Source organism: Pseudonocardia parietis, from assembly GCF_017876315.1.
Classification (GTDB): domain Bacteria; phylum Actinomycetota; class Actinomycetes; order Mycobacteriales; family Pseudonocardiaceae; genus Pseudonocardia; species Pseudonocardia parietis.
In genome coordinates this window covers 1-113,595 of record NZ_JAGINU010000002.1, presented here as the reverse complement: position 1 = coordinate 113,595, position 113,595 = coordinate 1, and the positions used below count along the sequence as shown (strand labels likewise).

The window sequence follows — 113,595 nt, the reverse complement described above, 5'->3', positions numbered from 1 at the left end:
ACGGCGGTGGGGGAGAGGTCGGTGGCGCCGTAGGGCAGACGCTGCGCGGCGGCGTGGCCGAGTGCGGAGGCGGTGGCGTGGCGCTGGCGGTGGTCGGCGGTGGGCGAGACGAGGGGGCCGTGGGCGTCGCGCCAGGCGCTGAGCCGGTGGCGTAGCCAGCCGTCGGGGCGGCGCAGCTGGGCGGCGGGGCAGCGGTCGACGGGTCGGGCCGGGCCGGTGGTGCTGGGGTGGTGTTCGAGGGCGAAGCGCAGGTCGTTGTTGGTCCAGCCGGCTTGCCACCAGGTGCGGACGATGGCGCGGATCCAGCGGGGAGTCAGGCGCCGCAGGGCCGGGTCGGTGCGCAGTTCGGCGGCCGCGGCGAGCATCTCGGCGTGGGTCACCGGCACCCGACGATCGAAGTGGCTGCCCTGCTTCTCCTCCTGACCCGGCCCGTCAGGGCCGTTTTCACGTCGGGAAGGTGCGCTGAGCTGGGAATTGTGGATGCGCGTGCTCGCGCGTATAGGAACCCCTGTATAAGTCTTAGAAAGATATTTAGGTGTGTGGGTTGGGGTCCAAGTTTCACTCTGAGCGGTCTCACTGCAGGCGTCGGCGTCGGGGTTCGGCAGGGTCGGGATGGCGCGCTCAGCGGCGTCCTGGGCGGGCACACGGAGCTGGTAGACCGCGGCCCGGTTGCCGGACAGGTGCTGCAGGGCCATCGGTCGGTAGCGGGGGGTGGAGCCGCCTTCGACACGCAGGAGCCAGCCCTGGCGCTGCAGCTCGGCCAACCAGGAGGCGGTGCTGCTGCGGCGCCAGCCGCTGGCTTCCTGCAGGCGCTCCCAGGTAGGCCAGCTGGTGTGGGTATCCCAGTCTGCGCGCAGCCCTAGCTCTGTGAGCAGGCCGCACAGGCGGCCGGCGGCGTCGCGGCGGATCTGCTGGTACCAGGTGGACGACAGCAGTCCGCGGTACCACTCGAGCGCGGTGCGGGGCAGCAGCGTCTCGACGGCGAGCGCAGCGGCGACGCTGTCGAGGTCGCTGTCTGCCGGAGCGGACAGCTCGGAGGGCGAGATGTCGCCGCCACCGGCGAACCAGCAGGGTCCGCAGACGATCGAGCGGAGTGGCGTGTTGCGCGCGATCCCGGAGCGACGTAGGCAGCTGACACACATTTCCGGGAGCGGCAGGGTCCCCGGATCGGTCGGCCATGACGTCGGTAGCCCCGTCCGGGAGGGCAGAACGGACTGCAGGGGCAGTCGTACACCCTCGACGGAAGGAGATGTAGCCGACGCACGGCGCGATGGTGCTGTGCGAACTTCGGGACACGCGCTACTATGAGAGCGCGCAGGCAAGCGTTGCGCCTCCCTTCTGGGAGGGGCTGGGTGTAGGAGCGGTAACTCCGAACCCCGTTACGTTGGGCCCGTTCCTCTTGGCCGGAGGGACGGGCCCTAGCGCATTTCAGGGGTGTGCACTCAGCCCGGATGTTCGATTGTCGTGCCGCCGCTCAGCGGCAACCGAGGTCAAGCGGTCCGTTTGAGGGCCTCCTGGGATGTCTCGTCGACGAGTCGCAGCTGGTCGTCCTCAGTGCTCGTACGCCGGTTGGGGAGCATGTCCGTGAGCGCGGCAGCGGCGGCCTTGATCTCCTCGGGCTTCTCGAACGCCACCAGCAGGGCCGCGAAGAGGTAGTCGTTGCGGGTCAGGCCGAGGTCGCTGCGCTTGGCGTCGACCTTGTCGGTGATCTCCGGCGGCACACGTGTGCCGACCAGCTCTCGCGGTCCCTTGTAGCGTTTCGCAGCCCCGTTCGGCCGGCGCCTCCGCTCGCTCATGCGGTGCATCCTGTCAGCAGTACCTGTTACAAGCCGACGCGACGCGCCGACGTAGTGGGAACTCTTGCCAGGGGTTGTTCGCCTTCTCGCCGATGACGCATCAGTCGGGCAACTGCTCACTCAGCACCTCGAGAGCAGCCCGGACACGTCTCACGCGGGCAGCCGGCTCGAGCAGTGCCTCTGCGGGCGCCAGGTACGAGACCGAACGGGCCGCCAGCAGCAGGTCGAGGGCAGCAGTAAAGAGGTCATCGCGGAGGAAGTCCGGGCCGTCCGCTGCGAACGTCGCGTCAAGGGTCGGCGCTACGTCCCGATCGGCCAGGTAACCCACCGCGTCGAGGGTCTTGTACACCTGCACGTCCTCTCTGTCCTGTCACGGGCGCGGGGGAGCTGCCCTCGGCGTAGGTGGCGCCCCGGGGGGCGCCACCGCCGAAGCAGTGCCTGCACAGTGTCTATCATGGATCGCCACTGCAGCGAAGTTCTAGCATCCAACTGGCTCAGAGATCTTCACTGTGGCACAGTGGCTGCTGCACATGCAGATGCATGCCGAGGGGGAAGTGACATGACCGAAGGCGAGGGAGGCAGCGTGGCTTCGCCGCCAACAACCTTTGCGGCCCGCATCGAACGACTTTTCGATGCCAGCCGGCCGCCGAGCGCACCAACCCGCCAATGGCGCAACAGTGAGGTCGTCGCGGCGTGCCGCGCGAGCGGCCGGGATCTCTCGGAGTCCCTCCTGAGCGAACTCCGACGTGGGATCAAGCGAAACCCGACCACGAAGACCCTCGAGGCCATTGCCTGGTTCTTCAACGTTCGAGTCGGCTATCTGATCGACGACACGGCCGATCCGGCCATCGAACGCGAACTCGCCGAACGGGCTCGCCGGCGCGAAGCCGCCCTCGCTGAGGCGGAGGAAGCCGCGGGGCTAGAGCGCGAAGCGGCGTTGGAGCTGCAACGTGCCATGCGCGAGGCCGGGGTCACGCGGGCGGCCCATCGCGGCGCCCGCGGAAACCCGCGCAAGCGGGCAAAGATGATGCAGGCGTTGGCGAAGGCGCTTCGCGACGAGGACGCTGACGACCAGGGCCCCTCGTAGGCCATGGGCGGCAGGTCCTCAGACGCTTCCTACTCCAGACGGTCTTACGGCGTTGCGCTGATCGGTTGTCGCTCGCTGCTCGATACGCTCCATACGGTCACAGCCGCAGCCGGTGAGGAGCAAGCAATTCAGCGTACGGAGGAAGAACTTCGGGTCCGCTGCGCCGATCTTCTCGACGAGCTTGGTGTTGCACCGCCCTTCAACGCCTGGCAGCTATGCGAGCTGCTCGGCGAGCGGCGCCAGCGCCGCATCAAGATTCAAGCCGCTGACCTCGGTGGAGTGACCGTTATCGGTCATCTTCTGGCCGCGCCTGGGTATGACCGGATCCTGCACGATTCACGCGCACCACGCTCCCAACAGGAGCTAGTGATCTACCACGAGGTCACTGAACCCTTTCCAACCTGGTGACCATGCGGGTTGACGTGTCCGGCGCGGCGGGCCTGGAAAGTAGAAGAGCCCCTGGTAGACGAGTGATTGTCTAGATCATCTCGTTGTCCACCAGGAGCTCCGGTGCTTTCCTACCCGTCCGCGCTGTCGGTGTCCACTCGCGCGCTGATCACCTTGACCAACGCCCTGCAGCGCAGCCGCAACCAGCGCGGTACTCGCTGGCGGCGACTCCCGGTCAGCCGTCACGCGCTGCTCGCCCTGGCGCACCTGCGCAAGGGCGAGACCTACCCCGACCTCGCCGCCGGGTTCGGGATCGGCACCACCACGGCGTTCCGCTACGTCCGCGAGGCGATCGACGTCCTCGCCGCCCAGGCGCCCACCTTGGCCGAGGCGGTCGCGGTCGCGCTGCGCAAGGCGTTCGTGATCCTCGATGGGACCCTGCTGCGGATCGACCGGGTCGCGATGGCCTCGGGCCGGGACCGCTCGTACTACTCGGGGAAATGGAAGTGCCACGGCATGAACGTGCAGGTCATCAGCGACCCGGCCGGGCGTCTGGTCTGGGCGTCGCCGGCGCTTCCCGGTGCGCGGCACGACATGGGTGCTGCCCGCGCGCACGGGATCATCGAGGCCCTCACCGCTGCTGGGGTGCAGGTAGTCGCCGACAGCGGATACCGCGGCGCCGGCCCGGTGTTCCAGCTGCCGCAGCGACGCCGCCCCGCAGACCGGCACACCGGCGAGCGCCGACGGCTCTCACAGGCGCAGCGGGAGGTCAACGCCGCCCACGCGGCGCAACGCGGCCCCGGTGAACGCGCGAACGCGATGTTCAAGAGCTGGAAGATTCTGCGGAAGATCCGGTGCTGCCCGCAGCGGACCACCGCGCTGGTCAACGCGATTCAGACCCTCATCCTCGCTGGCTGACGCCAAGTGGAAAGAGTTCACTCACCTGATCCTCGGTCACCTCGATACCGAGGACTCAACCGCTCTCACCTGCGGGGCGCTGCTGCGCGACGACGAGGACGAGGACGGCGGACCAGCCGAGGTCGATCTCCAGTACTCGGTCGATCACGAGTGGGAGGCCGAGACCGGTGCAACGGAATTCGCACGCCTAGCGGCGCTCCGGCGGCGTCCCGACGAGTACATAGCCCAGACGAGTTGGCACGGCGAACGCGGCGTCGCGGCCACCTTCGGGTTGGTCACTTCACGTTGGAGGTCTCGTTGATCCTCTGGGCCGAGGCTGTCGCCTCCGTCGTTCTCGTCGCGCTCACCGCCTGGCAGTGGCATCAAGTCCGTCGCCATCGTCATGACTCTGCCTTGAAGGCCCTGGCTGTCGGGGTCACCACGCTCGCGTTCATCATGACGATGTCGGTGGCAGACTTCCCGCTCACGGCACCGATCCATGACGTACTTCGTGCGATCTCGTTCACAAATATCGCCTGGACGCTGCTCTTCTACTGCTTCTCCATCTTTTTCCTGCTCGCTCAAGTCGAGAACGAGCGTCATGAGCCCAGGCGTATCCGCCGGCAGGCAGCTGCCGAGTTCGTACTGTATATGGGATTCCTCATCCCAGGGCTTCTCGCTCTTTACACGGCTGATCCGGACTTCTTCGGCCGCGACCGAGACCCGGATAGCTACCTGACTGCCCGCAACATCATCTACTACATCGGCACGGCCTTCTATCCGATCTTGGCGTGGTCGATCGGCGCTACCCGGGCGATCGGCTATCTCCGGATGCTAGCCCACACGTGGGCCCGGTTTGCGGCCATCGGGGTCATCATCGCGATGGGCATCATGGCCTTCGGCGTCAACGGTGTCTCGCTGGTCCGGCAAGGCCTCTACATCGCCTACCCAGGATCCAAATGGCCCGTCATGAGCGACCTCTACAACACCGGCCGCATCGGAGGGCAAATCCTCCTGGTGCTGGCGTTGGTGTCGATCCCATTAGTCTCGCTCACGGCTCGCTTCCGCGAGCGCCGGGAGCTCGACCACAAGAACCGGTATGCCCAGAAGCTCCAGCCCCTGTGGAAAACACTAGTTGCCGAGTTCCCTGACGTTGCGCTGCCGAGCAGACGTTCTGCTGAGTCGTTGGACCCCGAGCTCGGCCGCGTGATGATCGAGGTCTCAGACGGCCTTGCATACCTTGCCGAGTGGGCACTCCCCGCTGAGGACGAATCAACGGCGAGCCACGTGGCAACCGCGCTGGGCGCGAAGCGCGAAGCTGCGGCCACGCCGTGGGCGGCCTCCATCGAGCCCAGTATGGCCGACGAGCCCGAGCTTCCCCAGTGGGAGCCTGACTTCCCCGCTTCGGAGTGGAAGTTGCGCGCACAGTGGATGCTCCAGTTGCAGGACGAGCTCCTGCACAGAGACCTGCTGGCCGAGCAGCCGGTCTCCGGGCTGAAGTAGATGCCGGAGCCGATCGAGCCAGGCCAGCTCGCCATCCACGACACAGCACCCATCGTCGAAGGTTCGACTGCGAGGCAGAGCCTTCGGAACTCTTTAGAGATCGCTCAGCTCGCCGACGAACTTGGCTTCGCGCGCTACTGGGCGGCGGAGCTTCATGGCATGAGAGGTGTTGCAAGCTGCGCGCCGGCGGTCTTAGCCGGAATGGTCGCCAGCACCACCCGTCGAATTCGCGTCGGTGCCGGTGGTGTCCTACTGCCGTACCACTCACCGCTCCTCGTATCCGAACAGTTCGGCACTCTCGAGGCTATTCATCCGGGCCGTATCGACTTGGCTGTCGGCCGTGGCGCCGGCGGACCGCGCGCTGCACAGTTGGCCGTGAGCGCTGACAGAGACGATTCAGCAGAAGGATTCCTCAAGCAGGTAGAGCGACTGCGTTCGCACTTCAGGCATGAGGTCACCGAACATGTACGGTCGGTTCCCGGGTACGACAACGAGCCACAAATGTGGATACTCGGAAGTAGCAATGAAAGCGCGCGGTTAGCGGCAGCCCTCGGGCTCCCGTACGCCTTTGGTGGATTCTATAACCGGGACGGCACCGAAAGCGTTGCGGAGACGTATCGAACGGAGTGGTCGGCAAACGTCGACTGCACCCCCTATCTTGCGGCTTGGGTCGGCGTTATCGCTGCCGAAACCGATGAGGAAGCGGAGTTCCTCGCGGGCTCGTTCCGCATCAAGTCGGTCGCCCGCAAGCTGTGGCACAAAAAGATGAAGTTGCCCGATCCTCATACCGCTGCGGAGCGGCGACCAACCGACAAGAACGAACTGCAGCAGTTCTATCAAGCGACTGATGGCTTCATCATCGGCAGCAGTGCGCGGGTACGCGCCGAGCTCTCTGAATTCAAAGCTCGAACCGGCGCCGACGAACTACTGATCCGGACTCCCGTCTACGATCACGCAAGCAAATTGCGGTCAATCCGACTACTTGCCTCCGACGCAGGCTGATTGGAGCTTTCACGAATGGAATGGACCTTCTCCTCAGAGGCCGGCGTCGGCATCCACCCTGACGCGACCCAACTCCACACGGAGCACGGCATCGACGACCGGTGGTCCATCGCCGGGCCTTACACTGCCGACCGGGTCCTTCTCGCAGCCGAGGAGATTGACGAGCTCACCCGCTACCTGGCACACGCCACGCTGCCCGAGCGAGCTCATGTGGCCGTGACCTGCGGGAAGGACCTCTGCCGACTCATCTCTGCCCTTCGCTCCGGAGTCGGCCGGCTGGACCAGGTTCTCGTGCAGATTCGCCACCGCGCACAGGAATGCGTTGCTCCTCCCGAGGACGCAGAAGACGAGGCAGCGTTGCTTCTGGCAGATCTCGATTCTGCCGCTGAACGGATTCGAGACGCAGTCGCCACGATGGCAAGCGCCCATCGTTCGGCGGCACGCATCCAGTAAGGCGAAAGTCGGTAGCCCAGATCCAGCCGCAGCTGGCTCGCACACCGGCTGCCCCGTGGACCCGTAGCGGGGCTCTACGAGACTTGTACTTCAGCTTCCTCCCAACCCTCGGTCTATCCGCCAGCGAGGCTCGGGGCCCCGCTCGGTACCCGCTCCAGGCAACGTTCGGCTGTCGATCTCGGAGTGTGCTGCATCGGTGACCTGCGGTCACCGGCGCCGGGGCCTCGAACAGGCCCTGGCGTGACGCGCGCCGTCGGGCGCAGGTGATACCAGATCGCCAGTCCGTGGCGACGCACCTTCGAGCTGGTCAAGGTCAACGGACTGTCCTACGCGGAAGCCGCCGAGGTCCTCGGCGTCCCCATCGGGACCGTCCGCAGCCGAATCAACCGGGCCAACGCCGCCCGGGCCCAGCATGGACCGGGCCCGCTCCGGGGGCCGGGAGCCGGGCGCTCACGACCGCGGAGCCGAGTCGACGCGCTGACCGCGGCCCAGCCTCGCCCAGGGTCGGGACAATCTCGATGAGGCCTGGCATTGACCAGGGGCGAGACTGGGTTGCGTGGGCACCGGCCCACGAATTAGCGCAGCTGACCGGTGCGCTCTTGGACGGCGACTCGCAGGGCCGCTGTAGCTACATCGGTGCGAGTGACTCGCGTGCTCCGGCTGGCTGCCACATCTCTGCTTGCGATCTCTTCTGCGAGTTCGTCGAGCTCAGCGCGTTCGGAGCTCAGCAGCTGTAATCCGACCGGCACCCGATCCTGTGCGAGCCGTCGACCGCGAGGGCTGCGGTCCGCCGGGTCCGGCAAAGCCGCTTCGACCGTCGCGATCACGTCACGACGATGATCCTCGACTGACCACATGACCAGCTGGCCGTACGAAGGGCGCTCGGTTCCGGAGAGCAGGTGGTCGTTGACGGCGTGATACACCTCCGCCGGGAGTCGTACAGCTGTAGCGATTCGCCCACCCGGCGCTCGTGGCTGCCGGCTCGGTCCGCTGCGCGCCGGACCGGCCGACGAACGCGCTCGTGACGTCGACTGCGAGACCACCGAATCCGCGGGCGACGAGGTCGCGCGCGGCGCCGACCGCTTCGCGGGCGCCGTCGGCGTGGGTGCTTGGTGACGGCTGCCCTGTACCATCTGCTCGTCCCTGTCGGGGTTCGAGCTCGACGAGTGACTCGCCTCGTCGTCGCGGGTCTCCTCCGCCCCCTGCTGAGGCGGAGCGAGCACGTCATCTAGGTCGTCGAGACGGGTCGGGTCGAAAGCTCGGCCCCGACGCCGACCGGCGTTCATGCCGGACTCCCGGACCGCTCGACTGCCGCGATTCGACTCAAGACCTCTCGTGTCAACTCCTGGTAGTCGGTCGCAAGAGCGCTGGGATCCCGCGACCAGAGGCGCGTTCCCTCCGTATCGCCGGTATCGAGTCGGCGGTGCTTGCCGCCGCTGAGCCAGGCCAGGCGGTCCCGGTTCTGCGCCCCGATGACCTCGACGAGCTCTGCGGGCGTTACGTGAGCGTTCCGCAGGTCCATCGCACTCGCGCGGTCGCTACGGATCATCGTCCCGAAGGCAGCGGCGCCGGAGCCCTCGAGCAGGGCATCGACGTCGGCAAGGACCTCGCGGTTACGAGCCGTAGCGCGAGGGTTCGAGTCGAAGAGCACCACCCCCAGAAGCGTAACCAGCGCGCCCTGCTGGCGGGCGCGCAAGTAGCGGCCGGCTAGGAGCTCGACACCCGACAGCGAAGCGTCGTCGTCCCTGGTCGGGACGATCATGTAACGAACCGTGCCGAGGAGGGCATCTAGCAGAGGGGCATCGCCAGGGCCAGAGTCGATGAGCACCAGCGTGTATCCGCCTTGGGAACACACCTCCCCAAGCGCCCGTCGCAGGTTCGCCAGGACGTCCGTCCCGGTCTGTGATGCGGTGGCGGTGATTGCGCCGACCTGGGCCAGGTATGGCCCACCGGCGACCAAATCGAGTCCAGGTCGGACGTCAGTGATTACCTGTGGTGCGTCCCCGTACTGCAGGGCTGTGACCAGGCTGCGCCCGCGATCGCCCTCGACTCCGAGGTCACTACTCGTGGCGTTGCCCTGAGGGTCGGCATCAACGACCAGCACGCGGCGCTCGGGACGGGCAGCGAGTCCCGCCACTGCGGTCACGACGGACGTCTTCCCGACCCCGCCTTTCTGGTTGGCCACGAGCACTGTCCGTTGCAGCGCCTGCGTCACGTCCTGCGGGGTGGTCATCGTGGTTCCTACCTGTACCTGCGGCATACCCCTCGCCTGGCTCTCCGAATAGGGCACTTCCGGACCTCATGCACGGCCTCGTGCTGCGGCAACATGAGTATCCAGTGCCGACTCCTCGCTTGAGGCTAACGACACACCTCCGGCTGCCGTTACGGCATGGTGCACGACTGAGTGCTAGTACCGAGCCGTGGCTGATGTCGCTGGTTTATCAGATGCTATAGACGAGTCAGGACCCGTATCTACGGATGATGACAGACATCAGTGTTCGGAGGCGTCTTGACAGCCAGTCGAAACCACCGGTGGATTTCACGATGACAGCGTGTACACAGGTCCGTATGGAAGTGCGTAAGAGGTTCTGACCAGGGGTAACGTTTCCCTGAGGTCAAGCCTGCACTCTCGTACTCGGTGCCGCTGAAGGCTGGGTTGAGATAGTGCGGCCATCCCTTCGTCGCCCCTGTGTCGGCCGGAGCGGGGTCCGGACGCTCCGATGGGTTGACGTCGAAGCGCCCGGCCATCGGGGTTCACCGCTAACAGGGCCCATTGGCTAGCGACGCGTCCTGACCGGCCCGCTCCAGCCCCGCTACGTCGATCCACACCCGGTCGCTCGCTGAGCGCCAGACGCCAGGCCCGGTGGGGGCGGGGGCACACCGACGCAGATCGGGAATCCGCATCGTCAACTGACCGCCGCTGCGGCCACACTTCTCGGCGGGCACCACAGATCCCCTGCACGTCACACCCACGAGAGCCGCACACGAATCGTCGTACGGACCCCTATATGAACCCTTGTATGTGCCTTCGTCCGGGAGCTTCGCAACCCTTCTTGGGTCGGTCTACGGCGGACGACGATGCTGCGGCCCCCGGACCAGCCGGGGGGAGGCCGTGGCCCGGCCGAGGTTCCCGGACCGAGTCGCCCCCCACCGTTCCGATCGTGGGTGTCACCGGGTCTCGTCGGGACCGTTTGGTGCGCGGACGACGTCATCTGAGGCCCTGCTCCGCGGGTGGGGGGGGGGGGCATCCAGCGGGTCTGTGTCACCGGGCGATGACCACGACCGAACGGACGCACACGGTGAGTGGCAGGACCGGCGGGCGCCGCGTTCGCGCCGGGTGCGGCCGGCGGCGCGAGGGGTTGCCGGACGGTCATGGGTCGCGCCGACGCACGCGCCTGGCCCAACGCCCGGGTCGGGGCACACCGCGCTGGGTGGGGTCTGGTTCCGGCTCGGCATCGAATCACCGCGTGGCCGGGCGGTGCGGGTGTCCGGTCCGTTGACGGGGAGCCGGTGCGTGCCGAAGTCGCTCGCTCCGGTGGTGAATGCCCAGCTCAGTGGCGGTGTCCGGATGCTCGGGCCGCGGGGTGGTGTGCTTCGGGAAATCCGGCGCGGGGTCGTCGCGAGGGCCGCTGAAGCCGCCGCATGGTCACTTCCGCCGGGCAGGCTGGGACACGTGATAATCTCCGGTTAGCTGACCAGTCGCCGAGCACCCGCCCGCACCCCACCCCGACGAAAGGCGCCGAAATGAGCTCTGGCACCGCCGCTGAGGATGGCGGGGAGCCGGTCCGGGGGTCCGCGGTCCCCGACGGGGTCCGCGATCCGGCGGGGGAGCGGCGTGCTGCGGCGCAGCGGGCGGCCTCGTTGGAAGCCCTGGCCGCCCGGGCAGACGCCCACGCCACTCGGGCCCGCGCACCACGCACGCACCGCGCCTACGCCGCCGACTGGGCGCACTTCACCGGGTGGTGCACGACCGCCGCGCTCGAAGCCTTGCCGGCCGAGGTGAACACGGTGCGGCTCTACCTCGCCGACCTGGAGGCCACCCGCACCGCGGACGGGGCGGCGGTGTTCTCCCCGGCGACGATGGCGCGGCGCCTGGCCGCGATCGCCGCCGTGCACCGCGACGCCGGCCACCGGTCCCCGACCCGGGATCCGGCCGTCGGTGCGGTGCTCACTGGGATCAAGCGGGCCCGCGCGCACTCGACGCACCAGATGCGCCCGCTGCTCCTCGACGACCTCCGCACCCTGCTGTCGGGAATGGAGTTCGGCACGTGGCCGGGCGGGCTCACCGCCGCCCGCGATGCGGTCGTGCTGTTGACAGGGTTCGCCGGGGCGCTGCGCCGCAGCGAACTCGCCGCCCTGACCCTCGGCGACCTGCACTTCCACCCGAGCGACGGGCTGCACGTGCGGATCCGGTCATCCAAGACCGACCAGGACGCCCACGGCGCCACCGTCGTGCTCCCGTACGGGGCGTACCCGGGGACCTGCCCGCCGTGCGCGGTGCTGCGCTGGCTGCGGCTCCTCGAGGCCGCACCCCGGGGCCGGGCCACGCTGATGCGTGCCATCTTGACGACGCCGCCCTGGCCCGAGCAGGAGCACCTCTACCCGCACCCCGACCCGGCCGCCGGGCCCGACGACGCCCCCACCGGCGCGGGGTGCGCACCCGGTCCGGCACCGGCGCCGACACTCCCAACGGAGGCACCGCTGCTGCGCGCGGTCCGCCGCGGCGGCACCCTGACCGACACCGCGATCACCGGCGATGCCCTGCACGCGATGGTCCGCCGCCGCGCCCACACCGCGGGGCTGCCCGGCCCGGTGGGGTTCCACTCGCTGCGGGCCGGGTTCGTCACCACCGCGCGGCGGGCCGGGGCCGATCACCGCGCCGTGCGCCGCCAGACCCGCCACAGCAGTGACGCCATGGTCGAGACCTACGACCGCGACCACGCCCCGCTGCTCGGTAACGCCGTCACCCAGCTCGGGTTATGACCAACCCGAGCACTCCCGCTGCGACCGGACCCGCGTCAGCGACATCCGCGGATCCGGCGGCGCCGCTGCGGGATGTGGTCGGGCCGAGCTATGTGGGGGAGTGGGCGCTGTTCTGCGACTACACCACCGCCACCGGCCAGCCGACGCTGCCGACCACCGTCGCCGCCCTGACCGGGTTCTTCACCGCGCTACCGGCGCGGCCGGCCACCCTGGCGCGGCGGGTGCGGGCGATCGCCGCCGCCCACCGCCGCGGCGGCTACCTGCTGTCCCGCCCGGACCACGGTCCCGCCGCACCCCCGCCTTCGCGGCCGGCCCAGCAGCGCTGGACCGCGGCGGGCCCGCTGCTCGCCGCCTGCCCCACCCGCGGCTGGCCCCACGGCCTGCACGGCCGCCGCGACGCCTTCCTCATCGTGGCCACCATCGGCCTCGACCTCCCCCACCGCGACGCCCGAGCCCTGCTCCCGGACGCGGTCACCCTCGTCAGCACCGGCGGCGAGCACCCCGACGATCAGGTCTCGGTCGCCGACCACGACGTGCCCACAGATCCGGACCCGCGCGCGTGCCCGGCCTGCGCGGTGGTGCGCTGGCTCGACACCCTGGGCGTCCTCGACGGCCTGGGCCGCGGCTCGGCCCGTATGGACCTCACCGCAGCCCACGCCCCCACCCGCGACAGCGCCCACCAGCACCACCCGCGCACCCCACAGCGCTGGCACGGCGCCGCGATCCTGCTGCCCGCCATCGACCAGCACGGCTGGCACGACGACTACCGCCCCATCACCACCCGCACCATTCGCACCCGACTCGCCCTCGCCGGCCACCGGGCCACCAGCAGCGTCACTGCGCCGGGCACCCCTTCCCGCGGGGACCGGGAAACCGACGCCTCGCCCACCCCCGAGACGACCGCACCCCAGGCGCCGCAGAGCCTGGACGAGGTCCTCACCCTCCTCGACGGGGTCGCGGACGACGCCGATGCGCTCAACGCTCGGATCACCGCCCTCATCGAGGGACACATCTGAGCTCGCCTGCCACTCGAGCGACGCTCACCGGACGGTGAGCGGGAGGTGCCACACCAGCATCGACAGTACCTCCAGCCCCACCGGCCCCACGCACGTCGCGGATCCTGGGGGGACGCCGTGGGGCGCCCGGCGAATGATGGTGTCCGCGTGTCGTGGCGGGGTAGCGGCGCGGCACACACCGACACCGCCACCCTTGCGAGCCGCGCAGCTCAGCTGGTCGAAGTCGTCGTCTCCGGCTCGGACCCTGACCAACCGGACCATTTTCGCAGCTGCCAGCACGCGTAAACGAACGAGCCGGCCGATCGTTTCACCGAGCGCCCCGCGGGGTGCAACAGCCGTCGATGCGTCGCGTCCCGAAACGTCAGAGGCCACGACTGGTGGATCCAGCCAGCCGGTATCGTCGGCAAGTCGCACTCGCCGACGTGTCACATTCAGCACCGTCCTGCGACACCGAGGCACGAATGACTCAGGAATGGGGGCTCCCGCATGACGCGCGTCACGCAGGTGAAGCTCATAGATGATCTCGATGGTTCGCCGGCTGCGGAGACCGTGCGGTTCTCGCTGGACCGGAAAGCCTACGAGATCGACCTCAGTGCACATCACGCAGCCGCACTACGGGAAGCGATCGCTGCCTTCGGTGATGTGGCCCGGCCGCAGCCAGGGCCACGCCGTACCCCGGCAATCACAAGCTCTGCAGCCGCCAGTGCCCGCCGCTCCCAGAATCAAGCAATCCGCACGTGGGCGCGTGCCCACGGGTACGCGGTGCCCCACCGGGGCCGGATCCCCGCACGCATCAGCGCCGCCTTCCACGCCGACAATCCCGATGCGCTGCCCGCCCGCGAGGCAGAACCACCAGCAGCCACCGCGAACCCTGCCACAGCCGGACAGGCTGACCAGCGCCAGAGCGTGGCGCGCCAGCCGGAAACCGACGACGGTGCGGCGACACCGGCCGCGGTCGGGGCCGGAGCTGACACATCCGTGCCGGCCGTCGGCCGGGATGGGCTGACCAAAACCGAACGTGAACAGATCCGTTCCTGGGCCCATGAGGTTCCCCCGGTTTCCCGGAGTCCGGGTCATCTGTGATCGTCGCGCTGGGATCGATGGTAGGCGTCCTCGTACTCGTCGGGTGAGAGCCCGCCGAGCCCGGCCTGGATCCGGCGGGGGTTGTACCAGCCGTCGATGTAGCGCAGCAGGGCGTGCTCGGCCTCGGCACGAGTGGCGAAGGTGGTGCCCGGCCAGTACACGAGCTCGATCTTGAGCGTGGACCACAGGTTCTCAGCCAAAGCGTTGTCGTAACTGTCGCCTGTGGACCCTGTCGAGGGCGCGACACCCGCGTCGACCAGGCGCTGGGTGAATCGCAGCGCCGTGTACTGGGCGCCCTTGTCGCTGTGGAAGATCAACTCTCCGGAGCGCACCTGACGCGAGCGCAGCGCATGATCCAGGGCGGTGAGCACCAACGCAGTGGTCGCCCGCTCACCGGTGGCCCAACCGACGACCCGGTTGGCGAACGCATCCCGCACGCTGGCCAGCCACAGCACACCCTCCCCGGTGACCAGCCGCGTCAGATCCGCCACCCAAAGCCGGTTCGGCGCGTCGGCCCGGAAGTTGCGTTCGACCCGATCCGGGGCGGCGGTGTGGTTCGGATCCTGCCGGGTCGAGCCGTGCTTCCAACCCCGACGCAGATGCGCGCCCTGCAGGCCGTGGGCGCGCATGATCCGCTCGATGCGCTTGCGCCCGACCCGCACGCCCTGGCGGCGCAGCTCCAGCCACACCCGCGGCGAGCCATAGGTCGCGGCGTACTCGTTCACGCTGCGCACTTTGACGATCTGCTCGAGCAGTGCGGCATCGTCGAGCTCACGGCGCGAGGGATACTCGCGGCGGGTCCGCCAGTCGTAGTAGGTCGAGGCGGGGATGCCCAGGACCCGCAGTACGAGACCGGCCGGGAAGCCATGGGCGTCGATGAAGCTCATGACCACCTCCGGGTCGGGCCGATCTCGCTGGCGAAATACGCACTCGCCGCGCGCAGGACCTCGTTGACCCGCCGCAGCTCGGCGTTCTCGGCGGCCAACCTGCGGTTCTCCTCGACCATGTCAGTGCTTGGGCGGTCATGCCGTTCGCCGGCATCGGCCTCGGCCTGACGGACCCAGTTCCGCAGGGCCTCGGGGTGCACGTTGAGTTGCTCGGCCAGCCGCTTGAACGACGGCCGCGGCTCGGACTGTCGATACAGCCGGACCGCCCGTTCCCGCAGCTCATCGGGGTACTTCCTCGGTGCTGCCAACAGAGCCTTCCTTCCCAGTCCCTAACCATGGGACCAGTCTTCGAAGACTCCGGCGAAGCGGGGGAAGCTCATCTCGCGATCACTCATGGTGACTGTCGCTGCCGGGTGAAACTGACCCGGTCTGACCAACCGCTCGGGTCCAGGACGTGGGTAAGCGGGTCAGTGACCGAGGGGCGTGGTCAGGGATTGCGTGCCGAGGGGGGCTCGCCGCTGATGGCGCGCCAGGCCGCGTCGGAATCAACGGTGTCGGCGAGGTCGTGGTTGGTGAGTACGGCGAGCGCGTCGATGGCTGTCAGCCAGTCGCGGCTACGCCGGTGCACCTCGTCGCTGGGGTCGTATCGGTTCAGGACGACTAGTAGCGTGTCGCCGCTAAAACTATCGCTATCTGGTGTATGAGCCTCTCATCATGTTGCTCGTGTTGAGAGGATGCCCAGACGATGGCTCGTCCGAAGGTGTTCACGATCGGCCTGTCGGCTGCTGATCGCGAGTTCCTGTCCAAGCTGACCGTGACCGGCACGCATCCGGCGCGGATGATCATCCGTGCTCGGGTACTGCTGGAGCTGGACGAGAACGTCGGCCCGGTGGACGCTCGGTCGATGGTCGCGGATCGGGTCGGGGTCTCCCAAAACACGGTCCGGTCGATCGCGAAACGGTTCGACGAGACCGACGGCGACGTGCTGGCCACGATCGGCCGCAAGCCGCGTGAGACACCGCCGGTAGCGCCGATCGTGACCGGCGAGGTCGAGGCCCGGTTGATCGCACTGGCCTGCTCGAGCCCACCGCAGGGCTATACACGCTGGTCGCTGCGCTTGCTCGAGCGTCAGGTCGCCCTGGTCGCCGACCTGCCCGATCTGGATCACTCCACCATCGGCCGAGTGTTAAAAAAACGAAACTGCGTCCTCATCTGAAGAAGTGCTGGACGATCCCACCGCACGCCAGCGCCGAGTTCGCCGCTCGGATGGAAGACGTCCTGGCTGTCTACGCCCGCCCCTATGACCCCCGCCGACCGGTGGTGTGCATGGACGAGAAGCCCTACCAGCTGCTAGGGCAGGTCCGCGAGCCGATCCCCGCCGAGCCCGGTCACGACCGCAAAGAGGACAGCGAGTACGTCCGCAACGGCACCTGCTCGATCTTCGTCTGGGCCGAACCCCTACGCGGCTGGCGCCGCGTCGACGCTCAACCACGCCGAACCAAGATCGACTGGGCCCGTCAGGTGCAGCACCTGCTCACCCACGACTACCCCGACGCCGACACCGTCGTGCTGGTCATGGACAACCTCAACACCCACGGAGTCGGCTCTCTCTACGAAGCGTTCGAACCCTCCACGGCCTTTGCCTTGGCACAACGACTGGAGATCCACCACACGCCCCGCCACGGCTCCTGGCTCAACATCGCCGAGATCGAACTTTCAGCTCTCACCCGCCAGTGCCTCGACCGGCGCATCACCGACATCGACACCCTCAACACCGAACTCGCCGCCTGGCAAGACGCCACCAACACCGACCACCGTCAGGTCAACTGGCAATTCACCACCACCGACGCCCGCATCAAGCTCCGCCACCTCTACCCCAACAATTAGATGCGACGGTCTACTAGTGGTTCCGGTCGTTAGTTCGTCGGGGGTCTGAGGTCGTGCCAGGCGGTGGGGTCGTTGAGGTAGAGGCCGCAGGCGAGGTCGAGTGCGTCCTGGCAGGTCCCGAACGGGAGCCCGTCGGGGAAAATCGACTCGGCGTAGTCGTCGTGGCTGGCCCGGTAGATCGCGACCTGCCAGTCATGGGCCGATCCGACGTAGCGCAGCCGACACAGCGGCAGGATCTCGGTCTCGGTGCTGGCCCCGATGTAGGTGAACACGCCGTGGTGACGCATGTGCAGTTCGGTGATCTGGGGCCAACGCTCACGGGCCCGAGCGCGTAACCGTTGCCGCACGGAGGTCTTGGTCGACTCGGGGAAACGGGGCGCCACTTGCCCATCGTGACAGCCCTGGTCGGCGTTGCCCGGCCCTCGCGATCGACCGTCGGCCGCTGTTACGGGTGATCACGGCGTGTCGCGGTGGCCGAAATCGTGGTCGGGGTCGACAACCCGGGTGTGCCGGTCACCAGCCCGTTCATCATCGTGCTCACCGCGGCGGAGGAGGCGGTGTTGACCGCGCGGGCGCGCAGCGGGCGCACCGAGCACCGCGACCGGCTGCGGGCCCGGATCGTGCTCGCTGCCGCGGCCGGTGCGACCAACGCCGCGATCGCCGTCGAACTCAGAGTGTGTGTCGACACCGCGCGCAGGTGGCGACGACAGTTCGCCACCGAGCGCCTCGACGGTCTCGCCGATCGGCCCCGCACCGGGCGACCGCGCCGGTTCACCGCCGTGCAGAGCGCGGCGATCACCGCGCTGGCCTGCACCCTGCCCGCGGAGACCGGGATACCGCTCTCGCGCTGGAGCAGCACCGAACTGGCCACCGAAGCGGTCACCCGCGGTATCGCCGAGACGATCTCGGCGTCCACAGTGCGTCGGGCGCTGACCCGTGCGGTGATCAAACCCTGGCAGCACCGCTCCTGGATCTTCCCCCGCGACCCGAACTTCGAGACCAAGGCCGCCCGGGTCCTGGACCTCTACGCCCGCACCTGGAACGGTGCACCGCTGGGCCCGGACGACTACGTGATCAGCGCCGATGAGAAGTCCCAGCTCCAAGCCCTGCGTCGCCGCCACCCCGGCCGGCCCGCCGGGCCGGGCCGGACCCGCCAGGTCGAGTTCGAATACCGCCGCGGCGGGACCCTGGCCTACTTCGCCGCCTACGACATCCACCACGCCCGAGTCATGGGCACCATCGCCCCGAAGACCGGGATCGAACCGTTCACCGACCTGGTCACACACGTCATGAGCTGCGAGCCCTACGCCTCGGCACGGCGGGTGTTCTGGGTCGTGGACAACGGCTCCAGCCACGCCGGACAGGCCTCGATCGACCGCATGAACACAACCTGGCCGAGCGCGACACTGGTCCACCTACCGATCCACGCCTCCTGGCTCAACCAGGTCGAAATCTACTTCTCGATCCTGCAACGCAAAGCTATCAGCCCGGTCGACTTCGCCGACCTCGACGCCCTCGCCGAGCGCATCCTGGCCTTCCAAGACCGCTACAACCGCGCCGCGACACCCTTCGACTGGACCTTCACCCGCCGCGATCTCCGCGCCCTACTCGACCGGATCGGCCCGCCAGAGCAGCCCAGCACCCTCACTACCGCCGCATGACCCCCGACGAACTAACGAACTCGGCCACTAGCACCTCGTGTCCGGTGAGGGCTCGCGCGGCGAGGCGCACCTGGGACACAACTCCTAGGACAGGCTCGGTGACCAGTAGCACGAGGTCCGGTCTCACCCGCTGCGCCAGTGAGAGGGTGTCGCCGTCATGGGCGATTGGTGAGCACAGCCCGCCTGCGCCCTCGACGAAGCCGATGGCGACGTCTGAGGGCCAGTCGAGTTCGGCGACGAGGTCGTCGAGCAGGATCGGAGCCAGTTGTAGGGTGTCGGCGGCCATCGGTGGCGCGAGGGGTACCGGGTACCACCGGTGTGGCGGGCACACCGTGTCGGCGGGCGTGTCAGTTGCCTCGCCGAGCACGGCGGCGTCGGTCGCGGTATCACCGGGTGTGAACGACTGCGCCGGTTTGCGGGCCGCGACCTCGATGCCAAATGCTCGCAATCGTCGCGACAAGGCGGCGGTCACCCAGGTCTTGCCGACCTCGGTGCCGGTGCCGGTGACCAGGATGAGTCGGCTAGGTCGGGTCATGGAGCGCCCACCGGGTCAACCAGCCGAGATCTTGCCCAGTCTGCGCCAGGGCACCTGCCCTGATCAGTGTGGAGGTGTTGGATGTCCTCGTGGCCCATCATGATCCCTGTTGGCGCAGGGGCGCGGCCATGGCGTGGTAGCCGCCGTCGACGTGGAGGATCTCGCCGGTGATAGCGCGGGCGAGGTCGGAGAACAGGAAGCAGACGGCGTCGGCCACCGGGGTCGAGTCGGCTGGGTCCCACCGCAAGGGCGAACGGGTTGCCCAGGCGTCGAGCAGGGCTTCGAAGCCGGGGATGCCGGTGGCCGCCCGGGTATGGATCGGCCCGGCCGCGACGAGGTTGACCCGGATTCCGGCAGGCCCGAGGTCGCGTGCGAGGTACCGGTTGAGCGACTCCAGTCCGGCTTTGCAGACGCCCATCCAGTTGTAGACCGGCCACGCGGCGCTGGCGTCGAAGTCGAGCCCGACCAGGCTGGCGCCGGAGGGTGGGGCGAGCCGGTTCACCGCCGCGGCGAGCGCGGCGAGGGATACGGTGCTGGTCTGGAACGCCAGTCCGATCCCTTCGGGGCGGGCGTTGAGTAGGGGGCCTTCCAGGGCGTCGGCGGGTGCGAAGGCGATGGCGTGCAGGGCGCCGTCGAGTCTCTCCCACCGCTCAGCGATCGTTGCGGTGAGCCGGGCGGTGTCGTGGGAGGCAGTGGCGTCGAAGGGGATGACGTCGATGTCGCCGGTGAGCTGCGCTGCCGCCGCACGGGCCCGATCGAGATCGCGGGGGAGCCCGGTGAGCAGCACCTCGGCGCCGAGTTGTTGGGCGCGGCGGGCGACGGCGAAGGCGATGCTGTCGGTGGTGACGACCCCGGTCACCAGGATGTGCTTGCCGTCCAACACAGTGCGGCTCCTTCGCGGGGGTTGGTGTGTGCGGCCCGGCAGGCGTGGGTCGTGACCGCTTGGTGGACGTCGATGGCCCGGCGGATGCAGGGTCCGGTCGTGGCGGTGATTCCTTCGACAGGGCGGTCGGCGCTGGCGGCACCGCCGATGCGCCCCGCAGGCCGTGCCGCCGGCACGGCGATGGGAGAAAAGCCGGATCGCTCGCGTGACATGATGGTGTTTGCGTCGGGTGGGGCTGCTCATCGTGGGGTGGCGCCGACGAGCGCCCCCTGCGAGGCGCAGCCGACGAGGCGGCTGTACTTGGCTAGGAAGCCGTTGCCGGTCGGGGCAGGGGGTGGGTGCCAGCGGTGACGGCGTCGTTCGAGTTCGGCAGGGTTGACGTCGAGATCGATGGTGCGTGCCGGGATGTCGATCATGATCGGGTCGCCGTCGGCGACCAGCGCCAGCGGCCCGCCGGCAGCGGCCTCGGGGGCGACGTGGCCGACGCAGAGGCCGGTGGTGGCGCCGGAGAAGCGGCCGTCAGTGACCAGCGCCACCTGGTCACCCAGGCCGGTGCCGCGGACAGCGGCGGTGACGGCGAGCATCTCCGGCATTCCCGGTCCGCCGCGTGGGCCTTCGTACCGGATCACGATCACCTCGCCTGCGGTGAGGCGACCGCCTGAGACGTAGCCCATGGCGGCGTCTTCGTTGTCGAAGACCCGGGCTGTGCCGTGGAAGCGGTCGACGGTCAGGCCGGCCATCTTGACCACCGCGCCGCTGGGGGCGAGTGCCCCGCGGAGGATGGCCAGGCCGCCGTCGGGGCGGAGCGGGTCATCTGGCGTTCGGAGGACCGTACCGTCGGGTTTCGGGGCTGCGAGTTCGGCGAGGTTCTCGGCCAGGGTGGCTCCGGTCACGGTCAGGCAGTCGCCGTGGAGCAGTCCGGCGTCCAGCAGCGCGGCGAGCACTGCGGGCACGCCACCGACCTGGTGCAGGTCGGCCATGACGTGGCGCCCACCGGGACGGAGATCGGCGATGTGGGGGGTGTGTCGGCTGATCCGGTCGAAGTCGTCGAGGGTCAGGCGGACGCCGGCTTCGTGGGCGATGGCGGGTAGGTGCAGCGCGGCGTTGGTCGACCCGCCCAGGGCCATGACCACGGTGATGGCGTTCTCGAAGGCTTCGCGGGTGAGGATGTCGCGTGGGCGGATCCCGGCGCGCAGGGCGGCGACGGCGGCCGCTCCGGTGTCGTGGGCGATGCCGGGGCGTGTGGGGTCGATGGCGGGGGCGGATGCCGAGCCGGGCAGTGCGATACCGAGGGCTTCGGCTTCGGCGGCGATCGTGTTGGCGGTGTACATGCCGGCGCACGATCCGGCTCCTGGGCACGCGGCGCGCTCCAGCTCGTCGAGGTCGTCGGTGCTGAGCAGGCCGCTTGCCTGCGCGCCGACGGCCTCGAACACGTCCTGGATCGTCACCGGCCGACCCTGCCAGCTCCCGGGGAGGGAGGAGCCGCCGTACAAGAACGCCGTGGGTACGTTGAGGCGTGCGGCGGCCATGAGCATCCCGGGAAGGCTCTTGTCGCAGCCGGCGATGGTGACCATCGCGTCGAGTTGTTCGGCCTCCATGACACACTCGACCGAGTCTGCGATGAGGTCCCGGCTGGGAAGGGACGCGCGCATGCCGCGGTGCCCCATGGCGATCCCATCGGACATGGCGATGGTCGAGAACCGCATCGCCACCCCGCCCGCCTTCCTGACCCCGTCGGCCGTCGCGCCTGCCAGGCGGTCCAGGGCGATGTTGCAGGGTGTGAGGTCGTTGGCGGCCGCGGCCACACCGATCTGCGGCCGGGTGAAGTCCTCGTCGGCGAACCCGACTGCCCGCAGCATCGCCCGGGCCGGTGCTCGGGTGACGCCGTCGGTGACGATTCGGCTACGGTGACGCGGGTCCATGTCTTCTCCCGGCTTCGCTTGGTCAGCTCGGCCCTTCATTGGCCCTGGCCTCGGGTGAATGCGGGTTCGCCGTCGAAGGCGTAGAGTCCTTCGGTCTTGATCGGTTCGATGCCGTGCTCGACCATGCGGGCCTGGAGGGCGACGACCTCGGCGGCGGTGGTGGTCCCGCGCGGGTCGAGGAAGCGGCATCGCCAGTGGTCGGTGAGCAGGGTCTCGGGCGCGCCGCCTGGCCAGACCTTCTGTCCCCGGTTGGAGATCATGTCAAGGTGCAGGGGTGCGGCGAACGGACGAAGCTTGGCGGCGAGTTCGTCTGGGGTGGTGTCTGGGCTGTGGACGAACACGTCGACGCCGAGCTGGGTCTTGGCGGCAGCGGATCGGCCCGCGAGCTTGACGGTGATCGGCCTGTGCTGGGCGTAGTGCGTTGCCGGCAGCCGGGTGGGTTCTTGGCCGAGACGGTCGATGACCGATGCCGCGAACGCCGTGGTGCCGACCTTGGAGGTGCTGGTATCGGGCTCGTAGATGTCGTAGGTGTGGATGCCGTCTTCGATGGTCCGCAGCCAGGCGTTGTGGACTCGGCTCGCGACGTCGGCTTGTCCGATGTGGACCAGCATCTGTACCGCGGCCAGCAGCAGCCCTGAAGGATTCGCAACGTCTTGGCCGGCTCGCCGGGGGGCGGATCCGTGGATGGCTTCGAACATGGCGACTCGCTCGCCGATGTTCGCGCTTCCGGCGAGGCCGACAGATCCGGCGATCTGGGCGGCGACGTCGGAGAGGATGTCGCCGTAGAGGTTCGGCAGGACGACGACGTCGAACGCCTCGGGGGTGTCGGCGAGCTTGGCCGCACCGATGTCGACGATCCAATGCTCTGCCTGGATATCGGGGTAGTCGGCGGCGACCTCGTCGAACACCCGGTGGAACAGGCCGTCGGTCATCTTCATGATGTTGTCCTTGGTGAACGCTGTCACCTTGGTTCGCCGATAGGCTGTGGCGTACTCGAAGGCGTAGCGAATTACCCGCTCGCATCCCTGCCGGGAGATGAGCTTGAGGCACTGCACGACCTCGTCGGTCTGGCGGTGCTCGATGCCGGCGTAGAGGTCCTCTTCGTTCTCCCGAACGATGACGACGTCCATGCCAGGGTGCTTGGTGGCGACGAACGGTGCGTAGGCGACGCATGGCCGGACGTTGGCATAGAGACCGAACGTCTTGCGCACGGTGACGTTGAGGCTCTTGAACCCTCCGCCTTGCGGGGTGGTGATGGGCGCCTTGAGGAACACACCCGTGCGGCGGATCGACTCGAGCGCCTCGGGAGTGACGCCGGCGGGGTTGCCAGCCTGATAGACCGACTCTCCGATGGTGATCGTGTCGATGTCAAGGGCCGCGCCTGCGGCGTTGAGCACCGAAAGGGTGGCTTCCATGATTTCCGGACCGATTCCGTCTCCGTGGGCGACGGTGATCGGTGCGGATGTGGAATGCGTGGTCATGCTGCTCCTGAGACCGAGGACGTGACGGGACGCTGGATGGGCTAGGGGCGAGTCGTGGCGGTGCCGCGTGCGAGCCGGCATCCGGCGCTGGTCGTGCCGCACGGTCCACTGATGCCCTGCTCTGGGTCATCGATGTACCAGTGGGTCGCGACCAGGCGCGGGTAGCGGCTGCCGAGTTCGGTCAGGGTGGCGTGGACGGTGTCGCGGGAGTCGGTGTGCGCGAAGACCGGAAAGAACGCTCCCGGCAGGCTCGCTGCGGGCGCCGCGCCTTGCACCAGGACATCGAGGATCAGGCGCCGTCGCTGGTGGGGGTTGTGTGCCTCGCGCAGGGCGGAACCGTCCAGCCAGCACAGCGACCACAGCCCGGACACCGAGGAGGAGGTCCGGATCCCCACCGGCACTGCTGGCGGGCGCCCTTCCGTGGGGTCCCCGACGGCGCATCCGCAGGTCTGCACATGCTCGCCGCACGGGAACAACGTGGGCAGGTCCGCGTCAAGCTCGCGGCGGATCCAAATCCCGAGCAGGGCGTCCCGCTGAGCTGGATCGCCGCCGTAGCGCCGGTGGTGGACCAGGTAGTCGCTCGCCTGCTCGACGGCGACCTCGGCGTGGTCCACACTTGAGATCAGTAGAAGCGCGCTCATCGGGTACCTCTCTTTCCAAGCGGCTCTGTTACGTGGGGAGTTAGGACAGGTCGTTCCGGGTGGGACGCCGCCATCGGGTGGTGTGGAGCGGTCACGGGAGCGCCTGCCGGGATGTCGGTGCTGGCGTGTCGGTGCTGGGGTGCCAGGGCTGCCACCCGGTGGGGGTGTAGCGGTGCCACGGGTCGTCGGGCTGTTCCCGTGCGGCGAGTCCAATCCAGTCGTGGCTGAACATGTGGTGCAGCATTGTGTGGCGGGCGATGAGGGTGTCCAGCCTGGGCAGGGGTGCCTGCACGATGGCGAGCAGGCGTTGCGGTTCATGTCGGGCGTGGTGGCCGTCGGTGAGGGACTGCCAGGGCAGGCCGGGCTGGAGGTCACTGGTGTGGCCGGTCATGACGCCCAGGCCCCCACCGGTGACGTTGTGCAGGGTTTTGCTGCCGGCGCCGAAGGACTGCGGGTCGACGGTGGCGAAGTAGTACTGGCTGTTGATCCAGTGTGCGACGACGAGCGGCGCGGTGAGGATTGTTTCCAGGACGGTGCCGGTCGGGTCGAGGTCGGGATCGTAGTCGTGGAGGAACACGCGGCTGTGCAGGTCGATGCCGCGGGTGAGGGCGCGGGGCGCGATGAGGAAGGCGGCGTTGTCGGCGAGACCCCATTCCGGGAAGACCTGGGCCCAGTCACGGGCCCGGGCGCGGGTGTGGCGCGCCGCGTGCCGCGGGCGGGGCCGGGTGGGTGCGCCCGGCAGGATGGCGCAGCGTTCGGCGGCCAGCCGGGTGCCGGCCGTGCGGAGGTCGGCGGTGAGTCTGTCAGCGTCGCGGCGGTGGGTGGCGGGCAGGAGGTGGGTGTCCAGCAGGCGTACGGTGTCGGTGGTGGTGTCGTGTTCGGCCGGGACGAACCAGGTGTCGTCGGGAACGGTGATGCCGCGGTCGGCCAGGTGACGGCGGACCTGCGGATCGTTGAGCAGGGCGGCGGCCGTGCGGGCGTTGGGACCTCCGGGATGTCCCCCGCAGGCGCCGCAGTCCAGCGCGGCCTGGTAGGGGTTGTTGTCGGTGTGGGCGCGGTGCCCGCAGAACACGACCAGCCGCGCGAACCCGCGGGTCAGGCCCATCAACGTCAGGATGGTTTCGGCGGTCGCGGCACGCTCCTCGGGGGTGAGCGCCTCGGCGATGGAGATCTCGGTCTGCGGCTCGGGCGTGATGCGGCGGGCCCACCACGCGCCTGTGGCGCCGGCGGCACGGGGAGTGAAGGTCTTGGCCGCGGCCAGCGGCCCGGCCAGCCAGCCGGCGGCTTCGGCGAGGGCGAACGGCGCCAGCAGGTCGTCCTTGGCGGCGTGCAGGGAGTGCTCGGCGGCGGCGAGCACCCTGCGGCCGGCCAGTGACCGCTCGGCCGCGCGCCGCCGACCAGGGGCGGGGTGCTCGGTGAGGGTGTGGCGAGGCGTGATCGGGCCGGGACACTGGGTGCGAGCGGCACCCCCGGCGAGGTCGCGGTAGCGCATGGCGACGGCGAAGAAACCGGCGAAGCCCAGGGTCTGGTAGCTGCCGAGGACCTCCAGGTGGCGGCGCAGTCCTTCGGAGCGGGGATCGATGCAGCACACCACCTGCGCCCGCGGTGGGGCTTCGGGCAGTTCGGGCTGGGGCCGGCCGAGGATGCGCAGCAGCAGCCGGCTCCGGTAGTGGTCCTCGTAGGCGTCCAGCCAGACCAGCGCCCGCTGCTGGATCGGCAGCTGGTCGAGCAGCTCCACCAGCTCGCTCCGTTGGGCGGCATCGGTGTCGGTGACTTCCAGCGCTCCCAACAGGTGGTAGGCCCGGTCGTGCGGGTCGACGGTGGCCTGCCGGGTGTCGAACCGGCTCGCGGAGGCCCAGGACCACGCTGTGCCGGGAGCGTGGGAGCCGGCGAGCGCGGCGGCTTCGACGGCCAACCGCAACGCGAGGTAGTCGACGAGGTCGATGCCGCTGTCGGGCCGCTCGCCGCGCCACCGGACGTGGGCGGCGAAGCCGGGCAAGCAGGCCAGGTGGGCCTGCAGGTAGCGGGTCCGCTGGTCGTCCGGGACACCGAGCGCGGCCAGCGCGTCCAGGATGGTGTGCTCGGCGCGTTCGGGCAGGTGCCGCAGCCGCGCCCGCACCGGCCGCGGCAAGGTTCCGTCATGGGCGGCCAGCGCCCGCCACGCCGAGTAGAAGCCGCGGTCACGACCCGGCATCCGCCAGGTGGACTGGCCTTCGTCCAGGTAGGCCGCGCACCACTGGATCGTGTGGGTGTTGAGCAGGGCGGCCACCTCCGGGGCCAGTGCTTCGGCCGCGGTGCGTGCCTGACGGCGCGGCGGTGGACACGCGATGCCCTGGTGCAGATCGGCCACCAGCAGGTCGACCGGGTCGTAGGCGCGGTTGCCGAGAGTGAGCGGGCCCCGCTGTAGCGCCGTGGGGTGGCGGCGGGCCAGCGCGGCGCGCAGGTCGTCGTCGGTGATCCGGCCGCGCTGCCAGGCGGCACGTAGCCAGGTCTCGTCTGGGGTGACTCGTGCTCCGAGCAGATCCGCGGCGGTGGTGGCCGCGTCGGCGAACGGGCGGTCCAGCAGGCCGGACAACGGGTTGACCGCGATGAAGTCCGCCAATGGCCAGGTCGGAGCCAGGAATCCGGCCGCGTCGGCGATCTCGGCGCGCACTGCCGCCTGCTGTGTGGCGACGTCAGAGACGGCATCGGGGGCGAGGTTGGTGGCGGGGCCGGTGGTCATGAGTGTGAACCCTCCTGCGCGAGCACGACGCGACAAGTGGCGGAACGTGCGACCGTGGAGAACAGGGGAAGCCACGCGTGCGGGACAGCCGGTGACTCACCTGTCATGGCGGCGACCCGCTTGCGCGGGATGCCGTCGAGCGCGTGGGGGCGAGTCACGCCCGAGCTCCTTCCAGTTGGGGAACCGGCCGCGGACGCGGTGTCGGTACCAGCCGTGGCGGGTGACCCCAGGCGGCGGTGTACGTGCGCTGCTGCCCGGCGGACAACGCCGCCACGTACAGCCGGTCGCGCCACCGGCCCAGACCGACCGCGGGTGCCAGGTGGAGCAGCAGCGCACCGGCCGCCAGCACCGCCACCACGGTCGCGAGAACCCAGGCCGAGACAGCGGCGGGCCCGCTTGCGGGCAGGCTCGGGGCCAGGAGCTCGGTGACCGCGCCCACCAGGGCCAGGTACCCGATCGCCACGCCCGGCAGCACGATCACCACCGTGACCAGCGCGCCGCCGGTCGGGTGACGACGCAGCCAGCCCCACGCCAGCCGCGCGGCGGTGGCCACGGCGAAGAGCGACAACGCGACGCCGCCGGCATGAAGGGGTAGCAACCAGGCCGCCACCCCGACCGCCGCGACGGCGGCGACCCCGGCGAGGACAGCGACCTGCGCTGCGCGGGCAGGAGCCAACCGAGGCGCGGGAGGAGCCGCAGTGTGGCCAGCGTGCCGCTGCACGGCCGACCCCGAGCCGAGGAACAGGGTGGCTTTGAACAGCCCGTGCGCCACCAGGTGCACCACCGTCGCGGCGTAGAGGCCGAGCCCGCAGGTCATGAGCATGAACCCCATCTGCCCGATCGTGGAGTGCACCAGCGCCCCTTTGATGTCGGGGCGGGTCAGCATGATCGCGGTGGCGGCCACGACGCTGGCGGCTCCGATGGCGAACGCCAGGTGTGTCGCCACCGGCGCGGCACCGACGATCGGCGACAGCTTCACCAGCAGCACCCCGCCGGCGTTGACCACGCCGGCGTGCAGCAGAGCCGAAACCGGGGTCGGTGCCGCCAGGGTCGCCGGCAGCCATCGGTGCCAGGGCAGCTGCGCGCACCGCACGGCCGCGGCGACCACCAGCGAACAGGCCACCACCGTGCCCACCGCACCGCCGAGGGCCGCGTCGCCCTGGTGGCGCAGGTCGAGATCCCCCCAGACCGTGACCGCGAGGACAACCCCAGTCCACAACGCGGCGTCCCCGGCGACGACGGCACGGGTGGTGCGCCGTGCGGCATCGACGGCCGAGGGCGCCGGCCGATACATCCCCACCAGACGGCACAAGATCACCCCGGTCAGCGTCCACGCCACCGCCAGGGTGACGAGAGTCGCCGCGGTCACCATCACCGTGGTCGCGGCGGTCAGCGCCCCCGCCGCGACAGCGAAGCGGGCCGCGGCCGGATCGCCGTGCAGGTAGCGGCGGGCGAACGCCTGGACCACGGCGCTGACCGTGCACACCAGCAGCAGAACGATCGCCCCGACGTGGTCGACCACCAGCCCGGTCCAGGCTCGCCCGTCCGGGTTGGCCAGCACCATCGCCACCGGCCCGCCGACTACCACCGTCACGGCCAGCGTCCCCGCCAGCGCGGTGGCCACCAGCGCCGCACCCGCACCCAACGCGGGCGCCAAGCTCCGTAGCCGCCGGATCGACCCGGCCATGGCCGCAACAGCGGGAAGGGCCACCAAAACGAGCAGCGTCACCCCTGTCACGCCGTCGTACCTTCCTGACCCGCGCGCGCCGCCGCGCCGCGCGTCGCCGGGGCTCCGGCGAGGTCGGTGGCGCGCGGCTCAGCACCGGTGCCCGCAGCGGGCTCGGGCGGCGAACCGAGGTGTTCCAGGCAATGCGGAGGCAACGCACGCCCGTCGAAACCCCCGATCCGCACCCGGACGAACTCGTCGTGGACCACGCAGTACAGCGACCGCCCCCGTTCCAGCTCCCGGGCGATGTAGGCACCCACGCTCTGCGCGGCCCCCCGCCGCACGCCCGGCGGGCTGGTGTCGATCACCACGTCCGGCGGCGGCGAGGCCCACCGGTGCGCCCAGCGCCGCGCCACCTCATCGGCCGCGCGCTCGCCGGTCAGTACGCCCGCCATCTCGGCGTCGACCACCGCGCCCACCTCCCGCAGCAGGTTCTCCCACGGGAGCGCCATCTCCTCGTCGCCCATGACACCCACCTCCCAAGCTCGCTACCAATGACCTGTGTTCTAATACGCGATATGAATCATACGACATTGATGACGCGCTTTGGCAAGCGTGACATGCGTTACCCCCGACGAGGTACAGTTGCGGCCATGCAGGAGTGGACGTTCTTGACCAATCACGCCCACGTACTGCTGTGCGTGGTGCGGGATCCACAAGTTCGGTTGCGGGATGTGGCCGAGGTGGTGGGCATCACCGAGCGGGCGGCGCAGCGCATCGTGGCCGACCTCGTCGAGGCGGGCTACCTGGAACGCACCAGGGAGGGGCGGCGCAACCGGTACCGGTTGCATCCGGATTTGCCGCTGCGGCACCCGATGGACCGTGACACCGCCATCGGGCAGCTCGTGGCCCTGCTCACCGGCATCGACGCCCGATCCGGCAACCTCGTGTAATGCTCGCCGTGCACCCCTACGCGGGCGCACCGGTCGCGATGGCCACCCGACACGGCAAGCAGCGAGCCCTCGCTGCCGCCCTGGCGCGGATCCCCGGCATGCGGCTTGTGCTCGCCCACGATGTGGACACCGATCAGCTCGGCACCTTCACCGGTGAGATCCCCCGCGCCGGGTCGGCGGCCGAGACCGCGGTCCGCAAGGCGCGCCTCGCGATCGAGTCGACCGGCCTCGGACTCGCCGTGGCCAGCGAAGGCTCCTTCGGCCCGCACCCGGTCGCGCCAATGCTGAGCGCCGGCCAGGAGATCCTCGCCTTCCTCGACACGGTGCGGGACGTCTGCATCCTGGAGCGCCGAACCACACCGACGAACTTCAGCCACACCACGACCCGCCGCCTCGACGAGGAAACCGACGCCTACCTGGCGCGCGTCGGTTTCGGTGCCCACGCGGTCATCGTCCGTCCCCACAGCCCCGCCGACGTGCGGGCTCCAGGCCCCATCTGCAAGGGCATCCAGACCCGTGCCGACCTCGATGCGGCGATCAGCCGGTGCACCGCGCACTCCACCGATGGCCTGGCGCGACTGGAGACCGACATGCGCGCGCACGTCAACCCCACCCGCATGCGGGAGATCAGCGTGCTCGCCCACCAACTCGCCTCGCGTCTGGCCACCCTGTGCCCGGCCTGCGGCACCCCCGGATTCGGCCCGGTGGACCGCGAACCTGGTCTGCCCTGCGGCACGTGTGGCGAGCCCACCCGCCTGACCCTGGCAACGATCCACGGGTGTGCCCGCTGCCCGCACCGCGGCCGCCACCCTCGCGATGACGGCCAACGACGTGCCGATCCCACGTTCTGCGAATGCTGCAACCCGTAACCCCCGGACACCACCCCCGCAGACCCACCCGGCCGGCCCCAGCCACTGCACGTCCGAAGGAGCGTCACCACGATGATCCCCCTGACCGCCGCCGCGATCGCCGCGGCCACCGACGGTCACCTCGTCCCGGGGACCGACCCGTCGCTGCTGGTGACCGCACCCGCCAGCATCGACTCCCGCCAGGTCCACCCCGGCGGCGTGTTCGCCGCCCTCCCCGGCCGGCGCACCGACGGGCACTACCATGCATCAGCGGCCCTCGCCGCGGGAGCCGCCCTGGTGCTGGCCGCACGCCCGGTGCCCGCCCCTGCCGTCCAGGTCACCGACGTGACCCGCGCGCTCGGCGACCTGGCTCGCCACGTGGCAGACCGACTGCCGGCCACCGTGATCGGCATCACCGGGTCGAACGGCAAGACCACGACCAAAGATCTCGCCACCCAGGTCCTGGCACACCACGGCCCGGTCGCCGCCACAGACCGCTCCTTCAACAACGAGCTCGGTTTTCCCCTCACTGTCCTGCGCGCCACCCCCGACACCCGCTACCTCATCCTGGAAATGGGCGCCCGGGGCCGTGGACACCTCAGCTACCTGTGCGGCCTGGTCACCCCCCACGTCGGGGTCGTGCTCAACGTCGGCACCGCCCACCTCGGTCAATACCCCGACGGGCAAACCGGGATCGCCGCGGCCAAAAGCGAACTACTGACCGGGCTCCCCTCTGCAGACCACGGTGGGCTGGCCATCCTCAACGCCGACGATCCGCTCGTCGCCGCGATGGCCCCGCTCACCCCCGCCCGCACCCGCTGGTGGAGCCAGCGCCCCCACCCCAACGGCGTATACGCCCGAGATGTGCACGTCACGCCGCGCGGCCGGGCGTGCTTCACCCTGCACACTCCCGAGGGCACGGCACCCGTCACGCTCCGCCTGACCGGCCGGCACCACGTCGGCAACGCCCTCGCCGTCGCCGCCCTCGCCCTCGGCCTCGGCCTTGACCACCACACCATCGCCGATGCCCTGAGCGCCGCTGAACCCGCCAGCGGCGGGCGCATGCAAACCATCGTGCGGGGCGACGGGGTCACGCTCCTCCACGACGCCTACAACGCCAACCCCGACTCCATGGCCGCCGCGCTGACCACCCTGAGCACCATGTCCGCCCGCCGCCGGATCGCCGTCCTCGGCGAGATGGCCGACCTCGGCGACCACGCCGCTGGCGCCCACCACCACCTCGGCGTGCTCGCCGCACGCGCCGGCCTCGACGTCCTGATCACCATCGGCACCCGGACCGCGCCTCTGATCGCCGACGCGGCCGACACCGAGCACAGCACCCTCGACATCATCGCCGTTCCCGACAGCCAGGCCGCCCACGACGTGCTAAGTCGAATCCTTCGTCCCGACGATCTCGTCCTGATCAAAGCATCCCGCGCCGCCCACCTCGAACACCTCGTCGCCGCGCTCAGCAACCGCTGAGCAGCCCGGAGTCGCGGCCGTCTGGCTGCGCGACCCGGCCGCTCGGCGGAGCCGATCCGCGATCGCCAATCCGAGCCCGTCCGGGGTAGGAACCGAGGCCACCACGACCTCGCACTCATGCCGGTCGAAGTCACGGAGGAACTCGAAAAGCCGCCGCGCGTACCGCGCACCCGAGTCCGGCACCGCGATAACGCGCTGCCCGGCACACGCACCGGCACCGCCCGCGAACTCGGGCGGCAGCAGGACGCCGACGCGCCGGCCCTGCGCTGCCAGGTACTCGGCGTGGCCGATCACCTGGCCCGGCTCGACCAGGACAACCCGTGCCCTCGGCGCGTAGTGCGACGGATGCTGGCCCGGAACGCGTACGGCACTCCTCGCCCGCACCGGCACGGAGCAACCCAGTGCGCGCTCAAGATCCTCTCGTGTCACGCCGCCTGGGCGCAGTATCGCAGGTGCGCCGGTGAGGTCGACGATCGTGGACTCGACACCCACCGCACAGGGGCCGCCGTCCAGCACGTAGTCGACGTCGGCGCCCAACCCGTCGCCAACATGAGCAGCCGCCGTGGGACTGACCGAGCCGAAACGGTTGGCCGATGGCGCCGCCACACCGCCACCGAACGCCGTGAGCAGCGCGCGGGCGACCGGATGGTCGGGCACCCGCAGCGCGACCGTCTCCAGACCGCCGGTGACCGCGCGGGGAACACGGCGGCCCCGACGAAGAACCAGGGTCACCGGGCCAGGCCAGAAACGGTCAGCGACGCGGCGCGCCGCGTCGGGCACCTCCGCGACCCAGTCGGGGAGCTGACGCGCCCCGCTGAGGTGCACGATCAGCGGGTGCGTCGAGGGCCGCCCCTTCACGGCGAAGACACGCTCCACCGCGTCGACGTTCTCCGCGTCCGCGCCGAGCCCGTACACGGTCTCGGTCGGGAACGCGACCAGCCCACCCGCGCGCAGGGTGCCAGCAGCGCGTTCCACATCGAGTCCCACGCGCTCAGGCGCGATGCCTGGTTGATCCGACATCACCCGTTCACCCCTCACCACTGCAGTCTGACACACCACCGGCTCGCGCGATCACCGTTGCCCCCGCGCCGCCGGACCCATTTCGAGACCGGATCTCGTACCCTCTCTTCCCGATCAGCACGCGCGGCGCTCAGCCCGGGCAGCACGGGTGGTCACGTCACCAGCGCTCGCACGACGGGCAGCGCCTCGCCGATCACATAGAGCGACCCGGTAACTACCGTGAGCGTGCTATCATTCGCCGCCGCCGCGCGGCGCACCGCATCACCCACATCCGCCTCGACCGCGACCGATCCTGCGCCCACCGCCCGCGCGGCGGCGGCGAGCCTGGCGAGCGGCACCGCTCGCGGTGTCCGGGGCGAGGTGCAGATCACCCAGTCACCAGCCCCGACCCCCAGGGCACTCAGAAACGCCTCCGGCGCGCGGGTCCCGGTCATACCGACCACCACGGTGCGGGAGACGCCGTCGAACCGCTCCCGCAGCGCCCGTGCCAGCGCGGTGGCCGCTTCCTCGTTGTGGGCGCCGTCCATCAGCACAGGGCCGGGGGTGTGGACAAGCTCAAAGCGGCCCGAAGCCCGCAGCGCCCCGCAGACCGCCCGCACCACCTGGTCGGCCACCGGCCGGGCCAGCCACACCTCGGCGGCGGCCAACGCCGTCGCCGCGTTCGCCGCCTGCCACGGTGCCAGCAGACGCAGGAAAACGTCGTCATAAGTCGCCCCGGGCGTGAACAGCGACACCGTCCGGCCATCCGCGACCGGCGCGTCGGCGGCCACGCCGAAGTCACGATCCACGGTCACCACGCGCGAGGGGCGGCGGCCCAGGAACGGCGGGTGCATGGCCGGGTCCGCTTCGGCTAGCACCACGGTCGCGCCCTCAGGAACCGCGCCAGCCTCAGCCACGGCGTTGTCCCACCGCGTGTCACCGAAGTACTCGACGTGGTCGACGCCCACCGACGTGACCACCACCAGGCCGGCGCCGAGCGCGGCGGTCGCGTCGCCGCTGCCACCCAGACCGGTCTCGACCACCGCGACATCAACACGTTGGTCGGCGAACCAGCCCACCGCGGCCGCGGTCATCAATTCGAACCAACTGGGCCGCCCCAGCTCTGACGCGGTGCGCTCGTCCGCCACCAGCGGGTCGAGCACCGCCGCCAACTCGTCGTCGGTGATCGTGACACCATCGATGGTGATCCGCTCCTGCGGCCGGTGCAGATGAGGACTGGTGTACAACCCGACCCGCAGTCCACTGCCCGCCAGCACCGCGGCCAGGATCCGGGCGGTCGTGCTCTTGCCGTTGGTGCCGGCCACCAGGATCACCGGCACCCGCTGCTCGGGCCGGCCGAGCGTGCGCAGCAGCCGCTCGATGACCACGGTCGTCGGGGCCTGCGACACCACCCCACCAGCAGCGACCCCCACCCCCCGCTCATGGTCGACGTGACCGTCCAGCCACTGCCATACCCCGGCGCGCCTCACGCCACCGATCCTAGATCCACCCCCGATCAACCTTGACAGCCACATTCCGGCCAGTGAACTCTTTCCACTTGGCGTCAGCCAGCGAGGATGAGGGTCTGAATCGCGTTGACCAGCGCGGTGGTCCGCTGCGGGCAGCACCGGATCTTCCGCAGAATCTTCCAGCTCTTGAACATCGCGTTCGCGCGTTCACCGGGGCCGCGTTGCGCCGCGTGGGCGGCGTTGACCTCCCGCTGCGCCTGTGAGAGCCGTCGGCGCTCGCCGGTGTGCCGGTCTGCGGGGCGGCGTCGCTGCGGCAGCTGGAACACCGGGCCGGCGCCGCGGTATCCGCTGTCGGCGACTACCTGCACCCCAGCAGCGGTGAGGGCCTCGATGATCCCGTGCGCGCGGGCAGCACCCATGTCGTGCCGCGCACCGGGAAGCGCCGGCGACGCCCAGACCAGACGCCCGGCCGGGTCGCTGATGACCTGCACGTTCATGCCGTGGCACTTCCATTTCCCCGAGTAGTACGAGCGGTCCCGGCCCGAGGCCATCGCGACCCGGTCGATCCGCAGCAGGGTCCCATCGAGGATCACGAACGCCTTGCGCAGCGCGACCGCGACCGCCTCGGCCAAGGTGGGCGCCTGGGCGGCGAGGACGTCGATCGCCTCGCGGACGTAGCGGAACGCCGTGGTGGTGCCGATCCCGAACCCGGCGGCGAGGTCGGGGTAGGTCTCGCCCTTGCGCAGGTGCGCCAGGGCGAGCAGCGCGTGACGGCTGACCGGGAGTCGCCGCCAGCGAGTACCGCGCTGGTTGCGGCTGCGCTGCAGGGCGTTGGTCAAGGTGATCAGCGCGCGAGTGGACACCGACAGCGCGGACGGGTAGGAAAGCACCGGAGCTCCTGGTGGACAACGAGATGATCTAGACAATCACTCGTCTACCAGGGGCTCTTCTACTTTCCAGGCCCGCCGCGCCGGACACGTCAACCCGCATGGTCACCAGGTTGGAAAGGGTTCAGTGACACTGCGTGCAGAGGGGAGTACTTCCCTAAGTGTCTGCCTGGTCAATACGGACACCCCATGGTGTCCCCGGGCGACCGCCCTCACCAGGGTGAAGGAGACCTCGAACGTCGTCCGTGCGCGGAGGTCTTCGTGCCCTTTCATCCCGTGGTGTCGTCTCTGTCCGTGGCCGCGCCCGCCGACTCGGCGGGGTCCTCGTCGATCGGGTCGCCCTGGTTGTGGGTCGCCAGCATCGCCGTAATACTCGGCCTCCTCGTCACCGATTTCGCCGTCACCCGCCGTCCCCACGAGGTGTCGATACGGGAAGCGATTGGCTGGTCGGTGTTCTATCTCACGCTGCCCGTCCTGTTCGGGATCTGGCTGTGGGCGGTGTTCGACAGCGGGCCGGCACTGGAGTTCATCACCGGCTTCGTGGTGGAGAAGTCACTGTCGGTGGACAACCTGTTCGTGTTCATGCTGATCCTGGCCGGGTTCGCGGTCCCGTCCCCCATTCAGCAACGGGTGCTGCTGTACGGCATCGCCGGTGCCCTGGTCCTGCGGGGCATCTTCATCGCGGCGGGCGCGGCGCTGCTGCAGGCAGGCACCTGGGCGTTCCTCCTCTTCGGCCTGATCCTGCTCGTGTCCGCGGGCAAGATCCTGCACGAGGTGCACACCGGTTCGGCCTTCGCGGGCCGCGACGTATCCCAGATGCGTATCGTGCGACTGCTCCGCAGGTTCATGCCCGTCACCGACGACTACCGAGGCACCCGGCTGACCGTACGGGAGCACGGACGACGCGCGCTCACGCCGCTTGCGGTGGTGGTCGCCGCGGTGTTCGTGACCGACGTGGTGTTCGCCGTGGACTCGGTCCCCGCGGTCTACGGCATCACCGCGGACCCCTACCTGGTATTCGCCACCAACGCCTTCGCGCTGCTCGGCCTGCGCGCGCTCTACTTCGTGCTCCACACCACGCTGGCCAAGCTCGTCTATCTCAACCACGGCCTGGCGGTCATTCTCGCGTTCATCGGTCTGAAACTGGTGTTGCACTGGGCCCACGGAATCTGGCCGGCCACCCCGCAGATCCCCACGCCGGTCTCCCTCGCTGTCATCGTGGCCATCCTCGCCGTCGTCATCGCGGCGAGCCTGCGCACCCGCCGCCGAGCCGAGCAGCACGTGATTGAGGCCGAGCAGCACGTGATTGAGAAGGACTGACCATGTTCACCATGCTCACCGGATTCCTCATCGACATCGCTGTCACGGCACTCATTCTGCTGGCGTTGGTCATCACCTGCGCAGCGTTGGTGCCGCCCCGCCCGCCACGATGAACACACGCCGTCCCGGGTGGCGTGTCAGTGTGGGGTGCGAAGCGAGAGGGGCGCTGGTCGTCGCGAGGTCCTGTCCGCACACCGCCCGGCCACGCCACGTAGCCCTTGCCAGGGCGTGCTTGGTGGTGCTGGCGTCGGTGGCGTGAGGTTTCCTGGACCCGCGCGGTGGGGCGGCGGGTGCCTGCGCCGGATCCGGGTCGGCCAGATCGTGTTGACGACGCGGGGCTTGGTCGTTGAGGTACTCCCCCTCAACGTCGAGAATGACGAACTGTGGTTCGTTTACCAAGGGTGGCGAGTTATCCGGTGCGGCGACGACGCGGAGGAGTCGAGGCGCCGTCAGCCGAAGCATCACGAGCATCGTCAGGGGTGGCGGGACCGACGGCGGTGATGAGGTCGGCGATGCGGTGGTGGGCTTCCAGCGGGTGGCGCAGATGGCCGTCGGGGTTGATGCGGTAGTGGTTGCGGCGGCCGACTTTGGTGCGCTCGATGTAGCCGCCCTGGATGAGGTCGGTGAGGATGAGCTGGACGGCGCGGGTGGTGATGCCGACCTTCTGGGCGATGACGGGCAGGGTCTGGTGCGGGTCGGCGGCCAGGCAGAGCAGCACGTGGGCGTGGTTGCGCAGGAACATCCACGACCCTGGCGTCTGCGACGCGGCGGCGTCGGCCGGTTCCGCACCAGCATCCACCACGCCAGAATCCACCGTGCCGGAGTCGGTGGGATCCGAGCCCGCTGGGGTGGGGAGGGCGTGGTCGGGTGGGGGTTCGGCAGGCCGCATGGGGCCGACCATAAGGCATTCCTTCCACTCTCGATGCCGCTGTCGGCGCGGGGTCCGGATCGGCGGGGAGCTGCTCGACCGGGTGTGATCAGACCAGCATCGCGTCGGGCAGGGTGTGCTCGTCTGCGCGGCGGATCCGCAGCCGAGGTTGAGTGAGGCCGAGCAGGTACTGGCAGGTCGCAGGCGTGAGGAGCTCGGCGCGAGGATGGGCGGGCAACACGAGCACGTCGGCGTCGTGCACTCGGCACAGTCGCAGCAGGGCGGCGGCCACGCGCCGATGCCGGCCGCCCGGCCCGCGACGGTGATGCCACGCGGTGGTGTGGATCCGCACGCCCCGCTCGGCCAGCCCGGATGACGGGAGCCGTGACAGCGCGGGAGCGAGCGCCGCGGCGGTGACCTGCTCCCGGCGGACCTGCTGCCAGGCGATCAGCCGCGCGTTGAGCGTGAGCCCCGGCGGCGGGTGCAGCACGGCGAGCACGAGGTGGCCGTGGTCGGCGATCAGTTCGACCGCCGCGGGCAGCTCGGCGGCCGGCGCGGGATCGGTGGCGTCGACGACGCAGACGAGGGTTGTGCACTGGGCGGGCATCAGCGGACCTGCTTTCCACGGCACGGATCGAGGAGGCCGCGCGCTGGCCTCATTTCCAGATTGACGAAGTACGGTTCGCCAGTCAAGCCTTGACAGGCGAACCGTATTTCGTCATTCTGGTGGTGCGGAGGGGAGTACCCACCACGTCCGGGATCGTCATTACGGCAGTTCGATGGCTGCCCGGTCCCGGCGCCACCGGACCCAGCGCACGTGCTCTGGCGGTTGGGGAGACCTCCGGTTTCACTCGACGTGACCGGAGGTGCTTGACTGTGGTTGTTCCGTTGTGGGCGTGGGCCGCGGTGCTCGGCGTGATCCTGGTGATGCTCGCGATCGACCTGTTCGCCCACCGCCGCGCACACGTGGTCGGGGTCCGCGAGGCCGCCGCCTGGTCGGCGGTGTGGGTCGCGCTCGGCCTCGGGTTCGGCGCGATCGTGTGGTGGGCGTGGGGCAGCGAGTTCGCCGCCCAGTACTTCGCGGGCTACGTGATCGAGAAGTCCCTCGCGGTGGACAACGTGTTCGTCTTCGCGATCATCTTCGGCTACTTCGCCGTTCCCCGCGAGTACCAGCACCGCGTGCTGTTCTACGGCGTGCTCGGCGCACTGGTGTTCCGGGCGGTGTTCATCGCCGCGGGCTCGGTGCTCATCGCGTCCTTCGCCTGGATCCTGTACGTGTTCGGCGCCTTCCTGGTCGCCACCGGTGTCCGGATGGCCGTGCACCGCAACGAGACCATCGACCCCGACCGCAGCGTCGTGCTGCGCCTGTTCCGCAAGGTCATCCCCACCACCGAGGAGTACCACGGGCAGAAGTTCCTGGTGCGCCAGGCCGGGCGCTGGGTGGCCACCCCTCTGTTGGCGGTGCTGGTGCTGGTCGAGGTCACCGACATCGTCTTCGCCGTCGACTCCATCCCGGCGATCTTCGCCATCACCCAGCAGCCGTTCCTGGTGTTCACCTCCAACGCCTTCGCCATCCTGGGCCTGCGCGCCATGTACTTCCTGCTCGCCGACCTGATGCACCGCTTCATCTACCTCAAGCTAGGCCTCGCCCTGGTGCTGGTGTGGGTCGGCATCAAGATGCTGCTGCTCGACCTCTACAAGATCCCCACCTGGTTCTCGCTGGCCGTGGTCGCCCTCCTGCTCGCCGTCGCCGTCACGGCCAGCTGGATCCGCACCCGCACCACCCCGGCCACCCCAGCGGCTGCCTCTGCCGATTCGCTGGCCGGTGCGGAGCCCGACACGGTCACGACCGAGCCAGCCCAAACCGGGGCGGCCGCAGCCGAGACGGCCCCGTCCTCGCCCACTGGCCTGTCGACGCGCGACTGACGCGCGTCGACCGCCCCGGTGCCGCCCACCGCTCACTCCCCCCACCAGCGGTGGGCGGCACCACCCCACAGACCCAGCCCATCCGGAAAGGAACCCGCTCATGCGCATCTCGACTCGATGGACCTCTGTGCTGCTCGGCGTGGGCGTCGTGGCGGCGATCAGCGGCTGCGGCGCTGTCCAGCAGGCCGGCGACACCGCCGGTTCGGCCGCGGACACCGTGACCGGCGCGGTCGCCGCCGCCGAGGTGTGTAGCGACGCGCTGGCACTGGTCGCCAACCCGCCCGACCTCAGCGCACCGCAGGCCGCACTGGACCAGGCGCACACCACCGCCACCGAGCTCACCGACCTGGCCGCGACCACCAGCGACACCGACATCGGCCGCGCCATCACCGACCTGGCCGCCACCCTGCAGACGGCCACCCTGGACACCCTCACCAGTGCTCCAGCCGCCTGGCTGCAGACCAGGGCCGATCAGGCCGCCGCGCTCACCACCGCCTGCGCGCCCTGACCAAGTAGGGTCACGGGCACGACAGGAAGCAGCCCGTGATGAGCACCGTCGGCGACCCCGCTGAACGTTCGTCGGTCGTCCCTCCCTTCCAGGTGAGCGGCCCACTCGCAGGCGAGGTCAGGTTGTCGAGAGCTCCACCCCAAGCTCCTGGGCGAGGGTTTCCTGGGTGAAGCCGAGAGCCTCGCGCCGTGCTGCGAGAGCATCTCGTCGTATCGCCATAATCACTCCCAGATTCGCTAGCGCACCCACGCTACCCGGCGTTGATCGGACCTGATCAGCGGCCATGTCAACGACGAAACGGCGGACGTTCACGTCCGGACGTGCGACCCAGACCGCCCATGAAAACGCCAGAGCGGGATGGTGCTTGGGACGATCTGTGCTTGTCCGCAGGGGCCGCCACCAACTAAAGCCCCGCCCGACAGGATCAGCGCGCCTCGACCGCGTGCTCTGCCGCGAGCCTGCGCACATACGCGCGGATTCGGTCGCGATCCTCGGGGAACACGCTCTCCCACGATTCGTCAAGTCGACCCACTTCGGCGGCTGTCCCTTCTCCCCGCCGAGTGGCGCGTCGCGGTTGATGACGGCTCCGTAGGACAGGCTCAGCGTTGGCGTCCAGTCGGCGCGGAAAGAGCGGACAGCGACGGCCGCCGGCACTGACAGCAGCTCGCCCAGCAGGCCGGTCTCCTCCAAGAGTTCACGGGCTGCTGCGGCTCGAGGCGTCTCGCCTGGCTCGACGGTTCCGCCAGGCGGTACCCAGCCTCGCACCCGGTGCCGCACGAGCAGCACGTGGCGGTGCTCCGGGTCGGTGACCCAGACCTCGGCTGCGAGCGGCTCCAACGCGGTCGAACGTGCGTGTAGCCACGCCTGAGCGTCGTCGTACTCGGTCTCGGCAAGGCGAGCATCGACGGCCGCAGCGTCGATCGTCGCCTGGTCAGGCATCGCGTTCGATGCGCTCGAAGATGTCGATATCCGTCGCCTTCTGCCAGTCCGGCAAATCGTTCCAGTCCGCGACGTACGACGGCTTCGGCTCGGGGAAGTGCTTGAAGATCTGGCCGATCCAGCACAACGCCACAAAGCGGCCTTTCTGGTCTGGGGTCAGTTTGGTGGTGGCGCCGTCGGTGGCCTTGATGAAGGCGACGACCTGGTCGTACACGGCGGTCGCGGCGTCGCGTTCCCAGTCGGGGGTCTGGTCCCACGGGGTGATGTAGCCAGGCTTCGGCTCACCGGGGTAGTGCTTGGTGACTCCGGCGATCCACGCCTCGCGGAACACGCGGCCACGGTCGTTGTGCATTCGGTCGTCCTCCATCACGCGGCGCGGTTGCCGACGAGTTTGGTGATCTCGGCATCGAGTCGCTGGATTTGTTGGTCGTTGAGCAAGGAAGCAAGGTGTGGCTGAAGGACCCGCAGCTTCTGTGCGATGACCCCCGAGCGGGTCTGGCGGGCGGTAGTCAGGACGGTGTCGGCGTAGGTGACGACCTGGTCCGGGTCGCGACGGTGCACGCCGATCATCGCCAGGTCGGTCAGGACGCCTGCTTTCCGGCGGGCGGTCAAGGTGCCCTGCAGGGCGTCGACCAGAGCCGCTTCAGCTAGGTCGTGGCGGCCCAGCGTGACGTAGCAGGTTCCGCGTTCTTCAGCCAAGCGGGAGCCATCAAACCGGAGCCAGCCGCCGTTGTGCACCTGGCCCCGTAGGCGCTGGACCTCAGCAGCGGTGTCGAGGGCATGTTGGCAGGAGTCAAAGTCGCCGAGGCCGGCGAAGGTCTCGGCCTGCACCACGGCGACCCAGTGTCGGGTCGACAGGCTGGGGTCGCCTCGACGTGCGATGGTGGCGGCCACGTCGAGCATCGGCGCGGCATCCGCGAATCGGCGCTCGTACACGGCGACGAAAGCATGCCTGGTCAACGCGCAGGCCCACAGGTCGGAAGCGACGGCCTCCTTGCTCGCTGTTGCCGCAAGCGTGTAGCAGTGAGCGGCGTCGGTGTATCGGTTGCCGTCGAAGAAGATTTCCCCCGCCAACTGGAAGAGGTCGGCGGTCAGCTCGCAGAGCCGTTGTCGGATGGTCGGTGTCTGCGGTCGTCGCAAGGAGTCGCTGAGTACACCGAGTTGGGCTCGGACCAGCGGCAGCACCTGGGCCTTGGTCGGCGACAGTGCGTACACGCGCCACAGGTGGGAGTTGAGCTGGGCGAACTCCGCTGCTCCCGCCGTGTCCACCGTGCCCGCGTGAGCTGTGGCGGCGAGCCGGTCGACGTCGCCGAGTACTGTCTCGCCAGCAGGCAGCGCGAGCAACGCGCCGGTCATGCTGAACAAGCGCAGCAGGTCACGACGGTTCATGTCGTCGGCCTCCGCAGGGTCGGCTGGTTCAGTGGCAATGGTAGAAGCTTGCCGGTTCGGCGTGAGCAACGCATCCAACTGGTCGAGGCTCACATCGAGGGTCTTAGAGGTCGCGCGGATTGGTTGGTGATCACGGGCGTCGCGTAGGCCGGGTGTCCCAGCGGTGCGTGGTCCAGGCCTGCCGGATCAGGCTACGGAGTGTGATGATCGTGTCGGCGAGGTCGAAGAATGCGTCGACGACGGTCTCGCGGCGCTCGTAGCAACGCTGCAGCCGGTTGAAGCCGTTGTGCCAGGCGTTGGTGCGCTCGACGTGCCAGCGGTGGGTGGCCTGGATCGGCGCCTTCTCGCCCTTGTGCGCGATCTCGCCGTGCAGGCCCCGTTCGGCCAGCTTGTCGCGGGTTTTGCCCGAGTCGTAGCCGGCGTCGAGGTGCACGGTGATCTCCTCGGGCAGCGGTCCGAGAGCATCGAGGTGGTCGAGGGTGGGGCCCAGCAGCGGGGAGTCGTGGCGGTGCGCCCCGGCCAGAACTCGGCCCAGCGGGATGCCGTAGCCCTCGACGAGCACCGAGCGCTTCATGCCCTGTTTGCGCCGGTCAACCGGCGACGGGCCGGCGACCTCGCCGCCGCCGGGGGCCTTGGTGATGGCGCCGTCGACGGCAATGTCGTGAAGCAGCAGGCCGACGATGCGGTCGTAGGCCTCGAGGGCGATCCGGCGTAGCTGGGTGAAGATTCCGAGCCGGATCCACTCGTCGCGGCGATCGCGGATGGTGGTCGCCGAGCAGGTGCTGTCGGCGATGCCCTGGTAGGAGCAGCCGAACCGCAGCACCTGGATGAGCCTGTCGAACACGATCCGATCCGCGATCCGGCGGCGGTGACAGCCCCACGGATGAGTGGGATCGAACTCAGCCCGTGCGGGCAGCAGCGCGGCGAACTGGTCCCAGAGTGGTTCAGTCAGCCATGATGGCAGGGCGGGCACGCGGCCTCCAGACGATCACGAAGCGTAGACAACTTCATGATCGGCAGGTCTCGTGCCCGCGCCTTGTTCGCCATGCCTGGCCGCGACCGAGTCGTGATCAATCCGCGCGACCTCTTAGCCAAACACGGTCGACGGTACGGCTGCGGGGTCAGGGTGCCGCGTTCCCAGCGTCCGACCGTGGAGAACTCCACGCCCACCGCCGCGCCGAAGCTCTCCTGGGTGTAGCCCATCTGCTCACGCCGCGCGGCGAAGGCATCTCGTCGGTCACTCATGAACACCACCTCACCCCGTCGGTCACCTGCCACGATAGCCAGCTACGGGTCAAGGCTGATCACCCGCTCGGCGAGCTGTACCCGTTCGGACTACCGCCTCTGAAAAGGCGTTTATGCAGGTCAGAGGTGATGACGCCTCATTGCCGCCTCATCGACGCCGCGTCGGCGCTCTGGCTATCGTTGATCACCAGGGGTTTGACTGATATCGCTGCGGTCCGGGCGAGCTTCCGCTTCGGCGCAGCCCGAGTATCCGGAAGCGTCTTTCACCGGGACGTGCCGTCGAGGGGTGTGTGGTGGTAGGACTGCCCTCCACTTCGATGGAATTCCGCTCGCGGGTGTGCTGGCGGGAGCGCTCGGTACCTCGGTCGAGTTCCGGGCTGGTCCGCCTGGCGGGCGAAGTCACGGCCGACTCGCCGGGACTCGGAGCGTAAAACCCACGAAGGAGGATCTGTGACGGTTCAGATGGAGTGGTCGCCGACCACGGTGGCCACGCCCGCCGCGGAGGTCGAGATGGGCTCGGAGTTCGACCTCGACATCACGCTGGTCGAGGTGGTGGACCCGGCGCATCTGATCAACATGACGGATGACGGCTGCGGGACGACGTGCGAGAAGTCGACCTGCATCAGCGCCGCCTGATTGTCACGAGCGACCGGACGCCCGCCAGGGGCTTCTTGGGCGGGCGTCCGGTTTCCATCCGTCGCTTTGGAGAGGTGTCCCGTGTCCACGGCCTTGCCCGACCGCGTCGGCTTTCGAGCCGCGGGTGGCCTGTTGGTCCGGGCTGTTGCAGAGGGCGAGCTGAAACTTCCGCCGTGGCCGACGCTGACCGCGACCGGGGCCGACGCCGTCACCGCGTGGGTGGACTGGCTGCGCGAAGTGTGGGAGGTCGAAGCCGTCCGTGACGCCATCGGCCTGGCCAGCCCTGTCCTTGCTGACCGCGTCCACAACCTGTGTGGCGCTCAGGTTGCCAGCGAGCGCGAATCCCGGCGCGTGGTGCTGTCCGTTCTGCGGTACCTGGCACGGTTGACCGGCCGTCCGACTCCCAACGGCTTGTTCGCCGGGGTCACCGCCGCGCGGTTCGACGCGGATCCCTCTCAGCGTTGGGGTGATGATCATCGCGCGGACGCTGCGGCCGACGCCGGGTGGCTGGCCGAGGTCATCCGACGGTTGGAAGGTCAGGCCGAGATCCTGGAGCGCTTGGTCCTCGTCGCGAACTCCACGTTGATGGTGCGCGGTGAGCGGCTTGTGGTTCCGTACCAGCCGACCGTCAACCATCGAGGCACCGGCGCAGTCGAAGTCGAACTTCGCTACACCGGCCCGGTGCGCGCGGCCGTGCGAGCTGCGCGGACACCGATTCCTTTCGATGACATGCGCGAGCAGGTACAGGCCGAGTTCCCGAGCACCGCCGGGAGCACGGTGACCGGCTTGCTGGCCACGTTGGTCGCTCGTCGCGTGCTCGTCACCAACCTCCATGCGCCGAGCACGGAGCCCGACGCACTTGGCCACTTGGTGCGCGAGCTGGCCACGGTCGGCGAGGCTGCCACCGAGCGGTGCATGACGCTGAACGACATCCACGACATGTTGCGGCGACATCGGAACAGCCCAGCGGAAGCGCGGCGCAGGCTACGGACCGACGCCGCCGCGTCCATGAGCCGCCTGGCTCCGTCACGGCGGAGCCCAGTCACGGTCGACCTGCGGCTGGACCTGGACGTCGTGCTCCCCAGCGCAGTCGCCCGCGAAGCGGAACGTGCCGCGCTGGTCCTGGCGCGCCTGACCTCCCGCGCCAGCAGTACGGCAGCCTGGGCGGACTTCCACCGACGCTTCTACCAGCGGTTCGGCACCGGCGCACAGGTGCCACTGCTCGAGGTCATTGCCGACAGCGGGATCGGCTGGCCTGACGGCTACCCCGGCACCAGCGGAGTGGTCACACGACCCCAGCAGACGCCTCGGGACGAACGGCTGCTGGCGTTGGCCCAGGCCGCCGCGTTGGACGGTCAGCAAGAGGTCGTCCTCGGCGAGAGGTTGATCGCCGAGCTGGAGCTGGCGCCTGTGCACTCGATGCGGCTGCCCTCGCACCTCGAGTTGTGCGCCCGTGTCGACTCCCCGAGCCTGCAAGCCCTGAAGCAGGGCAACTTCCAGCTCGTCGTTACCTCAGTCTCGCGATCGGCCGGCGTCGTCAGCGGCCGTTTCCTGCACCTGTTCGACGAACACGACCGCCGAATGCTGATCACGCCGCTCGCCCCGCCCGCGTCTGACGGGGTAATCCAGGCCCAGTTGTCATTCCCGCCTCTGGACCCCGCCACCGCACACGTCGCCCGCAGCGCCCAGGTCCTGCCAACCATCGTCAGCCTCGCCGAACACCGCGACACCGCCGCGTCAACGGCGGTCCTCACGGCGGCGGACTTGGCGGTCAGTTGCGACAGCGACCGCCTGTATCTGACCGCACCCGCCCTCGGCGCGAGGGTCGAAGCGTGGGGCTTGCACGCACTCAACCTACGCAAACACACTCCGCCGCTGGCCCGCCTCCTGGTCGAACTGACCCGCGCACACTGCGCGGAGGTCACCGACTTCGACTGGGGCACGGCGGCCACGTTGCCGTTTCTTCCTCGGCTGCGCTTCGGCCGCATCGTGCTGTCCCCGGCCCGGTGGCGGTTGGCCGCAGCCGACCTTCCCGACCGGACCTCCAGCTGGGCGACCTGGGACAGCGCCCTGGCCGAGTGGCGCACCCGCCGCCGCCTCCCGCAGGCGGTGTTCCTGGTCGACGGGGACTGGCGGTTGCCGCTCGATCTCGTCGAGGACGCACACCGGGTCCTGCTGCGCGAGCACCTCGGTACCCACCCCCACGCGGTGCTGGAGGAAGGACCCGCTGAGGACGCCGCCGGATGGCTCGATGGCCGTGCTCACGACGTCGTCGTGCCCATGGCCAGCTGTCAGCCGCAGGCCACGACGCGGCCACCGCGCCCGACGCCCCAGCGGATCGTCCGGCCAGGTGAGCACGGGCTGTCGCCGGGTGGTTCCCCCATGCTGTTCGCCAAGCTCTACGGCGACCCGCAACGTCACAACACCGTGCTCGCCAAGCACCTGCCCGCACTGCTGGCGGAGTGGGGCGATGCCCAACCGCGGTGGTGGTTTCTGCGATTCCGCGAGGGCAACGAGCACTACCTGCGCTTGCGGATCAGTCTCCTCAGCACTGAGCCAGTGGTGTTCGGCGAGGCGGCCGGCCGGGTCAGCGCCTGGGCCGACCGGCTCCGCCGCCTCGGCCTGCTGCGCGACATCGCTTTCGCGACCTCCTACCCGGAGACCGGCCGCTGGGGCTCAGGTGCGGCACTATCAGCCGTCGAGGCGTTCTTCACGGCTGACTCCCGCGCCGTGCTCGCCGAGCTCGCCTGGCCCGCGCGACCGCACGACCATGCTCTGGCCGCGGCGAACTTCGCCGCCATCGCCGTCGCCTTCATGGGAGGGACCGAGGCCGGGATGCGGTGGCTGGTCGACCATGTCCCGGCCAAACCTCCTACCGTCGTGCCCCGGCCGGTGTTCACCGAGGCACAATGCCTCGCCGACCCCTCCGAGAATTTCCGCGCCTTGCGCAGCACGCCGGGTGCGGCTTCGGTCGTCGCGACATGGGCCGAGCGCGCCCAGACCGTAGCTGCCTACCGAGCGCACCTGTCCGGGGCTGAGGCCGAGGGCGTCGACCCGGACGCCGCCTTGGGCTCGTTGCTGCACACGCACTTCCTGCGGGCCTACGGCATCGAGCCCGACGACAAGGCGGTGTGCCTTTACCTGGCCCGGACCGCGGCCCTGACCTTCGCCGCCCGCACCGGAGGACCGCGATGAACGCCGACCTCGCCTCGGATGCCGCGGTCGAGTACGCGACGGGGATCGCCGATCGCCTCGCCCGGCCGGACGCCCCCCACCTGCCCACGGACGAGCCGTGGTGGCACCAATCCCTCGCCCACGGCGCTCCTGGTGTGGCACTGCTGCACATCGAGCTGGCAGCCGCCGGGATACGGCCGTTCGACCGCGCCCATGACTGGCTGACCGCCGTCACCAGCAAGCCGATCACCGCCGGAGCGAGCACCGGCTTGTTCTACGGCGCGCCGGCAGTCGCGCGCGCCCTCGCGGGAGCCGCCACAGTCCGTCCCGGCACGTACCAGTCCGCCCTCACGCCCTTGACCCGGCAGATCGCCGCCGACGCCCACAACCGCGTCGACAAGGCCCACGAGCGCATGGACGTCGTCGGGATGTTGCCGCAGATGGCCGAGTTCGACACGATTCGGGGCCTCGCTGGTCTCGGTGCCCATCTGCTGCACCACGACCCCGACGGCACCGCCCTGCCGGCCGTTCTGGGCGCCCTCGTGCGGCTCACCCAACCGGTGATGGTCGAAGGAGAGGCCCTGCCGGGGTGGTGGACCCTCACCGGTCCCACCGGCCACGAGGACGACGAGTTCCCCGGAGGCCACGGCAACTTCGGCGTAGCACACGGCATCGGCGGCCCGCTGGCACTGCTGGCCCAGGCCCTGCGCCGGGGCATCGCCGTGGACGGGCAGCGCCAGGCCGTCGCGACGATCTGCGCGTGGCTGGACTCCTGGCGCATAAGCACTCCGAGCGGGCACCGGTGGCCCTACATGGTCACCCGAGACGAGGCGCGTTCGACGCCGATGTACGTGCGGCACAGCGGGGCCAGCCGACGCCCGAGCTGGTGCTACGGAACAGCGGGCATCGCCCGCACCCTGCACCTCGCCGCCCTGGCCCTCGACGACGCCGATCGCCGCCAGATCGCCGAGGAAGCCGTGATCAGTGCGGTGACCGACCCGGAACAGGATGCGTTGATCAGCGACGCTTCGCTGTGCCACGGCTACGCCGGACCCGCCCGGATCACCGCTCATACCGCCATCGACACACCGGAGCCGGCCGCTTCCCGACTCCGCGCGCTGGCCACCGAGATGCTGCACCGCGCCTGCGCCCAGGCCGTTCCCGAAGGCCCCGGCTTCCTCGAAGGCGCTGCCGGGGTCGGCCTAGCTGCCCTCGCCGCTGAGATCGAGCCCGCGACAGGCTGGGGCACCGGCCTGCTCATCACCTGATCCGTCCGAACGCGATCCGTCCGACCGAGAGGAGATTCCGCGCTGATGCTGCCGGACAGCTGGCACCACTACCTGGTCGAGTTCGCCGACCCGACCACGGCCGAGCACACCGCCGCGACCCTGCTCGTACCCGCTCTCGACCAGGCCCAACAGGACGGCGAACTCGACACGTGGTGGCACCTGCGCAAGACACCCGCCTGGCGGCTGCGTTACCAACCGGTCAACCCCGAGACGAAAGCGGTCGACACGCTGCTGTCCGACCTGGAGGCCGATGGGCATCTCGCGCGCTGGACTCGCGGCATCTACGAACCCGAAACCCTTGCCTTCGGTGGACCCGCCGCGATGGACATCGCGCACTCGCTGTTTCACCACGACAGTCGCCACTGCCTCGCCCGTGCCACGAAACCCGCTGCCTTGGGTCAGAGAGAGACCACCGTCCTGCTGTTCAGCTCGATGCTGCGCGCCGCCGGGCTGGACTGGTTCGAGCAGGGCGACGTCTGGGACAAGGTGGCTGCGCTCCGGCCCACCGCCCAACCCCACTCCAACAACTCTCCGCACACCGAGCGGTTGAGCCAAGCCGTGCGCCGACTGATGACCACCAACACGCACAAGGTCGCCGACGTCGCCCCCGACGTGGTTCCCGAGACCTGGTGGACAGCGTTCGACACGGCCGGCCGCCAACTCGCCGAACTCGCTCGCGCCGGACACCTCGAGCGGGGCCTGCGCGCCGTCCTGGCGCACCACTTCATCTTCCACGCCAACCGCGCCGGTCTCTCCGGCACCGACCAGGCCACCCTCGCCGCGCTGGCCGTCGACACCGTTTTTTACAGCACGCCTACCCGGCAGGCACCAGCCGGGACCACCTCCAACACCGTTAGGGTTCCCGCAATGACAACCACCGTCAGTGACGCTTCCACCGGCTCCGCCGACGAGCTGCGTACCAAGCTCGCCGACCGCCTCGTCAAGGACGGCACCGTCCGCACCGACGCTGTGGAGGCCGCGTTCCGGCAGGTGCCCCGACACCTGTTCCTGCCCGACGTCCCCCTGGTCGAGGCGTACGCCGACGAGCCCGTCTACACCAAACACGAGGGCGACGGCACCCGAATCAGCGCCGCGTCCCAGCCCAAGATCGTCGCCATGATGCTCGAACAGCTCGGCATCCAGCCCGGCGAACGGCTGCTCGAACTCGGCGCGGCCACCGGCTACAACGCCGCCCTGATGGCCACCCTCACCGGCGCCGACGGGCATGTCACCACGATCGACATCGACGAGGACCTCGTCGCCGGAGCACGCGAGCACCTGGCCGCAGCCAGCATCGACAACGTCGAGGCGGTCGCCGCCGACGGCGCACTCGGCCACCCAGAAACTGCGCCTTTCGACCGCGTCATCGCTACCGTCGGTGCCCACGAGGTCCCGGCTGCCTGGCTCGACCAGCTCACACCCGGCGGACGTCTGGTAGCTCCGGTGCGCCTGCGTGGTTGTGCCTCTCGCAGCATCGTCTTCGAACGCGACCAGGACGGCTGGCGCAGCCTGGGCAGCGAGATGGCGATCTTCATGCCGCTGCGTGGCCTTGGCGACGACGCTCGCCGCGTTCTGGACCTCACCGGCACCGGGGAGGTGACGCTGCAAATCCATAAGGACAACAACCACGCCACCGACCCGGACACCCTGACCGGCGTCTTCGACAGCCCTGCCTGCGAAGTGTGGACTGAGCTTCCCCCGCTTCGCCGGAGTCTTCGAAGACTGGTCCCATGGTTAGGGACTGGGAAGGAAGGCTCTGTTGGCAGCACCGAGGAAGTACCCCGATGAGCTGCGGGAACGGGCGGTCCGGCTGTATCGACAGTCCGAGCCGCGGCCGTCGTTCAAGCGGCTGGCCGAGCAACTCAACGTGCACCCCGAGGCCCTGCGGAACTGGGTCCGTCAGGCCGAGGCCGACGCCGGCGAACGGCATGACCGCCCAAGCACTGACATGGTCGAGGAGAACCGCAGGTTGGCCGCCGAGAACGCCGAGCTGCGGCGGGTCAACGAGGTCCTGCGCGCGGCGAGTGCGTATTTCGCCAGCGAGATCGGCCCGACCCGGAGGTGGTCATGAGCTTCATCGACGCCCATGGCTTCCCGGCCGGTCTCGTACTGCGGGTCCTGGGCATCCCCGCCTCGACCTACTACGACTGGCGGACCCGCCGCGAGTATCCCTCGCGCCGTGAGCTCGACGATGCCGCACTGCTCGAGCAGATCGTCAAAGTGCGCAGCGTGAACGAGTACGCCGCGACCTATGGCTCGCCGCGGGTGTGGCTGGAGCTGCGCCGCCAGGGCGTGCGGGTCGGGCGCAAGCGCATCGAGCGGATCATGCGCGCCCACGGCCTGCAGGGCGCGCATCTGCGTCGGGGTTGGAAGCACGGCTCGACCCGGCAGGATCCGAACCACACCGCCGCCCCGGATCGGGTCGAACGCAACTTCCGGGCCGACGCGCCGAACCGGCTTTGGGTGGCGGATCTGACGCGGCTGGTCACCGGGGAGGGTGTGCTGTGGCTGGCCAGCGTGCGGGATGCGTTCGCCAACCGGGTCGTCGGTTGGGCCACCGGTGAGCGGGCGACCACTGCGTTGGTGCTCACCGCCCTGGATCATGCGCTGCGCTCGCGTCAGGTGCGCTCCGGAGAGTTGATCTTCCACAGCGACAAGGGCGCCCAGTACACGGCGCTGCGATTCACCCAGCGCCTGGTCGACGCGGGTGTCGCGCCCTCGACAGGGTCCACAGGCGACAGTTACGACAACGCTTTGGCTGAGAACCTGTGGTCCACGCTCAAGATCGAGCTCGTGTACTGGCCGGGCACCACCTTCGCCACTCGTGCCGAGGCCGAGCACGCCCTGCTGCGCTACATCGACGGCTGGTACAACCCCCGCCGGATCCAGGCCGGGCTCGGCGGGCTCTCACCCGACGAGTACGAGGACGCCTACCATCGATCCCAGCGCGACGATCACAGATGACCCGGACTCCGGGAAACCGGGGGAACCTCAGAATCGAGGTGAAGCCCCGCGGTCAGCTGAAGCAAGACCTCATCTCGAACTACCGCGCCTGGGCGAAGCGCGTCGGCTCCGGCACCGCCACAGCCTGAGCAACATCTACGTCATCCGTGCTGCTGCCCTGGAGCGACGAATTGGGATCGGCCGCCGGTTGACGGAGTGGACTCGACGGTTGACAATGGCGAATGCATTGGCCAGCACGATTGCGGATCGTGCTGGCCGCGGCGGGACAGCCTGGGCGACACAGCGGTACCGGCGAAGGCCGGAGCCGAAATGGGCACCGCCCGTATCGTTGACCCTCGGCTCCTGGTGTGGTTGTCAGGCAAGAAGAAAGGCTGCGAGCAGTTCGATCGTGGCGTTCGCGGTGACGTGGACTAGATGTACTGACAGACCCTGGTTCGCTGGTCGACGCCGGCCGCAGCGCTACCGGTTCGGCCCCCTGACAGCGGCGCGCAGGCGAGGTGCGAATTCCCGGCCCGCCGACCAAATGACGCCAGTCTGGCTGGTGATAATTCGAGGTGCAGGTCCGGCCGGTCGACGCGTGCGTGTCTGCACATCAAGATCTCGTCGGTGCTCACCGGCCAGCGCCGAGTGGAGCGCCGCGTCCGAGACCTGGCTCTGCGCGTGCTGCCGCGGTGCTCCTGGCCCGCGCCGCCGGGCTGGGCGCACTCGACACGACCCCGCCCGGCGACGCTGCGGTGGTGGTCGACATCGACGCGACTCTGGTCGAGACCTACGGCCTCGACAAGTCCGGGGCTCGGCAGGTGATGCGCACCGGACGCCGCGGCTACCACCCCCTGCTCGCCGTGATGGCCGGGACCGGGACGTGCTGCACGCCCGGCTGCGCCGGGGCCGCACCGATCTACTTGAGAGGCCGCTCCCCGCGAGGCTGTGGGTGCCCCCCGACCACGCCCTCATGTGATCACGTCGCCTCCGCTGCTTTCCGGCGGGACAGACGCGCCGGGGCCGCAGCGCTCGGTCCGGTCCTCCGCGAGCAAACGTTCTGGGTGATCACCCGCGGGGTGAAGTGCTCAGACTGGTCAGGTCGCCGAACAGAGCACAGGCATCGCGTGAACCGATGCTTCTGCCGGCCGGCGACGGTCGGGGTCAAGTCCCGTGACGTGGTGTGTGACGGCTGACGCGTGATCTTGCTGGTTCAGGTGCTCAGCGCCGAGATCGTCGGCGCGGGTTCGGCCTCCTCACCGGTGTCCGGGGTGAGGGTCGGTGGCGGCGCGGGCTCGACTCAGGACGTCGAGCCCGAGGCAGCGGCGGCCATCGGTCCACTCGTCGTGCTGCTCGGCGAGGACATCCCGACGAGCCGGATGAGCGAGTCGCGGTCGGGGAAGACTCTCGCCACCGTGCGGCCTGACGAGCGTCTCGCCGTCCTACGCGCGGTCATGCGGACCTGAAACGGGCTGCAAGCAAACGCCATGTCCACTTTCACTGAGACGGGGCAAACCGCACTTCAAGCGCAGGTGGGCGGCGGCCTGGGGTGTGCGGGCAGTTCGTACAGCGGAGGTGGCCACCGAGCGCGTAAAGGTGATCAGCGGCGACCGGTGAGGACGCCGATCGGGTCGATCTCGCCGCGCCGTAGTGCTCGGTGTACTCGCCGGGCGGAGGTCAGCCGGCGCCGTACTCGGCGCACCGGTTCGATCTGGGTGGCCTCGTGCAGCCGCCGGTGCAGCGGGCCCTGGTCACCGCGGCGATCGAGGAGAGACCAGGAGAAGTCGATCGCGTCGGCGCCCTCGAGTCGCTGCGGCACCTCCTCGAACCACCGCATGCTGCGCCGCGCCATGTCCTGGGTCGGTGCCAGCGCGGTCCGCCGGCGGGCGTCGTACCCGGCGAGCGCCGCATCGACGTCCGCCGTCCTCCCGGTCGTGCCGTCCGGATAGAGCTCCTCGGCCAGCACGATCGCGTCGGCCACCGCGAGCACCGTGCCGGAGCCGATCGCGAAGTGTGTGGTGTGCGCGGCGTCGCCGGCCAGCACGACGTGCCCGGACCGCCACGAGGTGTTGCGGATCTCGCGGAACTCCAGCCACGGCGAGGCGCCCGTCCCGGGCGGGGCGATCAGCGAGTGTCCCTCCAGCGACCGGGCGAAGATCGTCTCCAGCAGCCGCATTCCCTCGTCGGCGGACAACCGGTCCAGGCCGAGACCGGCCCAGGTCTGCGGGGTGCACTCCACGATGCAGGTGCTGACGCAGTCCGCGGCGGGGTAGGCGTGGAACCAGATCCAGCCGGCCTCGGTGCGCTCGAAGGCGAAGGTGAACGCCTCGAACGTCTTCGATGTGCCGAACCAGGCGTAGCGGTTGGTGCCGTGGGTGAGCCGGGTGCCGAACTCCGCGGTGCGGGCGTCGCGCACGGCGCTGTTGATCCCGTCCGCTGCGACGACGACGTCGGCGTCCGCGGTCAGCGGATCGGCCGCGAGATCGCCGTCGGGGGCGGCCTCGGTGTCGAACCGCAGGTCGACTCCCACCTGCCGGGCCCGGACGGTGAGCGCCTCGAGCAGCCGGGCGCGCCCGATCGAGTAGCCGTAGCGGCCGCCGAGGTGCACGGTCTCGCCGGCGACCTCGACGACCTGGTCGCCCCAGACGTGCGCGGCGGCTCGGACGCCGTCCGCGCCCACCGGGTCGGTGCGGTACAGCTCGTCAAGGATGTCCTCGCCGAGGGTCACGGCGAACCCGGAAGCCTCCCCTGGCGGGTTGCGCTCGGCGACGACGACTTCGTCCCGGCCGTCCGAGCGCAACCGGGCCAGGATGGCCAGGTACAGACCTGCCGGACCGCCACCGATGCACACGATCTTCACGGAGCGCGCCTTCCCTGCCGGTCCCGACCACAATTCGGCGCGCGGGTAGGGGGCGGACCGGACATTGTGCCGATTGTCGGCAGGTTTTCAAGGCGATGGAGATCGATCGGCCGACGCTCCCGGTGACACGGGCTCGAGAGGTGTCCGATCCCCGGGCAGCCCGACACAGCTAGGTGCGCGTCGAGCAGCGAGAGAACATGTCCGCCCGGTTGCTCGCCGCCATGCTGTAGAGCAGGGATGTCGTTGATCTCGTCGAGAGGCTGGCGATGATCAGTGACGACGTCGTGTTGGACATGCGCCGTGTGTGTCGGGCGAGGGCTTGGGGTGGCGTGTGGCATGCGATGCCCTTCGGGTTGGGCCGGCCTGGTGCCGCATCGAATCGGGATTCCGGTGCAGATGAGTCCGGACGTGATGTCCTGCGAACCAGCCTCGTCAGCCGGTCACGGACGGGGATCGATCGAATCCGGAGCCCGGGCCGGGTCAGTTCCGATCGACGCAGAGCACGGCGACTGGTGCCAGCACCGCCGCCGGAGGCACCGGGTTCGATGCCGGGGCGGGCAGGACAGGCTGCTCGACCTGGTCCGGCCTGAAGCACGTGGAGAGGAGAGCGGGGCCGCTGTCACGTGGGGCATCGACCCCGCGGACCGCGGGGTCGACAGCAGTGTCTCGTCCTGCCGGGGCGTGATGGCAGGGACGGTCGGGGGTGCACAGACCAGTCACGGCCGGTGAACCTGACGGATCCCCGTTTGCCGGAACACTGGCGTTGCCCTCAGCGTCGAGAGGCGCGTCGGGCAGGCATCCGGGACATCCCCCGGTCTCCTGGACCAGCGCCGTGACGGCGGCGACGCTCGCAACCGGTTGCTCCGGAGTGATGGTGTGGCAGGCCAGAACGGGTCCGAACGCGGTGTGCACGAACACGGCGATCAGCAGGAGGACGAACGGGGCTGCGGGGCGATGCATCGCGGTACGCACCGTCGCCGTCCCTCCCTCTCGACCGGGGCCCGTTCCGGACTTGCTGACTCTAACCACAGCATTGCCACGCCGCCCCGGAGGCGGACGGATGATGCGGTCAGCCTCGCAGGGCAGGTCGCAAGCCCTGGGCGTACTCACTGGGTGAACGCCTTCCAGTGGCCCAGGCAACCCGTCCCCCGACGCCGCGATCACGCCCAGCCGCGCCGGTCATCCCGCGCGCCCGTGTCCGACAGAATTTCCGGTCAGGGTGATCCCTGACGGCATCGGCGGCCGGGGATGGTGAGCTGCATTGATGGATGCTGACGCTGACCGACCGCACGCTGACGTTGGTCCGACCGGGCTGAGGCGAGCCCTCGACGCGGCCTTCGGGCATCCCCGTGGCCTGGCTGGGCGGCTCGGTGGAGCGGTGATGGCCTGGGGGAACCGTCGGCAGGAACGATGGGCCGTCGACCGGGCGAAGCTGCGGCCCGATCACCAAGTCATCGTGGTGGGTTGCGGGCCCGGGGTCGGGCTGGCGCTGGCTGCAGGGCTGATCGTCCCCAGCGGTTTCGTGCGGGGGGTGGATCCGTCAGCCACGATGCGGGCGATGGCCACCCGCCGCTGCGCGGGGCCGATCGCTATGGGCGCGCTCGAGATCGGTGACGGGACGGCCGAGCGCACCGGCTGTGCGGACCAGTCGATGGATGTGGCGATCTCGGTCAACAACGTCATGCTCTGGGACCAGTCGCTCGGGTTCGCTGAGCTGTTCCGTGTGTTGCGTCCGGGCGGGTTGCTGGTGCTTACCGTGCATCGCCATGTGCTGGCCGAACCTGCCCATAGCCTGCGTGTCCGGTCTGCGGAAGTCGGGTTTGTCGATGTGGCGCTCACCGAATGTCCACGCCGGGGGACCAGCCCCGCCGTCGAGCTGACCGCTCACCGCCCGCGCTGATCTGTGACTGCCGTCCAGAGCAGCAGGTCGGCCTCCGGGGACGGGTGGAGCGCCGACAGCCCGGTCGACACGTGTCGTCTCGACGAGTCCCGGCGAGCATTCAGCGACAGCTATTGCCGTGCGAGCCCTCTCGTGTCGCGCTCGCACGATTCTGCAGAGCTCGACTCGTGCATCCGAGGAGGCAACGCAGGACGGCACGCCCCTGCTCGGAACCCACGGCGGTCACCACCGCAGCCCACGGGCCTGCGGTGGGGTGCTGGCGCCGACCGGCAGCTGATCGAGACACAGTCACATCTCCAAAGACGTACGGCAGGACACCCCCAAAGTATAATACCCCCTCAGGGTATTGAACAGGCGTGGTGTCGCTGATGTTGTGCCCGCGGCGTGGGTCGAAGCCCGATCCTCCGCTGGCCAAGGGTGCGGTGGTCCGATCACGGGTACTGCCGAGACCCGTTGGCTCCAGCCTTATCGGCTCCGCGCAGAACCTGGTAGGACGTGTCGCCGCGGAATCGCGGAGCGTGGTGATCGACGAGATCCGCCGGATCACCGCACGGCCCTGGCGGCGTGCCCTCACCGACGATCCCGAGTCCACTCCGGACGCGGTCGGTCCGGCCGACGACGCTGTGATCGACACCTGGCTGGTCGAGGAGGCACTGCGCCGGCTCCGCCCGAGCATCGGCAGGCGATCGTGGAGGCCTACCTGCGGCAGCGCCCGCATGCCGAGATCGCGGCCGAGGCGGGCATGCCGCTCGGGACGATCCGCAGGCTGGGTCTTCTGCGGGCTGAAGGCGCTGCGCCTGACGATGGACGAGATGGGGTGCAACTGTGACGCCGGACGAGCACCGGACCATGCGGGAGTCGCTCGGTGACTACGCGATCGGGCGCCTGCCGGACGGCGAGGCCGCCGCCGTGCGGGCGCACCTGGACGGCTGTGCGGCCTGCCGCGCCGAGCTGGCCAAAGTCTCGTCGGTGCTGCCCGCGCTGGGCGGGGTGGATCCCGAGCACCTGGACCGCACACCCGTACCACCGGCCGACCTGGGCGAGCGGATCGTGGCGGCGGCGCGCGCGGAGCGCCGGCCGGCTCCGCGCCGACGGCTCCCGACGAGCGTCGCCGCGGCCGCGGCGGCCGTCGCGCTCGTGGTCGGCGGGGTGGCCGGCTACGCGGTGGGCGACTACGACGGGATCCCCCGCGAGCCGGTCGCCGTGCAGGCGAGCGCCCCGGAAATCCGGGCGAGCGCGGTCGCGATCCCGCACACCTGGGGGATGGAGATCGTGCTGGACGCCGACGGGTTCCGGCCCGGGGCGACCTACCGCGTCGTCGTCGAGGCCACCGACGGCCGGGAGGTCGACGCGGGCGCGTTCATCGGGACCGGTGCGGCCCCGATGGTCTGCAACCTCAACTCCTCGGTGCTCCGGCCGGACGCCTCCGGGTTCAAGGTGCTGGACACGGCCGGGTCGACCGTGCTCCGCGGGGATCTCACGCCGGCCTGAGCCGGGTCGGCCGCAGAGCCACTCGGGACAGGACCGTCACGCCGCGCGAGCGTGGACCCCGCGGGCAACCGGTCGGCCTGCTGCTCGCCGCCGTGGCAGTCGTGGCCATCGCGGGCGGCTGAAGGATCGTGAAATCAGCGGCATGGAGCTGCACCATCAACTGTCGGCGCGACGACGCGCAGCACGCGGCGCCCGACCGGATGTCGTGCATGCTGGTAGCCGTCGAGGATCTGGTCGTCGGCATGGTGGAGGCCCATGGCCAGCGAGGTCGGCGGCGCGCCTGGTGTTGAGCCCTTGGCTCAGCACGGCTGAGGGGTGAGTGCACGTGGGCGGCGTCGCCGGCGAGTAGCACGGGTCCGGCGCGGCAACCGGCCACCCAATCCAGATCATCGGCGAAGCCGCCCTGGGTCCGCCGAGCTGATATTTCGCGGGCCGGGCCGGGACTCGGGTGCGTGTGCTCGTCGAAGCGCCGCCCGGCCTGTCTGCGGTGCACCGCAGCGGCCACCAGGTGCGCATCTACGGCACCAGCGCCGAGGCTCGACCCCGTCCTGCAGGATCCATCGGGTCGACGTAATCCCTGTTCACAACGTTCGCCACGTCCGGCCCCTGCCTGTGGTCGGCGGTGTGATTTGCTGCGGGTCCACCGCCATCTGAGCCACGGGAAGTCCAGGCTTCATGCACGGCTCTAATCCCGTGTGTGTCAGCGATCGTCGGCGGCGACGATGGCCTCAGCGCGGTCGGTGGCACGGGCCAAGCGGTGATCGGTAGTCACGACCACTGTGTCGAGTTGGCTGGCCAACTCCACATAGAGTGCGTCCAGCAGACGCAGACGCCCGCGCCGGGCCCACGCCCCGGGCAGCAAGGCGGCCAACGGGTGGCGCGTGAGCGGCATCGCGGCCACCGCGGCCACCGCCGCGTCCACCTCCTCAACGGTCAGCTCACCGGCGCGCTGGAGCCGGCCAAGCGCCGAGAGCACTTCGGCCTCACAGTGCGCCGGGGCGTGTAGCACGGTGCCCGACAGCCGCCGCGCGACAGCGGCGGCCAGCTCGGTACCGGCCAGCAGATCCACCACCACCGAAGCATCGACCACCACCATCCGATCGGCGACGGCCCGACCCCGCGACGCCGCCGACCCCGCCGGCGGACCTGTCGCGGACGCAGGCAGGCTCGCTTGCTCGGGCACGCTCACTCGCGAGCCCCCTGCTCGGGATCGGCCTCGAACTCGGCGCGGGCGGCGTCGAGCGCGGCCACCGCCGTCGCGTGGGCGACCGGTCGCCGCGGTGCCGGCAACTCGGCCAGCCACGTGTCGGTGGCCTGCCGGTCGAGCTCGGCGGCCAAGGCCTGCTGGGTCAACGCCGACACATTCAACGACTGTGCCCGTGCCCGAGCGGCCAACTCGTCCGGAACCCACACATTCAACCGAGCCATACACACACAATACACAACCGGTGCGCAGGAGAACCCGGCGTCCCTGCGCTCCGGGTTGACGATCGCCCCGCTATGGATGTTGACCGCCGCTGACGGTGTCGACGACGGCGTCAGCGAGCATGCAGGCCAAAATCAGACAATTCGGTCGGTGGTGATTGGCACGGTGGCGGCCTGATCGTGGCGGCGCCGATGTAGCTGCGGCTGCTCGTGCGCTGGTCGGCGAGGATCGGCGTGCGCCGATACCGGATCGGCGCCACCGCACTGTCCGACCGATCCATTGATGACGCTCAGGTCATCAAAACCCGCGCCGCCGCCGACCTGCCCGGGATCTGGTCCGGGCACAGCCTGCGCCGCGGCTTCGCCAGGCCTACGCCGCCGGAGTCGACGAACTGGCCATCATGCGCCACGGCCGCTGGCGCTCCGCCGCGGTCATGCGCACCTACATCGCCGAAGCCGACCGCCACCGGGCCCACAGTCTCACATCACCGCCCTCGGCCTCGGCGACCCCACCACGCCCGCCCCCCACCGCGCCGGACCCGGCCTCCACAGCACGAGAGACCCTCGCCGCACCTCGATCCGGCGAACGTCCTCCGACCGCGCCCGCCGCCCCACACGCGGTACCCCGGGCTGTCCGGTCAGCGGTCAGCGGTCTGCTGGCGCGCCATCTCCGCGCGATCCGGACAGGCAGCAGCAGCTGTCCTGGTCAACGAAGGTGATGCGCGGTGGCCAGGGCGTCGGCGAGCAGCTGCCGCAACCCGGTCGCGGCGATCACCGACGAGACACCGACGCGGACACGGGTCGCGATCAGCGCGTTGAGGCCCTTCACATCGCTGTAGTCACGCCCGGCGCCCTGCTCGGCGTCACCGAAGGTCTGCCCGACGGTGCCGTCGAGGTCACCGAACGCGAGCTGTCCGGAGCGGTCCAAGGTCGGGGTCGCCGTGACCACACGAGCCAGCAGCCGGGCTGCGACGGCATTGGGCTGGCGGACATGGCCGTAGCGCCCACGCCCGGCCCGGTGCGAACTGCCTCACTCGACAAGAATACCCTTAGGGGGTATAGGTGTAGAGGTCATTTTCGCTTATAGCAATCGAGAGCAGGAGGGAAACCATGATCCACGTTGGTCGTGGCGCGGCTGCGTCCGTCCTCGCCTGGGGTTAGCAGGTATCACGGCCTGCGCCCCGGGCCAGCCCGCGCCGCCGCAGACCCCGCCACCACCGTCGGCCGCCAGCGCGCCCGCCCAGCCCGCCACCGCGGTGAGCCCGGAGCACAACCAGGCTGATGTGCAGTTCGTGAAGATGATGGTTCCGCACCACCAGCAAGCGCTGCGCATGGCCGAGATCGTGCTGGCCAAGCCGGACCTGAACCCGCAGGTGCGCCAGATGACCGAGAAGATCCAACGCGAGCAGGGCCCGGAGATCGAGAAGATGCAATCCTGGCTGGCCGCCTGGAACGCCGGCCCGGCGATGTCGCTGGAGCAGGCACAGGGCATGCAGGGACTGCTCTCCCCCGACGACCTCGCCCAGCTCGAGCGCGCCGACGGCGCGACCGCCTCCACGCTCCTGCTGCAGCAGATGATCGTCCACCACCAGGGTGCGGTGTCGATGGCCCAGCCCGAGATCCAAAACGGCACGAACCCCCAGGCCACCGAGCTCGCACAGTCGATCGTGCAATCCCAGCAACAGCAGATCCAGCAGATGCAAACGATGCTCGACCGCCTGTAAGCCCCGACGCCAGGCCGCTGCCGGCATCGCCCCCGGGCGTCGACAGCTCCCATCAGGCGTCCGGGGAACAGGGCAAGCCACACCGGCGCCGGATAGCTCGCGGGTCCGGCCGTTGTCCTGACGACGATCAGTGATCGGGCACGGCCTCGGTCGGCAGGCCGAGGCCGTGCACGGCGGGGACGGCGAAGATGCCGCCGCCCGCCGACGAGCCCCGCCAAGGCGCCGATGATCGCCCTGAACACCCCGGCGAGCACGGCGACCGTCAGCATCTGCGGTCGCTCCGCATGGGCAGCGCCGCGAAGGTCTCGGCCGGGGTGGGCCTCCACGGCGGCCCGGTTCGGTCCGGGAGCGGCCCCGGGTCTGCATCGGCGGGCGTAGGTCCCCCGTGGTCGGTCGCGGTGCACCGCACGAGGCAATCGCCGACGGATTCGCCGCCGACCGATCCAGTGCTGGTTGTCCCGGCGTCATCATCGGGGTGGCCCTACATCGAACAGGAGATCGCCATGACGACCACTGGGCCCCCGGCATCCTCGCCGACCCGCCGTCCGGCCGCATCGGATCGACTCGGTCCGCTGCGCGGCGTCCAGCGTGGACTGGTCACCTGGCTGGCCGCCTACAGCGTCGCAGCACTGCGGGTCAGCCTGGGACTGGTCATCACCGGGTTCGGCGCCCTGAAGTTCATCCCCGGCGCCTCCCCGGCCGAAGCGCTGGCAGCCCGGACCGCCGAGGCGCTGACCTTCGGCCTGGTCGGCGGCACCACCGCGGTCGTGGCCACCGCGGTCGTGGAGACCGTGATCGGGCTGAGCCTGCTGACCGGGCGGCTGCTCAAGGCCGCGATGGTGGGGATGGTCGGCTGGCTGATCGGGATCCTGTCGCCGGTCGTTCTGTTCCCCGCCGAGATGTTCCCGGGTGGGCTGCCCACCCTGGCCGCCCAATACGTGCTCAAGGACATCATCCTGGTCGCCGCGGCCCTGGTCGTCACCGCCAACGTACTGGGCGCCCGGTTCGTGGCCCCGCCGCGCCGCACGGCATGACAGGTCGCGACACGTCCAGGCGCCCGGACACCACACAATCTTCGGCGTGAGGGAGGAACCGGCCGGCGCCGAGCCCGGCGAGGATGAGGCTGCCGACGATGAGGCGGACCCTGGCGTCCAGCGCCCAGCCAGGCGCGGCGACCGCGGACGACCTCGCCGCCGGCCGCGGCGCGGAGCGGCGCAACGCTGCCTTCGAGGACCTGCGCGCGGTCGACGACGACCAGCGGCGCGGCGGAAACACCCGCGGGGGTGTGGCAGGATTGTCGGCCTGGTGAGCAACATTGTCCGGATCACGTGCTGTGGTCAAAGCTGGGTCGGGCCGGACCGCGCGCACTGCTGTCGCCGCCATGGCGGCTGTGGGCACGTGTTCGACGACCCCGACTTGTGGGATGCCCACCGCGCCGGTGACGTGTGTCGGGATCCACGCCAGCTGAGGCTGGTGCAGACCAAGAACGGAATCTGGGTTCGTGGCTGACACCACCCGGCGCCGCCTCGGGTGCCTGCTATGTTGCAGTGTGTGACGAGGTTGGTGGGGCGGCGAGTCACGCTGCGCGACCCGTCGCGTTCGCGGCCCGGCCTCGTCGGCGCCGTGGCTGCGCCCACTAGCGCCGATCTGGACTACGCCCGCGAGGTGTACACCCCGTACGGCCTCGGCCCCGACCACGGGCAAGTCCTGGTGCGCTGGCAGCCCGACCAACCAGAGAAGGGCACCTGGCACTGGGCTGGTGAGCTGCGCGAACTCGACTCGGCGGCGCACCCGGCAACGAGCGAATAGCCGCCGGTACACCAACTGGCGGGCCGTCGCCTGTGATAGTGGATGACCACTTCCTAGCAGGGGCCCCGCGCTCCCCTAGCCACTCCCGGCGCGCCCCGAAGGTCACACAGCGTCACGCTTCGTTACTCGGAACGGCTCAGTATCCGCCACCGCCGCCGACCACTGGAGACGTCACTGGTTGCGCCGCGCTCCTCATAGCTACGGTCACCCCTTCTGAAACAACGCCGGATGCCACCAGTTCGGGCGTAGCTCGTGCGTCGTGACGGGGCTGTGCCGGGCGGTGCCGATCAGAGATGACACCGCCCGGGGAAGAGCGCCGATCTGGGACAACGCACGGCGGTCAGTTGGACTTTGGGTCGTCGTCGGGCATGGATTCCTTGCCGACCTCGTGCGCCAGCACTTCGGTGGGGTGGGCCTTCCCGCCGACGTGCGCCTCGGCCCGGGCACGCGCAACCATGTGTGGGTAGTGCAGGTCGAAGGCCGGGCGCTCGGAACGGATCCGGGGCAGCTCGGTGAAGTTGTGCCGCGGCGGCGGGGACGAGGTCGCCCACTCCAGCGAGTTGCCGAAGCCCCACGGGTCGTCGACGGTGCAGACCCGGCCGAAGCGGTAGCTCTTGAACACGTTGTAGATGAACGGCAGCGTCGAGGCGCCGAGGATGAACGCGCCGATCGAGGAGATCGTGTTCAGCGTGGTGAACCCGTCGGAGGGCAGGTAGTCGGCGTAGCGGCGCGGCATGCCCTCGTTGCCCAACCAGTGCTGCACTAGGAACGTCAGGTGGAACCCGACGAAGGTCAGCCAGAAGTGGATCTTGCCGAGGGTCTCGTCGAGGAACCGGCCGGTCATCTTCGGGAACCAGAAGTAGATGCCGCCGAAGGTCGCGAACGCGATCGTGCCGTAGAGCACGTAGTGGAAGTGGGCGACCACGAAGTAGGTGTCTGATACCTGCCAGTCCACCGGCGGCATCGCGAGCAGGACGCCGGTCAGCCCGCCGAACAGGAACGTGACCAGGAAGCCGATCGCGAACAGCATCGGCGTCTCGAAGGTGAGCTTGCCGCGCCAGAGAGTGCCGATCCAGTTCACGAACTTGATCCCGGTCGGGATGGCGATCAGGAACGTCGTGAAGGAGAAGAAGGCCAGCAGCACCGCGCCGGTGGCGTACATGTGGTGCGCCCACACCGCGACCGACAGTGCCGCGATCGCCATGGTCGCGAAGATCAGGCCCTTGTAGCCGAAGATCGGCTTACGGGCGAACACCGGGAAGATCTCCGAGACGATGCCGAAGAACGGCAGTGCCACGATGTAGACCTCGGGGTGGCCGAAGAACCAGAACAGGTGCTGCCAGAGGATCACGCCGCCGTTCTCCGGGTTGAAGATGTTGGCGCCGAGGTGCCGGTCCGCGGCCAGGCCCAGCAGGGCGGCGGTCAGGATCGGGAACGCGATCAGGATCATGATCGACGTGATGAGGATGTTCCAGGTGAAGATCGGCATCCGGAACATCGTCATGCCGGGCGCGCGCATGCAGACGATCGTGGTGATGAAGTTGACGCCACCCAGGATTGTGCCCAGACCGGACACGACCAAGCCCATGATCCACAGGTCACCGCCGACGCCGGGCGAGCGGACCGCACTCGACAGCGGGGTGTAGGCGAACCAGCCGAAGTCGGCGGCGCCACCAGGGGTCAGGAACCCGGACAGGACGATCAGGCCGCCGAACAGGAACAGCCAGTAGGAGAACGCGTTCAGCCGCGGGAACGCCACGTCCGGGGCGCCGATCTGCAGCGGGACGATGTAGTTCGCGAAGCCGAACACGATCGGCGTCGCGAACAGCAGCAGCATGATCGTGCCGTGCATGGTGAACAGCTGGTTGTACTGCTCGGTCGAGAGGAACTGCAGCTCCGGACGGGCGAGCTCGGCACGGATCAGTAGCGCCATCGCGCCGCCGGCCATGAAGAACCCGAACGACGTGACCATGTAGAGGATCGAGATGTCCTTCGGATCCGTCGTCCGCAGCATCCTGAGAAACGCGGATCCCTTTCCGTTGCGGCGTGGCGGATGTGTGCGCGCCGACACCGGCCGGGGGCCGACCTGGGTCATGGAGAGGTCCTTTCGACGCCGGAGCCCCGCTCCTCTGGTCGACAACGTCGACCGTAGGGATGGCGAGCCCCGAGGAGAAGCTGGGGCGGGCGCGCACCGGCCCCGATGTACCTGGCGGCAGAGGGGCGACGGGCGCAGGTGAACTGCAGCAGTCGCGGCGGAGCCATCGCGGGCATACACCCGGGCGCGGCGCGTGCTGCCGGCCGGTCTACGTCCGTGAGATTCCGAGCCCGATCAGTAGACGCGCACCGCCGAGGACCGATGTCTCGGGTACCGGCACCGCGGTCGGAGACGGGCCGGTCGGTGGCGACCGGTCTAGCGCCGGAACGACCACCGGGGCCGGCGGGGGTTCGTGCTCGTCGGTGCGGACCTGTGCGATCGGGACGGCGTGGCTGTCCGCAGGCGACTCCGGGCAACCCGCCGTGTGGGCGCCGCCACCCGGGGCACCCGCCGTAGGAGTCACCGACGGGAGGACATCAGCAGAGGCGGTTGCGATCACCGGGTGGCCTACGGATCCCTCGTAGGCGGAGGACAGCGGATGCAGCGCCAGCAGCCCGACGAGGGCAGCCAGCAAGGCCACAGCGACCCCACCCCGCTGCACCATCCCGTGTCCCGTCTCGTCGATGACACCCGTCGAACTCCGACACAGCGTAGGACACTGACGACGGGAACACAGCGCCCCGAACGTCCCGGGACACTCGCCGATCCCAGCGACCGGGGCCTGCCCACTCGACCCCCTGTCCAGGGACAAGGCGGGCGCGGCGGGCTGGGAACAACAGCGGCGAGCACGGGAGCCGCTCTACCGCCGCAGCGAAATGGTCGCCGTTTCGGACCGGCGTCGGCCAGCCAACCATCACGGGCGTGCCGATCGGCGCGGACGTCGTCGAACAGGCTCACCAGGCATCGCACCGAGGATCACGGGCTGGCCGAGGTGGTTTCCGCCACCACCACGCAGCGAACATCAAGCTCAGCCGGTCGCTGCGGGTGGGGCGCCGGGCCGTCCCGATGTTGACGCTCTCCGAACTCGATGAGCAATGGGCGCGGAGCCCCGATTCGTCAGTTCGCAGGGAGGGGCTGAGCGCCCCGCTCGAGTAGCAACGACGTCATCAGCTGCGACTCCGCGGTCTGCGCGGTCAGCATCTGCGAGGCCAGGTTATGCACCTCGCTGGTGTCGGCGTGGTCGCGACCGTACCGCAGCATCGAGGTGCCGCCCTCGTGGTGGCGCAGCATCAGCTGCAGAAACATCGCGTCGAGCTGTGGGGGTGGTGTTGCCCGCAGCCGGGCCAGCTCCTCGGCGGTGGCCATGCCGGGCATCCTGGATATCGAGCCGTCGGCGTTCATGCTGGCCATGTCGTCACCGGGGTGGTTCATCCCGGCGGTCATCCATGCCATGTGTCCGTCGCTGGGTAGCGTCGGTGCATCCCACAGGCCCAGCCAGCCCTGCATGATCCCGGCCTGCCTGTTCTGGGTGGTCTCGATGTCGAAGGCCAGCTGCCGCACCCGTGGGTCGGTGCTGTGGTCGCGCGCCCAGGACGCCATTTCCACCGCCTGGCGGTGGTGCACGCTCATGTCCTGGGCGAACCCGACATCCACCGAGTCGGGCTGCGGGACGTAGGGGCCGAAGACGCCGCGGACCGCCAGCCCGGCGACGATGACGGCCGCCAGCGCCAGCACGGCCAATGTCACCACCAGCGGGTTCCGCCAGGGCGACCGACCGGCCGCGGGGGCGGGGGTCGAGGAGCCGGTGAGGTCGGTGCTCACGCGGTCACTGCCCCGGCAGGCCCTGGTCGGGCTGCGGACCCGGGTTCGCGCCCTCGTTCTCCGGGAACACCGTCTGCCGGTCAACCGCCGGCTGCGGTGGCGCCGGCCGGAACGGCGGCGGGTTGTCCTGGTCGAAGCCCTGCGGGCCGGTGGCGTCGCAGGACGCGCCGACCTCGGGGTGGGTGAACCGGTTGACCCTCAGCGAGCGCAGGAACTGCTCGATGCGCTCGTCGTCGGCGGACCCGACCTTGAGCTGGTGGCCCCAGGACTGCAGCGAGATCGGGGAGTCGAGTCCCGGGTAGGGCGACATCACCGTGTAGGGCTGGCCCTCGACCCGCTCGCGCAGCGACGACACCGCCTCGCCCGAGACCTGGTCGGGGTTGTAGGCGATCCATACGGCGCCGTGCTCCAACGAGTGCACGAGGTTTTCGCTGCGCACCGGGTTCGGGTAGACGACACCGTTGCAGGCGGCCCAGACTCCGTCGTGCGCGCCGCCGAAGGGCGGACTGTGGGTGTAGGCGACCTGCTGGTCGCCCAGCACGTGCTGGCCGCCCGGGTACTCCTGCGTGACGATTCCGGGGATGGCCAGTGACGGGTCGCGGTTGTCCTCGCTCGGTGTCCACTGCGCGTTCTGGCCGCGTTGGATCAGCGGGTAGCCGATGAACACCGCGGCCAGCCCCACAATTACCACGATCGCGGCGATCGTCCCCCAGGGGAGCGGGCGCTGGTTGACCGCGGCCACCGACGGCGGTCGCTTCTTCGAAGGCCTGTTGCCGCGAGCCATCAGGATATCCTGTTCGTGGGTGTGGTCCGACGCCACGCAAGTCTAGGGACGCCGCTCGGCGGGTACCGGCCGGCCCACCAGCCGGACAAGAGGCTGTCCGACCTGCGTGACTCCGACACACCGGGCCCGACTCAGGTGCAGCGCTGGCTGTACCGCCGTCCGGCGAGCGCGTCACCATCGCGTCCCGTCGTCGGCTTCCTCGTCGATCTCCGACATTGCGGAGAACGTCGACCACGGACGGCATCGAGGCGGTGCGGGAGTACGCGTCGGTACCGCGGTCCTCAGTCCCTCCACAGCGACCCAACTCTAACGTCGCGGGAGGGCTCCAGTAGGCCGCCAGCGGCTCCTTCTACGCCGCGGACACCGCCTCAGCCTCAGACCCGGTGGCGCTGCGGCTGCCCGAGACCGGGAGACGGGAGGGATAATGACGACGCTTGGCGACCGGTTCGATCCACGGCGCAACAGCTTCGACGTGCTGCGGTTGTCGTTCGCGCTGCTGGTCGCCATCGATCACGGGATCGGGATCCGCACCGGCGAGCAGTGGCGTTGGGGGCTGTCCACTCTGGGGGATTTCGGGCTGGACGGGTTCTTCATCCTCAGCGGGTTCCTGATCACTCGCAGCTTCCTGACCCTCGAGTCCTTCCCGCGGTTCGTGTGGCACCGTTTCCTGCGAATCGCGCCGGGGTTCTGGTTGTGTTTGCTGGTGACCACATTCGTGGTCGCGCCCCTAGCCGCGCTCCTACAAGGTTTGTCCGCGGCCATCCCATTCACCGGGGAGCCGTCGGCGCTGCGCTACCTGTTCGGCAACGCCGGCCTGCTGATCGTGCAGTACGACATCGCGGGCATCCTCGCCGGCACCCCGATGGGCGTCAGCTTCAACGGGGCGTTGTGGACGTTGTTTTTCGAGGCGTTCTGTTACCTGCTCATCGCCGTGCTCGGGGGTGTCGGGGTCCTGCGCCAGCGTCGGATCATCGTCCCACTGATCCTCGTGGTGCTGGCCGTGCTGACGATCCTGCAGGAAGCCGGGCTGCCCGTGTTCGTCAACGACCGGGTGCTCCGATTGACTTTCGTGTTCCTGCTCGGCGCGGCGGCTTACCTCTACGCCGACCGGCTGCTGATGCACATCGGCCTGGCAGCGGTGTCGGCCTCGCTGTTCCTGGTCAGCGTGGCCGCGTTCGCCGACTACCGGGTGCTCGGTGCCGCGCCACTGGCCTACCTGCTTGTGTGGTTCGGGGCGGGTTTTCGATGGCCGTGGTCGATGCGCGCGGACCTATCCTACGGGCTCTACATCTATCACTGGCCCGTGTTGCAGCTGCTCGTGCTGACCGGGCTCGGCGGCACTGCGACCCCGCTGTTCGTGACGGTCGGGCTCGCAATCGTGACACTGGTGGCGGCGCTGTCCTGGTTCGGGATCGAGAAACCCGCGCTCAGGCGGAAGCACAGCCTGTTCCCGGAGCGTATCGCCGCGACGGTCGCCCCACGAGGCCGATCCCCCCGTGGCGGGGACCGAGGTGCTTGACTTCGCCGGTGGGGCATCCGGGCGGGCCGGGTCGAACGGGACACGCTGATCGCCACAGCAGCCCGGGGCGAGGCCCGCGAGACCCTGCTGGGGCTGCTGCGCCCAACCACAACTGGGTGCGCAGTCCAAGATCCGGCTTCGGCGGCGTGAACCGCTGGCACTGTGACCGGGCAACAGAGCGGCCGGACGAGGGAAGCGGGGCGAGCAGCGTGGATCGCCGGTGGCGAGCGGTAGCCGCGCCGACATCCGCGGCAAGCTATGCGCTGTCTGCTGGATTCTCGATGATCCGACAGACCATGGCGTTGTGGCCATGCTGACGGGCACCAGCGGCGCGTGCGCGGGATAGTGACTGACGTAAGTGAGTCAGGTCATCAAGTCGGCGGTCAATCTCGGCTATGTGCATGTCGAGCAACGACAGAACATGTCCGCAGGGCTGCTCGCCGCCCCGCTGGAGATCAAGAATGTCTTTGATCTCATCGAGGTGCAGGCCGAGGGTCTTCGCTTGGCGGACGAAGCGCAGGACCTCGAGATCGTTGTCGGTGAACATCCGGTACCCGGCTTCAGTCCGCTCGGCGGCGGGCAGGAGTCCCTTGGCTTCCCACAGCCGGACCGCTTTGGGGCTCACGCCGACGGCCTGGGCCGCGGCGCCGACGGTCATCCGCATGGCGCCCCTCCTCACGATCGCACCTTGACCCTATCCCTGGGGCAAGGTTCTAGCGTCGGGAGGCCAGATGGTTCCCGACGAGAAGGGGGATGCGGTGTGCCCGTCCAGCCGAAGGCCACCCGTAGTCCACTCAGGGGCTTAGTTGCGCTGCCTACCCTCGACGTTCCTGGCTTCGCGCCGACGTTCATGATCGCGTCGATCCGGGCGCGGTGGGCAGAGACGTTCGGTACCGCACCTGGCGGCTTGGGCTTGGTGGTGCCGGCGTACTTGATCCCGTACGGGGCGACGCCCCAGGTATGGGGGCCACTGTTGGATCGGCTCGGGCGCCGCCCGGTGATACTCGGGTCGTTGCTGGCGTTCGCAATGCTGACCGTCACGACCACGCTGGCCGACATCCCGGAGGCGTTCCTCGGTGTGCGGCCAGCGTGAACGCTGCATCTCGCCGGGTCGGGCTGCGCACGGTGTTCGCCCACCCCGGCTACCGACGCCTGTGGTCGGCGCGGACCGCGTCGCAATGCGGGGACGTGTTCGCAACAGTGGCGCTGGCCCTGCTGGTGTTCGACCTGACCGGCTCGGCCCTGGGTGTGAGCGCGGTGGTGTTCGCCGAGATCGTGCCGGTCCTGTTGCTCGCGCCCCTGGCGGGCGCCCTGGTCGACCGGCTGCCTCGGATCTGGATCATGATCGCCGCGGACGTGTGGCGTGCCCTGCTGGCCGGGTCGCTGATCCTGCTCGGCGACCACGTCGTCGCGGTGTATGTGATCGCGTTCGGGCTCTCTGTCGGAGCGGTCCTGTTCAACCCCGCAGCCAACAGCGCCGTGCCCGCACTGGTCGACGAGAACGAGCTCGTCGCAGCCAACAGCGGCATCTGGACAGCCGCCGTACTGAGCCAGATCGCGCTGGCGCCTGTCGCCGGGCTGCTCTACGCCGCACTCGGCCCCGGCCCGGCGTTCGGGATCAATGCGGCCAGCTTCGTGGCCAGCGCTGTTCTGCTCACCGGGCTGCGGTTACCGGCCACCCCCAGTTCGACTGAACGGCGGGGGTTCTTTGCCGACGCCGTGGCCGGGGTGCGGGTACTGGCCTCGGACCGGTTGTTGCGCGCACTCGGGGCGGGTCAGCTCCTCGCGGCCCTGTCGGCCGGTGCGACGAGTGCCTTGCTGGTGGTGTTGGCGCGGGAGCACCTGGCCCTGCCACCGTCTGGGTACGGGCTGCTGCTGGGCGCGATCGGCGTCGGCGCGTTCCTGGGCCCGTTGGTGGTGAGCCGGCTGCTCAGCGATCCGCGCCGCCCGGCGTTCGTGTTCGGCCCCTACGTGCTCCGCGGCTTGGTCGACCTCGCGCTCGCGACGTTCACCGCGTTCCCGGTCGCCCTGGTCGCCCTGGCGATCTACGGGCTGGGCACCTCCACCGGCGCGGTCACCTTCAACTCCCTGCTGCAAGCCCACACCCCCGCACATCTGCGCGGACGGATCTTCGCCAGCTTCGACGTGTTCTGGCAGCTGGGCCGCCTCGCGTCGCTGCTCCTCGGTGGCATGCTCGCCGCCGCGCTCGGCATCCAGGCCGTCTACCTCCTCGGCGGGTTCCTGCTCCTGGCGGCCGCGGCGATCGGCTGGGCCGGTATCCGGGGTAGCACCCGAGTCCGCAGGCTAAAGTAGTCGTACGGGGTGTCGAGCAGCCCGTAGTCCGACGTCGTGATCAGACCCTTCGGCGTCCGGAGCCGGAACTGGCGGGCCTTGACGTGCGGCTGCTCCAGCAGCCGCACGGCCAACCCGAGCCGGTCGAGCAGCTCCAGCGTCCAGGGGTGCAGCGAGTCGCCGCGGAAGTCACGGTCGAAGTCCTGGTGGCGCTCCACCAGCGTCACCGGCAGCCCGGCGCGGGCCAGCAGGTACGCCAGCAGCATCCCGCCGGGGCCGCCGCCCGCGATCACGGTCCTCCCGGGTGTGCTCACGCCACCGACACTAGCTCGCTGATCGAGTGTCTCGCTCGTCGAGAGAGTTGGGCCGGGCCAGCGGGCGCCGGCACAGGAACGTCCGTGCCGGCGGCGGGTTGCGCCACTCGGTGGCCGTCTCGACGACCTCGTCGAAGTGGGCGTCCAGCAGGGCGCGCAGGTCCCGGACCCGTTTCGGCAGTGCCATCCAAGTGATGATCATGCTGAGGACGCCGTCGGGCACCAGCCGGCTCGCGATCACGCCCATCACCTTCATCCGCAGGTCCTGCGGGAAGACCGCCCAGGGCAGGGTCGAGACGAACGCGTCCACCTTGTCGATGCCGGCGTCGTCGAGGATCCGGTCGAGGTCGGCGACGTCGCCCTCCACGGCCTCCAGCCACGGCTTGTGCTGCCGCAGGTGCGCCACGAGTTCGGGGTCGATCTCGATCGCGAGGTAGCGGGCATCCGGTCCCAGCCGTTCGCGGATCGGCTCGGCCAGCACGCCGGGCCCGGCGCCGAGCTCGACGACCACGCCGTTCGTGCCGTACGGGACGACCCGGGCCAGCTGCATGCAGAGCCGCCGTCCGGTGAGGAACGGGGTTGCCAGCTGGTCCATCCGGGAGAAGGACCGCTTGAGGAAGACGGTGTGGTCGGGACGCGCCATGAGGACATCGTGGCGGGTCCGGGCGCTCCGGTCATGTCCAGGCGACGCGGGTCACCGAACCGGGCAGTACCGGCGCCCGGCCGGACGACGAAAAGGACTCGCGGGAACAATTCCCGCGAGCCCTTTCGTGATCTGTGCGCCGTCAGGGACTCGAACCCCGAACCCGCTGGTTAAGAGCGACCGGCAAATGATGTCCCTGGCATGTCGGCGCAGGTAGAGGCACGGCCCCAACGTGATCATGCGGAGTGTCGAAGTCCCATGATCGCGTGGGGGCCCGGTTGGGTCGGCCACGGGCGCGGTGCCGGGATTGCTCCCGGTCCGGTTCCCGTGGCCGCCCGCCGCGGTCGCGCGGATCCGCACGAGGGGAGTACGTGTCTGATGGCCACCACGGGACAGATCGCCAAGAACGAGCGCCGGAAGGCGATCGTGGCTCGGTACGCCGAACGCCGGGCCGAGCTGAAGGCCGTCGTCGCGCGGCCGTCGGCCACCGCGCAGGAGAAGGCCGCCGCGGCGGCAGAGCTGCGTCGCCAGCCGCGCGACGCGAGTCCCACCCGGGTCCGCAACCGCGACTCGGTCGACGGGCGCCCGCGCGGGCACCTGCGCAAGTTCGGGGTGTCCCGGGTCCGGCTGCGGGAGCTGGCGCACGACGGCGCCCTACCGGGGGTGCGCAAGTCCAGCTGGTGACTCACCCGCCGACGTCCAGCGGTCCCGCGCCCCGGACCTCGAGTTCGGGGCCGGGAACCGGTGGAGAGAACACGCTGTCGCGGTCCGGTGTGGCCGCCACCTCGAGGAGATGCACATGAAGGTGCGCACGTCGCTTCGTTCCCTGAAGAACAAGCCGGGAGCACAGGTGATCCGTCGTCACGGAAAGGTCTACGTGATCAACAAGAAGAACCCGCGGAACAAGGCCCGGCAGGGGTGACCAGGTCGAGCCGCGCGGCAGCCACCTCGACCGAGTGCTTGGCCTGCTGTGATGAAGCCACGACACGGCTGTGCGCGGAGTTCGGCTGCAGCGTGACGCGAGCGACGGTGTCGGACGCGGTCCTGCAGAGCTACCGGGCTCTGAGGCGAGGTAGCGCTCCGGATGGTGCCTTGCCGGAGCTGGTCGAGAGGCTCGCGCGGGTCCATCTCACACCCGATCCGCTGGCGTCCTGACGGTGGCTCTCACTGATCCGGTTGGGTTGCGAGCAGGGGGCCTTCGGTGAGTGATGTCGACATGTTCGTGGGGATCCGGTAGCGGATCAGTCGTGAGCTGTTCCCGACCACGGCGACACTGGACGCGTTGTGCAGGATCGCCGCGACCACGGGCGACATCGCTCCGACGGCGGAGACCAGCAGCCCGGCGGCGTTCACGGCGATGGACATGCCGTAGTTCTGCCGGATCAGGGTGATCGAGCGGCGGCCGAGGTCACGCAGGTCGAGCAGGGCGTTCAGGTCGTCGGCGGCCAGCGCGACATCGGCGGTCTCGACCGCCACGTCGGTCCCGGCGGCGCCCATGGCGATCCCGATGTCGGCCAGTGCGAGTGCCGGGGCGTCGTTGGTGCCGTCGCCGACCATGGCGACCGTGTGGCCCTCGGCCTGCAGCGCCCGCACGACGTCCTGCTTGTCCTCGGGCATCACCTGCGCGCGGTACTCGTCGATGCCCAGCTGTCCGGCCACTGCCTGTGCGGTGCGTGGGTGGTCGCCGGTCAGCATGACGATCCGCCGGACACCGTCGGCACGTAGCTTGACCAGCACGTCGCCGACCTCGGGGCGGATCGTGTCGCGCAGCGACACCAGACCGACGAGCTCGCCGTCGACCGCGAGCAGCAGCGGGGTCTCGCTGGCTCGCTGCAGCTTGCGGACCCAGTCGGCGGCCCTGCGGCTGACCTTCACACCTTGCGCGCGCAGTAGCTCCCGGGAGCCGATGAGCAGTACGCGGCCATCGGCCTGCACCCGCATGCCTTGGCCGAGCAGCACCTCGCACTGCTCGTGCGGCGGAATCTCGATCCGCCGCTCCTCGGTGGAGCGGATGACCGCCTGCGCCAGCGGATGTCGGGAGTGGATCTCCGACGACGCCGAGTAGGCCAGCACCTGCTCGGGTGTCCAGTCGTCGTGGAACGCGATGACGTTCGTGACGACCGGGCGCCCCTGGGTCAATGTGCCGGTCTTGTCGAACACGATCGCGTCGACCCGTCCGGCGGCCTCCAGATGCGCGCCACCCTTGATCAGAATGCCGCGGCGGGCGCCGTTGCCGATCGCGGCGCTGATCGCGGTCGGTGTCGACAGGCCGACCGCGCACGGGCAGGCGACGAGCAGCATCGTCATCGCGCGGCGGACGTCCCGGGTGGCCAGCAGGGTGAGACCTGCGAGGAGGAACGACGCCGGCACGAACCGGCGGGAGAAGTTCTCCCCGACGGTCTGGATCGGCGCCCGGTCGCCCTGGGCCTGCTCGACCCGCTCGAGGATGCGACCGATGGCCGTGTCCTGGCCGACCGCGGTCGCCCGGACGACGATCCGCCCGCGCAGCAGCACCGAGCCGGCGTGCAGGGTCGTGCCGGGCACGACCGAGACCGGCAGCTGCTCGCCGGTGATCGCCGCCTGGTCGATGACGCCCTCGCCCCCGACGACCTCGCCGTCGACCGGTAGCACGATCCGTTCGTGCACCACGACCTCGTCGCCGAGCACCAGGTCGTCGATGTCGACCTCGATCTCGCTGCCGTCCGCCAGGCGAATCCAGGTCCGTGTCGTGGCGCCGGTCAGCAGGTCGGAGATCGCCCGGCGAGAACGACGCAGGGTCAGGTCCTGCAGGTACTCGCCGATGTTGAGCAGCCACAGCACGGTGAGTGCGACGACGTTCTCCCGCAGCACCAGGCTGGCCACCGTCGCGGCGGAGACCAGCGCGTCGGTACCCGCGCCGCGGCCACCGGTCAACGAGCGCAGCGCGCCACGCAGGAACGGGTACCCGGTGAAGATCGTGACACCGGTGGCGACGGTACGGCTGGTCGGACCCAGCATCGGCGGACGGCGCAGGCCGTAGCGGCGGAACCCGAGCGCGGCCAGCGCGACCCCGCCCACCACGAGACGGGCGAACTCCCCGTGGTGGGTATCTGCCGAACGCGGGGTGCGGGCCACGGTCGCCTCCGGATCGGCGCCGAGGCCCTTGCTGATCGCCTCGCGCAACTCGATCCCGTCGCATCCGTCGCGGTACCAGACGACGACGCTGCCGGTGCGCGGGTAGGCATGCACCTGCCGGACACCGGCGACGTGGTCGACGACGTCCTCGACGGCGACGGCCAGCGCGACCTGATCGCGGAGCGCGGGAACGGCGAAACGGACACGCCCGGCCGCGTCGCTGACGACAGTGAGATCCGGGCCCGCGATGTCGCTACTCAGGATGCTCGACCTCAGTGCTCGTGACCGTGCCCGTGCCCATCACCGGCGCCCGGTGCGGGGGTCTGCTCGCCGATCCGGCCGCGGGCCTCACTCACGATGTCCGCAGTCGTCAGACGGGCCTTCTCGGCGCCGGTCTCAGCGGCGCGAGCCCCGCGCAGGCCCCACGTCGTCGCGGTCACCGCGGCCTCGCGAACTGCACCGGAGCGGACCACCCGCTTCACGCCGTCGTACGCCACGGCCCCGGCCAAGCCGCTGGCCACCAGGCTCGCGGCCTTCCCGGCCACTGCTGCGAACACGAGCACCGCCTCCCGTTCAGTCCCACCTGCAGCGTCGACGTGCCCTGAGGTACGCGAGCCGTTCCAGGCTACGCGGAGGACGCCGCGGCTGACCTCGACTGCCGCAACTGGTTGAGCATCAGCGCGCACGTTCCGGTCTACCTGGGTCCGGCCCCTTTTTGGAGTCGGTCTCCGGCAACCCCCGCGTTTCGCCACACCCGGTCGGCTGGCTCTGGCCCGAGCCGGATTGCCCCTCCATTCCCGCGTGGCTGCGTTCGAAGGGCCCGCCCTGCGCGAATCGGCTGCCCTGCCACATCTACGGTCGCGGCGCACCCCGGTCTCGGTCAACGGTTGAGTGCCTCGGCGAGCGCGTCGAGGTTGCCGTTCATCCACTGCACATAGTCGCCGGCGCCGTCAGGCAGCGTTTCCGACATCTCGATCACCGGGACGCCTGCCTGCTCGGCGGCGGCGCGGACCTGATCGGTGGTGGCGGACTGCGTCTGAGTGTTGAGGATCAGCGCGTCGACCGAGGGCTGGGTGCGGAACAGATCCAGCATCTGGGCGACGACAGCGGCCGGCGGATCGGTGCCCTCCTCGACCGCAGCCGAGAACTCCGGCGGCGTCACATCCTGCACTCCCGCTGCATCGAGCAGGTAGTTCGGCACCGGTTCGGTGACGGCCACTCGGGCTCGCGGGTGCGCCCGGCCGATCTCGGCGGCCTTACTGGTCAGATTCGCGATGTCGTTGCCGATGGTCTGGGCGTTGCCGCGGAAGGTCTGGGCGGCGGGCGGGTCGATCTCGGCGAGCCGGTCAGCGAGCTGCTGCGCGACCTTCTGCACGGTGGCCGGGTCGTACCAGACGTGCTCGTTGAACGAGCCGTGATCTGCGCCCTCCTCACCGGCGTGCGCCGCATGCTCTGCGGGGCTTTCGCCTTCGTGGCCGCGGTCGCCCGCTTCGGGCACGCCCTCGAGCCCGGAGGCCTCGACGGCGTCGACGACCGGGGCCCGGCTGCCGGAGGCATCGACCAGGCCGGTCATGAACCCGTCGTACCCACCACCGTTCATGAGAATCAGCTGGGCGTCGCCGACGGTAGTCGCGTCCTGCGGGGTCGCCTCGTAGCCGTGCGGAACCGCGTTCATCCCCTCGATGATCGAGTCGACCTGGACGTGGTCGCCGCCGACGGCTCGCGCTACGGAGCCCCAGGCATCGGTGGATACGACGATCCGAACCTGAGCGGCCTCCGGGCCGGCGGGCGCCTCGCCCTGGCCGGCCCCACAGGCAGACAGCACAAGGGGCAGCGCGGCTACCCCGGCCACGAGCGCGGCCGGACGGAATCGGTGTCGGGACACGAATGAACTCCCATCAACACATCGACATACATTTATCGAAAACGATTGTCGATTCATCCTACAGGTGTAGATTCCGTCGCCAATGTGATCTGTGCCCGCTCCCTCCAGACGTCGTGTTGTTCAGCGAGCATCGCGCCGACGAGGCAGATGATCGAGTCGTCAGTCGGAAGATCCCGACCACGTCGGTGCTGCGCGGGGCAGGCAGCACGAACAGCCGGCCACCACGCACCGCGCCGCGCTCGCCGCTGCCCGGGCTGAGCCGCCCAGCGGCGTCCACCCGAGCTGCGGGTGGGGCCAGAAGCTGCCCGACGGGATCCCAGCCGCACTCACCGCGGGGCCGACCAGCGTGGCCAGCCAAGCGGCCTGCCCGTCGAGGACCCCGACGTCGCCGGACACATGCGAGGCGCGCTCGCCTGCGGACAGGAGCGACGATCCGTCGGCGGCGTGCGTCGGTCGCCGAGGCGCTCACCGGGGCGCTCGAGCCGTCTGCTCGCGGGGGCTGGGCACCGCGTCCACTGCGGCGCCCAGCCGGGACGGGCGGATGCACGTGCGCCTGCGACGAGCTGATCGAGGCGTGCCCGAGCAGGTCGGCGAACCAACCGATCCAGCCCGGCCCGCCGCGAGGCCGCGGCCAGCAGCTCCCCGACCGCCGGGCGCATGGGCGCGCCGACCGGGCCGCGGAACAGGTTGACGCACACGAGATCGCTGTCCGCGGTCGCCGCCGATCCGCATCCGCTCGAAACCGTAGGTGTCGAACGCCTGCACCGTCACCGCGTCCAGCGGCACCCCGTCGCGTCGGGCCTTCGCCCTATATGCCCGGTTTGGGCTGCCCTTCCGGTGCAGCACGTGAAGATGCACTCGTGCGACCTCGCAACCCAGCGGCCGCGAGTCGACACGCTCATCACCGCTGCCCATCGCTTCGCCTTTGAGCTCTGTGGAGGGAACCCGAGGATCAAGCGGCGGCCGCACCCATGCCCGGCCGACACGCCGTACACCGCGGCATCGTCCTCAGCGACGCCTACGCCGCCGCCCGCCCCGAGCGATCCGTTCGTGGCACCCCGCGGCGACCAGCCCGGCGCCGTCTGACTCAATCAACCCCAGCCCGACAAGGAGGCGACGCCGCCAGAGCGCTTGACCAATAGTTCAGGCGTCAACCTCAAATGAGCTTGCCAGGGACCAGCGAATCACGCGAATAGTGGCTCTAGGCGAGGCTGGGCACCCGGTCCTCGGGTGCGGCAGATCCGGGTGCTTGCGCCGTGGCTCGCCCCATCTCGATCCCTTCTCGCGGAATGTGACGTTGGCGGCCAACGGAAGGACTTGCGCCGTGGTCCCGCGATGAGCGGTAATCGGGCGTCGCCTCCGATGCTGACCGTTCGGCGCTCGTTCGAGCCCGGTGGTCTCAGGCATTGGTGATGGGGAGGGCAGGCAGGCGAAGCCAGACTAGCGTCCTGGGAGATCAATAACGACCCGGTTACGGGCCGGATACGGCCCGTTCCGGCGACCCGCCCCGTCCGACGGGGGTGGTCCACCGGGCTCGAAATATCGGAAGGACAGGTTGTGGCACGGCACCGCTCCCCCGTGAGCCGGCGCGCACACCTCGGGTTCTCGCCATCGGTCATGTCGGCCGCTGCGGGAACCGGTGGCGCATACCGGCTTGCCGCACTCCCCCAGGTCGACTCCTCCCCGCGCGTGTCGGCTCTGTCCGTTCGAATCATGGCCGCCGCGGTAGCCGGCAGCGCACTCGCAGCCACAGCTCAGATGGTGCTGACCGAGGCACTGCCGTCCGTGCTCGACGGTGACGACGTCCTCCTGCTCGGCGTTGGCGAGCTGTTCACTACCGGAGGTGCGGTCGCACCGGAGGCGGCCGTCCCGGATCCCGCCCTTATTGACGCAGGGGCTGTGCCAGCTAGGGCGCCGATGCTGCGCGAGCCGCAGGTCGTCAGCGCCGCCGATCTGGTCGCGGCGGCCGGACTCGACCAGCCCCCTGCCGAGCAGGCCGCCCGTGCCGCCGTGCAGGCAACCAGCGCCGTCGAGCAGGCGGCCCGGGCCGCGCAGGAGGCGCGAGCCGCCGAGAGTTCTGCACTTGAGGCGGCCCGGACGGGCGGGGACGCTGACACGACGACGGGGTCGGCCACCGCCACAGGCAGCAGCGTGCAAATGATGGTGGGACGTGTCAGCTCCGGCTTCGGCCCGCGCTGGGATGCACAGCATAAGGGCCTCGACATCGCGGCACCGATCGGCACCCCGATCCGAGTCCCGCTCGATGGGACTGTGATCAGCTCTGGGCCGGCGAGCGGATTCGGGCTCTGGGTGCGGGTGCGGCACACCGACGGCACCATCACCCTCTACGGACACATCGACCGCACGTTGGTTGAGGTCGGGCAGCGAGTATCGGCGGGCGAGGTCATCGCCGAGGTCGGCAACCGCGGTCAATCCACCGGTCCGCATCTACATTTCGAGGTCATCGAGCCGGGTGGCGACAACATTAATCCGACCCCATGGCTTGCCGGGCAGGGAATCGACTTCACCTAGTGTGTCGCGCCGGAGCTTCTCAACTTAAATAGCTATGGCAAACAGATGGCTCGCGTGGGCGTACTCGAAGGTGTTTGCGATCGGCCTGTCGGCTGCAGGCAGCCTGGGCGAGCCTCCGACGCGCTTCCACTTGGCGCGGCAGCCGTTTGTACTCTTGGCACCATCTATTTCACGAGGAATAGATTGATCTGCTGTCCGAGGAAATTCATCAACTCGGACTTGTAGAAGCGCCCGTCGTAGTTGATCCAACCTGGCACGACGGGGGTCGACCACCGTAGCCGGGCCCCGAAAGCCCAAATTGGTCCTGCGACCCCGATTCCGCTGTCGGATCGTTCGCGCCATCGACTTGCGTGCAGCCTTGCCGACCAGTGGGACGAGCCCACACATCTGCACCCCGTCACGCCTGTCACGCCTGTCGCGCCTGCGGACAGGAGCACGACGAAAGTCGAAACCCAGAACGTGAAGCTCGTGACCGGGGTAGTCATCATCGCGGCCCGCGCGACGGTCACAGATAACCCCAGACTCCGGGAAAGCGGGCAAGCTCAACCGTGCATCACCATGTGCTTGCCGCGCCTGCCCGTAGTCTGCGTGCCCAGTCTGCGGCAGCCGGTATGTCGATGTGGCGCTCACCGAATGTCCGCACCGGGGGATCAGCTCCGCCGGCGAGCTGACCACCCCCCGCCCGCGCTGATGCGCGTGTGACCCGCAGTCCGAAGCAGCAGGTCGACTTCCGGGGGCGAGTGCAGCGCCGACGGCGGCCGACACGTGCCGCCGCGACGAGTCCCCGGCGAGCATTCAGCGACACCTATGAGCATGCGAGCCCCGTCGTGCCGCGCTCGCACGATTAAGGGGCGTTGCTGTCCTGCGTTGCCTCCTCGGTGCGGTGGTCCGATCACGGGTACTGCCGAGACCCGTTGGCTCCAGACTTATCGGCTCCGCGCAGAACCTGGTAGTACGTGTCGCCGCGGAATCGGACGGGCCGCACGATGCGGCCGTCTGCGCGCCTGCGAACCTGGAGTCGCGATCGTTGCTGCTGGGTGCGTGCCGTAGCCCGTCGCCATCGGCCGAGCGCGTCTCCGCACAGGGCCGGGAGGCGCGGTGTTTCGGTCACGATGTACCTCGCGGATGGTGTGCGTTGGTAGAGCCGGTACGCCGGCGCAGCAGCCGCGCCGCGCGATGCTCAGACCCAGGTCGTCCAGTTGTGCTGCTCGACACCGACGGCGCAACGGGCTCGCGTGGCGTGACCTCGTCCCTGACCCGTGCGGACTGGTCAGCCGAGCGGAGATGGGCCGGCTCGGGTCCAGTACCGGCAGTCGAGCCTGGCGTGGCAGGGACGCCTCTCTCGGCTGGCAGCCGGCCGTCGAGTTCCGTGCGCGGCACTCGAGCGTCGAACGCAACGAGCTCGAGGCCGTGCTCGACGACGGCGGACTGCTCCAGCCAGCGGCCCGTGCGAACCACGGAGAAGGTGATGCCGTTGTCCGCGGTGAGCGCGCCGCGGAGGACGGCGGTGGCGTGGTCGAGGACATGTCGGGACCCGAGGGAGCCGGCTGGCATGCCGGTGTCGTGGAGGCTGAGGAGGAACCGGTCGATAAGCATGTCGGGACTGAAGCCGGGAGCACCGGTCCAGGTCACCATCAGTGACGTCGCCTGGGGCGTCGATGTGCGACCTGCCCGGCTGAGAACCTGCCGGCGACCTTGTCCGGTCAGCAGTGAATCGCTCCGCAGGGCCGAGAGCACGGTGTCTCGTATCCAGCGGAAGCGGCCAGAGTCGTCGTGCATGAGTGCTGCTCCTGGTTGTCGATACCCGCGAGCGGCCGCCGGATCTGAGAAGGATGGGGCCAGCAGCGGGCGAAGGTTGAGAGGGAAGACGGTGATCCGGCGACGGCCTCGTGGCTGCCGATACCGGCGACCGTTGCGACGTGGCCCGTGGTCTCAGGTGGGGTCGTGGCTGTCCGGCCTAGCCATTGCGAGTCGGTCGAACGACACCGACGTGGGCGCGGTGGGCAGGAGCGAGGCAGTCAGCGATGGCGTCGAGGTGTGCCTCTGCGGGCAGTGGGCCGCGACCCGTTCGACTCTGGCGAAGGACGATGCCTGCCGGGAGCCGAGGTCCTGAGCGGCGCTACCCGGTTCCCACGTGGTCGCTGCTCAGAGGGTGTCGTAGGCGCAGTCGGTGCAGAGCCCGTCCGGCCGCTGAGCCCCGGGCGGCGACCGAGCGTCGCGAGAGCACTCAGCAGCCGGGAGCCCCAGCGTCCGGGGGGCCCCGACGAGCTGACTGCAACCTCCAACCGCACCAACGCAGCATCGATCCGTGTCGGCGCACCCGGGGCAGGCGCACGCCGGGGCGTCGCACCGATTGGCTGCGCTGGGTCAGGCGGGGAAGTCGCGCTCGCAAGTAGCCGACCACGAGGTCCGCGGCAGCGCCGCAGATCAGGACCATCGCGACGATCAGCACAGTGGCGGCGAGCTGGGTGCCGGTCACCCCATCCGGAACGAGGCCGTGCCAGACACCAGCCGGTGCCGGCCACTCAAGCCCAGATCCTTCAGCCGAGCGCCCCAGCCACTTGCCCGTGAGATGCAGGGCGGGCTGGGCGACGATGGTCGCGTTGAGAAGGCTCAACAGCCCGCGGAATCGCGGCGCGATCCACCGGCGCAGCCCGGTGACGGCCCCGACCAGTACAACGAGGGCAAGGGTGTGGATCGGGTGTTCGCCGGCGAGCACATCAACCACCAGTGCCGCCCCGACCGTGGCGATCACACCGCAGGTCATGGCGCCTCGTGACTGCGGTACGCCGCCGACGCACGCGGTCCTCGTTCGGGACTGCGCGACCGCTGCCATGCCCCCACTCTCCCTCTGGGCCCTGTGACAGCGCTGAGAGACCATGCTGGGAGTCGACGCGAACAACCTGAGGTGGCGTTCCGGCTGCGCCGTTCCGGCTACGGTGCGGTGACGAGGACCCGCGCCGCTGAGTGGCCCCAGTGGGCAACCACAGAACGTACGGCGACGCACCGAGCCACGCCGACCCCAACACGTGCGCATTGTTCCGGGCGGTGGGCGGCCGTCGCTAATGACGGACGCGCCACCGCCGAGTCATGCCTTTAGCCGAGCATCTCCTGCATCTGAGTGATCTCGGTCTGCTGGGCATCGATGATCTTCTGGGCGAGCGCCTTCGCCTCCGGGTTGCGGCCGTCGCGCAGTTCCGTCTGCGCCATCTGCACGGCACCCTCGTGGTGGGCGATCATCATCTGCAGCCACATCCGGTCGAACTCGACACCGGATGCCTGCTCGAGCTGCTGCATCTGCTGATCACTCATCATGCCCGACATCCCGGACATGCCGTTCTGCTCCATCCCGGGCATGTTGTGCTCCTGGCCCATGCCCGGCATGTCACCGGACTCGGGCGCGCCCCAGGCGGCGAGGAAGCCCTGCAGCTGCTGGATCTCGGGACCCTGCGCCTGCTGGATCGCGGTAGCGAGCTGCTTGACCTGGTCGCTCTCGGCACGGTCGGCCGCCAGATTGGCCATGTCGACCGCCTGCCGGTGATGAGGGATCATGCCCTGGGCGAAAGCGATGTCGGCATCATTGTGATCGGCCGAAACCTGCTGGCCCGCCGCAGACGAGGTCGGCGCGGGCGGTGCCTGGCCGGCCGAGCCGGTGGCCTCCCCACCGCCGCACGCGGACAGGGCGAGGGCCGCAGTGACCGCCGTCGTGGCGAGCGCCATCTTCTTGATCTTCATGGTGGACTCCGTTGCATGTGACCGGTCGTGAGCTGGTGGAATCCAGCGCTCTTCCGCGCTGGGGGTCGATCAGCTCCGCATCACGCACAGCTGGGCAAGACGACGAGACAGAGGTGGCGGTCTGGCAACAGACCGCCGTCGAAGTGAGCTCCGGACGGGCATGACCAGCGAACCGAGCATGGGGCCACCGAGGCGGAGCCCGGCAGCGAGAAGGAACACACCGAGGGCGGTCAGGATGGCCAGGCACAAGTGCAAGGCGTGCTCCGGATCCGACCGGGCGCCATGGTCGCCGGGTACGTCGGCCGGGTCGTTGCCGGGTGACGTCAGGTCGGAGATCGCAGGGATCCCGGCAGCACCATCCGACGGGACGGCGGCCGTGGTCGCGGCGTGCCCGGTCGCGCCCGGCGGGGCGGCCACGAACGCGTGCATGCCCAGCAGCGCGAGCAACACGGGCACGATGAGCAGCAACCGCAGCTCAACCCGTTGATTACTCACCCCGGCCACGGTACCGACGGTGAAGCATGTCGACTTCGGGGGCTCACCCAACGGTGTTCAACACCACCCCACCACCGAGGCCGAGCAGCAGCGACAGCGCGGCGGCACCGAGCGCGGTTCCACGCGCCCAGCCACGAGCCCGGGTCACCGGCCGCTCGTGGTCGGGGCCCGGTTCGCCGAAGGCGGGCGCGATCCAGCGCAGATAGTAGAACAGCGACGCGACGGTGTTGACCACGGCGAGCGCGACCAGCCAGACCAGGCCCCCGTCCACGGTCGCGGTGAACACGACGAGCTTGCCGAGGAACACCGCGGTCGGCGGAGTCCCGACCAACCCCAGCAAGGCGACCACCAGCGCGATCGCGAGTGGCGGATCCCGGTGGAACAGTCCCCGGTGGCCGGCGAGGGTGCGCTGTCCGGTGGCGGCGACGACGGCGAACGCGGCGATGTTGGTGATGGCGTAAGCGGCGAGGTAGAACAGCAGCGCCGGCTGCGCCAGCGGGGCCCGCCCGGCGACGGCGAGGGCCATGAGCAGGTAGCCGACCTGCGAGATGGTCGAGTAGCCGAGCAGCCGCAGCACCGAGGTCTGGGCGAACGCGGCGAGGTTGCCGAGTGTCATGCTCACCGCAGCCAGGATCGCGACGATCAACGGCCAGTCGACGACGTCGGCCGGGACCGCGGTGTCGAGCAGCCGGTAGGTGGCGACCAGGGCGCCGATCTTCGGCAGCGTGGTGATCACCGCGGCGACCGCCGGCGGTGTGCCGTCGGCGACGTCGGGCACCCAGAAGTGGGCGGGAACCGCTCCGGCCTTGAACGCCAGCCCGACGAGCACGGCGATCAGTCCGACCGCCGCGGCGCCGCCCGGTCCGGAGGCGATCCCGTCGGCAACCGCGTCGTAGCCGGTTGCTCCCGCCGTGCCGAACAGCAGGGTCACCCCGGCCACGGTGGTGACGCCGGCGAGCGCGCCGGCGAGGTAGTACTTGAGCGCCGCTTCGGGTGCGGTGCCCTGCTTGGCCCAGCCGGCCAGGGCGTAGAGCGGGACGCTGGCGAGCAGGAACGCCGCGAAGAGCAGGATCAGGTCGGCTGCCCCGCCGAGCAGGATCGAGCCCAGCGCCCCGAGCTGGACGAGGACGACGAACTCGGTCTCGCGGCGGTGTCCGGCGACGGTGTCGCCGCACAGGGCGAGCAGCAGCAGCGTCGCGACGAGCACGATCGCCCGGGTGGCGTGGGTCGCGGTGTCGAGGACGTAGGTCCCGAACACCACGTCCACCGGTCCGGTCGCGGCGACGGTGGTCGCGGCCAGGCCGACGGTGCAGGCCAGTGCGGCCAGTACCCGGATCGTCCACTGGCGTCGGCGTGGGGTCCAGGCGCCGAGCAGCAGCCCGGTGACCGCGCCGAGCAGCAGCGCGATCTCCGGGATCAGGGCGGACGGGTCACTATGGATCGTCATGTCCATGCGATCACCGCGTCACCAGCTCGCCCAGGGTGCGGGCGGCGGGTTCGATCACGTCGAGCAGGACCCGCGGCAGCAGCCCGAGCACGGTCGCCAGGACCAGTAGCGCGCCGATGGCCAGCAGCTCCCGGACGTCGAGGTCGGGGAACGGGCGCGGTGTGCCGGGGGTGTCCGGGACACGGACCTCGCCGGAGAGCATCCGGCCCATGGCGAGCAGGAACAACGCGGCGGTGAGCAGGACGCCGGTCACCGCGACGACGGTCGCGACCGGGACGGCGCCGAGTGCTCCGGCGAAGATCTGGAACTCGGCGATGAACCCGGAGAACCCGGGCAGGCCGAGTGAGGCGAACGCGGCGACGGCGAACAGCCCGGCGAAGCGCGGTGTGCGGGTCGCGAGCCCGCCGTAGGCGGCCATGTCGTAGGTGTGGCCGCGCTCGTGCAGCGACCCGGCCAGCAGGAACAGCGCCGCGGTGATCAACCCGTGGCTGACCATCTGGTAGGTCGCTCCCGCGGTGGCGAGCTGGCGGGCCTGCTCGTCGTCGGCGGTGATCAGGCCGGCGGCGCCGAGCCCGAGCAGGACGTAGCCCATGTGGTTGACCGAGGTGTAGGCGATCATGCGTTTGAGGTCGGTCTGGGCGAGTGCGACCAGGGCGCCCCAGAGCACCGAGATCACACCGAGGATCACCGCGACCAGGGCGAACTGGCGCCAGCTCGCGGGCAGCAGCGGCATCGCGATGCGCACGAAGCCGTAGGTGCCCATCTTGAGCAGGATCGCGGCCAGGATCGCCGACCCGGCCGCGGGAGCCTCGGTGTGTGCCGGTGGCAGCCAGGTGTGGAACGGGAACAGCGGGGTCTTGACCGCCAGCCCGATCCCGATCACCAGCAGGGTCAGCCCGGCGTACCCGCCGCCGTCGGCGAGCGGGTTCTGCTCGGCCAGGGCCGGGATGTCGAAGGTGACCTGTGGTCCGGCCAGGGCGAGCAGGATGAACCCGAGCAGCAGCGCGAGCGAGCCCAGGAAGGTGTAGAGGAAGAACGTCAGCGCCGCCCGCCGCGCCGGGGCGCCGGTGCCCCACCCGGCGATCACGAAGTACATGAACACGATCGACAGGTCGAAGAACAGGAAGAACAGGATCAGGTCGAGCGCGACGAACAGGCCCGCGCTGACCGCCTGCAACGCCAGGAACAGGAGCACGAAGCCCTTCGGCCGGTCGGTGCCGCGCAGCGTGTAGACCGCGGTCGCGGTGAACACGATCGCGGTCAGCGCGAGCAGCGGCAGCGACAGCCCGTCCACGCCGAGGTGATACGAGACCCCGGCGCTGGGGATCCACGCGTAGCGCTCGACGAAGCCGTACCCCGACGCGGGCAGGCCCGACCAGACCCCGGCGATCAGCCCGAGCTGTACCAGCCCGGTCGCGAGCCACGCACTGGCGAACACCGTCGTGCCCGCCCGCGCCGGAACCGCGCACAGCGCGACCGCGACCAGCGCGGGCAGGAAGACGATCAGCGAGAGCATTCCGGGGTCACCTCACGACGATCACGAGGACGGCCAGCGCCGCGAGCAGGGCGAACCCGACCGAGGCCTGCGCGTAGTACTGGTGGATCTGCCCGGTCTGCGGACGACGGGCGGCCCGGCCGAGCGCGCGGGCGCCGTCGGCGAGCCCGGCTACGGCCCGGTCGACGCCGCGCTCACCGTGCCCGGCCACGACCGCGGCCAGCCGCGAGGTGGCACTCGCCGCGCCCGCCGGGACACGGGCGAGCACGCGGTCGTCGACCACGGCCAGAGCTGCTCCCAAGGTCACGACCGGGCCGACGACGTAGCGGAGCGCGAACGCCTCGAGGCCGAGCCACCGGTCCAGCAGGCCTGGCGTCGGGACGCGCTGACCGAACCGCCACACCAGCAGCACGCCGGCACCGGCCAGGACGCCGGACAGCACGAGCTCCCAGACCTGTGGAGCCGGGTCCGGCCGCACCGGGCCCAGTGCCAGGATTCCGGCCCCCGCGGCGGCGAGGGCGAGCACGACCGTCGTGGTCACCGCCGGGAGCGGTATCCGGACCGGAGCAGCACCGGTGGCCGGGAGGTCGGCGGGTTGCCAGGCGAACCACAGCGCGCGTCCGCTGTAGAACGCCGCGGTCCACCCGGCGACCAGTCCGACCAGGTACAGCGCGGGTGAGGAGCCCAGGGCGGCGGCCAGCACGGCGTCCTTGCCGACCCAGAGCCCGAACGGCGGCAGCCCGGCCAGCGCGAGCGCACCGACCGTGAATGCGGCCCCGACCACCGGGTGCCGCCGCGCGGCCCCGCGCAGCCCGCCGGTCAGGCTACGGCTGCCGAGTGTGGCCAGCCACAGGCCGGCGACCAGGAACAGCAGGCTCTTCGCCGCGGCGTGCGCCACGGTCTGCAGCGCCCCGGCCTGCGTCGCGGCGGTCCCGGCGGCCAGCACGATGAACCCGATCTGCGAGCAGGTGGACGCGGCGAGCAGCTGCTTGAGATCGTCCTGGACCGCGGCGACCAGGCCGAGCAGCAGCGCGGTCGCCACCCCGATCCACGCCACGAGCGGGGCCGCCCAGCCGGCCGCTTCCAGGGATGGGGCGATCCGCAGCAGCAGGTAGCCACCGGCGGCGACCATCGTCGCGGAGTGCAGCAGCGCGGAGGTCGGGCTGGGTCCGTGCATCGCCCCGGACAGCCAGAAACTGAACGGCAGCTGCGCGGATTTCCCCAGCGCGGCGACGACGACACCGGCGACCGCGACGTCGCCCCAGACGCCGTCGAGCCCGGCCAGATCCGTCAGCGCCATTGCGCCCGCGCCGCCGGCGAGCATCGCCCCGGCCGCGACGTAGAGGCCCAGGTCGGCGGCCCGTGTGGTCAGGAACGCGACCGTGCCGGCGCGGGCGGCCACCCGGTCGTCGAGCCGGTAGCCGATCAGCGCCCAGCTCGTCGCGCCCATCACCTCCCAGGCCATCAGCAGCGCTGGCAGCGTCGTGGCGGTGACGGTGACCAGCATCGCGGCTGCGAAGACCAGCATCAGGCCGTGGAACCGGCCGGTCCGCAGGCCCTGCTCGGCAGCAGCGACGACCAGCGCGGCCAGCAGCACCGCGGCGACCAGGACGACCAGTACCGCCGAGAGCCCGTCGACGGCGAACCCGGCCCGAATACCGGCCAGCAACGACACCTCGGACGCGGGCCGCGTCGCCGCGGCGGCCACGGCGAGGGCCAGGGTGGCTGCCGCCGTGGCGACACCGGCCGCGGTCGCGCCGCGGGCCGGGTGGGCCAGCAGCAGCACCGCGCCGGCGACGGCCGGGAGGCCGATGAGCACCGCGAGCAGCACCGCTCAGCCCTCCAGCTCGGTGGCCGAGTCGGTCATGTCGATCCGCTGGGCCCGGTAGATCGCGGTGACCACGGCGAACCCCATCGCCATCTCGATCGCCATCGCGGTCACCACCGCCACCACGATCACCTGACCATCAGAGGCGGCCGAGGCGAGGAAATACCAGAACGCGGCCGCGGCCAGGATGATCCCGTTGATCATCAGCTCCAGGCCCATCATCAGCATCACGACCGACTGCTGGGTCAGCGCGCCGAACAGCCCGATACAGAACAGTGCGGCGGCCACCAGCAGGAACGCCTCGAGGATCACCGGCCGACACCCCCGCCGGTCGGGTCGTCGGCCCGCTCGGCGTCCAGGTCGTCGCCGAGCCGGTCGTAGCGACCACGCCCGGTGGACAGGACCACGGTGGCCACGATGGTGGCGAACAGCGTCACGCCGAGGGTCATCATCGTCAGCATGTGGCCGCCCATCAGCGCCTCGCCCAGCGCGACGGTCGGATCCGGCGCAGGCGCACCTCGGCGCTGCGGCCAGTCCACGACGAGGATCCCCGCGGCCAGCCCGGTGAACACCAGGCCCGAGATGACGGCCGCGCCGCGGGTGTTGTGGAACATCGACATCGGCATCAACCCGGCCGGGTTCATCATGAACATGACCATGAACACCGCCATGATCACCATCTCGATGATCATCATCAGGATGATGACGACGCCGAGGTAGGCCAGCCCGGTCATCAGCACCATCGCGGCGACCGCGAGGAACGACACCAGCAGGCAGAACGTCGCCCGCGCCATCGAGTCGACGACGAACACCAGCACGCCGGAGGAGAGCGCCAGCAGGCTCAGCACGCAGAACACGGCCAGAACCATCTACATCCCTGCCCGGGCCAGCACGACGAGTGCGACCACCAGCGCCTGCACGATCGTCAGCGGCACCAGCACGACCCAGGAGATCTCCGCCCAGCGGTCCATCCGGATCGTCGGAAGCCGGTGGCGCAGCCAGACCAACACCGCCAGCACCGCGGCGGTCTTGAGTCCCACCCATGCCCAGGCGGGCAGCCACGGCCCGTGGCCGCCACCGAGGAACAACGGGACCGCCATCGCCGCGGCGGCCACGAGCAACAGCCGCCGCCCGGCCGCGAACAGCAACCGGTCCACACCGGACAGCTCCGCCGCCGCGCCCCCGGCGGTGTCGCGGGCCACCGGAGCGTCGAACGGCCCCCAGAACGCCATCGCCGCAGCACTGAGCAGATAGACCACGAACGCCGCCGGCATCAGGACGACGAACCACAGGCCGGCTTGGGCGTCGACGATGTCGGTGATCCGCAGGCTGCCCGCGGCCAGGGCCGCGGTGATGATCGCGAACATGTGCGGGAGCTCGTAGGACAGCCCCTGGGCGACGAACCGGTACCCGCCGACCAGTGACAACGCCCCGTTGGGGCCCCACCCGACCAGCCACACCGCCGCCCACGCGACGACCTCCATCGCGTTGAACCAGACGACGCCGACCGACAGGTCGACCAACGGACGCTCACCGAGCGGGACGACCGCAGCCGCCAGCACCGCGGCGACGATCAACGAGGCGATCCCCGCCCACCGCAGCAACCCGTCGGCGGCGAGCGTGCTGCGGCGCTGGCCGACCAGCAGCCGCGCCGTGGCGCGGACCGGTTCGACGGCGGCCGCGGCGGGCCCGACGGGTCGCCCGGCGGCCCGGCCCGCCAGGGCGCCGTCGAGTGCGGCGAGGAACCAGACGGCGGCGATCATCAGGGCCGGGAGCAGCAGCGTCGCGGCACTCATCGTTCGCCCGGCTCCCGGTCGCGGAGGCCGGCGGGGGTCGCTGCGCCGTCGACGTCGGGATCGAGTGCCGCGACCAGCAGCCGGGCGGCGGTGAACTCCGCTCCCGCGAGACGCCCGCTGAGCTCGGCGAGGACCGGACGCTCCGGCTCCCCGATCGTCCGTCCCGCGGCGTGCGCCTCGATCCGGGCGAGCCGACGCTCGAGCAGCTCGGCCACGTCCACGCCATCACCGGATTCCACCCTGCGCAGCATCAGCCGCAGTACGCGAGACCGCCGGACCAGGCGCAGCAGCCCAGAGAGGCCGTCGGCCGGTTCACCGGCCCGGGCACGGTCACGGAGGTCGCGTGCCCGGGCGGCCGGGCCCGGCCAACCGGCGACGGCGAGGACGCGGGCGACCACATCGAGGTCACGTACCGCCGCAGCGACCGGCGCCGAGGGGCGCAGCTCGGCGGCGTCGAGGACGCGGGCCTCGGCCGAGGAGATCACGTCGCCCTGCAACTCGACGTCGACGACCAGGCCGGCCGGCCAGTCGGGGAGCACCGGACCGAGCGGCAGATGGAGCACGTCGAGTGCCAGACCGTCACGATCCTCCGCGACGTCGGCCATGGCCAGGCCCCCGGGCAGCGGCATGTCCATGTGGTGATGCTGGTGGTCGCCGGCGTGGCCCGAGGCGGGCTCGTGGCCGGAGCCGCTGTCCGCGTGCTCGGCGTGATCGTGTTCGTGGTGCTCGTGCCGGCCATGAGCGGTATCCCCGCCCTGGTCGGGCGGCTCACCGTCGCCGGCATGGCCTGCGTGCTCGTCGAGGTGGGCTTCGTGACCAGCTGCGTGCGTATCCTCGCCGTGCTCGCCGTGCTCGCCGTGCTCGCCGTGCTCGCCGTGCTCGCCGTGCTCGCCGTGCTCGCCGTGCTCGCCGTGCTCGCCGTGCTGCGCGGGGTCGGCGTGTGATTCGTCCGCCACGTCGGAGACGGCAGCGGCAGCTATGGCTTCCTCGCGAGCGAGTCGAACATCCGCCAGCCGTGCGGGGAGCCGATCGAGCAGCCGCTCGAGGTGCGCGGTCGTAGCGTCGTCGTCGAGGTCGAGCCGAACCCGTGGTGCGGGGATCCCCCGCCAGAGACTCTCGACGACCTCACCCAGCTCAGGTCCCGGATGCCCGGCGACGAGCAGCACATCGGCCTCAGCTGGGCTCGTCGCCTCCGGCCACCCGCGCCGCCTGATCAGGAGTTCGGTATCCATGCGCAGCCCGGGGCGACCGGGCACCGCAACGAGCAGGACGTGCGGCACCTCAGCCGCGAACCTCAGCAGGACGGCAGTCAGGTCCATCGCAGGGCCCCCTCGCGCCACGCGTAGACGACGCCAGCGAGCAGGATCGCGAGAAACAGGAACATCTCGACGACCGCCGCCGTCCCCATCGTCGCGACGACGACGGCCCACGGGTACATGAAGATCATCTCCATGTCGAAGGCCAAGAAAATCATCGTCACCGCGTACCAGCGGACGTGAAAGCGCGAGACCGCATGCTCCACCGGCGGCAGGCCCCCCAGATGTGGCAGGCGGCCCTTCAGGACGGGCCCGACTGAGACCATTTGAGACATTCCAACGACTGCTGACACGACCAGGACGACTGCGCCCGCAAGGACCGCCAGCGGCACAAATGACTCCACCTCGCACCCCCTGATCAGCCGCAATAGGCGCGTACCCTACCGGGGCACAGCATCTGTGCAAGTCACACTGTCGTGGTCTTACCCGTCGGCGTTGCCGGTACTCGCGGCGTGGGACCAGCGGGTGGGGCCACCCGCGCCGCGCCCGAGGCCACGCTGACCGTAACCCGACACAGCTGGGCCGGACACTTGACCACCTTGATGCGGGTACCCCCTAGGGGTACAGTGTGAGTGACACGAGGAGGTAGGCGATGCAGCACGGTTACGCCGACAACAAGGACGCGCACGTCAAGCGGATGCGCCGGATCGAGGGGCAGGTCCGCGGGATCAGCAAGATGATCGAGTCGGACAAGTACTGCATCGACATCCTCACCCAGGTCTCCGCGGTCAACAAGGCACTCGAGGCCGTCGCGCTGGGCCTGCTCGACGAGCACCTCAAGCACTGCGTCACCGACGCCGCCGCCGAGGGCGGGGCGGTCGCCGAGGAGAAGATCGAGGAGGCCAGCGCGGCCATTGCGCGCCTGGTCCGGTCCTGACCCGCCCTTCACAGACCCGGCGCAGGGTGTGGCATCACCGCCCCGGGCGCCGAAGCCAACCGCGGCCTGCGCCGCGGCCGTCACGAGAGAGGTATCCGAGCCATGAGTAGCGCCACCTACACCGTCACCGGCATGACCTGCGGCCACTGCGTCGCCTCGGTCACCGAGGAGATCAGTGAGATCGTCGGCGTGACCGATGTGGCCGTGGATCTGCCGACCGGCGCGGTCACCGTCACCGGCGAGGGCGAGGTCTCCCCTGACTCCGTGCGCGCCGCAGTCACCGAGGCCGGCTACCAGGTCGTATCCGACTCCTGATCACGACCTGACCACCTACCCGGTACGGGTCACCGAGGCACGCGCTGCCCAGCGGCGCCACCGACGTCCACCCGGATCGGGTCCGAACAAGAGGGAACGATCCATGAATACCGTCGCGCGACTTTCTGCCTACGGTGCGGTCGCTGTCCTGCTCGGCGCAGGAGCCTTTGCGACCGGATCCGCTGTCGATGTCCCGACCGCACACCTGCAGCCCGCTCCCAGCGGCGCCGCCGGTCACGCGGGCGGCTACAGCGCTCCTGTCATCGCGGACATCAACTCACCCGCGGACAGTGAGGGGGGACACCAGTGACCGCGACACTGCCGCAGCCCGGCCAGGACGTCCAGGAGATCGAGTTCGCGATCGGTGGCATGACGTGTGCCTCCTGCGCGAACCGGGTCGAGCGCAAGCTCAACAAGCTCGACGGCGTCACCGCCACCGTCAACTACGCCACCGAGAAGGCCAAGGTCTCGGCCCCGACCGGGGTCGACGCCGACCGGCTGGTCGCGGCCGTCGCCGCCGCCGGCTACACGGCCACGCTGCCGACCGATCCGGCCGCCGATGCCGATGGCGATGCCGGTGGCGGGGAGAACGAGGCGCTGCGCAGCCTGCGGCACCGGCTGGTGGTCTCCGCCGTGCTCGCGGTGCCGGTCATCGCCATGGCGATGGCGCCGGCCCTGCAGTTCGTGAACTGGCAGTGGTTGTCGCTGGTTCTCACCGTCCCGGTCTGGGCCTGGGCGGGTGCGATGTTCCACCGGGCGGCCTGGACGAACCTGCGCCACGGCGCCGCCACCATGGACACGCTGATCTCCATGGGGACCACCGCGGCGATGGCCTGGTCGGTCTACGCCCTGTTCTTCGGCACCGCCGGGATCCCTGGCATGACCCACCCCTTCACCCTGTCGGTCTCCCCGACCGACGGCGCCGGGAACATCTACCTCGAGGTCGTGGCCGGCGTCATCACCTTCGTCCTGGCCGGGCGCTACTTCGAGATGCGCTCCAAGCGCCGCGCCGGCGCCGCGCTGCGCGCGCTTCTCGAACTCGGCGCGAAGGACGTCACGGTCCTGCGCGACGAGGACGGGCGCACCGTCGAGAAGCGCATCCCGACCTCCGAGCTCGCGGTCGGTGACCGCTTCGTCGTCAAGCCCGGCGAGAAGATCGCCACCGACGGCGAGGTCGTCGAAGGACGCTCCGCGGTCGACGCGTCCATGCTGACCGGGGAGTCCGTGCCGGTCGAGGTCGCGGTCGGCGACCTCGTCGCCGGGGCCACCGTCAACGCCGGTGGGCGGCTGGTCGTGCGGGCCACCCGGGTCGGCTCCGACACCCAGCTCGCGCAGATGGCAAGGCTGGTCGAGGACGCCCAGAACGGCAAGGCTGCCGTGCAGCGCCTCGCCGACCGCATCTCCGGGGTGTTCGTGCCCGTCGTGATCGTCGTCGCCGTGGTGACGCTGGGCTTCTGGCTCGGCGCCGGTGTCGGCGCGACGGCCGCGTTCACCGCCGCTGTCGCCGTCCTGATCATCGCCTGCCCGTGTGCGCTGGGCCTGGCCACGCCCACCGCGTTGCTGGTGGGCACCGGGCGCGGCGCCCAGATGGGCATCCTGATCAAGGGCCCGGAGGTGCTGGAGTCCACCCGCCGGGTGGACACCGTCGTGCTGGACAAGACCGGCACTGTGACCACCGGCAAGATGGCACTGGCCGGAGTCCACACCGCCGACGGGGTCGACGAGGCCACCGCGCTGCGGCTGGCCGGGGCTCTGGAGAAGGCCTCCGAGCACCCCATCGCCGCGGCGATCGCCGACGGCGCGACCGAGCGCACCGGGGACCTGCCGGGCGTCGAGGACTTCACCAACCACGAAGGCCTCGGCGTGCAGGGCGTGGTCGACGGCCACGCCGTGCTCGTCGGCCGGCCCCGGCTACTCGAGCAGTGGTCGACCCCGCTGTCCGGCGCACTCGCCCACGCCGCCGCGACCGAGGCCGCGCAGGGACGGACCGCGGTCGCCGTCGCCTGGGACGGTCAGCCCCGCGCCGTGCTCGTCGTCGCCGACACGATCAAGGACACCTCCGCCGAGGCGATCGCCGAGTTCCGCCGCCTCGGGCTGACGCCGGTGCTACTGACCGGCGACAACCAGGCCGTCGCCGAGTCGGTGGCCGCCGAGGTCGGGATCGCGGCCGGCCCGAACACGGTGATCGCCGACGTCATGCCGGCCGACAAGCTGGCGGTCATCGAGCGTCTGCAGAGCGAGGGCAAGGTCGTGGCCATGGTCGGCGACGGCGTCAACGACGCCGCCGCACTCGCCCGGGCCGATCTCGGGCTGGCCATGGGCACCGGTACCGACGTCGCCATCGAGGCCTCCGACATCACCCTGGTCCGCGGCGACCTACGCGCCGCCGCCGACGCGGTCCGACTCTCCCGCCGGACCCTGACCACGATCAAGACCAACCTGTTCTGGGCCTTCGCCTACAACGTCGCCGCCATCCCGCTGGCCGCGGTCGGCCTGCTCAACCCGATGATCGCCGGCGCGGCCATGGCGTTCAGCTCGGTCTTCGTCGTCGGCAACAGCCTGCGGCTGCGCCGCTTCCGAGCACGCGCTACCTGATCACAGCACTCCCGACAGAGGTGGTGCGGCCGGCCCGGCTGCACCACCTCCTCGTGTCGAGGACCCGCCGCCGATCGCGCACAGGCCTGGAAATGCGTTCCGCGACCGGGCGAGAGGTGCGGATTCATGTGTCCAGTGAGCTGATGCGGGCACGGCCGTACCCGGTGACGAGGAGTTTCCACCCGGCCGCTCCGCACGCAGGCGCGCCGTGCAGCCACCAAGCGCCCAGCAGCGAGGTCGTACCCGCGACCGCCATCGCGACGGCCGGCGATCACCTCTGCGGCAAAGCCGATGATCAGCGGACCGAGGACGAAGGCGACCTCGGCAACAGGCCGGTCAGCGCGAGCAGGCTGCGCCGGCTGTCGAGGCCGTCCACGCGCGGCCATCGACGCTCGTGATGATGTAAGGGCGTCAACTGGCCCCGACCGCCCAGCAGCGCGAGGCTGACAATTCCGGCAGCCAGATTGCAGAACAGCGCCGCCACCACCTGCTGCACGCCCCGGTGGGCGAGAGCCCGCCGCATGGCGCATCAGCTCAGTGTCCGTTGCGATCGATCGACCTTCATCGACGGTGTCCCGCGCCGATCGAACGGACTTGAGTCCCTTCCTCAGCACGATTCATGTCGGCTCGACGAGCCGCTCGAGGGCGGGCCGCAGGACGCGTTCGAGGTCGGTAGCCGTGGCATCCGCCACCGCAGGTACCTCCACCAGGTAGCGGCTGATCGTCAGTCCCAGCACGCACGCATTCAGCAATGCGGCGCGCAGGGCGGCATCCGGTCCGCCGATCGTGGAGGCAACCCGTTGCTGCGCGGCACCCATCACCTGGTCGCGCAGTACCGCCTGCGCCGCAGGGTGAGTGAGGCAGCTCCGCAGCAGCGCCTCCGCCGCCGCACGCCGCTCGGGATCCTCGAAGGTATCGAGAACGTGCTCCAGGGCGGCCTGCGGCAGCTCGGTACGGCCGGCCGCGACGAGCCCGTCGAGCGGAGTGCTCCACCGCGCGGCCGCGGCGAACAGCGCCTCCTTGCTGCCGAAGTTCTGCATGACCAGCGCGGGATCCACGCCCGCCCGATCCGCGACCGCGCGGATGGTCGTGCGCTCGTAGCCGTGCTCGGCGAATAGCGCCCCGGCCGCGTCTCTGATCACCGTCTCGCTGCGTCGTCGTCGCTCGGCCCTCGTCGCAGGCCCCGACTCACCCGCATCGCCACTCATCACCCTCACTCTACAGGCGTTGACCGAAGACGGTGTTCACTCTACGGTTGTTGAGTCGAACTCGTGAAGGAGACAGATGGCCCCGCCCGTAGCGGCATCCGGTAGGAGCACCCGGCGGTGGTTCGCACTCGCGGTGCTCGCCGGGAGCCAGCTGCTCATCGTGCTGGACGCGACGATCGTCAACGTCGCGCTCACCGACATGCAGGACGACCTCGACCTCGCTCCCACCGCCCTGCACTGGGTGGTCACCGGGTATGTGCTTGCCTTCGGAGGATTCCTGCTGCTGGGCGGGCGGCTCGCCGACCGCGTCGGCCGCCGCCGCATGTTCATCGTCGGTGCCACGGTGTTCGGCACCGGATCGCTGCTCGCCGGACTGGCCGAGACCGCCGTCGTGCTGTTCGGCGGCCGGGTGATACAGGGTCTCGCCGCGGCCGTGCTGGCGCCCGCCACCCTCTCCCTGCTGATGACGGTGTTCCCGCCCGGCCGCGACCGGAACCTGGCACTGGGCGTGTGGGGAGGAGTGTCCGCCAGCGGCACCGCCCTCGGGCTGATCCTCGGCGGGATCCTGACCGAGGCGCTGTCGTGGGAGTGGGTGTTCTGGGTCAACGTTCCGATCGCCGCGATCGCCGTGGTCAGTGCCAGGGTCGTCCTGCCCGACAGCTCTCCCGAGCAGACCGAGCGGTTCGACCTCGCGGGCGGCGTGCTCGCCACCGCCGGGCTCGCCGGACTCGTCTACGGCCTCGTGCAAGCTGCCGAGTCGGGTTGGACGTCGGTACCGGCGCTGCTCGTTCTGGTCCTGTCGGTCCTGGCTCTGCTCGCGTTCGCGCGGGTGCAGGCCGTGCGCCCGCACGCGCTGGTTCCCCTGCCACTGATCCGCAACCCGACGGTGCTCGGCGGAAACCTCGTCGGGCTCATCCTCGGCGCCGCGATCTACGCACTGTTCTACTTCCTCAGCCTGTTCATGGGCGGCACCCTCGGCTACGAGCCGGTCGCCGTCGGACTGGCCTTCCTACCGATGACGGCCGCCATCGCGGTCGCCTCGACCGCCGCGGGCAAGCTCCTCGCCCGCACCGGCGCGCGATCACTGCTCGTCGCCTCGGCGCTGCTCGTCACCGCCGCGCTCGCGAGCCTGTCCCGCATCGCACCCGACAGCACCTACCTGAGCACACTGCTGCCCGCCGCCGTCCTCGCCGGATCCGGCCTCGGCCTCGCCTTCGTGGCACTCACCACGACGGCCATCGGCTCTGCCACACCCCGGGACAGCGGCGTCGCCGCGGCCTTGTTCAACGCAGGGCAGCAGGTCGGCGGGGCGATCGGACTTGCGGTCCTCACCGCCGTCAGCACCGCCCGCACCGCGAGCCTGACGCCCGAGGACGCGGGTCCGTCCCGCAATGCAATCACGCAAGGTTGGTCACTCGGATTCCTTGTCTCGGCCGGCATCATGTCGACCGGCCTACTGATCACGTTGGTGATGATCAAGGATCGGCGCCCCAACCCAGTGCCACGACAGCGGTGACCGACTGGACGGCGGCCCCCGGCTCCCTTCCGCTCGCAGTCCGGAACGAACCCGTGGCCGCTCATCGCCTCGTCCACATCACGATTCAGGATCGGCTGAGGAGCGACAGAAGCGTGGTGACCAGCACGTCGAGCGTCGAGCGCGCCTTCACTGACCTCGTCGGCGGCAGCGTGCATCGCGGCGTAGGAACGTCGCGGACACGGGCCGGCGGGCCGGCGTCCGGGGCCGCACGAAGGACGCCGCCACCCTCCGACTCGACCAGGTGGAGGTGGTAAGCCGACTGCTCGGGCACCCCTCGGTGACCACCACGGTCGAGGTCGACGGCCACCTCAGCGTCTCCGACGCCGGACAGACACTCGAGCAGGCGGGCTCACCCACAGTGGCAGCGTGGCGCAGCTGTGAGGGCGCCAGCCCGGCTGGCGCCCGACGTTGCTGGAGCAGCCACTGGGCGCGATCCGGCCCTAGCTCCGGGTCGAGGAGCTCGTGTTCGAGGCCGACGATCCGGTGTTCGGCGGCGGGGTCTACCGAGTCGAGAGCTGTTCGCGTGTGGCCCGCAGCAAGGACATGTGCCAGGGCCACCACCTGCGCTGGGTCCTGTCAACGGATCCTGAATCTTCAGGATCCGTCGACAGGTCCTCGAAAACGCCCGAACCTGGCGTTGTTCGCCGCGACGACCGATCCTCGGTGGCGTCGGCAGCGTCCGCCGGCGGTCAGCGGACCCGGGCGGTGCCAGCGGTCGGCCCGCGCCAGGCGAACGCACCAGGCCACGGGACTTGACCACCGGCGTCCGGGGGGCGGAGACCTGCTCAACCCGATGACCGCCAGCGCGGCCATGGCGGTCAGCTCGGTCTTCGTCGTCGGCAACAGCCTGCGGCTGCGCCGATTCCGAGGACGCGCGATCTGATCGTGCCTCCTACGCACCTGGTGCGTAGCTCGTCTTCCATACTTCTCTCCGGGAAGCCCATCGCGCGTGGCGATCGAGCCCACGCTGTGGGCGGCTATCCTGAACCGTCGTCACCAGGACGGTCAGCACGTGCTGCGGCAGTGGTAGGCAGGCGATGGGAGAGGCGGCGCCGAGTGAACACTGATCCTGCAGCGGCGCACGTCTCCATCGGACTCGGCAACTTGGAGCGCGCCGTTCTCGACGCCCTCTGGGACGCCGAATCCCCGCAACTCGTGCGGGACGTGCTGGCGACCCTCAGCGACGCCGATCGGCCGTTGGCCTACACCACGGTGCAAACGGTGCTCGAGAAGCTGGTCCGTAAGGGATGGGCCCGCCGCCAGCGGTCGGGTCGTGGTTTCGCCTACATCGCCTCGACCAGCAGGGAGCAGACCGCGGCACGGCTACTGCATTCGCTGCTGCGCTCAGCCGACGAGGTCGACGCGGCGCTGCTTCATTTCGTGGGACTGTCCTCGGACCGAGAACAGGAGGTCCTGCGGCAAGCACTCACCGACGACGACCCCACCTGATCGGCACGGCGCAACCGGGGCTCCAGAGGCCACCGCTAGACGCCCCACACACAGGCGAGAAGCAGCGCCACCGTGGTAACGCCAGCAGCGACCGTCGATGACGCCACGCCACCGACGGCCACGGTGACCCGACCTGCTGTTCGTAGCACCCAACTGCGCTGCCGAGGATTCGACGACAGGCGTCGCAATCGAGCTTCCACGGCCGTCTCCGACGCGTACAGCGCTCGTGGCGGTGCTGCCATCGCCGATGCGGCGGCGACCTTCAGCAGCGCGTCCCGCAGGACGGACCGCCCGCTGACCCGGGCGGCTTCTTCGTCTGCGACCAACTCGACCAGACGCCTGACCGCGACGGGTAGTTGCCGATACAGCGGCACGAATCGGGCGACGGCTCCCACGGCGTCGGCGAGAACGACGTGCAGGTGGTGGCGGCCCGCCAGGTGCGCCCGCTCGTGTTCCAGTACCGCATCGACCTCAGCCACCGTCAACCTGGTGCGTAGCCCCGTGGTCGCAACAATCGCATTGGCCCGACCACCCACGCTGAAAGCAACCGCGCCGGCATGTTTCACCCACAACACATCATGCTCACGATGTCCGAGCAGATCGAGCGTCTGCATGGTCATGGTCGAGCGATCGCGGCTGGCCACGGTCCCGCGCCGGACGCGCTGCCCAAAGCGGAAGGTGAGAAGTGTCAGTGCCCCCAGCAGGCCGACCCCCACGCCCGTGTCCTGGTGTGCACTGGTCAGGCGCAAGATCATGCGGCACTGCTCTACCAACCACATCACCGGTGCGGGCCCGGCATGGCCGGGTATGAGCAGCACGGCGACTGCGAGACCGGCGCTGGTGAGGTTGCCGAGGACCATCGACCACCATAGCCACAGCAAGCACAGCGGGTCGCTGTTGGTCGACTCCAGACGCGTCAGAACACGTGGTGCGAACGTGGCGGTCAGTAGGGCTCCGGCGACCAGCAGAATCGACGTCGTCACACCGCGCTCCCTGCCCTGGATCGTCGGCGGCTGGGGCCGACTGGCCCACATGCTAGCGACCACCACCGCACCGACTCCGAAGGGACGTCGGCGAGCGGATGGTGCGGGTCGTCCTCACGCCTGCGGCCCCTCCGGACGCCCAGCAGCCTGGACGGTGCCGTGGTACGCGATTCTGGCGCTACCTGTCCTATTCGCCGCTGGTATGGCTCTGTGCGACACCGCGGACGGCACATTCATGGCTCGGGCCTACGGCTGGTCGTTCACAGATCCGATGCGGAAACTCGCCTACAATTTAACCGTGACGGCGCTCTCGGCCGTCGTGGCTCTTGTCGTGGGAACCATCGTACTGGCCGGCCTGCTTCGTGACCAGCTTGACGCTTCCACCGAAACTCTCACCTTCCTGGATGATATTGATCTACGTGGAGCCGGGATTGCTGCGGTGGTTCTATTCGGAGCAATCTGGTCGGTAGCCGTGTTGATGCGCCGTTCTCGGCGCTCCCGTGCGCACCGTTAACGCAGCCGTCTTTTATCGATTTCTGGGCTGAACTGTCATGAGCGCCCGACGATCGCGCAGACCGGATCGCTGACCCGACAATGCGTTGGAACAGGCACGGGCCCGAGGTCCGCGTGACTCCCCTCGAACCGGATAGACCCCGTATGGACCGGTGCTGTCCGGTCAGCACGGTGTCTGACCGGACAGCACTGATCGAGCCGTCATAGCTGACGTAGCACGTGTCGGACGGCTGCGGGGCGTACGGTTTATACAGGTACGACCGTCGGCTGTCCGTTTCGGGCAGCAGCCGACGATTTGTCCGTCCTGCGGACGTGGAAGGGCGCTCCCCAGCAATGGTGCGGCTACTCTGGTCAGACTCCTGCGGTTTGGCGCGCCCGTGCACGCTCCTTGTTTTCCTCGGACGCGTTGACCACTTGCACCTTGTCCCCGGTCTGCAACTCATTGAACCAGGCCTCGGCGTCCCCGAGCTCGAGCTTGATGCATCCCGCAGATGACCGGGAACGGTCTCCACCGTGGAAGGCGACGCCGCCGTCTGCGAAGAACACCGAGAACGGCATCGGTGCAGGACGGCCGTCCGGACCGTTGAACTCGCCGCTTACGTGGTCCTTTTCCTTGCGGTACACTCGGAACGAGTGCCCGATTGGGGATTCCTGCCCGGCTCCACCGGAAGCGATGCGTACCGGCCCGCGGATCACCTTCCCGTCACCGATGAGCCAGGCCTGTTGTGATTCGAGATCGACGCAGGCGCGGGTGGAGACCGAACACGGTGTACCAGGAGCGGCAGGCTCTTGATGTGCCTGGGTGGCCACGGTGTTCGAATCGGGCGCCGCATCGGCGCCGGCGCTACCTGCAGTCACGACCACTACGAGTGCAGCCGCGGCAGTGGCGGCGAGTGTCGTCAACTTGGTGCCGTTACGAAAGTAGCGCGTCATGGATCCCTCTTTTCTGAGACCAGGAGTAGGGGCTCAGTTGCTATGACGCTCGGCGACCCATAGTGGTTGCTCGGCGGACCAAGTTTTTTCTTGACGGACGAATGGGCAGGCGCTTGGACTTGCACGTGCCTGCCGAGATACTCACGGTCCAGTCAGGCGACGTAAGAGACGACGGTCATCATGCCCGCTTCTCCGTGGTAGATATTATGGCAGTGCGTCAGCCATTGACCGGGATTGTCCGCATCGAAGTCCACCTCGACAGTCTGGTTGGGCAGCACCAACACAGTGTCTTTTCGGGGACCCCGACCGTCGGGGCCGACTACTTGGAAGGTGTGCCCATGTAGATGCATCGGATGGAACATCGTGGTCGTGTTGACCATGCGAAGGCGCACACGTTGACCACTTGAGATTGGCAGGCCGCGAGCCGGATCGTATCGTTCGCCGTTGATCGTCCAGTCGTAGAGGGCCCCGGGGCCGGCCAGCACCAGATCGTGCACCACATCGGGGGGGCGCCGCTGTAGCGTTACCGGCTCGGCGGAAGCGAAGGTCTGTGACAGAACCGCTGACCTGGACGCCAGGGCGGAGGCCGCAGCGCTGGTGTCCACCGGCGAGTTCTGTGGAGTCGACAGCGTCACCGCAGCATGGTCGTTCTTGCCTTCGGCGATCCCGATCAGCGCGGCCGGGGCCTCGGGAATGGTGACGACAGCGTCGATTCGCTCGCCCATTCCGATCACCACTGCCTCAGCGTCGGTGGGGGCGACGGGAAATCCGTCGGTGTGGGTCACCGTCATTGGAGCACCAGGAACTCCGACACGGAAAGCTGTGTCGCCGCCCATATTGATCATCCGGAAGCGCACACGTTGACCGGGACGGACGTCGAGGGTGGTCGGCGCGGAACGTGTGCGGCCGTTGGCGACATAGTGCGGATAGGTGGTGTCGCCGGCATCCCCGCCGAGGACGGACGACGTCGGCATCTGCATCCCACCATGGTCCCCGCCCATACCCGCCATCCCGCCCATGCCGTTGCGGAGCAGGCCGGCCAGAACCTGGTCGGGATTTTGTCCAGTGCCGTCAATCCAATCGTCGAAGATCACGACGTGCTCGAGGTCATAGTCTCCGGGCTCAGCCGGGTCGTCGATGATGAGTGGTGCATACAAGCCACGGTCGAGCTGGGTACCGACGTGCGGGTGGAACATGTAGGTACCCGCATGAGGCAGCGTGAAGAGATACTCGAACGAGCCGCCGGAGGGGATCTGGGGCTGGGTCAACACGGGGACGCCATCCATGTCATTGCGCAGGGCAATACCGTGCCAGTGGACGGTTGTCGGCTGGGGTAGCTGGTTCTCCAGGCGCACCTTCAGCGTATCTCCCACCCGAGCACGGATCTCCGGGCCGGGCAGAGCGCCGTTGTAGGTCCACGTCGACACCGTGCGTCCGCCGATGTCGACCGTGCTGGGTTGTGCCTGCAGAGTGCGTGCCAGAGTTCGGCCAGCGGTGGCTCGCCGCGCCTGCTCGGCAGCCTCGACCTCTGGCCCGCCCGGACCGATGCGATCGGTCAGCGCGACGGTCCGGGGGCTCGCCACCGACTCGCCACAGCCGGTCAGCAGCAGGCCCGCTCCAACACCGCCGGTGGTGCCCAAGAATCGCCGACGACTCCAGGTGGTAGCACTGCGCCGACCGTTGCTCCCGGCGTCGTGGTTCATCGCCGAGCCCCCTGGCCTGGCTGACTCCGTGGACAGTCCGCAGGATCCTTCGACGGCATGTCGGCCGCGTTCATTTGCCGAGTACTCCTCTGTGTGCACTGTGGTCGGTGCCGGCAACACGGGCAGCTCCGCCCCTCGGCAGCGCATCGAAATGATGTGCCCATGCCAGCTCCTCCTACGGAGCGTAGTAGATCGCGTCGCGGCGCCCTGCAGGCGGGTCGGCCCGATCGACGCAGTCTTCGAGCAGGTACTCGGCGCCACGCACTGATCAGCACCCTCGACTTCTCCGCTCTCACGCCCAAGTGCACCTCCAACTACTATGGTGCGTAGGAGTTGGGGCTTGGAGGCATGATCAGCATGGGACGTAAACAGAAGCGTCGTGCCGCTCGGCGGGCGAAGCAGTCCGGTCGCGCTGGGGCGACGACGGTCGACCTGGCTCCTGACTTCCAAGCTGGCAGCGTTGCTCCGGCGTCGGAGCTGATCAGCTCGGCCCGACCGTCGAAGGGCGGCACGCGCCACCATCCAGTAGCAGCGCCGAAGGTGACCGACGGCAGTGGTGTCGAGGCCGCCCGCGACTCAGGAGCGGCCGCACTCGACGTCGACGACGGCAGTGCGAGCCGCGGGCCCAGCGCGCTCGAGGTCACGAGAGTCGGGTGCGAAGAACTGCGTGACGCAGACCCTCAGGCGTTAGGCCTGAGCTACACCTTCCGCGCCCCGTCCAGCGGTGCGGCCGGACCGGTCACGGTCCAGTTCGACGGTGTTCACCGCTCCTCGACCGCCGGGGTGCCAGACACCTTCACCACACACGACGTCATCGACCCGGTCCTGCCCAGCGCCGGGCCCATCACGCTCACCCGCCGTGTCGAGAACATCCCTTCCGGTGAATGGGACGTGACAGCCTCCATCGTCGCGGGGCCCGCAGACCTGCGACGGGCCTCGTCTGTCACCGCGTCCGGCCGCACCGGCTACGCCCCGGTCGTCTCGGCGAAGGCGCCCGGGACACGCTTGGGCTCCTGGCCGGGGCTGGTTGGGCTCGGTGCGGTCGTGGCCCTGGGTTTGCAGTCGGCGTTGGTGCTGCGCAGCGGTTTGCCGATGGTGGCGGTGCTGAGCACGTCGTTGCTCGCTTGCTTCGTCGGGCTCGTCGGCGCCAGGGTCTACTACCTGGTTGAACACCGAGATCGGCCACGCACAGGGCCGGCTCGGTGGACGGGCATGTGCCTGCAGGGGTTCGTGCTCGCCGCGATGGCAACGATGATCATCGGTAGTGTCGTCGGCGAGGTGCCGGTCCTCGCTGTCCTCGATCTGAGCGCTCCCGCGCTCGTCATCGGTGCAGGCATCGGCCGGCTCGGATGCTGGTTCGGGGGCTGCTGCGCTGGGCGACCGACAGCGTCGCGCTGGGGTCTGTGGTCGTCTGATCGCCGCCTCGGGATGCGGCGAGTCCCTGCGCAGTTGATCGAAGCAGGCGCCGCTGCCGGGATCGGAGTGGCGGCCGCAACAGTGGCTTGGTCAGCACGACCGGCGCCGGTCGGCGCCCTGTTCGTCGCCACACTTGCGGCCTACGTACTCGCACGCCAGCTCGTGTTTCCCCTGCGATCACTACCGCGGAACACCCGGTACGGCCGTGCCGCCATTATCGTGGCAAGCGCCGTGGCGGTCGCCGTCGCGGGCGGCCTGCTGGTCGTCTGATCCATGCCGAGCCGTAGGAGCAGGCGACGCAATTCCGTCCCGGCGCCATCGCCCCCGAGCTCACAAGTTGTCGAGCGCCGACGGTCCCCGCAGCCACGCTATCGACCGCGGCAGTCGTCAGCACGCAGATGTCGAACGCGCCCGATTCGACGATCCGCGATGGGGGCCACCGCCCAACGTCGGCGACCGGGTGTCGAACCGCTGGATGTGTCCCCCCGTCCGTGCAGGCGCTCGTTTGGGTATCCGAGGCGGTATCAAATGATTGCGGCCCGCTGATCCTGTTGTTTCGGAGGTGTCTGTGCTCGAGGATGCGGACTCGTTGCCACGTCGGCCGGGAAATGTACCTGCGGACCTGTGGCATTGGATCGTCGCCGAAGTTGGCATCGACGTAGCACAGCATGTCGATCCGCAGGTCGCGGTCGTCCTCGCCGCGCGCTTGGCCATTCGACGAGGCCCACCCGGAACGGAATCGGCTGAAGCGCTACGCCTGTGGCCGTGGTTCATCGACAGCTCGCGTCGTCTGGCTCAACAGCAGGAGATGATGTTTATCGAGTGTGCACTCGCCGCAGGCTGGACCCACGATCAGGTACGCACTGCCGTGCTGCTCGACACAACGGTTGAGCTAACCGAGCACCTAACAGAGCTGGAGCATCAGATCTTTCGTGAAGCTCGACCGCCCCAGCCCTACCGCTGAGGTGTGTTCGACCCCCTCGCGCCGAACACGCCGACGGCAACCCCACCCGCGCGCATCGAGGCTACGACGGGTCGACGCTCCGACGCTTCAGCCGCTTTGAGTATTCGGTGTCGATGCGGTGTCGACGGCGCCGGTCATGGACACGAACCCGAGCCCTCGGAGCTTGACGAACCATCAGCGCCGTCTATCGGATGGTCAGCCGCGACCGCGGACCACGCGCAACACCGACGGCACGAGCGCCAGCGCGACCACGCACTGCACGGCGAGGTGCGCGACGCCGACGGCCATGATCCCGTAGCCCGGAAGGAGCGCCCACGATAGGCCGAGCACCGACCCGGTGATCACGGCCTGCACGGCCAGGATCTGGCCCAGGCGTTGCCGCACCCGATTGAGGCTCATCCACACCACGATCAGGATTCGGGGCAGCGCCGCGAGCACGACCACGCGCAGCAGGTCGGTGGAGTTCGCGACGTACGCGTCCCCGTACAGCGACATGATCATTGGTGCGGTGAGAAGCAGGACCAGCACGAGCGGGGCGGCGAGGACGGTCGTCCGTCGCAGCAGCGTCGAGACCATCTCGCCGAGCCGCTCCCGTTGGCGAGCACCCTCGACGGTGAGGGAGGCCGCCACGTTGACCAGCGCGACCTCGAGCACTGTCGCGACACCCCACGCGACGAAGAAGTAGCCGTTGGCCTCGTTGCCCGCCAGCACGGCGACCATCACCGGGAGTATGTAGTTCGCGGCAGTGGACCCCAGCAGCGCGATGTTGTCCAGCGTCATGAATGCGGCGACGTCCCGTCGCGAGACCCGCTCGGATTGGCCCGCCGACTCCCGCGCGTGGCGAGGAAGCAGGCGCGAGAACAGCAGCACGTTCATCGCGACGAGCACCGGGATCATCGCCAGGAACCAGGACCAGAACACGCCGAAGCGGGGCATCGCGGCGGCGAACGTAAACAGCAGTACCAGCTTGGCCACCCCGAACAGGCCATTCTCCACCGGTACCCATACGGCCGCCCGCGCTCCGATCGCCACGCTGTCCGCCAATGCGAACAGCGTCCACACCAGAAGCGCTGCGACGACGAAAGCGACACCGGCCGGACCGTAATGCGCCAGGTCGCGAACCAGCGCAAACTTCTGCAAGAACGGCAGCGCAGCGAGCACGACGAGAGTCCCCGCTCCGGCAACCGTCAGATAGGCGCGGAGCGTATAGCGCCGTGTGTTCGAGCCGGCCGTTGGCAGGAACCGGATCAGTGTGTTGAAGAGGTTGAGCTCGGCGATGCTGGCCATCAACACCATCGCCGAGATCAGCGCCGCCGACTCGCCGACGATCGCCGGGCTGTAGTAGCGCGCGGCGACGACCCAGTACAGGAACCCGAGCACGGACGTGACGCCGGTGTTGGCAGCGAGCGCCACGGCGCTGCGTTGCATCGGATCCCGGGGCAGCAAGCGTTCGCGGACCGTGGCCAACGCCCCTGTCATGTCGGGCTCCTCTCGTGCGCCCCGGTGCGGGTGCTCGCGGATGCCGGGGTGGTCACGGCTGCACCGGGTTGAGGACTAGGCGGTCGTTCTCCCAGCGATAGCGCACCGCAGAACCCGACGACCAGATCTCCTGTAGCTCCTGCAACCGGCTCACCAGTGGCTCGGGTCGGCCGCCGTCCGGCGTCGCGGTGGAGTCCCACAACGCGACCGAGTGGAAGCGAGGATCCGACTCGGGCTGCCAGATGAAGATCGCGTCGCCGCCCGCGTCGCCGATCCGCAGGATGGCATCGAGGGCCACGTCTGCGGCGTAGGTGGAGCGGGCATCCTCGTGGGGCAGCACATCCGGGTACAGCTCCATCCACCAGACCGGCAGGTCGGTACGTGAGACCAGCCAGCGGGTGGTGGCCGAGAACTTTCCGTTCGAGGCGGCCGGTGAGGTGATCAGTCCCTCGTCCCTGGTGGCGTTGGTACCGTCCACCGCGATGAAGTCGGCCCCGTCCGCGTGCGCCAGCCAGTAGTCGACGGCGTCGAGGACGCGCTGGTCGAGCGTTCCCCAGGGGCCAGATATCGACGATGGGTCGCTCGCTGAAGCGGCGTTGGACCAGCTGTCGATGGACACGTATGGCCCACCCACGGAGAGCGTGGGGTCGTAGGCCTTCAGCGCCCGGTAGACCGTGTTGTAGAGCTCGGTGTAGGACTCGATGTCCCACCTGTTGTTCGTCGGGTCGAAGAAGCCCTTGAGCTCATTCCACACGACGAAGTCGCGCACCTGCGGGTATCTGCGCGCGACATCCACCGCGAGTTCGGCGAAATCGGCGTAGTGCGCGCGGTCGGGGGCGACCTCGATCCGGCTCCAGTCGGTCTCGCCGGGACGGCCGCCCTTCATCCAGTCCGGTGCGCAGCACAACGTGATCACGGGTGTTACGCCCGTCGAGTCCATCAGCCGGACGCGAGCGTCGAGTGACTCCCACGACCGCTCGCCGGGCGCAGGCGCCGGGTTGAGCGCGCCCCAGCCCATGATGTGCTGGTTCGCCATCTCGGTGACGTTGCGCAGGATGTCCTTAGCACGGTTGGTCGCCGGCTCAGGGTTCCAGGCGTCGACGCTGCGCTCGGTGAGCGCCGTGCCGATCTCGACGGCCTGAGCCGGCCGGGGCGGTGTCTCGTAGAGCGTCACGACGACCACCAGTAGCGCGACGGCGGTGGTGACGGCAGCGCAGGTCCGCCACCGGCGCCGCCGGACCGCGGGACCGACCCGCATTGGCCGTCGATGACGCCCGCGTCCCGCGGCGGATTCCATGATGTCGACCGTGTGCGCACCGGCCGAGCGATCCACAGCGCCCTGTGAGACGTGAGTCAGACGGGACCCCATGACCTCCTCCCCCGATGTCGACACAACGCGTCAGCCGGCACTGTCGGCCCCGGGAACCCACGACCGGTGCGCCACCAGGCTGCGGTCGTCGAACATGCCCCAGGAAGGATCGGGTGTACGCCAGTCCCCGTAGCAGGTTCGCAGCCACAGCTCATGATCTCGCGGCTTCATCCACCTCCGCCCGAGGAACTCGAACGGCTCGAGCTCCTGCTTCGGGAGGTGCCCGGCGAGCTCCACCGGCCCCGAGCGTCCGGGCCCGTACACGTGGAACGCCTGCAGACCTTCGCCCACGTTGTCCATCAGGAAGAACTCGAACCGGAACCCGTGCCGGACCACGACACGCTGTGTCAGCCGGCCCGCCCGGTTGCGGAAGCAGAACCAGCGGTGAAAGCCCGCGGCCACGAGGTGCTCCTCGGCCCGGAGCAAGAGATCGGCGTCCTCGGCTTCTACGCCCAGGTCGGCATCGCCGACGTCGTGGGAGAGAACCCGACCCTCGCGGGCCCAGCCGAGGAGTAAGCCGCTCCAGACCCAGTAACGCCCGGCGAGAGGGCTGCTCGCGAGCACGTCGTTGAGCAGCCGCATGTCCTGCTCGTAGAGGGCGCTGCGCCGGCGCCGATACCTGTCACCGACCAGCGGCAGGGCCTTCGGTGCCTGACTCACCAGCGGGCTCAGCACCGTCCACGTCCCGACAGCGCCGTTATCCGGAATGGACATGAGCGTGCGGTACATCTCGACCTTCCCGCGCAGCGCAGCCGCCGGCCCCGGTCGCGGGGGTCTGACCGCTGTCCCGGCGGCGGGCTCCCGAGCGGTCGGATGTGGGTTGTCGACGCTCATCGGATGATTCCTCCTGGGCTCGTGGCGGCGGACGCAGGCACAGCGTGATCGAATTGACGGGGCGCCAGCTGTGAGACGGCGTCGCGGAGCCGGTCGTGGTCGGCCGGTGTCCGTACCGCCACACGCCAGTAGCCGTCGCCGGTGCGGAACTTCTGAGACACGTCCTTGACGTGGATGAGGCGCTTCTCGACCAGCCGTGCAGTCAGCTCGCCCGTCACCTGCGGCGACGTCGTCAGGCGGGCGAGCACGAAGTTCGCCCCGCTCGGGAACACCTGCTCGACGATCGGCAGCCGGGCGAGCATCGCGCTGAGGTCGTCGCGGTCAGCGACGGTGCGCCGGAACGACTGGTGCAGCGCCGGACGGTGCTTGAGCATGATGTCGAGGAAGTTCTCGGCCATCGAGTTCGCGCTCCAGATCGGTGTCTCGTCGGCGATCCGGGCGGTCAGCCCCGGGTCGAGCGTCAGCAGCGCGCCCAGCCGCAGGCCCGGGACCCCCAGGCTCTTGCTCAGGCTCTTGATGATGAGGACATTCATGATGTCCTCGCGGTGAACGATCTCCGCCAACGGCTGCTGGCCTGAGAATTCGATGAACGACTCGTCGACGATTACCACCTTGTCCGGATTCGACCGTGCGAATTCGGCGATACAGTTGCTGTCGAGCGTCGTACCGCTGGGGTTGTTCGGATTGACGAACACCACGACCTCGGCGGCACTGGCTCTGCGCTCCAGCTCCGCCCAGTCGACGCCCGGACCGTCGGCGTATCGGTCGGCGTCGGGGAATATCCGGGTGTACTCACCGAACGTGGGCTCCGGCGTGAGAACTTTCTTCCCGGCGAACCAGGTCTTCAGCCACGGATAGCACTGAGACGCTCCGGACAGTAGATGGGTCCGGCCGTCCGGCCAGCGCAGCGCCCACGAGAGCTTCGTGTTCAGCACGGTCTGGGTCGAGCCGTAGTTCTGCAGCAGCTCCGGAAGGTGGAAACGCATCTCGGAGAACATCGCCGGGGTCGGGAAATACATATTCCGGATGAACGCGAAGTCGAGTACTCCTAGATCCCACGAGCCACCCCACGAGGACTCGAGAATGCCGTAGCGGGCCGAGGGTGTGAACTTGAACTCGGCCAGGCGTAGATCGGTCGGATCGTCGACCTCGCTCCAGAGCTCGGACTCGATGACCTCCCCATGAATCTCGGCCTGCTGCATGTAGACCAGCATGCCGAGGACCATCTCGTAGTAGCAGTTGTCGTCGATCAAGCGAGCGTAGGTGGTCAACAGGCGGTGAAGCGTGGTGGCACAGAAGTCCCGCGAGAACTTGTAGATGTTCAGGGTCTTGTACTTGTCGCTGAAGTCGAAGTTCGCCGGCTGCTGACTCGGCGGGATCACGTTCGACACCACATTGTCCGCAGTCAGGGCCACGACCGTGCCATCCATCCCCGGCCGGTACCGGTCGACCAGCGCCACGTTCTCGTACGAGCACTTCATGATCCGGTCGAGCACTGCCGGCTCGTAGATCAGGTCGGACTCGATGAGCAGGAGATCGGAGTCGAATGTGATCTGCTCGAACGCGAGCGCCATCGAGAAGATGTTGTTCGTCTTGTCGAAGCGCTCATTGTGCACGAACGTGAACGCGAAGTCCGGGTGGTTGTCACGGACGTGCTCGACGAGCTCCTCGGCGCGATAGCCGGTCACGATGAACACTTCGGTGATTCCGTGCAGGCGGAGACCGTGCAGGATCCGGTCGATGATCGTGCGTCCACCGATCGTGAGCAGTGTTTTGTGGCGGTTTTCCGTGAGCGGGCGCATACGCTGGCCGTACCCGGCCGCCAGAATGAGAGCTTTCACCGGGGAGTTCCTTTCTCCGACCGTACGGGTGGGACACCGTGAGCTGGTTCGTCGTGGGTCATGAGAACCCGTAGAATCGGAGGGCGAGGATCCCGAAGGCGACGAGCGCAGCCCAGATGGTGAGAACAGAACCGGGCGACCTCGATCGAGGGACGGTGACCGGACGCTGCTCCCGCGCGAACTCCTGGATGACGAGCAAGCCGATCACCGCGAGAACGGGAATCGCCCCCGCCGGCCCGGACACGATGTCGATGACGGTGCTCACGAGGGCACCGCCTCGTCCCGCTGGGACGACCAGTACCGCGCGATCTGCGCCACAACGGTGACGAGCACCAGCGCCAGCACGGTGCCGGACGGTGACCAGAGCCCGAGGTAGAGCTGCGCGGTCGCGAGGACGGTGGCGATCGACACACTCGTGGCGACGACCAGGGCGGCCCCGAGCCACCCGCCTGCCAGGCCCCAGCAGTCGAGGACAGCTCGTCCAGGCACGACGAGCACGAACAAGAACACGAACGCCGCGCGTACCGGGGACTGCACGTCGGCGACGACGAGCGTGCCCACGAGCAGGCCGAAAAGGGAGAGCAGCAGCGGCGCCCGATTCCCGACGGTTCGTGCTCGCGGAGCCAGGGGGCGGGCGCTCGCGGAGCCGAGGTGTCCGTTCAGCGATGTGGTCATGCGCGGGCCCCACCCGTCAGCTCGAACACTGTGACGTTGTCGTTGGCATAGATCGTCCGAAACGCCGGCGAGGCGCGGAGCGCCGCGAGCAGCCGGTCCTCGGATCCTGGTGGGAATGGCCCCATCAGGTCCAGCTCGGCCCCCTGGGCGCGGCTGACGAGCAACACAGATCGCTGTCCGGGAGCAGGTGCCATGCGGGAGGCGACCTGCGCGGCGAGCACCGCGCGGTCTGGGATGTCGATATCCACGGTGCCCTCACGCCCGATATCCGGAGTGGCCTCGACCGGGTTGCCATCGACCAGCAGCCGGTAGTCGTCGTCGCCATATCGAATCGACCGCCACGGGAGCGCGCCGGTCACCGATGTGATGACCGAGCCGGGGGGTGTGAGGCGGTACATCTCCTGGACACCTATCACCTCGTCGGGCATGAAGAAGTCCATGCGCTCGTTGCCATACCGGGTGAACGGGAACACCATGACAAGCAGGAGCCCGACAACGAGCGCAGGGACCAGCGCACCCCGACGGGCCGTCGACGGTGACGGCCCGGCCAGGCCGACTGCAGCGAGCAGCGCCATGAACGGCAACGCGAAGAACGCGATCCGCATGAGGGCCTCGCCGCCGTACGATTGGGCGGCAAGGAGCGGGAAGGTCGACAGCGCGAGCACGGCGAGCCCGCGGGCGAGATCCCGGCGTCCACTGCGGACGAGGCGGTAAACACCGACCGCGGCCAGGGCCCACAGAACCGGGGTTGCCAGCAGACGGAGCTGGACGATCAGCTCATGTCCGGGTGAACCGCTCAGACGCTGCCCGACCGTCTGCTCGAAGATGGCCGAGAGCGCGCCGGCCTGGTTGAACGTCTCGGGATGTCCCGCGGCGTAGGCGGCGGCGGCATACCCGATCCATGCCAGTGTCCCGAGCAGGACCACGACCGGGAGGGCCCTCAGGCGCGACCACCCCACAAGGAATGCAGCGCCCGTTCCGAGCACCAGCGCGAACGGCGTCAGCTGGTGTCCGGCGATCGTCACGGCGGACAGCAGCAGCACCAGCGCGAGCAACGCGGTCCTCCGGCCGGGGGTCGTGGCGCGGCTGCCGAGCGCCGGCGCCGCCGACGACCACAACGACCGCCACCACGATCGGTGTTGAACCGGTGGCCTAGAGACACCGAGCACCCGTGCACTGCCGAAAGTCGAGACGTCTGGGGTGAACCACTCCAGCAGCACGGCGAGGACGACCAGGTAGATGAACAGGTACCACCCCTGCGGCGAGAAGTAGTCCTG

Annotated in this window: 110 protein-coding genes and 2 pseudogenes (1 of these 112 only partly in view); 50 read left to right on the top strand and 62 right to left on the bottom strand. The window is 69.6% G+C overall.

Features of this window, described 5'->3' with window-relative positions; all coding sequences use genetic code 11:
- From JOF36_RS34875 to JOF36_RS34865, 3 genes are all read right to left on the bottom strand, one after another.
- On the bottom strand, positions 1-1,142 hold the 5' portion of the coding sequence (locus tag JOF36_RS34875; protein WP_210036505.1) for a hypothetical protein. It extends 352 nt beyond the left edge of the window; the window shows 1,142 of its 1,494 coding nt (coding positions 1-1,142); it begins with the start codon at positions 1,140-1,142; the stop codon falls past the left edge of the window.
- Positions 1,143-1,490: 348 nt separating this feature from the next.
- Complete coding sequence (locus tag JOF36_RS34870; protein ID WP_210036504.1) at positions 1,491-1,796, bottom strand: hypothetical protein; 306 nt, start codon at positions 1,794-1,796, stop codon at positions 1,491-1,493.
- Between the two features lie 100 nt (positions 1,797-1,896).
- Positions 1,897-2,145, bottom strand: a complete 249-nt coding sequence (locus JOF36_RS34865) for a hypothetical protein (RefSeq protein WP_210036503.1) — start codon at positions 2,143-2,145, stop codon at positions 1,897-1,899.
- Between the two features lie 210 nt (positions 2,146-2,355).
- On the opposite strand from JOF36_RS34865, the gene JOF36_RS34860 reads away from it, so the two are divergent.
- The 7 genes from JOF36_RS34860 (at position 2,356) to JOF36_RS41505 (ending at position 7,647) form a co-directional block, all read left to right on the top strand.
- Positions 2,356-2,883, top strand: a complete 528-nt coding sequence (locus JOF36_RS34860; RefSeq protein ID WP_210036502.1) for a helix-turn-helix domain-containing protein — start codon at positions 2,356-2,358, stop codon at positions 2,881-2,883.
- Between the two features lie 3 nt (positions 2,884-2,886).
- Positions 2,887-3,291 carry a hypothetical protein gene (locus JOF36_RS34855; RefSeq protein WP_210036501.1) on the top strand — a complete coding sequence of 135 codons (405 nt, stop codon included), beginning with the start codon at positions 2,887-2,889 and terminating at the stop codon, positions 3,289-3,291.
- 102 nt (positions 3,292-3,393) lie between these two features.
- Positions 3,394-4,188 (top strand): transposase family protein, encoded by a 795-nt coding sequence (locus JOF36_RS34850; RefSeq protein ID WP_210036492.1) that lies wholly within the window; start codon positions 3,394-3,396, stop codon positions 4,186-4,188.
- 297 nt (positions 4,189-4,485) lie between these two features.
- Positions 4,486-5,670, top strand: a complete 1,185-nt coding sequence (locus tag JOF36_RS34845; protein WP_210036500.1) for a DUF6545 domain-containing protein — start codon at positions 4,486-4,488, stop codon at positions 5,668-5,670.
- The gene (locus tag JOF36_RS34840) at positions 5,671-6,672 is read left to right on the top strand and encodes an LLM class flavin-dependent oxidoreductase (protein ID WP_210036499.1); all 1,002 of its coding nucleotides are present in this window, start codon (positions 5,671-5,673) and stop codon (positions 6,670-6,672) included.
- Between the two features lie 15 nt (positions 6,673-6,687).
- Positions 6,688-7,125 (top strand): hypothetical protein, encoded by a 438-nt coding sequence (locus tag JOF36_RS34835; RefSeq protein WP_210036498.1) that lies wholly within the window; start codon positions 6,688-6,690, stop codon positions 7,123-7,125.
- A 273-nt stretch (positions 7,126-7,398) separates the two neighbouring features.
- A complete protein-coding gene (locus tag JOF36_RS41505) occupies positions 7,399-7,647 on the top strand; it encodes a sigma factor-like helix-turn-helix DNA-binding protein (RefSeq protein ID WP_210036660.1) in 249 nt (82 codons plus the stop codon).
- A 760-nt stretch (positions 7,648-8,407) separates the two neighbouring features.
- Here JOF36_RS41505 and JOF36_RS34825 read toward each other — a convergent pair.
- Positions 8,408-9,358 (bottom strand): ParA family protein, encoded by a 951-nt coding sequence (locus tag JOF36_RS34825; RefSeq protein ID WP_210036497.1) that lies wholly within the window; start codon positions 9,356-9,358, stop codon positions 8,408-8,410.
- A 1,511-nt stretch (positions 9,359-10,869) separates the two neighbouring features.
- On the opposite strand from JOF36_RS34825, the gene JOF36_RS34820 reads away from it, so the two are divergent.
- From JOF36_RS34820 to JOF36_RS34810, 3 genes are all read left to right on the top strand, one after another.
- Complete coding sequence (locus tag JOF36_RS34820) at positions 10,870-12,108, top strand: hypothetical protein (protein ID WP_210036496.1); 1,239 nt, start codon at positions 10,870-10,872, stop codon at positions 12,106-12,108.
- A gap of 74 nt (positions 12,109-12,182) precedes the next feature.
- Positions 12,183-13,124, top strand: a complete 942-nt coding sequence (locus JOF36_RS34815; RefSeq protein ID WP_210036495.1) for a hypothetical protein — start codon at positions 12,183-12,185, stop codon at positions 13,122-13,124.
- Positions 13,125-13,610: 486 nt separating this feature from the next.
- A complete protein-coding gene (locus tag JOF36_RS34810; RefSeq protein ID WP_210036494.1) occupies positions 13,611-14,207 on the top strand; it encodes a histone-like nucleoid-structuring protein Lsr2 in 597 nt (198 codons plus the stop codon).
- On the opposite strand, the gene JOF36_RS34805 is transcribed toward JOF36_RS34810, so the two are convergent.
- Both JOF36_RS34805 and JOF36_RS34800 read right to left on the bottom strand, forming a co-directional pair.
- On the bottom strand, positions 14,198-15,094 hold the full coding sequence (locus JOF36_RS34805) for an IS3 family transposase (protein WP_112276250.1): 897 nt from the start codon (positions 15,092-15,094) through the stop codon (positions 14,198-14,200). The two genes, JOF36_RS34810 and JOF36_RS34805, sit on opposite strands and share 10 nt — an antisense overlap.
- Complete coding sequence (locus JOF36_RS34800) at positions 15,091-15,402, bottom strand: transposase (RefSeq protein WP_210026741.1); 312 nt, start codon at positions 15,400-15,402, stop codon at positions 15,091-15,093. Before JOF36_RS34800 ends, JOF36_RS34805 begins: the two co-directional genes overlap by 4 nt.
- Before the next feature lie 437 nt (positions 15,403-15,839).
- On the opposite strand from JOF36_RS34800, the gene JOF36_RS34795 reads away from it, so the two are divergent.
- The gene (locus JOF36_RS34795) at positions 15,840-16,310 is read left to right on the top strand and encodes a helix-turn-helix domain-containing protein (RefSeq protein WP_210024894.1); all 471 of its coding nucleotides are present in this window, start codon (positions 15,840-15,842) and stop codon (positions 16,308-16,310) included.
- Entirely contained in the window at positions 16,199-16,981 is a 783-nt protein-coding gene (locus tag JOF36_RS34790) for an IS630 family transposase (protein WP_307862753.1), read from the top strand. The genes JOF36_RS34795 and JOF36_RS34790 overlap by 112 nt, the downstream gene beginning before the upstream one ends.
- 29 nt (positions 16,982-17,010) lie before the next feature.
- Here the strand turns inward: JOF36_RS34790 and JOF36_RS34785 are convergent, their stop codons facing one another.
- The gene (locus JOF36_RS34785; protein WP_245350673.1) at positions 17,011-17,268 is read right to left on the bottom strand and encodes a hypothetical protein; all 258 of its coding nucleotides are present in this window, start codon (positions 17,266-17,268) and stop codon (positions 17,011-17,013) included.
- 183 nt (positions 17,269-17,451) lie between these two features.
- Here JOF36_RS34785 and JOF36_RS34780 point away from each other — a divergent pair, with 183 nt between their 5' ends.
- Positions 17,452-18,642 (top strand): IS630 family transposase, encoded by a 1,191-nt coding sequence (locus JOF36_RS34780; protein WP_307862202.1) that lies wholly within the window; start codon positions 17,452-17,454, stop codon positions 18,640-18,642.
- Here the strand turns inward: JOF36_RS34780 and bioD are convergent.
- The 8 genes from bioD to JOF36_RS34740 form a co-directional block, all read right to left on the bottom strand.
- Positions 18,629-19,177, bottom strand: a complete 549-nt coding sequence (gene bioD / locus JOF36_RS34775; protein WP_210036493.1) for an ATP-dependent dethiobiotin synthetase BioD — start codon at positions 19,175-19,177, stop codon at positions 18,629-18,631. The two genes, JOF36_RS34780 and bioD, sit on opposite strands and share 14 nt — an antisense overlap.
- 97 nt (positions 19,178-19,274) lie before the next feature.
- Positions 19,275-20,060 carry an enoyl-ACP reductase FabI gene (fabI, locus tag JOF36_RS34770; protein WP_005456799.1) on the bottom strand — a complete coding sequence of 262 codons (786 nt, stop codon included), beginning with the start codon at positions 20,058-20,060 and terminating at the stop codon, positions 19,275-19,277.
- 239 nt (positions 20,061-20,299) lie between these two features.
- Positions 20,300-21,982 carry a dihydroxy-acid dehydratase gene (ilvD, locus tag JOF36_RS34765; protein ID WP_005456798.1) on the bottom strand — a complete coding sequence of 561 codons (1,683 nt, stop codon included), beginning with the start codon at positions 21,980-21,982 and terminating at the stop codon, positions 20,300-20,302.
- A 35-nt stretch (positions 21,983-22,017) separates the two neighbouring features.
- Positions 22,018-23,463: an NADP-dependent isocitrate dehydrogenase gene (locus JOF36_RS34760; protein ID WP_005456797.1), complete on the bottom strand. Its 1,446-nt coding sequence runs from the start codon at positions 23,461-23,463 to the stop codon at positions 22,018-22,020.
- A gap of 41 nt (positions 23,464-23,504) precedes the next feature.
- Positions 23,505-24,104, bottom strand: coding sequence for a hypothetical protein (locus JOF36_RS34755; RefSeq protein ID WP_005456790.1), 600 nt, complete (start codon positions 24,102-24,104; stop codon positions 23,505-23,507).
- 91 nt (positions 24,105-24,195) lie between these two features.
- Positions 24,196-26,826, bottom strand: a complete 2,631-nt coding sequence (locus JOF36_RS34750) for a DUF2309 domain-containing protein (protein WP_073577308.1) — start codon at positions 26,824-26,826, stop codon at positions 24,196-24,198.
- 154 nt (positions 26,827-26,980) lie between these two features.
- Positions 26,981-28,564 carry a proton-conducting transporter transmembrane domain-containing protein gene (locus JOF36_RS34745; RefSeq protein ID WP_005456783.1) on the bottom strand — a complete coding sequence of 528 codons (1,584 nt, stop codon included), beginning with the start codon at positions 28,562-28,564 and terminating at the stop codon, positions 26,981-26,983.
- Positions 28,561-29,019 carry a hypothetical protein gene (locus JOF36_RS34740; protein ID WP_005456782.1) on the bottom strand — a complete coding sequence of 153 codons (459 nt, stop codon included), beginning with the start codon at positions 29,017-29,019 and terminating at the stop codon, positions 28,561-28,563. The genes JOF36_RS34745 and JOF36_RS34740 overlap by 4 nt, the downstream gene beginning before the upstream one ends.
- Positions 29,020-29,145: 126 nt before the next feature.
- Here JOF36_RS34740 and JOF36_RS34735 point away from each other — a divergent pair, with 126 nt between their 5' ends.
- The 3 genes from JOF36_RS34735 to JOF36_RS34725 all read left to right on the top strand — a co-directional run bounded on the left by JOF36_RS34735 (position 29,146) and on the right by JOF36_RS34725 (position 31,775).
- The gene (locus tag JOF36_RS34735; RefSeq protein ID WP_005456781.1) at positions 29,146-29,445 is read left to right on the top strand and encodes a helix-turn-helix transcriptional regulator; all 300 of its coding nucleotides are present in this window, start codon (positions 29,146-29,148) and stop codon (positions 29,443-29,445) included.
- A complete protein-coding gene (locus tag JOF36_RS34730; RefSeq protein ID WP_005456780.1) occupies positions 29,445-30,314 on the top strand; it encodes a DUF6671 family protein in 870 nt (289 codons plus the stop codon). Before JOF36_RS34735 ends, JOF36_RS34730 begins: the two co-directional genes overlap by 1 nt.
- 72 nt (positions 30,315-30,386) lie before the next feature.
- Positions 30,387-31,775 carry a UDP-N-acetylmuramoyl-tripeptide--D-alanyl-D-alanine ligase gene (locus JOF36_RS34725; protein WP_005456779.1) on the top strand — a complete coding sequence of 463 codons (1,389 nt, stop codon included), beginning with the start codon at positions 30,387-30,389 and terminating at the stop codon, positions 31,773-31,775.
- Here JOF36_RS34725 and JOF36_RS34720 read toward each other — a convergent pair.
- The 3 genes from JOF36_RS34720 to JOF36_RS34710 form a co-directional block, all read right to left on the bottom strand.
- Positions 31,680-32,813: an L-threonylcarbamoyladenylate synthase gene (locus JOF36_RS34720; RefSeq protein ID WP_236808252.1), complete on the bottom strand. Its 1,134-nt coding sequence runs from the start codon at positions 32,811-32,813 to the stop codon at positions 31,680-31,682. The genes JOF36_RS34725 and JOF36_RS34720 overlap by 96 nt on opposite strands.
- 134 nt (positions 32,814-32,947) lie before the next feature.
- On the bottom strand, positions 32,948-34,264 hold the full coding sequence (locus JOF36_RS34715) for a bifunctional folylpolyglutamate synthase/dihydrofolate synthase (protein WP_005456777.1): 1,317 nt from the start codon (positions 34,262-34,264) through the stop codon (positions 32,948-32,950).
- A 74-nt stretch (positions 34,265-34,338) separates the two neighbouring features.
- On the bottom strand, positions 34,339-35,133 hold the full coding sequence (locus tag JOF36_RS34710; protein WP_210036492.1) for a transposase family protein: 795 nt from the start codon (positions 35,131-35,133) through the stop codon (positions 34,339-34,341).
- A 285-nt stretch (positions 35,134-35,418) separates the two neighbouring features.
- Between JOF36_RS34710 and JOF36_RS34705 the strand changes: the two genes are divergently transcribed.
- On the top strand, positions 35,419-36,450 hold the full coding sequence (locus tag JOF36_RS34705; protein WP_245353161.1) for a TerC/Alx family metal homeostasis membrane protein: 1,032 nt from the start codon (positions 35,419-35,421) through the stop codon (positions 36,448-36,450).
- 409 nt (positions 36,451-36,859) lie between these two features.
- Here the strand turns inward: JOF36_RS34705 and JOF36_RS34700 are convergent, their stop codons facing one another.
- Together JOF36_RS34700 and JOF36_RS34695 are read right to left on the bottom strand one after the other, a co-directional pair.
- On the bottom strand, positions 36,860-37,249 hold the full coding sequence (locus JOF36_RS34700) for a helix-turn-helix transcriptional regulator (protein ID WP_307862783.1): 390 nt from the start codon (positions 37,247-37,249) through the stop codon (positions 36,860-36,862).
- Between the two features lie 178 nt (positions 37,250-37,427).
- Entirely contained in the window at positions 37,428-37,925 is a 498-nt protein-coding gene (locus tag JOF36_RS34695) for a hypothetical protein (protein ID WP_005456773.1), read from the bottom strand.
- Between the two features lie 269 nt (positions 37,926-38,194).
- On the opposite strand from JOF36_RS34695, the gene JOF36_RS34690 reads away from it, so the two are divergent.
- Positions 38,195-39,244, top strand: coding sequence for a TerC family protein (locus tag JOF36_RS34690; RefSeq protein WP_005456772.1), 1,050 nt, complete (start codon positions 38,195-38,197; stop codon positions 39,242-39,244).
- 100 nt (positions 39,245-39,344) lie between these two features.
- A complete protein-coding gene (locus tag JOF36_RS34685; RefSeq protein ID WP_005456771.1) occupies positions 39,345-39,752 on the top strand; it encodes a bacteriophage spanin2 family protein in 408 nt (135 codons plus the stop codon).
- Positions 39,753-39,869: 117 nt separating this feature from the next.
- Here JOF36_RS34685 and JOF36_RS40485 read toward each other — a convergent pair whose 3' ends face one another.
- Genes JOF36_RS40485 through JOF36_RS39660 form a run of 5 tightly spaced genes read right to left on the bottom strand, consistent with a single transcriptional unit; the run spans position 39,870 to position 43,325 of the window.
- Positions 39,870-40,691: an NUDIX domain-containing protein gene (locus JOF36_RS40485; protein ID WP_281072827.1), complete on the bottom strand. Its 822-nt coding sequence runs from the start codon at positions 40,689-40,691 to the stop codon at positions 39,870-39,872.
- Positions 40,684-41,043 (bottom strand): hypothetical protein, encoded by a 360-nt coding sequence (locus tag JOF36_RS34675; protein ID WP_073575400.1) that lies wholly within the window; start codon positions 41,041-41,043, stop codon positions 40,684-40,686. Before JOF36_RS34675 ends, JOF36_RS40485 begins: the two co-directional genes overlap by 8 nt.
- Before the next feature lie 14 nt (positions 41,044-41,057).
- Positions 41,058-42,173 carry an NsdA family TPR-like regulatory protein gene (locus tag JOF36_RS34670; RefSeq protein WP_307862782.1) on the bottom strand — a complete coding sequence of 372 codons (1,116 nt, stop codon included), beginning with the start codon at positions 42,171-42,173 and terminating at the stop codon, positions 41,058-41,060.
- Between the two features lie 37 nt (positions 42,174-42,210).
- Positions 42,211-43,053 carry an IS5 family transposase gene (locus tag JOF36_RS34665; RefSeq protein ID WP_210036491.1) on the bottom strand — a complete coding sequence of 281 codons (843 nt, stop codon included), beginning with the start codon at positions 43,051-43,053 and terminating at the stop codon, positions 42,211-42,213.
- Positions 43,029-43,325, bottom strand: a complete 297-nt coding sequence (locus tag JOF36_RS39660) for a helix-turn-helix domain-containing protein (RefSeq protein ID WP_245353128.1) — start codon at positions 43,323-43,325, stop codon at positions 43,029-43,031. Before JOF36_RS39660 ends, JOF36_RS34665 begins: the two co-directional genes overlap by 25 nt.
- A gap of 450 nt (positions 43,326-43,775) precedes the next feature.
- Between JOF36_RS39660 and JOF36_RS34655 the strand changes: the two genes are divergently transcribed.
- The 7 genes and pseudogenes from JOF36_RS34655 to JOF36_RS34625 form a co-directional block, all read left to right on the top strand.
- On the top strand, positions 43,776-43,961 hold the full coding sequence (locus JOF36_RS34655; RefSeq protein WP_009151814.1) for an FxLD family lanthipeptide: 186 nt from the start codon (positions 43,776-43,778) through the stop codon (positions 43,959-43,961).
- Positions 43,962-44,042: 81 nt separating this feature from the next.
- Complete coding sequence (locus JOF36_RS34650; RefSeq protein ID WP_177242877.1) at positions 44,043-47,156, top strand: lantibiotic dehydratase; 3,114 nt, start codon at positions 44,043-44,045, stop codon at positions 47,154-47,156.
- Complete coding sequence (locus JOF36_RS34645) at positions 47,153-48,403, top strand: lanthionine synthetase C family protein (RefSeq protein WP_210036490.1); 1,251 nt, start codon at positions 47,153-47,155, stop codon at positions 48,401-48,403. The genes JOF36_RS34650 and JOF36_RS34645 overlap by 4 nt, the downstream gene beginning before the upstream one ends.
- 45 nt (positions 48,404-48,448) lie before the next feature.
- Positions 48,449-50,212, top strand: a complete 1,764-nt coding sequence (gene fxlM, locus JOF36_RS34640) for a methyltransferase, FxLD system (RefSeq protein WP_210036489.1) — start codon at positions 48,449-48,451, stop codon at positions 50,210-50,212.
- On the top strand, positions 50,184-50,495 hold the full coding sequence (locus JOF36_RS34635) for a transposase (protein WP_210026741.1): 312 nt from the start codon (positions 50,184-50,186) through the stop codon (positions 50,493-50,495). Before fxlM ends, JOF36_RS34635 begins: the two co-directional genes overlap by 29 nt.
- Positions 50,492-51,388 carry an IS3 family transposase gene (locus JOF36_RS34630; RefSeq protein WP_112276250.1) on the top strand — a complete coding sequence of 299 codons (897 nt, stop codon included), beginning with the start codon at positions 50,492-50,494 and terminating at the stop codon, positions 51,386-51,388. The genes JOF36_RS34635 and JOF36_RS34630 overlap by 4 nt, the downstream gene beginning before the upstream one ends.
- Before the next feature lie 674 nt (positions 51,389-52,062).
- Positions 52,063-52,286: pseudogene (locus JOF36_RS34625) on the top strand (IS1380 family transposase); the annotation flags it as partial.
- A gap of 337 nt (positions 52,287-52,623) precedes the next feature.
- Here the strand turns inward: JOF36_RS34625 and JOF36_RS34620 are convergent.
- Positions 52,624-52,781, bottom strand: a pseudogene (locus JOF36_RS34620) (transposase); the annotation flags it as partial.
- A gap of 186 nt (positions 52,782-52,967) precedes the next feature.
- Entirely contained in the window at positions 52,968-54,227 is a 1,260-nt protein-coding gene (locus JOF36_RS34615; protein WP_210036488.1) for an FAD-dependent monooxygenase, read from the bottom strand.
- A gap of 1,381 nt (positions 54,228-55,608) precedes the next feature.
- Here JOF36_RS34615 and JOF36_RS34610 point away from each other — a divergent pair.
- The 3 genes from JOF36_RS34610 (at position 55,609) to JOF36_RS34600 (ending at position 57,618) form a co-directional block, all read left to right on the top strand.
- Positions 55,609-56,127, top strand: coding sequence for a class I SAM-dependent methyltransferase (locus JOF36_RS34610; protein ID WP_210036487.1), 519 nt, complete (start codon positions 55,609-55,611; stop codon positions 56,125-56,127).
- A 373-nt stretch (positions 56,128-56,500) separates the two neighbouring features.
- Entirely contained in the window at positions 56,501-56,956 is a 456-nt protein-coding gene (locus JOF36_RS41500; RefSeq protein WP_372447472.1) for a sigma factor-like helix-turn-helix DNA-binding protein, read from the top strand.
- Positions 56,953-57,618 (top strand): zf-HC2 domain-containing protein, encoded by a 666-nt coding sequence (locus JOF36_RS34600; RefSeq protein WP_307862781.1) that lies wholly within the window; start codon positions 56,953-56,955, stop codon positions 57,616-57,618. The genes JOF36_RS41500 and JOF36_RS34600 overlap by 4 nt, the downstream gene beginning before the upstream one ends.
- A gap of 700 nt (positions 57,619-58,318) precedes the next feature.
- On the opposite strand, the gene JOF36_RS34595 is transcribed toward JOF36_RS34600, so the two are convergent.
- From JOF36_RS34595 to JOF36_RS34585, 3 genes are all read right to left on the bottom strand, one after another.
- Positions 58,319-58,807 (bottom strand): type II toxin-antitoxin system VapC family toxin, encoded by a 489-nt coding sequence (locus tag JOF36_RS34595; protein ID WP_307862780.1) that lies wholly within the window; start codon positions 58,805-58,807, stop codon positions 58,319-58,321.
- Positions 58,804-59,046: a type II toxin-antitoxin system CcdA family antitoxin gene (locus tag JOF36_RS34590; RefSeq protein WP_210036485.1), complete on the bottom strand. Its 243-nt coding sequence runs from the start codon at positions 59,044-59,046 to the stop codon at positions 58,804-58,806. Before JOF36_RS34590 ends, JOF36_RS34595 begins: the two co-directional genes overlap by 4 nt.
- 703 nt (positions 59,047-59,749) lie before the next feature.
- A complete protein-coding gene (locus JOF36_RS34585; RefSeq protein WP_210036484.1) occupies positions 59,750-59,992 on the bottom strand; it encodes a hypothetical protein in 243 nt (80 codons plus the stop codon).
- A 307-nt stretch (positions 59,993-60,299) separates the two neighbouring features.
- Between JOF36_RS34585 and JOF36_RS34580 the strand changes: the two genes are divergently transcribed.
- The 5 genes from JOF36_RS34580 to JOF36_RS34565 all read left to right on the top strand — a co-directional run bounded on the left by JOF36_RS34580 (position 60,300) and on the right by JOF36_RS34565 (position 62,576).
- A complete protein-coding gene (locus tag JOF36_RS34580) occupies positions 60,300-60,767 on the top strand; it encodes a DUF305 domain-containing protein (protein WP_210036483.1) in 468 nt (155 codons plus the stop codon).
- A 503-nt stretch (positions 60,768-61,270) separates the two neighbouring features.
- Positions 61,271-61,801, top strand: a complete 531-nt coding sequence (locus JOF36_RS34575) for a hypothetical protein (RefSeq protein ID WP_210036482.1) — start codon at positions 61,271-61,273, stop codon at positions 61,799-61,801.
- Positions 61,802-61,899: 98 nt separating this feature from the next.
- The gene (locus tag JOF36_RS34570) at positions 61,900-62,076 is read left to right on the top strand and encodes a hypothetical protein (RefSeq protein ID WP_210036481.1); all 177 of its coding nucleotides are present in this window, start codon (positions 61,900-61,902) and stop codon (positions 62,074-62,076) included.
- Positions 62,073-62,276, top strand: coding sequence for an FDXHR family putative zinc-binding protein (locus JOF36_RS41645; protein WP_443706282.1), 204 nt, complete (start codon positions 62,073-62,075; stop codon positions 62,274-62,276). Before JOF36_RS34570 ends, JOF36_RS41645 begins: the two co-directional genes overlap by 4 nt.
- Before the next feature lie 42 nt (positions 62,277-62,318).
- Positions 62,319-62,576 carry a hypothetical protein gene (locus JOF36_RS34565; protein ID WP_210036480.1) on the top strand — a complete coding sequence of 86 codons (258 nt, stop codon included), beginning with the start codon at positions 62,319-62,321 and terminating at the stop codon, positions 62,574-62,576.
- A gap of 340 nt (positions 62,577-62,916) precedes the next feature.
- Here the strand turns inward: JOF36_RS34565 and ctaD are convergent, their stop codons facing one another.
- The 3 genes from ctaD to JOF36_RS34550 all read right to left on the bottom strand — a co-directional run bounded on the left by ctaD (position 62,917) and on the right by JOF36_RS34550 (position 67,216).
- Entirely contained in the window at positions 62,917-64,671 is a 1,755-nt protein-coding gene (gene ctaD / locus JOF36_RS34560; protein ID WP_210036479.1) for an aa3-type cytochrome oxidase subunit I, read from the bottom strand.
- Positions 64,672-65,727: 1,056 nt separating this feature from the next.
- Complete coding sequence (locus JOF36_RS34555) at positions 65,728-66,432, bottom strand: DUF305 domain-containing protein (protein WP_210036478.1); 705 nt, start codon at positions 66,430-66,432, stop codon at positions 65,728-65,730.
- Positions 66,433-66,436: 4 nt separating this feature from the next.
- Complete coding sequence (locus JOF36_RS34550; protein ID WP_210036477.1) at positions 66,437-67,216, bottom strand: thioredoxin-like domain-containing protein; 780 nt, start codon at positions 67,214-67,216, stop codon at positions 66,437-66,439.
- 424 nt (positions 67,217-67,640) lie between these two features.
- Here JOF36_RS34550 and JOF36_RS34545 point away from each other — a divergent pair, with 424 nt between their 5' ends.
- The gene (locus tag JOF36_RS34545; protein ID WP_210036476.1) at positions 67,641-68,735 is read left to right on the top strand and encodes an acyltransferase family protein; all 1,095 of its coding nucleotides are present in this window, start codon (positions 67,641-67,643) and stop codon (positions 68,733-68,735) included.
- A gap of 256 nt (positions 68,736-68,991) precedes the next feature.
- Here JOF36_RS34545 and JOF36_RS34540 read toward each other — a convergent pair whose 3' ends face one another.
- Positions 68,992-69,399 carry a heavy metal-responsive transcriptional regulator gene (locus JOF36_RS34540; protein ID WP_093356867.1) on the bottom strand — a complete coding sequence of 136 codons (408 nt, stop codon included), beginning with the start codon at positions 69,397-69,399 and terminating at the stop codon, positions 68,992-68,994.
- 186 nt (positions 69,400-69,585) lie between these two features.
- On the opposite strand from JOF36_RS34540, the gene JOF36_RS34535 reads away from it, so the two are divergent.
- Together JOF36_RS34535 and JOF36_RS34530 are read left to right on the top strand one after the other, a co-directional pair.
- The gene (locus JOF36_RS34535; protein WP_210036655.1) at positions 69,586-69,828 is read left to right on the top strand and encodes an MFS transporter; all 243 of its coding nucleotides are present in this window, start codon (positions 69,586-69,588) and stop codon (positions 69,826-69,828) included.
- A complete protein-coding gene (locus JOF36_RS34530) occupies positions 69,825-71,048 on the top strand; it encodes an MFS transporter (RefSeq protein ID WP_210036475.1) in 1,224 nt (407 codons plus the stop codon). The genes JOF36_RS34535 and JOF36_RS34530 overlap by 4 nt, the downstream gene beginning before the upstream one ends.
- Here the strand turns inward: JOF36_RS34530 and JOF36_RS34525 are convergent.
- Both JOF36_RS34525 and JOF36_RS34520 read right to left on the bottom strand, forming a co-directional pair.
- Positions 70,958-71,341 carry an FAD-dependent monooxygenase gene (locus tag JOF36_RS34525; protein WP_372447471.1) on the bottom strand — a complete coding sequence of 128 codons (384 nt, stop codon included), beginning with the start codon at positions 71,339-71,341 and terminating at the stop codon, positions 70,958-70,960. The two genes, JOF36_RS34530 and JOF36_RS34525, sit on opposite strands and share 91 nt — an antisense overlap.
- 10 nt (positions 71,342-71,351) lie before the next feature.
- The gene (locus JOF36_RS34520) at positions 71,352-71,984 is read right to left on the bottom strand and encodes a class I SAM-dependent methyltransferase (RefSeq protein ID WP_210033520.1); all 633 of its coding nucleotides are present in this window, start codon (positions 71,982-71,984) and stop codon (positions 71,352-71,354) included.
- Between the two features lie 378 nt (positions 71,985-72,362).
- Between JOF36_RS34520 and rpsN the strand changes: the two genes are divergently transcribed.
- Together rpsN and ykgO are read left to right on the top strand one after the other, a co-directional pair.
- On the top strand, positions 72,363-72,668 hold the full coding sequence (rpsN, locus tag JOF36_RS34515; protein ID WP_210036474.1) for a 30S ribosomal protein S14: 306 nt from the start codon (positions 72,363-72,365) through the stop codon (positions 72,666-72,668).
- A 115-nt stretch (positions 72,669-72,783) separates the two neighbouring features.
- Positions 72,784-72,906, top strand: coding sequence for a type B 50S ribosomal protein L36 (gene ykgO / locus JOF36_RS34510; protein WP_085916765.1), 123 nt, complete (start codon positions 72,784-72,786; stop codon positions 72,904-72,906).
- Positions 72,907-73,148: 242 nt separating this feature from the next.
- Here the strand turns inward: ykgO and JOF36_RS34505 are convergent, their stop codons facing one another.
- Positions 73,149-75,212, bottom strand: coding sequence for a heavy metal translocating P-type ATPase (locus tag JOF36_RS34505; RefSeq protein ID WP_307862779.1), 2,064 nt, complete (start codon positions 75,210-75,212; stop codon positions 73,149-73,151).
- Here JOF36_RS34505 and JOF36_RS39655 point away from each other — a divergent pair.
- Positions 75,207-75,383, top strand: coding sequence for a hypothetical protein (locus JOF36_RS39655; RefSeq protein ID WP_245353127.1), 177 nt, complete (start codon positions 75,207-75,209; stop codon positions 75,381-75,383). The two genes, JOF36_RS34505 and JOF36_RS39655, sit on opposite strands and share 6 nt — an antisense overlap.
- Here JOF36_RS39655 and JOF36_RS41190 read toward each other — a convergent pair.
- Positions 75,371-75,655 carry a DUF1490 family protein gene (locus JOF36_RS41190; RefSeq protein WP_246104042.1) on the bottom strand — a complete coding sequence of 95 codons (285 nt, stop codon included), beginning with the start codon at positions 75,653-75,655 and terminating at the stop codon, positions 75,371-75,373. The genes JOF36_RS39655 and JOF36_RS41190 overlap by 13 nt on opposite strands.
- 323 nt (positions 75,656-75,978) lie before the next feature.
- Positions 75,979-76,950 carry a metal ABC transporter solute-binding protein, Zn/Mn family gene (locus JOF36_RS34495; protein ID WP_166666060.1) on the bottom strand — a complete coding sequence of 324 codons (972 nt, stop codon included), beginning with the start codon at positions 76,948-76,950 and terminating at the stop codon, positions 75,979-75,981.
- 1,791 nt (positions 76,951-78,741) lie between these two features.
- Between JOF36_RS34495 and JOF36_RS34490 the strand changes: the two genes are divergently transcribed.
- A complete protein-coding gene (locus JOF36_RS34490; RefSeq protein ID WP_085916729.1) occupies positions 78,742-79,515 on the top strand; it encodes a M23 family metallopeptidase in 774 nt (257 codons plus the stop codon).
- 2,227 nt (positions 79,516-81,742) lie between these two features.
- On the opposite strand, the gene JOF36_RS34485 is transcribed toward JOF36_RS34490, so the two are convergent.
- The 10 genes from JOF36_RS34485 to JOF36_RS34440 form a co-directional block, all read right to left on the bottom strand.
- A complete protein-coding gene (locus JOF36_RS34485) occupies positions 81,743-82,270 on the bottom strand; it encodes a hypothetical protein (protein ID WP_210036473.1) in 528 nt (175 codons plus the stop codon).
- Positions 82,271-82,611: 341 nt separating this feature from the next.
- A complete protein-coding gene (locus JOF36_RS34480; protein WP_210036472.1) occupies positions 82,612-83,250 on the bottom strand; it encodes a DUF305 domain-containing protein in 639 nt (212 codons plus the stop codon).
- A 69-nt stretch (positions 83,251-83,319) separates the two neighbouring features.
- A complete protein-coding gene (locus JOF36_RS34475; RefSeq protein WP_210036471.1) occupies positions 83,320-83,745 on the bottom strand; it encodes a DUF6153 family protein in 426 nt (141 codons plus the stop codon).
- A gap of 43 nt (positions 83,746-83,788) precedes the next feature.
- Entirely contained in the window at positions 83,789-85,198 is a 1,410-nt protein-coding gene (locus JOF36_RS34470) for an NADH-quinone oxidoreductase subunit N (protein WP_210036470.1), read from the bottom strand.
- A 4-nt stretch (positions 85,199-85,202) separates the two neighbouring features.
- On the bottom strand, positions 85,203-86,708 hold the full coding sequence (locus JOF36_RS34465) for a complex I subunit 4 family protein (RefSeq protein WP_210036469.1): 1,506 nt from the start codon (positions 86,706-86,708) through the stop codon (positions 85,203-85,205).
- Between the two features lie 7 nt (positions 86,709-86,715).
- Entirely contained in the window at positions 86,716-88,518 is a 1,803-nt protein-coding gene (locus tag JOF36_RS34460; protein ID WP_307862778.1) for a proton-conducting transporter transmembrane domain-containing protein, read from the bottom strand.
- Positions 88,519-88,521: 3 nt separating this feature from the next.
- Positions 88,522-88,827, bottom strand: a complete 306-nt coding sequence (nuoK, locus tag JOF36_RS34455) for an NADH-quinone oxidoreductase subunit NuoK (protein WP_210036468.1) — start codon at positions 88,825-88,827, stop codon at positions 88,522-88,524.
- Entirely contained in the window at positions 88,824-89,384 is a 561-nt protein-coding gene (locus JOF36_RS34450) for an NADH-quinone oxidoreductase subunit J (protein WP_085916727.1), read from the bottom strand. The genes nuoK and JOF36_RS34450 overlap by 4 nt, the downstream gene beginning before the upstream one ends.
- Positions 89,385-90,311: a complex I subunit 1 family protein gene (locus JOF36_RS34445; protein WP_210036467.1), complete on the bottom strand. Its 927-nt coding sequence runs from the start codon at positions 90,309-90,311 to the stop codon at positions 89,385-89,387.
- A complete protein-coding gene (locus JOF36_RS34440; protein ID WP_210036466.1) occupies positions 90,308-90,946 on the bottom strand; it encodes a hypothetical protein in 639 nt (212 codons plus the stop codon). The genes JOF36_RS34445 and JOF36_RS34440 overlap by 4 nt, the downstream gene beginning before the upstream one ends.
- 6 nt (positions 90,947-90,952) lie before the next feature.
- Here JOF36_RS34440 and JOF36_RS34435 point away from each other — a divergent pair, with 6 nt between their 5' ends.
- Positions 90,953-91,255 carry a hypothetical protein gene (locus JOF36_RS34435; protein WP_210036465.1) on the top strand — a complete coding sequence of 101 codons (303 nt, stop codon included), beginning with the start codon at positions 90,953-90,955 and terminating at the stop codon, positions 91,253-91,255.
- A gap of 365 nt (positions 91,256-91,620) precedes the next feature.
- Here the strand turns inward: JOF36_RS34435 and JOF36_RS34430 are convergent, their stop codons facing one another.
- Complete coding sequence (locus tag JOF36_RS34430) at positions 91,621-91,902, bottom strand: NADH-quinone oxidoreductase subunit A (RefSeq protein WP_093357467.1); 282 nt, start codon at positions 91,900-91,902, stop codon at positions 91,621-91,623.
- Positions 91,903-92,219: 317 nt separating this feature from the next.
- Here JOF36_RS34430 and JOF36_RS34425 point away from each other — a divergent pair, with 317 nt between their 5' ends.
- The 3 genes from JOF36_RS34425 (at position 92,220) to JOF36_RS34415 (ending at position 95,414) form a co-directional block, all read left to right on the top strand.
- Positions 92,220-92,504, top strand: a complete 285-nt coding sequence (locus tag JOF36_RS34425) for a metal-sensitive transcriptional regulator (RefSeq protein WP_085916793.1) — start codon at positions 92,220-92,222, stop codon at positions 92,502-92,504.
- 102 nt (positions 92,505-92,606) lie between these two features.
- The gene (locus JOF36_RS34420) at positions 92,607-92,819 is read left to right on the top strand and encodes a heavy-metal-associated domain-containing protein (RefSeq protein WP_085916792.1); all 213 of its coding nucleotides are present in this window, start codon (positions 92,607-92,609) and stop codon (positions 92,817-92,819) included.
- A gap of 369 nt (positions 92,820-93,188) precedes the next feature.
- Positions 93,189-95,414, top strand: a complete 2,226-nt coding sequence (locus JOF36_RS34415; protein ID WP_245353146.1) for a heavy metal translocating P-type ATPase — start codon at positions 93,189-93,191, stop codon at positions 95,412-95,414.
- A 295-nt stretch (positions 95,415-95,709) separates the two neighbouring features.
- On the opposite strand, the gene JOF36_RS34410 is transcribed toward JOF36_RS34415, so the two are convergent.
- The gene (locus JOF36_RS34410) at positions 95,710-95,910 is read right to left on the bottom strand and encodes a hypothetical protein (protein ID WP_210036463.1); all 201 of its coding nucleotides are present in this window, start codon (positions 95,908-95,910) and stop codon (positions 95,710-95,712) included.
- A gap of 121 nt (positions 95,911-96,031) precedes the next feature.
- Complete coding sequence (locus JOF36_RS34405) at positions 96,032-96,622, bottom strand: TetR/AcrR family transcriptional regulator (RefSeq protein WP_210036462.1); 591 nt, start codon at positions 96,620-96,622, stop codon at positions 96,032-96,034.
- Between the two features lie 76 nt (positions 96,623-96,698).
- Here JOF36_RS34405 and JOF36_RS34400 point away from each other — a divergent pair, with 76 nt between their 5' ends.
- Both JOF36_RS34400 and JOF36_RS34395 read left to right on the top strand, forming a co-directional pair.
- Entirely contained in the window at positions 96,699-98,138 is a 1,440-nt protein-coding gene (locus tag JOF36_RS34400; protein WP_210036461.1) for an MFS transporter, read from the top strand.
- A 1,077-nt stretch (positions 98,139-99,215) separates the two neighbouring features.
- A complete protein-coding gene (locus tag JOF36_RS34395) occupies positions 99,216-99,608 on the top strand; it encodes a BlaI/MecI/CopY family transcriptional regulator (RefSeq protein ID WP_307862777.1) in 393 nt (130 codons plus the stop codon).
- A gap of 35 nt (positions 99,609-99,643) precedes the next feature.
- Here the strand turns inward: JOF36_RS34395 and JOF36_RS41185 are convergent, their stop codons facing one another.
- Complete coding sequence (locus JOF36_RS41185; RefSeq protein WP_085916789.1) at positions 99,644-100,591, bottom strand: M56 family metallopeptidase; 948 nt, start codon at positions 100,589-100,591, stop codon at positions 99,644-99,646.
- Between the two features lie 49 nt (positions 100,592-100,640).
- On the opposite strand from JOF36_RS41185, the gene JOF36_RS39650 reads away from it, so the two are divergent.
- Complete coding sequence (locus tag JOF36_RS39650; RefSeq protein WP_307862776.1) at positions 100,641-101,105, top strand: HoxN/HupN/NixA family nickel/cobalt transporter; 465 nt, start codon at positions 100,641-100,643, stop codon at positions 101,103-101,105.
- Positions 101,106-101,455: 350 nt separating this feature from the next.
- Here JOF36_RS39650 and JOF36_RS34380 read toward each other — a convergent pair whose 3' ends face one another.
- Together JOF36_RS34380 and JOF36_RS34375 are read right to left on the bottom strand one after the other, a co-directional pair.
- The gene (locus JOF36_RS34380) at positions 101,456-102,037 is read right to left on the bottom strand and encodes a L,D-transpeptidase (RefSeq protein ID WP_085916904.1); all 582 of its coding nucleotides are present in this window, start codon (positions 102,035-102,037) and stop codon (positions 101,456-101,458) included.
- A 152-nt stretch (positions 102,038-102,189) separates the two neighbouring features.
- The gene (locus JOF36_RS34375) at positions 102,190-103,740 is read right to left on the bottom strand and encodes a multicopper oxidase family protein (protein WP_210036458.1); all 1,551 of its coding nucleotides are present in this window, start codon (positions 103,738-103,740) and stop codon (positions 102,190-102,192) included.
- Between the two features lie 348 nt (positions 103,741-104,088).
- On the opposite strand from JOF36_RS34375, the gene JOF36_RS34370 reads away from it, so the two are divergent.
- A complete protein-coding gene (locus JOF36_RS34370) occupies positions 104,089-105,426 on the top strand; it encodes a prolipoprotein diacylglyceryl transferase family protein (RefSeq protein WP_210036457.1) in 1,338 nt (445 codons plus the stop codon).
- Between the two features lie 298 nt (positions 105,427-105,724).
- Positions 105,725-106,120: a hypothetical protein gene (locus tag JOF36_RS34365; RefSeq protein ID WP_210036456.1), complete on the top strand. Its 396-nt coding sequence runs from the start codon at positions 105,725-105,727 to the stop codon at positions 106,118-106,120.
- 195 nt (positions 106,121-106,315) lie between these two features.
- Here the strand turns inward: JOF36_RS34365 and JOF36_RS34360 are convergent, their stop codons facing one another.
- From JOF36_RS34360 to JOF36_RS34330, 7 genes are all read right to left on the bottom strand, one after another.
- Positions 106,316-107,599, bottom strand: coding sequence for a lipopolysaccharide biosynthesis protein (locus JOF36_RS34360; RefSeq protein ID WP_210036455.1), 1,284 nt, complete (start codon positions 107,597-107,599; stop codon positions 106,316-106,318).
- Positions 107,600-107,651: 52 nt separating this feature from the next.
- The gene (locus JOF36_RS34355) at positions 107,652-108,857 is read right to left on the bottom strand and encodes a GH39 family glycosyl hydrolase (protein ID WP_210036454.1); all 1,206 of its coding nucleotides are present in this window, start codon (positions 108,855-108,857) and stop codon (positions 107,652-107,654) included.
- Between the two features lie 141 nt (positions 108,858-108,998).
- Complete coding sequence (locus JOF36_RS34350) at positions 108,999-109,682, bottom strand: hypothetical protein (RefSeq protein ID WP_125911704.1); 684 nt, start codon at positions 109,680-109,682, stop codon at positions 108,999-109,001.
- 116 nt (positions 109,683-109,798) lie between these two features.
- Positions 109,799-111,643 (bottom strand): aminotransferase class I/II-fold pyridoxal phosphate-dependent enzyme, encoded by a 1,845-nt coding sequence (locus tag JOF36_RS34345; RefSeq protein WP_210036453.1) that lies wholly within the window; start codon positions 111,641-111,643, stop codon positions 109,799-109,801.
- 58 nt (positions 111,644-111,701) lie between these two features.
- The gene (locus tag JOF36_RS34340; protein ID WP_210036452.1) at positions 111,702-111,908 is read right to left on the bottom strand and encodes a hypothetical protein; all 207 of its coding nucleotides are present in this window, start codon (positions 111,906-111,908) and stop codon (positions 111,702-111,704) included.
- A complete protein-coding gene (locus JOF36_RS34335; RefSeq protein ID WP_085916781.1) occupies positions 111,905-112,318 on the bottom strand; it encodes a hypothetical protein in 414 nt (137 codons plus the stop codon). The genes JOF36_RS34340 and JOF36_RS34335 overlap by 4 nt, the downstream gene beginning before the upstream one ends.
- The gene (locus tag JOF36_RS34330; RefSeq protein ID WP_210036451.1) at positions 112,315-113,373 is read right to left on the bottom strand and encodes a hypothetical protein; all 1,059 of its coding nucleotides are present in this window, start codon (positions 113,371-113,373) and stop codon (positions 112,315-112,317) included. The genes JOF36_RS34335 and JOF36_RS34330 overlap by 4 nt, the downstream gene beginning before the upstream one ends.
- Positions 113,374-113,595 lie beyond the last annotated feature (222 nt).

What these genes read in the sequence shown, in the direction of transcription:
- JOF36_RS34870 (WP_210036504.1), bottom strand. Translation starts at nt 1,796, where the DNA reads ATGAGCGAGCGGAGGCGCCGGCCGAACGGGGCTGCGAAACGCTACAAG.
- JOF36_RS34860 (WP_210036502.1), top strand. Translation starts at nt 2,356, where the DNA reads ATGACCGAAGGCGAGGGAGGCAGCGTGGCTTCGCCGCCAACAACCTTT.
- JOF36_RS34855 (WP_210036501.1), top strand. Translation starts at nt 2,887, where the DNA reads ATGGGCGGCAGGTCCTCAGACGCTTCCTACTCCAGACGGTCTTACGGC.
- JOF36_RS34840 (WP_210036499.1), top strand. Translation starts at nt 5,671, where the DNA reads ATGCCGGAGCCGATCGAGCCAGGCCAGCTCGCCATCCACGACACAGCA.
- JOF36_RS34835 (WP_210036498.1), top strand. Translation starts at nt 6,688, where the DNA reads ATGGAATGGACCTTCTCCTCAGAGGCCGGCGTCGGCATCCACCCTGAC.
- JOF36_RS34825 (WP_210036497.1), bottom strand. Translation starts at nt 9,358, where the DNA reads ATGACCACCCCGCAGGACGTGACGCAGGCGCTGCAACGGACAGTGCTC.
- JOF36_RS34820 (WP_210036496.1), top strand. Translation starts at nt 10,870, where the DNA reads ATGAGCTCTGGCACCGCCGCTGAGGATGGCGGGGAGCCGGTCCGGGGG.
- JOF36_RS34810 (WP_210036494.1), top strand. Translation starts at nt 13,611, where the DNA reads ATGACGCGCGTCACGCAGGTGAAGCTCATAGATGATCTCGATGGTTCG.
- JOF36_RS34805 (WP_112276250.1), bottom strand. Translation starts at nt 15,094, where the DNA reads ATGAGCTTCATCGACGCCCATGGCTTCCCGGCCGGTCTCGTACTGCGG.
- JOF36_RS34795 (WP_210024894.1), top strand. Translation starts at nt 15,840, where the DNA reads ATGGCTCGTCCGAAGGTGTTCACGATCGGCCTGTCGGCTGCTGATCGC.
- JOF36_RS34785 (WP_245350673.1), bottom strand. Translation starts at nt 17,268, where the DNA reads ATGCGTCACCACGGCGTGTTCACCTACATCGGGGCCAGCACCGAGACC.
- bioD (WP_210036493.1), bottom strand. Translation starts at nt 19,177, where the DNA reads ATGACCCGACCTAGCCGACTCATCCTGGTCACCGGCACCGGCACCGAG.
- ilvD (WP_005456798.1), bottom strand. Translation starts at nt 21,982, where the DNA reads ATGGACCCGCGTCACCGTAGCCGAATCGTCACCGACGGCGTCACCCGA.
- JOF36_RS34760 (WP_005456797.1), bottom strand. Translation starts at nt 23,463, where the DNA reads ATGACCACGCATTCCACATCCGCACCGATCACCGTCGCCCACGGAGAC.
- JOF36_RS34755 (WP_005456790.1), bottom strand. Translation starts at nt 24,104, where the DNA reads ATGAGCGCGCTTCTACTGATCTCAAGTGTGGACCACGCCGAGGTCGCC.
- JOF36_RS34750 (WP_073577308.1), bottom strand. Translation starts at nt 26,826, where the DNA reads ATGACCACCGGCCCCGCCACCAACCTCGCCCCCGATGCCGTCTCTGAC.
- JOF36_RS34740 (WP_005456782.1), bottom strand. Translation starts at nt 29,019, where the DNA reads ATGGGCGACGAGGAGATGGCGCTCCCGTGGGAGAACCTGCTGCGGGAG.
- JOF36_RS34735 (WP_005456781.1), top strand. Translation starts at nt 29,146, where the DNA reads ATGCAGGAGTGGACGTTCTTGACCAATCACGCCCACGTACTGCTGTGC.
- JOF36_RS34730 (WP_005456780.1), top strand. Translation starts at nt 29,445, where the DNA reads ATGCTCGCCGTGCACCCCTACGCGGGCGCACCGGTCGCGATGGCCACC.
- JOF36_RS34725 (WP_005456779.1), top strand. Translation starts at nt 30,387, where the DNA reads ATGATCCCCCTGACCGCCGCCGCGATCGCCGCGGCCACCGACGGTCAC.
- JOF36_RS34695 (WP_005456773.1), bottom strand. Translation starts at nt 37,925, where the DNA reads ATGCCCGCCCAGTGCACAACCCTCGTCTGCGTCGTCGACGCCACCGAT.
- JOF36_RS34685 (WP_005456771.1), top strand. Translation starts at nt 39,345, where the DNA reads ATGCGCATCTCGACTCGATGGACCTCTGTGCTGCTCGGCGTGGGCGTC.
- JOF36_RS40485 (WP_281072827.1), bottom strand. Translation starts at nt 40,691, where the DNA reads ATGCCTGACCAGGCGACGATCGACGCTGCGGCCGTCGATGCTCGCCTT.
- JOF36_RS34675 (WP_073575400.1), bottom strand. Translation starts at nt 41,043, where the DNA reads ATGCACAACGACCGTGGCCGCGTGTTCCGCGAGGCGTGGATCGCCGGA.
- JOF36_RS39660 (WP_245353128.1), bottom strand. Translation starts at nt 43,325, where the DNA reads ATGAGTGACCGACGAGATGCCTTCGCCGCGCGGCGTGAGCAGATGGGC.
- JOF36_RS34645 (WP_210036490.1), top strand. Translation starts at nt 47,153, where the DNA reads ATGAACGCCGACCTCGCCTCGGATGCCGCGGTCGAGTACGCGACGGGG.
- fxlM (WP_210036489.1), top strand. Translation starts at nt 48,449, where the DNA reads ATGCTGCCGGACAGCTGGCACCACTACCTGGTCGAGTTCGCCGACCCG.
- JOF36_RS34630 (WP_112276250.1), top strand. Translation starts at nt 50,492, where the DNA reads ATGAGCTTCATCGACGCCCATGGCTTCCCGGCCGGTCTCGTACTGCGG.
- JOF36_RS34610 (WP_210036487.1), top strand. Translation starts at nt 55,609, where the DNA reads ATGGCCTGGGGGAACCGTCGGCAGGAACGATGGGCCGTCGACCGGGCG.
- JOF36_RS34590 (WP_210036485.1), bottom strand. Translation starts at nt 59,046, where the DNA reads ATGGCTCGGTTGAATGTGTGGGTTCCGGACGAGTTGGCCGCTCGGGCA.
- JOF36_RS34575 (WP_210036482.1), top strand. Translation starts at nt 61,271, where the DNA reads ATGACGACCACTGGGCCCCCGGCATCCTCGCCGACCCGCCGTCCGGCC.
- JOF36_RS34570 (WP_210036481.1), top strand. Translation starts at nt 61,900, where the DNA reads ATGAGGCGGACCCTGGCGTCCAGCGCCCAGCCAGGCGCGGCGACCGCG.
- ctaD (WP_210036479.1), bottom strand. Translation starts at nt 64,671, where the DNA reads ATGACCCAGGTCGGCCCCCGGCCGGTGTCGGCGCGCACACATCCGCCA.
- JOF36_RS34550 (WP_210036477.1), bottom strand. Translation starts at nt 67,216, where the DNA reads ATGGCTCGCGGCAACAGGCCTTCGAAGAAGCGACCGCCGTCGGTGGCC.
- JOF36_RS34545 (WP_210036476.1), top strand. Translation starts at nt 67,641, where the DNA reads ATGACGACGCTTGGCGACCGGTTCGATCCACGGCGCAACAGCTTCGAC.
- JOF36_RS34540 (WP_093356867.1), bottom strand. Translation starts at nt 69,399, where the DNA reads ATGCGGATGACCGTCGGCGCCGCGGCCCAGGCCGTCGGCGTGAGCCCC.
- JOF36_RS34535 (WP_210036655.1), top strand. Translation starts at nt 69,586, where the DNA reads ATGATCGCGTCGATCCGGGCGCGGTGGGCAGAGACGTTCGGTACCGCA.
- JOF36_RS34520 (WP_210033520.1), bottom strand. Translation starts at nt 71,984, where the DNA reads ATGGCGCGTCCCGACCACACCGTCTTCCTCAAGCGGTCCTTCTCCCGG.
- rpsN (WP_210036474.1), top strand. Translation starts at nt 72,363, where the DNA reads ATGGCCACCACGGGACAGATCGCCAAGAACGAGCGCCGGAAGGCGATC.
- ykgO (WP_085916765.1), top strand. Translation starts at nt 72,784, where the DNA reads ATGAAGGTGCGCACGTCGCTTCGTTCCCTGAAGAACAAGCCGGGAGCA.
- JOF36_RS39655 (WP_245353127.1), top strand. Translation starts at nt 75,207, where the DNA reads ATGCACCTGCCGGACACCGGCGACGTGGTCGACGACGTCCTCGACGGC.
- JOF36_RS34490 (WP_085916729.1), top strand. Translation starts at nt 78,742, where the DNA reads ATGGTGCTGACCGAGGCACTGCCGTCCGTGCTCGACGGTGACGACGTC.
- JOF36_RS34480 (WP_210036472.1), bottom strand. Translation starts at nt 83,250, where the DNA reads ATGAAGATCAAGAAGATGGCGCTCGCCACGACGGCGGTCACTGCGGCC.
- JOF36_RS34470 (WP_210036470.1), bottom strand. Translation starts at nt 85,198, where the DNA reads ATGGACATGACGATCCATAGTGACCCGTCCGCCCTGATCCCGGAGATC.
- JOF36_RS34465 (WP_210036469.1), bottom strand. Translation starts at nt 86,708, where the DNA reads ATGCTCTCGCTGATCGTCTTCCTGCCCGCGCTGGTCGCGGTCGCGCTG.
- JOF36_RS34450 (WP_085916727.1), bottom strand. Translation starts at nt 89,384, where the DNA reads ATGGTTCTGGCCGTGTTCTGCGTGCTGAGCCTGCTGGCGCTCTCCTCC.
- JOF36_RS34445 (WP_210036467.1), bottom strand. Translation starts at nt 90,311, where the DNA reads ATGAGTGCCGCGACGCTGCTGCTCCCGGCCCTGATGATCGCCGCCGTC.
- JOF36_RS34440 (WP_210036466.1), bottom strand. Translation starts at nt 90,946, where the DNA reads ATGGACATGCCGCTGCCCGGGGGCCTGGCCATGGCCGACGTCGCGGAG.
- JOF36_RS34435 (WP_210036465.1), top strand. Translation starts at nt 90,953, where the DNA reads ATGCTGGTGGTCGCCGGCGTGGCCCGAGGCGGGCTCGTGGCCGGAGCC.
- JOF36_RS34430 (WP_093357467.1), bottom strand. Translation starts at nt 91,902, where the DNA reads ATGTCTCAAATGGTCTCAGTCGGGCCCGTCCTGAAGGGCCGCCTGCCA.
- JOF36_RS34425 (WP_085916793.1), top strand. Translation starts at nt 92,220, where the DNA reads ATGCAGCACGGTTACGCCGACAACAAGGACGCGCACGTCAAGCGGATG.
- JOF36_RS34420 (WP_085916792.1), top strand. Translation starts at nt 92,607, where the DNA reads ATGAGTAGCGCCACCTACACCGTCACCGGCATGACCTGCGGCCACTGC.
- JOF36_RS34415 (WP_245353146.1), top strand. Translation starts at nt 93,189, where the DNA reads ATGACGTGTGCCTCCTGCGCGAACCGGGTCGAGCGCAAGCTCAACAAG.
- JOF36_RS34405 (WP_210036462.1), bottom strand. Translation starts at nt 96,622, where the DNA reads ATGAGTGGCGATGCGGGTGAGTCGGGGCCTGCGACGAGGGCCGAGCGA.
- JOF36_RS34400 (WP_210036461.1), top strand. Translation starts at nt 96,699, where the DNA reads ATGGCCCCGCCCGTAGCGGCATCCGGTAGGAGCACCCGGCGGTGGTTC.
- JOF36_RS39650 (WP_307862776.1), top strand. Translation starts at nt 100,641, where the DNA reads ATGCTAGCGACCACCACCGCACCGACTCCGAAGGGACGTCGGCGAGCG.
- JOF36_RS34380 (WP_085916904.1), bottom strand. Translation starts at nt 102,037, where the DNA reads ATGACGCGCTACTTTCGTAACGGCACCAAGTTGACGACACTCGCCGCC.
- JOF36_RS34375 (WP_210036458.1), bottom strand. Translation starts at nt 103,740, where the DNA reads ATGAACCACGACGCCGGGAGCAACGGTCGGCGCAGTGCTACCACCTGG.
- JOF36_RS34370 (WP_210036457.1), top strand. Translation starts at nt 104,089, where the DNA reads ATGATCAGCATGGGACGTAAACAGAAGCGTCGTGCCGCTCGGCGGGCG.
- JOF36_RS34360 (WP_210036455.1), bottom strand. Translation starts at nt 107,599, where the DNA reads ATGACAGGGGCGTTGGCCACGGTCCGCGAACGCTTGCTGCCCCGGGAT.
- JOF36_RS34355 (WP_210036454.1), bottom strand. Translation starts at nt 108,857, where the DNA reads ATGCGGGTCGGTCCCGCGGTCCGGCGGCGCCGGTGGCGGACCTGCGCT.
- JOF36_RS34350 (WP_125911704.1), bottom strand. Translation starts at nt 109,682, where the DNA reads ATGTCCATTCCGGATAACGGCGCTGTCGGGACGTGGACGGTGCTGAGC.
- JOF36_RS34335 (WP_085916781.1), bottom strand. Translation starts at nt 112,318, where the DNA reads ATGACCACATCGCTGAACGGACACCTCGGCTCCGCGAGCGCCCGCCCC.